75 protein-coding genes, 2 pseudogenes and 2 riboswitches (2 of these 79 cut by a window edge) are annotated in these 115,343 nt (G+C 62.4%); of the genes and pseudogenes, 45 read left to right on the top strand and 32 right to left on the bottom strand.

The features are described 5' to 3' along the window. Nucleotides 1-181 carry the beginning of a dihydroxy-acid dehydratase gene (gene ilvD / locus OZY47_RS05375; protein ID WP_277179175.1) on the bottom strand. The gene continues 1,682 nt to the left of window position 1, outside the view, so only the first 181 of its 1,863 coding nucleotides appear in the window; the start codon lies at nucleotides 179-181; its stop codon lies beyond the left edge, outside the window. A gap of 164 nt (nucleotides 182-345) precedes the next feature. Between ilvD and OZY47_RS05370 the strand changes: the two genes are divergently transcribed. From OZY47_RS05370 to dop, 10 genes are all read left to right on the top strand, one after another. Next, nucleotides 346-945 (top strand): hypothetical protein, encoded by a 600-nt coding sequence (locus OZY47_RS05370; protein ID WP_277177330.1) that lies wholly within the window; start codon nucleotides 346-348, stop codon nucleotides 943-945. A 192-nt stretch (nucleotides 946-1,137) separates the two neighbouring features. Then, entirely contained in the window at nucleotides 1,138-1,431 is a 294-nt protein-coding gene (gene rpoZ, locus OZY47_RS05365; protein WP_277177329.1) for a DNA-directed RNA polymerase subunit omega, read from the top strand. 315 nt (nucleotides 1,432-1,746) lie between these two features. Next, entirely contained in the window at nucleotides 1,747-2,970 is a 1,224-nt protein-coding gene (gene metK, locus OZY47_RS05360) for a methionine adenosyltransferase (protein WP_277177328.1), read from the top strand. 312 nt (nucleotides 2,971-3,282) lie between these two features. Beyond that, nucleotides 3,283-4,593, top strand: a complete 1,311-nt coding sequence (locus OZY47_RS05355; RefSeq protein WP_277177327.1) for a class I SAM-dependent methyltransferase — start codon at nucleotides 3,283-3,285, stop codon at nucleotides 4,591-4,593. A 225-nt stretch (nucleotides 4,594-4,818) separates the two neighbouring features. After that, a complete protein-coding gene (locus OZY47_RS05350; RefSeq protein WP_277177326.1) occupies nucleotides 4,819-7,575 on the top strand; it encodes a primosomal protein N' in 2,757 nt (918 codons plus the stop codon). A gap of 82 nt (nucleotides 7,576-7,657) precedes the next feature. After that, nucleotides 7,658-8,365: an HAD family phosphatase gene (locus OZY47_RS05345; protein WP_277177325.1), complete on the top strand. Its 708-nt coding sequence runs from the start codon at nucleotides 7,658-7,660 to the stop codon at nucleotides 8,363-8,365. Between the two features lie 174 nt (nucleotides 8,366-8,539). Continuing rightward, entirely contained in the window at nucleotides 8,540-9,565 is a 1,026-nt protein-coding gene (fmt, locus tag OZY47_RS05340) for a methionyl-tRNA formyltransferase (protein ID WP_277177324.1), read from the top strand. A gap of 92 nt (nucleotides 9,566-9,657) precedes the next feature. Further along, nucleotides 9,658-10,509 (top strand): aldo/keto reductase, encoded by an 852-nt coding sequence (locus OZY47_RS05335; RefSeq protein WP_277177323.1) that lies wholly within the window; start codon nucleotides 9,658-9,660, stop codon nucleotides 10,507-10,509. Nucleotides 10,510-11,100: 591 nt separating this feature from the next. Further along, nucleotides 11,101-12,702, top strand: coding sequence for a proteasome ATPase (arc, locus tag OZY47_RS05330; protein WP_348519401.1), 1,602 nt, complete (start codon nucleotides 11,101-11,103; stop codon nucleotides 12,700-12,702). Nucleotides 12,703-12,885: 183 nt separating this feature from the next. After that, nucleotides 12,886-14,601 carry a depupylase/deamidase Dop gene (gene dop / locus OZY47_RS05325; protein WP_277177321.1) on the top strand — a complete coding sequence of 572 codons (1,716 nt, stop codon included), beginning with the start codon at nucleotides 12,886-12,888 and terminating at the stop codon, nucleotides 14,599-14,601. A gap of 547 nt (nucleotides 14,602-15,148) precedes the next feature. Here the strand turns inward: dop and OZY47_RS05320 are convergent. From OZY47_RS05320 to OZY47_RS05250, 15 genes and pseudogenes are all read right to left on the bottom strand, one after another. Further along, nucleotides 15,149-16,573, bottom strand: a pseudogene (locus OZY47_RS05320) (proteasome accessory factor PafA2 family protein); the annotation flags it as partial. Beyond that, nucleotides 16,573-16,776 carry a ubiquitin-like protein Pup gene (locus OZY47_RS05315; RefSeq protein WP_277177319.1) on the bottom strand — a complete coding sequence of 68 codons (204 nt, stop codon included), beginning with the start codon at nucleotides 16,774-16,776 and terminating at the stop codon, nucleotides 16,573-16,575. The gene OZY47_RS05315 and the pseudogene OZY47_RS05320, both read right to left, overlap by 1 nt. A 331-nt stretch (nucleotides 16,777-17,107) precedes the next feature. Beyond that, a complete protein-coding gene (locus tag OZY47_RS05310; protein ID WP_277177318.1) occupies nucleotides 17,108-17,956 on the bottom strand; it encodes an inositol monophosphatase family protein in 849 nt (282 codons plus the stop codon). 262 nt (nucleotides 17,957-18,218) lie between these two features. Then, complete coding sequence (locus OZY47_RS05305; RefSeq protein WP_033521170.1) at nucleotides 18,219-18,503, bottom strand: HU family DNA-binding protein; 285 nt, start codon at nucleotides 18,501-18,503, stop codon at nucleotides 18,219-18,221. Nucleotides 18,504-18,651: 148 nt separating this feature from the next. Continuing rightward, nucleotides 18,652-21,489: a lysylphosphatidylglycerol synthase domain-containing protein gene (locus OZY47_RS05300; RefSeq protein WP_277177317.1), complete on the bottom strand. Its 2,838-nt coding sequence runs from the start codon at nucleotides 21,487-21,489 to the stop codon at nucleotides 18,652-18,654. Then, nucleotides 21,486-22,931, bottom strand: a complete 1,446-nt coding sequence (gene purB / locus OZY47_RS05295; protein WP_277177316.1) for an adenylosuccinate lyase — start codon at nucleotides 22,929-22,931, stop codon at nucleotides 21,486-21,488. Before purB ends, OZY47_RS05300 begins: the two co-directional genes overlap by 4 nt. Nucleotides 22,932-23,192: 261 nt before the next feature. Then, on the bottom strand, nucleotides 23,193-24,728 hold the full coding sequence (locus OZY47_RS05290) for an alpha/beta hydrolase (protein ID WP_277177315.1): 1,536 nt from the start codon (nucleotides 24,726-24,728) through the stop codon (nucleotides 23,193-23,195). Then, a complete protein-coding gene (locus OZY47_RS05285) occupies nucleotides 24,728-25,036 on the bottom strand; it encodes a hypothetical protein (RefSeq protein ID WP_277177314.1) in 309 nt (102 codons plus the stop codon). The genes OZY47_RS05290 and OZY47_RS05285 overlap by 1 nt, the downstream gene beginning before the upstream one ends. A gap of 775 nt (nucleotides 25,037-25,811) precedes the next feature. Further along, nucleotides 25,812-26,423, bottom strand: coding sequence for a DUF6466 family protein (locus OZY47_RS05280; RefSeq protein WP_277177312.1), 612 nt, complete (start codon nucleotides 26,421-26,423; stop codon nucleotides 25,812-25,814). Next, nucleotides 26,420-27,460 (bottom strand): vWA domain-containing protein, encoded by a 1,041-nt coding sequence (locus tag OZY47_RS05275; RefSeq protein ID WP_277177311.1) that lies wholly within the window; start codon nucleotides 27,458-27,460, stop codon nucleotides 26,420-26,422. The genes OZY47_RS05280 and OZY47_RS05275 overlap by 4 nt, the downstream gene beginning before the upstream one ends. Beyond that, the gene (locus OZY47_RS05270; RefSeq protein WP_277177310.1) at nucleotides 27,457-28,515 is read right to left on the bottom strand and encodes a VWA domain-containing protein; all 1,059 of its coding nucleotides are present in this window, start codon (nucleotides 28,513-28,515) and stop codon (nucleotides 27,457-27,459) included. The genes OZY47_RS05275 and OZY47_RS05270 overlap by 4 nt, the downstream gene beginning before the upstream one ends. Beyond that, the gene (locus OZY47_RS05265) at nucleotides 28,512-29,072 is read right to left on the bottom strand and encodes a hypothetical protein (RefSeq protein ID WP_277177309.1); all 561 of its coding nucleotides are present in this window, start codon (nucleotides 29,070-29,072) and stop codon (nucleotides 28,512-28,514) included. Before OZY47_RS05265 ends, OZY47_RS05270 begins: the two co-directional genes overlap by 4 nt. Before the next feature lie 23 nt (nucleotides 29,073-29,095). Continuing rightward, nucleotides 29,096-30,100: a DUF58 domain-containing protein gene (locus OZY47_RS05260; protein WP_277177308.1), complete on the bottom strand. Its 1,005-nt coding sequence runs from the start codon at nucleotides 30,098-30,100 to the stop codon at nucleotides 29,096-29,098. After that, nucleotides 30,097-31,161, bottom strand: a complete 1,065-nt coding sequence (locus OZY47_RS05255; RefSeq protein ID WP_277177307.1) for a MoxR family ATPase — start codon at nucleotides 31,159-31,161, stop codon at nucleotides 30,097-30,099. The genes OZY47_RS05260 and OZY47_RS05255 overlap by 4 nt, the downstream gene beginning before the upstream one ends. Before the next feature lie 93 nt (nucleotides 31,162-31,254). Then, nucleotides 31,255-31,998 carry a uracil-DNA glycosylase gene (locus OZY47_RS05250; protein WP_277177306.1) on the bottom strand — a complete coding sequence of 248 codons (744 nt, stop codon included), beginning with the start codon at nucleotides 31,996-31,998 and terminating at the stop codon, nucleotides 31,255-31,257. A gap of 245 nt (nucleotides 31,999-32,243) precedes the next feature. Here OZY47_RS05250 and OZY47_RS05245 point away from each other — a divergent pair, with 245 nt between their 5' ends. Together OZY47_RS05245 and OZY47_RS05240 are read left to right on the top strand one after the other, a co-directional pair. Next, the gene (locus OZY47_RS05245; protein WP_277177305.1) at nucleotides 32,244-32,849 is read left to right on the top strand and encodes a LytR C-terminal domain-containing protein; all 606 of its coding nucleotides are present in this window, start codon (nucleotides 32,244-32,246) and stop codon (nucleotides 32,847-32,849) included. A gap of 231 nt (nucleotides 32,850-33,080) precedes the next feature. Continuing rightward, nucleotides 33,081-33,284 (top strand): cold-shock protein, encoded by a 204-nt coding sequence (locus OZY47_RS05240; RefSeq protein ID WP_277157704.1) that lies wholly within the window; start codon nucleotides 33,081-33,083, stop codon nucleotides 33,282-33,284. 1,248 nt (nucleotides 33,285-34,532) lie between these two features. Here the strand turns inward: OZY47_RS05240 and OZY47_RS05235 are convergent. Together OZY47_RS05235 and OZY47_RS05230 are read right to left on the bottom strand one after the other, a co-directional pair. Further along, nucleotides 34,533-37,790 carry a BspA family leucine-rich repeat surface protein gene (locus tag OZY47_RS05235; RefSeq protein ID WP_277177304.1) on the bottom strand — a complete coding sequence of 1,086 codons (3,258 nt, stop codon included), beginning with the start codon at nucleotides 37,788-37,790 and terminating at the stop codon, nucleotides 34,533-34,535. A 68-nt stretch (nucleotides 37,791-37,858) separates the two neighbouring features. After that, complete coding sequence (locus OZY47_RS05230; RefSeq protein WP_277177303.1) at nucleotides 37,859-38,677, bottom strand: BspA family leucine-rich repeat surface protein; 819 nt, start codon at nucleotides 38,675-38,677, stop codon at nucleotides 37,859-37,861. A 752-nt stretch (nucleotides 38,678-39,429) separates the two neighbouring features. Between OZY47_RS05230 and groL the strand changes: the two genes are divergently transcribed. After that, nucleotides 39,430-41,058 (top strand): chaperonin GroEL, encoded by a 1,629-nt coding sequence (gene groL / locus OZY47_RS05225; protein WP_277177302.1) that lies wholly within the window; start codon nucleotides 39,430-39,432, stop codon nucleotides 41,056-41,058. A 318-nt stretch (nucleotides 41,059-41,376) separates the two neighbouring features. Here the strand turns inward: groL and OZY47_RS05220 are convergent, their stop codons facing one another. Further along, complete coding sequence (locus tag OZY47_RS05220) at nucleotides 41,377-41,670, bottom strand: WXG100 family type VII secretion target (protein WP_277177301.1); 294 nt, start codon at nucleotides 41,668-41,670, stop codon at nucleotides 41,377-41,379. A 91-nt stretch (nucleotides 41,671-41,761) separates the two neighbouring features. Here OZY47_RS05220 and OZY47_RS05215 point away from each other — a divergent pair, with 91 nt between their 5' ends. The 6 genes from OZY47_RS05215 (at nucleotide 41,762) to OZY47_RS05190 (ending at nucleotide 50,779) form a co-directional block, all read left to right on the top strand. Further along, nucleotides 41,762-42,616, top strand: a complete 855-nt coding sequence (locus OZY47_RS05215; protein ID WP_277177300.1) for a TPM domain-containing protein — start codon at nucleotides 41,762-41,764, stop codon at nucleotides 42,614-42,616. A gap of 337 nt (nucleotides 42,617-42,953) precedes the next feature. Continuing rightward, entirely contained in the window at nucleotides 42,954-43,697 is a 744-nt protein-coding gene (locus tag OZY47_RS05210) for a response regulator transcription factor (protein ID WP_277177299.1), read from the top strand. Continuing rightward, entirely contained in the window at nucleotides 43,697-45,895 is a 2,199-nt protein-coding gene (locus OZY47_RS05205) for a HAMP domain-containing sensor histidine kinase (RefSeq protein WP_277177298.1), read from the top strand. Before OZY47_RS05210 ends, OZY47_RS05205 begins: the two co-directional genes overlap by 1 nt. Nucleotides 45,896-46,010: 115 nt before the next feature. Then, nucleotides 46,011-46,400 carry a cold shock domain-containing protein gene (locus OZY47_RS05200; RefSeq protein WP_277177297.1) on the top strand — a complete coding sequence of 130 codons (390 nt, stop codon included), beginning with the start codon at nucleotides 46,011-46,013 and terminating at the stop codon, nucleotides 46,398-46,400. Nucleotides 46,401-46,407: 7 nt separating this feature from the next. Further along, nucleotides 46,408-47,928 (top strand): DUF3027 domain-containing protein, encoded by a 1,521-nt coding sequence (locus tag OZY47_RS05195; RefSeq protein WP_277177296.1) that lies wholly within the window; start codon nucleotides 46,408-46,410, stop codon nucleotides 47,926-47,928. Between the two features lie 154 nt (nucleotides 47,929-48,082). Further along, a complete protein-coding gene (locus OZY47_RS05190) occupies nucleotides 48,083-50,779 on the top strand; it encodes an ATP-dependent Clp protease ATP-binding subunit (RefSeq protein ID WP_277177295.1) in 2,697 nt (898 codons plus the stop codon). A gap of 575 nt (nucleotides 50,780-51,354) precedes the next feature. Here the strand turns inward: OZY47_RS05190 and OZY47_RS05185 are convergent. Beyond that, complete coding sequence (locus OZY47_RS05185) at nucleotides 51,355-51,924, bottom strand: hypothetical protein (RefSeq protein WP_277177294.1); 570 nt, start codon at nucleotides 51,922-51,924, stop codon at nucleotides 51,355-51,357. A gap of 269 nt (nucleotides 51,925-52,193) precedes the next feature. On the opposite strand from OZY47_RS05185, the gene OZY47_RS05180 reads away from it, so the two are divergent. Further along, nucleotides 52,194-52,616 carry a hypothetical protein gene (locus OZY47_RS05180; RefSeq protein WP_277177293.1) on the top strand — a complete coding sequence of 141 codons (423 nt, stop codon included), beginning with the start codon at nucleotides 52,194-52,196 and terminating at the stop codon, nucleotides 52,614-52,616. Nucleotides 52,617-53,080: 464 nt separating this feature from the next. Here OZY47_RS05180 and OZY47_RS05175 read toward each other — a convergent pair whose 3' ends face one another. Continuing rightward, the gene (locus OZY47_RS05175) at nucleotides 53,081-54,676 is read right to left on the bottom strand and encodes a DUF349 domain-containing protein (RefSeq protein ID WP_277177292.1); all 1,596 of its coding nucleotides are present in this window, start codon (nucleotides 54,674-54,676) and stop codon (nucleotides 53,081-53,083) included. A 90-nt stretch (nucleotides 54,677-54,766) separates the two neighbouring features. Here OZY47_RS05175 and hisS point away from each other — a divergent pair, with 90 nt between their 5' ends. From hisS to OZY47_RS05145, 6 genes are all read left to right on the top strand, one after another. Continuing rightward, nucleotides 54,767-56,167: a histidine--tRNA ligase gene (gene hisS / locus OZY47_RS05170; protein ID WP_277177291.1), complete on the top strand. Its 1,401-nt coding sequence runs from the start codon at nucleotides 54,767-54,769 to the stop codon at nucleotides 56,165-56,167. 54 nt (nucleotides 56,168-56,221) lie between these two features. Continuing rightward, complete coding sequence (aspS, locus tag OZY47_RS05165; RefSeq protein WP_277177290.1) at nucleotides 56,222-58,021, top strand: aspartate--tRNA ligase; 1,800 nt, start codon at nucleotides 56,222-56,224, stop codon at nucleotides 58,019-58,021. Nucleotides 58,022-58,241: 220 nt separating this feature from the next. After that, nucleotides 58,242-58,991, top strand: a complete 750-nt coding sequence (locus OZY47_RS05160; RefSeq protein ID WP_277177289.1) for an amino acid ABC transporter ATP-binding protein — start codon at nucleotides 58,242-58,244, stop codon at nucleotides 58,989-58,991. A gap of 150 nt (nucleotides 58,992-59,141) precedes the next feature. Further along, a complete protein-coding gene (locus OZY47_RS05155; RefSeq protein WP_277179173.1) occupies nucleotides 59,142-59,954 on the top strand; it encodes a glutamate ABC transporter substrate-binding protein in 813 nt (270 codons plus the stop codon). Continuing rightward, on the top strand, nucleotides 59,951-60,628 hold the full coding sequence (locus OZY47_RS05150; protein WP_277177288.1) for an ABC transporter permease subunit: 678 nt from the start codon (nucleotides 59,951-59,953) through the stop codon (nucleotides 60,626-60,628). The genes OZY47_RS05155 and OZY47_RS05150 overlap by 4 nt, the downstream gene beginning before the upstream one ends. A 3-nt stretch (nucleotides 60,629-60,631) precedes the next feature. Next, nucleotides 60,632-61,873 (top strand): amino acid ABC transporter permease, encoded by a 1,242-nt coding sequence (locus tag OZY47_RS05145; RefSeq protein ID WP_277177287.1) that lies wholly within the window; start codon nucleotides 60,632-60,634, stop codon nucleotides 61,871-61,873. 354 nt (nucleotides 61,874-62,227) lie between these two features. Here OZY47_RS05145 and OZY47_RS05140 read toward each other — a convergent pair whose 3' ends face one another. Beyond that, a complete protein-coding gene (locus OZY47_RS05140) occupies nucleotides 62,228-65,293 on the bottom strand; it encodes a BspA family leucine-rich repeat surface protein (protein ID WP_277177286.1) in 3,066 nt (1,021 codons plus the stop codon). An 807-nt stretch (nucleotides 65,294-66,100) separates the two neighbouring features. On the opposite strand from OZY47_RS05140, the gene OZY47_RS05135 reads away from it, so the two are divergent. Continuing rightward, nucleotides 66,101-67,306 (top strand): ATP-binding protein, encoded by a 1,206-nt coding sequence (locus OZY47_RS05135; RefSeq protein ID WP_277177285.1) that lies wholly within the window; start codon nucleotides 66,101-66,103, stop codon nucleotides 67,304-67,306. 339 nt (nucleotides 67,307-67,645) lie between these two features. Here the strand turns inward: OZY47_RS05135 and OZY47_RS05130 are convergent, their stop codons facing one another. Continuing rightward, the gene (locus tag OZY47_RS05130) at nucleotides 67,646-70,438 is read right to left on the bottom strand and encodes a BspA family leucine-rich repeat surface protein (RefSeq protein ID WP_277177284.1); all 2,793 of its coding nucleotides are present in this window, start codon (nucleotides 70,436-70,438) and stop codon (nucleotides 67,646-67,648) included. 843 nt (nucleotides 70,439-71,281) lie between these two features. Between OZY47_RS05130 and OZY47_RS05125 the strand changes: the two genes are divergently transcribed. From OZY47_RS05125 to OZY47_RS05080, 10 genes and pseudogenes are all read left to right on the top strand, one after another. Continuing rightward, entirely contained in the window at nucleotides 71,282-73,882 is a 2,601-nt protein-coding gene (locus OZY47_RS05125) for a DEAD/DEAH box helicase (protein ID WP_277177283.1), read from the top strand. Nucleotides 73,883-73,934: 52 nt separating this feature from the next. After that, nucleotides 73,935-75,410: a replication-associated recombination protein A gene (locus tag OZY47_RS05120; RefSeq protein WP_277177282.1), complete on the top strand. Its 1,476-nt coding sequence runs from the start codon at nucleotides 73,935-73,937 to the stop codon at nucleotides 75,408-75,410. Nucleotides 75,411-75,644: 234 nt separating this feature from the next. After that, nucleotides 75,645-76,355 (top strand): annotated as a pseudogene (gene mtrA, locus OZY47_RS05115) (MtrAB system response regulator MtrA); the annotation flags it as partial. A gap of 113 nt (nucleotides 76,356-76,468) precedes the next feature. Further along, the gene (gene mtrB / locus OZY47_RS05110) at nucleotides 76,469-78,370 is read left to right on the top strand and encodes an MtrAB system histidine kinase MtrB (protein WP_277177280.1); all 1,902 of its coding nucleotides are present in this window, start codon (nucleotides 76,469-76,471) and stop codon (nucleotides 78,368-78,370) included. After that, nucleotides 78,360-80,090, top strand: a complete 1,731-nt coding sequence (locus OZY47_RS05105) for an LpqB family beta-propeller domain-containing protein (protein WP_277177279.1) — start codon at nucleotides 78,360-78,362, stop codon at nucleotides 80,088-80,090. The genes mtrB and OZY47_RS05105 overlap by 11 nt, the downstream gene beginning before the upstream one ends. 1,071 nt (nucleotides 80,091-81,161) lie before the next feature. Further along, nucleotides 81,162-82,151 carry a substrate-binding domain-containing protein gene (locus OZY47_RS05100; RefSeq protein ID WP_277177278.1) on the top strand — a complete coding sequence of 330 codons (990 nt, stop codon included), beginning with the start codon at nucleotides 81,162-81,164 and terminating at the stop codon, nucleotides 82,149-82,151. Nucleotides 82,152-82,285: 134 nt separating this feature from the next. After that, complete coding sequence (locus OZY47_RS05095) at nucleotides 82,286-83,830, top strand: sugar ABC transporter ATP-binding protein (RefSeq protein WP_277177277.1); 1,545 nt, start codon at nucleotides 82,286-82,288, stop codon at nucleotides 83,828-83,830. Next, the gene (locus tag OZY47_RS05090; RefSeq protein WP_277177276.1) at nucleotides 83,830-84,906 is read left to right on the top strand and encodes an ABC transporter permease; all 1,077 of its coding nucleotides are present in this window, start codon (nucleotides 83,830-83,832) and stop codon (nucleotides 84,904-84,906) included. Before OZY47_RS05095 ends, OZY47_RS05090 begins: the two co-directional genes overlap by 1 nt. Before the next feature lie 71 nt (nucleotides 84,907-84,977). Further along, nucleotides 84,978-85,934: a sugar ABC transporter permease gene (locus tag OZY47_RS05085; protein WP_348519400.1), complete on the top strand. Its 957-nt coding sequence runs from the start codon at nucleotides 84,978-84,980 to the stop codon at nucleotides 85,932-85,934. Nucleotides 85,935-86,245: 311 nt separating this feature from the next. Further along, a complete protein-coding gene (locus OZY47_RS05080) occupies nucleotides 86,246-87,235 on the top strand; it encodes a D-2-hydroxyacid dehydrogenase (protein WP_277177274.1) in 990 nt (329 codons plus the stop codon). Nucleotides 87,236-87,356: 121 nt separating this feature from the next. Here the strand turns inward: OZY47_RS05080 and OZY47_RS05075 are convergent, their stop codons facing one another. The 3 genes from OZY47_RS05075 to OZY47_RS05065 form a co-directional block, all read right to left on the bottom strand. After that, nucleotides 87,357-88,703, bottom strand: a complete 1,347-nt coding sequence (locus OZY47_RS05075; protein WP_277177273.1) for an amidohydrolase family protein — start codon at nucleotides 88,701-88,703, stop codon at nucleotides 87,357-87,359. A 96-nt stretch (nucleotides 88,704-88,799) separates the two neighbouring features. Beyond that, nucleotides 88,800-91,364, bottom strand: coding sequence for an energy-coupling factor transporter ATPase (locus tag OZY47_RS05070; RefSeq protein ID WP_277177272.1), 2,565 nt, complete (start codon nucleotides 91,362-91,364; stop codon nucleotides 88,800-88,802). A 49-nt stretch (nucleotides 91,365-91,413) separates the two neighbouring features. Beyond that, nucleotides 91,414-92,028, bottom strand: coding sequence for an ECF transporter S component (locus OZY47_RS05065; protein WP_277179171.1), 615 nt, complete (start codon nucleotides 92,026-92,028; stop codon nucleotides 91,414-91,416). Between the two features lie 5 nt (nucleotides 92,029-92,033). After that, nucleotides 92,034-92,186: riboswitch (FMN riboswitch) on the bottom strand. A 197-nt stretch (nucleotides 92,187-92,383) separates the two neighbouring features. Here OZY47_RS05065 and OZY47_RS05060 point away from each other — a divergent pair. After that, the gene (locus OZY47_RS05060; RefSeq protein ID WP_277177271.1) at nucleotides 92,384-93,427 is read left to right on the top strand and encodes a glycosyltransferase family 2 protein; all 1,044 of its coding nucleotides are present in this window, start codon (nucleotides 92,384-92,386) and stop codon (nucleotides 93,425-93,427) included. A 435-nt stretch (nucleotides 93,428-93,862) separates the two neighbouring features. On the opposite strand, the gene OZY47_RS05055 is transcribed toward OZY47_RS05060, so the two are convergent. After that, nucleotides 93,863-94,642, bottom strand: coding sequence for a nitroreductase family protein (locus tag OZY47_RS05055; RefSeq protein ID WP_277177270.1), 780 nt, complete (start codon nucleotides 94,640-94,642; stop codon nucleotides 93,863-93,865). Between the two features lie 231 nt (nucleotides 94,643-94,873). On the opposite strand from OZY47_RS05055, the gene ppgK reads away from it, so the two are divergent. Both ppgK and OZY47_RS05045 read left to right on the top strand, forming a co-directional pair. After that, the gene (ppgK, locus tag OZY47_RS05050; RefSeq protein ID WP_277177269.1) at nucleotides 94,874-95,641 is read left to right on the top strand and encodes a polyphosphate--glucose phosphotransferase; all 768 of its coding nucleotides are present in this window, start codon (nucleotides 94,874-94,876) and stop codon (nucleotides 95,639-95,641) included. Between the two features lie 132 nt (nucleotides 95,642-95,773). Next, nucleotides 95,774-96,985 carry a pyridoxal phosphate-dependent aminotransferase gene (locus OZY47_RS05045; protein WP_277179169.1) on the top strand — a complete coding sequence of 404 codons (1,212 nt, stop codon included), beginning with the start codon at nucleotides 95,774-95,776 and terminating at the stop codon, nucleotides 96,983-96,985. 151 nt (nucleotides 96,986-97,136) lie between these two features. Here the strand turns inward: OZY47_RS05045 and OZY47_RS05040 are convergent, their stop codons facing one another. Continuing rightward, nucleotides 97,137-99,410: a glycosyltransferase gene (locus OZY47_RS05040; protein ID WP_277177268.1), complete on the bottom strand. Its 2,274-nt coding sequence runs from the start codon at nucleotides 99,408-99,410 to the stop codon at nucleotides 97,137-97,139. A gap of 110 nt (nucleotides 99,411-99,520) precedes the next feature. Between OZY47_RS05040 and OZY47_RS05035 the strand changes: the two genes are divergently transcribed. The 3 genes from OZY47_RS05035 (at nucleotide 99,521) to OZY47_RS05025 (ending at nucleotide 107,564) form a co-directional block, all read left to right on the top strand. Then, nucleotides 99,521-103,192 carry a tetratricopeptide repeat protein gene (locus OZY47_RS05035; protein ID WP_277177267.1) on the top strand — a complete coding sequence of 1,224 codons (3,672 nt, stop codon included), beginning with the start codon at nucleotides 99,521-99,523 and terminating at the stop codon, nucleotides 103,190-103,192. Nucleotides 103,193-103,396: 204 nt separating this feature from the next. Beyond that, nucleotides 103,397-106,264, top strand: a complete 2,868-nt coding sequence (gene ligA, locus OZY47_RS05030; protein ID WP_277177266.1) for an NAD-dependent DNA ligase LigA — start codon at nucleotides 103,397-103,399, stop codon at nucleotides 106,262-106,264. Nucleotides 106,265-106,436: 172 nt separating this feature from the next. Continuing rightward, nucleotides 106,437-107,564, top strand: coding sequence for an Mrp/NBP35 family ATP-binding protein (locus tag OZY47_RS05025; RefSeq protein WP_277177264.1), 1,128 nt, complete (start codon nucleotides 106,437-106,439; stop codon nucleotides 107,562-107,564). A 143-nt stretch (nucleotides 107,565-107,707) separates the two neighbouring features. On the opposite strand, the gene glnA is transcribed toward OZY47_RS05025, so the two are convergent. The 4 genes from glnA to OZY47_RS05005 all read right to left on the bottom strand — a co-directional run bounded on the left by glnA (nucleotide 107,708) and on the right by OZY47_RS05005 (nucleotide 112,618). Beyond that, nucleotides 107,708-109,144, bottom strand: a complete 1,437-nt coding sequence (glnA, locus tag OZY47_RS05020) for a type I glutamate--ammonia ligase (RefSeq protein WP_277177263.1) — start codon at nucleotides 109,142-109,144, stop codon at nucleotides 107,708-107,710. 184 nt (nucleotides 109,145-109,328) lie between these two features. Then, entirely contained in the window at nucleotides 109,329-110,111 is a 783-nt protein-coding gene (locus tag OZY47_RS05015) for a DUF4191 domain-containing protein (protein WP_277177262.1), read from the bottom strand. Nucleotides 110,112-110,234: 123 nt separating this feature from the next. Beyond that, nucleotides 110,235-111,761 (bottom strand): FAD-dependent oxidoreductase, encoded by a 1,527-nt coding sequence (locus OZY47_RS05010; protein ID WP_277177261.1) that lies wholly within the window; start codon nucleotides 111,759-111,761, stop codon nucleotides 110,235-110,237. Nucleotides 111,762-111,997: 236 nt separating this feature from the next. Beyond that, nucleotides 111,998-112,618, bottom strand: a complete 621-nt coding sequence (locus OZY47_RS05005) for a DUF3043 domain-containing protein (RefSeq protein WP_277177260.1) — start codon at nucleotides 112,616-112,618, stop codon at nucleotides 111,998-112,000. Nucleotides 112,619-112,815: 197 nt separating this feature from the next. Here OZY47_RS05005 and OZY47_RS05000 point away from each other — a divergent pair, with 197 nt between their 5' ends. Together OZY47_RS05000 and OZY47_RS04995 are read left to right on the top strand one after the other, a co-directional pair. Continuing rightward, the gene (locus OZY47_RS05000) at nucleotides 112,816-114,183 is read left to right on the top strand and encodes a dipeptidase (protein ID WP_277177259.1); all 1,368 of its coding nucleotides are present in this window, start codon (nucleotides 112,816-112,818) and stop codon (nucleotides 114,181-114,183) included. Between the two features lie 622 nt (nucleotides 114,184-114,805). After that, nucleotides 114,806-114,917: riboswitch (TPP riboswitch) on the top strand. A 45-nt stretch (nucleotides 114,918-114,962) separates the two neighbouring features. Further along, on the top strand, nucleotides 114,963-115,343 hold the 5' portion of the coding sequence (locus OZY47_RS04995; RefSeq protein ID WP_277177258.1) for an ECF transporter S component. Its footprint extends 249 nt past the window's final position; 381 of the gene's 630 nt are visible here — the first part of the coding sequence; the start codon lies at nucleotides 114,963-114,965; its stop codon lies beyond the right edge, outside the window.

Below are 115,343 nucleotides of genomic sequence, written 5' to 3'. Positions count from 1 at the left end.
CGAGGCGTCCGACCTTGTTGAGGTGGACATGGCCAGGCACGAACTCGGAGAACGAGTTGGCGATGGCGACGATGGGTTTCTTGCCCAAGTCGTCTCCGGCCACGCCTGCGGCGCGATAGAGTGCTCGGGCACCGGCGAACATGCGGCCGGTCATGATATTATGTGAGCGCATTTGCATGATTCCATATAAGTTCATCGGTTCATGATTTGCCGATATGCGACCGAATGTTGAAACGAACGACGGGGTTTGTGGTTGGTTTATGCGCAACGCGCAAAATCGGCCTGTGTTTTGACGCGTTTATGTGTTACCGGCGGTAATGCCATTCGTGGTGGAAAGGCGGCGAGGTGAAGAGCGGGAGAAAAGTCCTCAAGCGCGTGCTGTTGGGTGTGGTCGGCGCGTTCGTGGCGGTCTGCGTGGTGGTTGCCGTGGCGACGGTTGCGGTTCTCGAGGACAGGCGCCGCCGGCAAACCTATGAGCGCGAGGAGCGGGAGCGCGTCATAACCCTCGATTCCACCGCCCAAAAGTCCCTGGATGCCTACCGCGTCTTGCTCAAGGCCACTCTGGAGAACAACCAGGACGTGCTCGCCCAATATGACCAGCGTCAGCGCGACATCGCGAACGATTGCGAATCCGTCTATACCGGCGGCATGCCCAACATGCATGACGTTACGATCGACGTCGATCCGCATTACGTCCAGCACGAGAACGGGCGGATCACCCTGGGCGTCACCACCTACACGGTGGTCAAGTGGGGTTCGACGCCGAAACCCGATTCCGCCGATCCAGGGGAGACGAGCTGGAGCGACGACCATGTGCTCACCTTCGTAGCTACACAGGGGCAGGCCAAGGCACCGTATGTCATCCACGACGACGAGACGCTTTTCTGGCCCGACATGCCTAGCTACAAGCCGTTGAAGGACCTGCGCCGCTGGGATTCGCGCTGACGCGAGCGTATTACAACTCTGTATATTTTCTTTCTGTGACGCCCTCTGAGCGATAGAAAATGTATATGGATGGTTGTTTTCTATCGGTGAGGGGCGATAAGCGATAGAAACGTGCATGGGTTGTTGCTGCGGGTGAATATCGCGGCGGGCGGTTATAATTATGAATTTGATTGACTTTGAAGGAGCAACAATATGGCATTTGGCACCGAGCCCACACCGAGCGGTCTTGCGGATCCGACGATTGACCAGTTGATGGAGCATTCCGACCACAACAAGTATTCGCTGTCGATCTTCGCGGCGAAGCGTGCCCGTCAGATCAACTCCTACTTCACGCAGCTCAACGAAGGCCTGCTGCAAAACGTCGGCCCGCTGGTCGAGTACCAGAACCAGGAGAAGCCGCTTTCGATCGCCTTCCGCGAGATCAACGAGGGCCTTTTGGAGGAGACGCTCGGCGAGGACGACCTGAGCGAGGGTGGCCTCAATTAATTTTTTAAATAACGATGTCCGGTTTCATTGAGACCGGACATTTTTTATGTTCGCGTGGCCACTTTTTCAGAGAAATAAAAAAGTGGCCACGAAACGAACATTCTTGGCAACGTGGCCAAGTCGATAAACGCTGCAATTCCGCGGTTTCTTATTTTTGTGTGACATAATGGATGTTCGTTTCGGTGGCCACTTTTTCGACGCCCCCAAAAAGTGTCCACAGGGTTTCGGCACATACACACATGCGCGTAGAGTGACAGGACGTATGTATACACGTCGGCCGTTTTGCGGCTCTGGCATGGAAGAAAGAAGTTCATTGTGACAAAAGAACGTCGTCTCATCTCAGCTGAATCGGTTACCGAAGGGCACCCGGACAAGGTCTGCGATCAGATTTCAGACGCGATCCTCGACGATATGCTTCGCCAGGACCCCCATTCCCACGTGGCCGTCGAGACGTCGGCCGCCATCGGGCAGTTCCTTGTCTTCGGCGAGGTGACCAGCTCCGGTTACACCGACATCCAGCGCATCGTGCGCAATGTCGTTAAAAACATTGGTTACACCTCCTCCGAGGTTGGCCTCGACGCCGATTCCTGCGGCGTCTTGGTCTCGCTGACCGAGCAGAGCGCGGAGATCAACCAGGGCGTCGACCGCCTGAGCCCGCAGCAGGAGTCCGCCGTCTCGCGCGAGGAGCGTTACGAGGCGCAGGGCGCCGGCGACCAGGGCATCATGTTCGGCTACGCGTGCGACGAGACCGATGTGCTCATGCCGCTGCCGATCTACCTCTCGCACCGCCTCGCCTTCCGCCTGGCCCAGGTGCGCAAGGAGGGCATCGTCCCGCACCTGCGCCCGGACGGCAAGACCCAGGTGACCATCGAATACGATGATGACGACCGCCCCGTGCGCGTCGACACCGTGCTCGTCTCCACCCAGCATGACCCCGAGGTGACGCACGACTGGCTCATGGAGCAGCTGCAGGAGCACGTCATCAAGCCGGTGCTCGAAGAGGTGTGCGGCACCGCGATCAAGCACGACGACTATCGCGTGCTGGTCAACCCGACCGGTTCCTTCGTGCTCGGCGGCCCCGCGGCCGACGCGGGCCTGACCGGCCGCAAGATCATCGTCGACACCTATGGTGGGGCGGCCCATCACGGCGGCGGCGCCTTCTCCGGCAAGGACCCGAGCAAGGTCGACCGTTCCGCGGCTTACGCCACGCGCTGGGTGGCCAAGAACATCGTCGCCGCAGGACTCGCCCACAAGGTCGAGGTGCAGGTGGCCTACGCCATCGGCGTCGCCGACCCGGTGAGCGTCAACGTCAACACCTTCGGCACCGAGATCGGCGGCGTGACCCGCGAGCAGATCCAGGCCGCGGTGCGCAAGGTCTTCGATCTGCGTCCGGCCGCGATCATCGACGAGCTCGACCTGCTGCGCCCGATCTATCTGAAGACGGCGGCATATGGCCACTTCGGCCGCACCGATCCGGACTTTACGTGGGAGGCCACCGACAAGGTCGACGAGCTCAAGGCGGCCATCGCCGAGGGCTGAGACCGTGGCGATGAACCCGTGGTTTTAAGCTGGCTTAAATGGTTTCTTTATCGGGCCGTGCTGCACAATGCATGTTGTGTGGCACGGCCCGATTCGTATGTGGGGAGAGCGCGCCGCGAAGGTCTGATAAGGAGTGTTGAAAACAAGGCGAACATATGCCCTGAATGGTATCGGGAAGATGCCGTTCAAATGTCGAAGACATGGCCATCCGTGTCGGAATTTCGCGCCACGCAAAATCGGCTAAGTGTCGGAACGGAGCAATAGGCTGAATGTAATTTTGCATTATCTATGCACGTATTTTGGAGGTTGCGCATGGCCGCTATGACCGTAGCCGATATGGTTTCGATGTTTTTGAACGACAATGGAAAGATCAACATCTCAGCGTTCGACGGGTCGTCGTTCGGCCCGCAGGACGCGCCCCTGCACATCACGGTGAACAACTCGCGCGCCGTCTACTACATGGTCGACCACCCGAACGATTTGGGTCTCGCGCGCGCCTACCTGCAGGGCGACATCGCCTCGCCGGAGCTCATTCCCGGCGATCCTTATGAGGTCTTCAAGCAGCTCATGGCACTGAAGCCGGACATGAAGAAGCCGAGCCCGGCCGACCTGGCCCGCATCGTCGCGTCCGTGTATTCGCATGGCATCCGCCACCCCGAAGCCCCGTCAATCGAGGGCCCGAGCCGCTGGAAGCGCCGCACCGAAGGCCTGCTGCCGCACTCCAAGGCCGGCGACGAGGCCACCGTGAGCTATCACTATGACCAGTCCAACGAGTTTTACCGCCTCTTCCTCGGTTCCTCGATGACCTACACCTGCGGCGTGTTCACCTCGCCCGAGGACTCGCTCGAGGACGCCGAATGGCGCAAGCTCGACCTCGTGCTCGACAAGCTCAACCTCAAGCCCGGCGACCGCCTGCTCGACATCGGCTGCGGCTGGGGATCCATGGAAATCCGCGCCGCACAGCGTGGCATCAAGGTTCTGGGCGTCACCCTGGCCGGCGAACAGGTCAAGTGGGCTCAGGAATGGATTAAGCGCGAAGGTCTCGAAGACCTCGCCGAAGTCCGTCAGATGGATTACCGCGACGTGCCGGAAGGCGATTTCGACGGCATCTGCTCGATCGGCATGATGGAGCACGTCGGCTTCAAGCACTATCCCTCCTACTTCAAGGAGATCTTCGATAAGCTCAAGCCCAATGGCCGCCTGCTGAACCACCAGATTACCCGCGTCAACTCCATGACGGGCAAGGCCGCCGGCGAGTTCATTGACCGCTACATCTTCCCCGATGGCCAGCTGGCCTCCCCGGGCGAGATTGAGACGGTCATTCAGGACACCGGCTTCGAGGTTGTCGATCAGGAGAACCTGCGCCAGCATTATGCGTTGACCCTGCATAACTGGAACAAGAACCTCGTGGCTGGCTGGGACCGCGCCGTCGAGCTGATGGGCGAGCCCAAGGCGCGTCTGTGGGGCCTCTACATGGCCGGTTGCGCGCTCAACTTCGAGCTCAACAACATCCAGATTCACCAGTTCCTCTGCGTGCGTCCTGACGACGAGAAGATGACCGACACCTACCCGCTGCGCCCGTGGTGGGTCGAGGATTCGACCGTCAAGCCGACCGAGATCTGAGTTTAATACGGAATAAAACGCCACGGTTTCGGCCGTGGCTTTTTATTTTCCGTTGTGGCTCACATTTTTTGACCTCTCATAAAAAAATGGGAGCCATAAACGAACATTGCGCCCAGAGCATAGGCGCTTAGGGTTGCAATGATGCCATTGCGCTCAGAGCAGATGTTCATTTGGCTCCCAAAATTTTGACGTGTCGAAAATTTGGGAGGCCGTTATCATTGAAGCATGAGTGAACCGCAGGCCGAACAGCTGGCGCTCGCCGGGCTGGCCCCGCGCAAGCGCCGCAAACGGGTTACCCATGCCCCCGCGACGCACGATCCCGTGGCGCAGGTGGTTCTCGACGTGCAGGCGACCCATTTGGGGCAGACCTTCGATTACTTGGTCGACGAGAAGGATGACGAGGCCGCGCGGCCCGGGGTGATGGTGCGCGTACGTTTCGGCGGCCGGCGGGTCAACGGCATCATCTGGGCGCGTGTGAAGGAGAGCCACGCGGCCGCCTCGTCATTGCGATATTTGGAACGTGTGGTGACTCCCGAGGTGCTGGTGAGCGCCTCGATGCGTCGCGACATCACTGCGATCGCCGAGGCGTATGGCGGCACTCCGGCCAACATCCTGCGCCTGGCCGTGCCCCCGCGCGTCGCCCGCATCGACAAGGAGCAGCAACTGGCGATGGGCGGCTCATGGCAGGGCAGCCGCGGGCAGGTGACGATTGATGCCAAGGCGATCGCCGAGGGTGAGACGCGCATGCTCGCCAGCTACGACAACGCGCTGGCCTTGCGCGACGCCCTGAAAGGTGGGGGTTTCGCCTCGTTTGTCGCCGACGCTCTGCCCGGCGCGGGCCGATGGGCCCGTGATTTGGCGTGGATGGCGGCGAGCTCGCTGGACGCCGGCAGGGCGGCGGTGCTGGTGCTGCCGACCATGCGTGAGGTGCGAGATATGGCCAGGGCTCTGCAAAGGCTTGGTCTGAAGCCGTTCAGGAAAACCACCGCCACCCACGGTGGCTTCGACGGCGATTTCGCCTTGCTTTCGGCCGCGATGGCCCCGGCGGAACGGTATCGCTCGTATCTGGCGGCGGCGAGCGGGCAGGTGCGCTGCGTTATCGGCACCAGGGCCGCAATGTACGCACCAGTCGAAGGGCCGGGGCTCTTCGCCATCGTCGACGACGTGGCCTACCAGAACGCCGACGGCATGATGCCTTACGCCGCCGCCAGGGGAGTGCTGCGGTTGCGCGCCAAAGCCCACGCCGGGGTGTTTGTCGCCTTCTGCAACGCCCGCAGCGCCATCAGCGAGTGGGAGATCAGTGAGGCTGACGGCCGCGCCGAGGGTGTGTGGTCCGCGATTGGTTCGACCAGGAATATGTCGGTCTCACGGGATGGCCGCGATGGATTGACAGGCTCGGGAAAGGCTCACGCAGATACTGCTATCGAGGACTTTTCCGCTGATGATGGACCTATGACGGCTTCCAACGAATTGGCGGCCGGGCAGACATCTGATGCCAGTACTTCGATGGCAGCGGTCGTGGGCGCGGGGGCGTCGGAACCGAATTGCGCTTGGTCGCCTGACGAAAATGATGCGGAGACCGGTACTCAGAAAACGACGGACAGCAACGCAGCGGGGCACGTCGCGGATGTGCGTAATCCTTACGGCGGAGCGGATGAGCCGATTTTGGAGACGGGGGAGACCTACCCGTTGCGTCCGGTAAACAATGCTTCGGTCGCTGGTAATTCCAGTGTCACTAACGATAATCGTGGCCAATCGGCAGATAATGCAGACGACACCGGTACGAACCCCGCGCTCGCCGACCAACGTGAGTTCTCGATCGAACCCGAGTGCCGACCCAAGGTATGCGAGACGCCGGTGAGCGGCTTCAGCGTGCCTGTGCACCCGCTGCCCGCCGTGGTGGGCGAGGAGCGGCCATGGATTCGCTGGCTCAACCGCGACGAGCTGGCCCGTCTGGCCGACCCGAGCATCGGCGCGCGCGTGCCGCATATCGCCGTGCGCATCCTCTCCGAGGCCTTGGAACGCGGCCCGATTCTCTTCTCCATCCCGCAGGACGGCATCGCCGAAGTGCTGAGCTGCGCCCGTTGTCATCGCCAGGCGCGTTGCCCGCGCTGCACCGGTCCGCTCCAGCAGATCCGTGGCGAGGAGGCGCGTTGCCGCTGGTGCGGTGCCCCTGTCGGCGAATGGTCATGTCCGCAATGCCACGGCACACGGATGAGCGTGGTGCGTGTGGGCGCGGCGGGCACGGCCAGCGAGCTTCAGCGCCTCTTCCGCAACATGCCGATGGTGCTCTCCAGCCCGAGCCAGCCTGGCGGCGTCGTCGAGGTGGTGCCGAGCCGTCCGATGATCGTCATCGCCACGCCCGGAGCCGAGCCGAGGGTGCGGGCCGAGGACGGCAGGCCGGGCGAGTACGCGGCCGTCGCGATTCTGGACGCCTGGACGAGTCTTTACGCCCCGGGGGTCGACGCGCGAATCGACGCCTTGACCGCCTGGATGCGCGTGGCCGCCATGTGCGCCAAACGGGCGGACGGCGGGCAGGTGCTGCTCATCGGCGAGACCGACCCGATGATCGCGCGCGCGCTGGTCGACTGGGATTCAAGGATCCTCGCGGCCCGTGAGCTGGACGAGCGCGCGGAGACGGGACTTTCGCCGGTCTACGCCGTTGCCTGCGTCTGGGGCCGGCGTGACGCGGTGACCGCGGCTCTGCGTAATATCGGCGCAATGGACGGGGATTGGGCCACGTTGAAGGTCGACGCCGACGAGCTGCCGGCGGTGCTAGGCCCTGTGCCGATACCCCAGCCGAGGACGATGGACGCCCGCGAGCTGGAGGCCACGCAAGACAGGGTGAAGGCCGTGGTGCGTGTGCCGCAGACCAGGCGCGCGGAACTGGCCCGTCGCCTGCACGTCGAGGTGGCCCGCCACGTCGCCACGCGCACGCCCGGGGAGCTGCGGTTCCAGCTCGATCCGAAGGATCTGACCTAGTTTTCCTCGCTGGTCCTCGTCGGCGCGGCATGACAGCATGGAGGCCGGATATTGACATGCCGCGAATGCGAATGGAGGAAGCATGAAGGGTTGGCCGGGAGAGCCGGAGATGGTCTACAACCAGGTGATGGCGGCGGGCGAGGCCCAGAGCGCCACGGGCAAGCCAATCGCCGACGTGATCTTCGACTTCGGCAACGTGCTGGTCAACTGGGACCCCGAGCCAGTGATGCTTCCGCGATATTCCAAGGAACTGACCGAGCAATTCCTCGACAACGACATCTCCGGATTCTACGACGCCAGCGACGCGATGGACGTCGGCGGCACCGTGAAGGAGGCGGTCGAGGCCGTCCGCGAGAAGTACGGCGAGCCGTGGGCCTCGATGCTCGACTATTACTGCGCCAACTTCGAGGATTCGCTGGTCGGCCAGGTCACCGGCATGCGTGTGCTGGTCAACGATCTCAAGGCCACGGGCATCGGCGTGTGGGGCCTCTCCAACTGGGCGACGGAGCTGTTCCCGCCGGCGGACCGGCAATACTCCATTTTGCGCTCGCTCGACGGCCGCGTGGTCTCCGGCTACGTCGGTCTGCGCAAGCCCCACAAGGACATCTTCGAGTACGCGCTGCGCGAGTTCGGCATCAAGGCCGAGACCAGCCTGTTCGTCGACGACAAGGCCATGAACATCGAGGGCGCGAACGCCGTGGGGATGCGCGGTGTGCGGTTCAATGATTCCACGAAATTACGGGAGGTGCTGCGCGGCCTGGGAGTGGCGATTCCCGACGTGAAGCGCTAAGTCGTGGCGCGTCGGGCGGATATCTTGCAATACCTCGCGGTTACTTGAAAATATTCGATAAACGCGGTGCTATGGCATAGAATGGAATGTTGGTTATTCGCCCGCCGAACTTGCTGTTTGCCGGCGTTGTGGCGAATCGATTGGACGACTGAACTTTTGAACAGGAGAACGCATATGTTGAAAGTGCTGTTTGCGGGGACTCCGGATGTCGCGGTGCCCGCCTTGCGCGAGCTTGCCGGCGACACCGAGCATTTCGAGGTCGTGGCGGTGCTCACCAGGCCGGACGCGCCGAAGGGCCGTGGCCGCAGGCTGGAGCCGAGTCCGGTGAAGCAGGCCGCGCTCGAATTGGGTATCCCCGTGCTCGAATCCGACCCGAAGGAGCCTTCGTTCGTCTCCGAGCTCAAGGCCAGCGGCGCGGAGGCCGGGGCCGTGGTGGCCTATGGCAAGATCCTGCGGCAGAACGTGCTCGACGCGCTGCCGATGGGCTGGTACAACCTGCATTTCTCGCTGCTTCCGCAGTGGCGTGGGGCCGCGCCGGTGCAGCGGGCCGTGTGGAGCGGCGACACCATCACGGGCGCGACAGTCTTCAAGCTCACCCGTGGCATGGATACCGGCCCGATTCTGGCGCAATCCACCTGCGAGATTGGCGCGCACGACACCTCCGGCGACATTCTCCAGCGCTTGGCGGGGGACGGCTCGCGCTTGCTCGCCGCGGCGCTGACGGCCATGGCCTCGGGCGAGATTGTCTTGCAGGAGCAGCCGCAGGGGGCCTATGAGGTCGCCAAGAAGATCGGGCACGATGACGCGCATGTTCGCTTCGATATCCCTGTTTTCGCCGTCGACCGGCAGATTCGTGCCTGCACGCCTGAACCCGGCGCGTGGTGCATGCTGCATCCGCAGGGTGCGGCCACTGGCGAGGATACAAATGCTGACGATGCCAATGATGTCAATGATTCCGGCGATTCCAGCGATGCCGAGCCGTTCCATATCCTCCAGGCGCGTCCGGCGAATGCCGATGACCCGCAGGCGCTGAAAGGCCTGAAACCGGGCGCTCTGAGCGTCACCAAGAAGCATGTGTGGGTGGGCACCGCCACCGCGCCACTCGAGCTCGAGATGGTGAAGGCGCAAGGCAAGAAGACGATGAAAGCCGCCGACTGGGCCCGTGGCGCGCGCCTCGCCGACGACGCGTTTGTCGACTGAGCTGGGCCGAGTTATCTCAACGTAACGTACAACGTATATACAAGATATAAGCTAACGGAATCGACGATGGATTCTTGGAAAGGCAGGGCACAATGAAGGAACTGGAAATCGCGGGGCGGCAGGTGCCGGCGGTCGGCATCGGCACATGGCACATGGGCAGCGACGCGGGCAAGCGTGACGGTGAGATCGCGGCCATCCGCGCGGGCATCGAGGCCGGCGCGCGTGCGGTCGACACCGCCGAGGCCTACGGCACCGGCGACTCGGAGAAGCTGGTGGGGGAGGCGCTGCGCCCGTTCGACCGCGGCGACATCTTCCTGATCTCCAAGGTACGCCCCGAGAACGCCTCCAAGGCTGTGATGGAAGAGCACCTCGACGCCAGCCTCAAGCGCCTCGGCACCGATTACCTCGACCTCTACCTCTATCACTGGCGCGGTTCCATCCCGCTCGCCGAGACGGTGGCTGAGCTGGACCGCCTGCGCGAGGTCGGCAAGATCCGCTCGTGGGGCGTCTCGAACTTCGACACCCCCGACATGCAGGAGCTGGTCGCGCTCCCGGCCGGCGGAAACGTGGCCGCCAACGAGGACCTCTACAACATCGAGGCGCGTGGCATCGAATACGATTTGCTGCCCTGGCAGCGCGAACGGCACATCCCGCTGATTGCCTACAGCCCCGTCGGCGGGCTCTTCAACGAGCTGAAGACGAGCATGCTCACCGATCCGACTGTGCGCGAGGTGGCCGCGCGCCACAACGTCTCCGCCTATGAGCTCATGATCGCGTGGGCCGTGCGCGACGGCAACACCCTCGCCATCCCGCAGACCTCCAACGCCGAGCACATGCGTGGCAACATCGCCGCCGCCGACATCGAGCTGACCGCCGACGACCTCGCCGCGCTCGACAAGCGCTACCCGGTCCCCACCAGTCACGTCTCCCTCGCCGAGAACTGATAGGTGCCGTCGCGCGTTGTCGCTAATGCCGTGTGACTGATGGTTTCCGCTGTAGATTCATCTCATCTCTGGAAGAATCATGGTGCTATCATTCACACGGTTTTTGTATATGTTTCTCCGAATTGGATCGTGATATTAGTTTTCCGGGAATTCCATGGAAGATGCCTTTTTCTGCATCCTTAGCCCAGCGTTCGATGTTTTCCTCCGGAATAACGTTTCCGTTCTTGTCGTGGTATATCTCTTTTTTGTTTCTTTTTATCAGACATATAAATACCGTATCGTGCTTGTACATGAAAGTCGATTCGATATGAAATCCATGAACCGGGCCATGGTGACCGGCGTCACATGCAAAGGCACGTCACCTGCTGGGAAAGGTGTTGTGGAATGGGGCGGCGGGCCCATAAGATGGAGGCGGATACGTCAGACATGCCACGATGGGGTATGGCATGGCGATGACCGAAGGGGACACGAATGAGTGATGGCGAACAAGGCGCGCAGACCGCGTCGACCGGCGTGGCAACCGGTGACGGCGTCGATAGTCATGCGATGAACGCTGGGGCCGGCAACGCGGCGCAAGCTAGAAATGAAGCCGTGCAATCCGAACGTTTCTCACGTAAGAATGAAGCACAACCCAGAGCCGACACCGCGCAGTCCAGAGTCGATACCGCGACGGAGGAGCGCTATGCCCAGGAGAACGACGCCCTGCGCGAGAAGAACCACGCGCTCGCCGCGGCCCTGACACGCGCCGGCAAGGAGCTGCAGAAGGCGAAGTCGCAGTTGGGCCAGCTGGCCGGGCCTCCCCTGACCTTCGCCACGATGGTGCGCGTGGACTCATGCCGCACCGACGAGGAAGGCGTGCAGCACGCCAGCGCCGAGGTCATCTCTGGCAACCGCCGCATCATCGTCCCCGTCGCCTCCGACGTGCCCGCCTCGCGCCTGGCCGGCGGCCGCACGGTGCTGTTGAACGAGAACATGGTGCTGGTGGAGCAGCGGGGCCTCGAGATCTCGGGCAAGGTGCGCACGGTCAAGCAGACGCTCGACGACGGGCGGCTCATGGTGGCCGACGAATCCGGCAACGTCAGGCTGATCTCTTGCGCCGGGGCGCTCGCCAACATCCAGATCGACCCGAGCTCGCGTGTGCTGGTGGACGACGCGGCCCGTGTGGCCCTGGAGGTGCTGCCCGGCGAGAACGCCAACGATCTGGTGCTCGAACAGAAGCCCGACGCCACCTTCGCCGACATCGGCGGCCTCGACGAGCAGATTGAGCGCATCAAGGACGCCGTGGAGCTGCCGTTCCTGCACCGCGACCTCTTCAAACGTTACGACTTGCGCCCACCCAAGGGCGTGCTGCTTTACGGTCCTCCGGGCAACGGCAAGACGCTGATCGCCAAGGCCGTGGCCAACGCGCTTTCGGCCGGAAAGTCCAGCGACGGCGTGTTCCTGTCGGTCAAGGGCCCGGAGCTTCTGAACAAGTACGTGGGCGAGTCCGAGCGCCTCATCCGCCTCATCTTCAAGCGCGCCCGCGCCCGTGCGGCCGAGGGCAAGCCGGTCATCGTCTTCATCGACGAGATGGACTCCCTGCTGCGCACGCGCGGCTCCGGCGTCTCCAGCGACGTGGAGACCACCATCGTCCCGCAGTTCCTCTCTGAGCTCGACGGCGTGGAGAGCCTCGACAACGTGATGGTCATCGGCGCCTCCAACCGCGTCGACATGATCGACCCGGCCGTGTTGCGCCCCGGCAGGCTCGACGTGAAGATCCGCGTTGACCGGCCGAACCGCGACCAGGCGCGGCAGATCGTGCTGCATTACCTGACCGACGACCTGCCCTACCAGGAAGGCGAGGATGCGGGCTCGCTGGCTATCGCTCTGGTCGACGACGTGTATAGCACTGGCGAGGAGCGTCATATCTGCGACGTGTGCGACGAGCAGGGGCGTTTCAGCCGGGTGATGATGGCCGACGTGATCTGCGGGGCGATGCTCAAGAACATCGTTGACAAGGCCAAGACCAAGGCCGTCAAGGACTCGCTGACCCAGCACCACCAGGTGGCGCTTGGCGTGGATTCCGTGCACGACGCGGTGGCCGCTGAGTTCGAGGAGACGCGCGATTCCGTGCTTGACGCCGACCCGGAGCAGTGGTCGAAGATCAATGGCATCGCGGGCGGCCACGCCGTGCAGATCCGGCCAGTGGAATAGGTGGTCTCGCTGGCAATGGACGGTCGGGGCGATGGCTGGTTAGACGAAGTGACAAGCCGGTCGAATAAGGCTGATAAGGCTATATATGGCGGTATCATGGCCGGCCTGCGCTCGAGCGTTGCGCGACGCCTTGATACTGGATGACGGAACGACTATCGCCACAACGAAACGAGGGGCTTGCGGATGAGTGTGCGCAGGATGATGGGCACGGAGACGGAATACGCCGTCTCGACCGATGACGGAAAACATTACAACCCGGTCGAGCTCTCCTTCGAGGTCGTCAGCGGCGCGGCGAACGACGAGACCTGGCATATCCGCTGGGACTACCGCCAGGAGGACCCGCTCAACGACGCCCGCGGCACGCGCCTGCCCCGCGCCAGCGCCCGCCCCGACATGCTCACCGACGAGCCGCAGAACCAGATCGTCAACGTCATTGCCCCCAACGGCGGCCGCGTCTACGTCGACCACGCCCACCCCGAGTATTCCGCCCCCGAGACCATGGACCCCTTCGCCGCGGTGCGCTACGATCACGCCGGCGACCGCGTGATGTTCGAGGCGACCCAACGCGTCAACGAGCGCGACGGCTCCCATATCGTCCTGCACCGCAACAACGTGGACGGCAAGGGCGCCAGCTGGGGCACCCACGAGAACTACATGACCCTGCGCGAGGTGCCCTTCGAGCGCTTGGCCGACCTGATGACCCTGCACTTCGTGGCCCGCCAGATTTTCACCGGCTCCGGGCGTGTGGGGCTGGGGGAGCGCAGCGAGCGGGCTGGCTTCCAGCTGAGCCAACGCGCCGATTACGTGCATTCGCGCGTCGGGCTGCAGACCACCTTCGATCGGCCTATCGTCAACGCCCGCGACGAGTCGCATGTCACCGGGCCATGGCGGCGGCTGCACGTCATCGTCGGCGACGCCAACCGCATGGACGTGCCCCAAGCGCTGAAACTCGGCACGACCAGCATGGTGCTCTGGCTACTGGAGCACGCCGAAGAGGGCGGCTTCGACCTGGACGGCCTGTTATACGAGCTGCGTCTGGTCGATTCGGTCGACGCGATGGGCCGCGTCTCGCACGACTTCACCTTGGCCACGCCGCTGCAACTCGAGCATGGCGGCGAGACCACCGCCTGGCAGATCGAGGTGCGGCTGATGACCGCCGTCTTCTCGCTGGCCGCCGCGATATACGGCACCGACAGCAAGGGTGAGCCGCTGTGGCCGGACGACGAGACCAAGCGGATCATGGCGATGTGGCGTCAGGCGCTCGCGGATGTGGCCGCCGTGCGCCATGCCGGCGACGATGAGCGGATGACGATGCGTGAGCAGGGGCACCGCATGGAATGGCTGCTCAAATGGCAGTTGATGGAACGGCTGCGCCGCAAACTTGGCACCGGTTGGGACGATCCGCGCCTGGCCGCGCTCGACCTGAGCTGGGCCGCGCTCGATCCCGCGCGTTCGGTGTTCGCGAAACTGGTCTCACGCACCGAACGGCTTGATGGTGACTCGGCGGAAAGCGACGCCAAAGTGGCCGAAGCCATGCGCGAGCCGCCAGAGGATACACGTGCCTGGGTCCGCGCCGAGATCATCCGCCGCTTCCCGGAGGACGTGGTGGCGGCCTCATGGTCGCATGTCACCGTGCGCGATGGCGAGGGGTCGACGGGGTCGAAGGGCTCGGTAAATACTGATAACGTTGCGGATTCCAGTATTGGAGTGACTAGTGCCAGAGCTGACGCCACCGACGCCGAGGGCAACCGCATGGCCCCGGCTGGCCATGGCCTGATTTCCTTGGACATCTCGGAAGCTGGCAAGTGGAGCAAGGCCCAGTGCGAGCAGGCCTTCGAGGAATCCGAACAGCGTGGCGAGACCGCCGCGCAGACGTTGGCCCGGCTGGCGAAGCTGTAAACATGGTCGGTCGTCATCCGCCAACCCATGGGCCAGCCATCCCATATTCATTGCAAATGTGACGCAAAAGGGAGCATTAGCGTCACATTTGCAACGAGCAGTACTGTACTTATCGCAGGTGTGACGCAACAGGGAGCATTGGCGTCGCATTCGCAATGAACAGTACTGTACCTGTCGCGGATGTGACGCAAAAGGGAACATCAGTGTCGCATTCGCAATGTTTGATGCTGCGTTGTTGCAGATGTGACGCAAAAGGGAGAATTAGCGTCGCATTCGCAACGAATAACACTGCGTCTATCGCAGATGTGACGCAAAACAGGGGATTCGAGTCACATCTGCAACTGGCATTTGCAACCGGCATTCCCAATTGGCCCCAATATCGACGCTTTATTGGTTACAGTTCGGCGATGAGCCGTTTGTAGTCGGGGCTCGGATGGTATTCGAAGGGGTCGAGGAGCACCAGCTCGTCGTTGACCGGGCGGTTGATCTTGAGGTGCGTCCAGTCGCAGGTGAACTGCGCCCCATCCTCCAGCGCCTTGCCGATGAACCCGCCGCGCAGCGCCGCGCGGGTGTCGGCCGGCGGGTTGTTGAGCGCGCGATTGGCCTCGCTGTGGTCGACGAGGCTTTTCATCACCCCGTGCCTGAGCAGCGAGGGATAGATGGAGCCGTTGGCGATGTCGTGGTAGTCCATGTCGATCTGCTGCATCTTGGCCAGCGGAAGCCTGGGATTGCGCCGTTTGAGTCCGTCGATGAGGAGCATCTTCGACACCCAGTCCACCTCGCCTTGCAGGGCCGCGAAATCGCCGTCAGCCAGGGCGTCGAGCATCCGCTTCCAGTCGGCGAGGATGTCCGCGCACTTGGTGCGGGGGAGGGATGCGGCCATGTCGTCGCCATGCTCGCTCAGAAAGCGCGAGGCGACCGCCCAATAGTGGTATTGAATCTCCAAGCCGTTGACCAGATTGCCGTGGTCGTCATGGTTGTCATGGTTGCCGTGCTCGTCAAGATTGCCGGAACCGTCATGTCCGGCGCCAGCACCCACCAACCCGTCTGACCCGAACTCCTTCTGGCAGGCCCGGAAGGCGTCGATATCCTCGAGTTCGATATTGGCCTGCCGCACGGTCAGGTCCGCGCTCAACGCCTTGTTCGCCGCGCTCGGCGCCTTCAGCGCGCACACCTCGAAGCCGGAGGGCACGCCCAGCCGCTGCGCCGTCTCGATGACGCAGAGCACCAGATGCGTGGTGGCCAGCTTCATCATCGTGGCGGTCTGGCTGCGGTTGGAGTCGCCGATGATGACGTGCAGCCGGCGGAACTCATAAGGGTCGGCGTGCGGCTCGTCGCGCGTGTTGACCATCGGGCGGGAGCGTGTGGTCGACGACGAGACGGCCTCGTCCAGGAAATCTGCCCGTTGCGTGATCTCGAAGCCGTGGTCGGTCACGCGCCCTGCGCCAGTGAACAGCTGGCGGGTGATGAGGAACGGCAGCAGCTGCGCCTTGATGACCGGCAGCGGCACGAACCGGCGCACCAGATAGTTCTCGTGGCAGCCGAAGGAATGCCCGGCCGAATCGACGTTGTTCTTGTACAGATGGATGGTGGCGTTGACGCCGTGCGTCTTGCGCAGCCGTTCCTGCGCCTGGAAAACCAGCCGCCGCATGGTCTCCTCGCCGGCGAGGTCCTGCACAAGCGCGTCGTAAGGGTCGCGCGCCTCGGCCGTGGCGTACTCGGGGTGCGAGCCGACGTCCAGATAGAGCCGTGAGCCGTTGACCAGGTAGGTGTTGGTCGAACGCGCCCGCGAGAGCACGGGGGCGAACATCATCATCGCCACCTGCCCCGGATCGCAAGGTTTGCTGGCCCCGGTCACCGAGACCCCGTATTCTGTCTCGACGCCGAAGATGCGTTTGAGCGAGGCGTAGGCGGAGGAATGTGGGACTTGGCTGCCGGGCCCTTGGTTGCTACTGTCGCGCAGTTGCGGCATCACTGGCCGCCTTTTTGCACGAAGCTGGAGACGTACTGCTCGGCGTTGCTTTCCAGCGTGGAGGAGATGTCGTCAAGCACCGCGTCGAGCGCGTCCTGCTGGGCGTCAGCCTCGTCGAGTTTCTGCGGCTGGGGCGTGCCTTGCCGCACCTCTTGGCTCGAGGTCTCGGTTCGGCTGTGTGACTGTGAGAATTGCTGTGGCATGTTCGCTCCTTGCGCTTCGCCCGTGCCTGCCGGCGGTCGCGTTGGGTTGCTCCAGCGCCGCCCCGCGCGTGCACGGTTGCGTTATCCACTGTAATGGTCGTTCCGATTTTCCTAAAGGCCCGTGTCGTTTCCGTCGGCAATCTCATAGTTTGGGATATCGGGAAATCCTGTTATGCGACGTCGGATAGCTATATGTATAGCCGTGTTGAATATATAAGTATTAATTATTGATAATTTATAACCATGCAGATATCCGTGGTATTCAAAACCACCGCTAGACAACGTGTGATTAAAACAAGCGTCGCAGGGCTCGTGAGATTCTGCGAACGATTTACGCCTGGTTGGCCAGCAACACCGGCCGCAACTCGTCCAGAATAAGCCCGTTGCTCGCCACGATGTCGTTCTCGCTGCGCCAGTGGATCGGGTTGCCGTTCCAGCGGCACACGCCGCCCTGCGCCTCACGCACCACCACGGTGCCGGCCGAGACCGCGGGGATGTCCCAACGGTGCAGGTGCGGCTCGAAATAGGCGTCGTAGGTGCCGTCCGCCACCTTGCACAGGTCGAGCGAGACGGGCCCGACGCGCTTGACGTCGGCGGGTTTGCCGGCGATCTCGTTCAACACCCTGAAGGCGCGCGCCGACTCCGCCGGCACGTGGGACATGCCGAAGCTCACCACCGAGCCGGTCAGGCTCACCGTGGTGGAGGGCATCACCTTGCCGCGCTGCTCGCCAATCGGGGTGCGCCGGATGCGGATGGCGCCCTGCCCCTTGGCCGCCGCATAGGTGAGTCCGAGCGCCGGGGCGTGCACAATGCCGAGGATTGGCTGGGCCGAACCCTCCTCGTTGAATTCGAACAGGGAGATGGTGATGGTCCACTCCGACATGTCGCGCCGGAAGTTGATGGCCCCGTCGATGGAGCCCACACACCAGAAGCGCTGGCCCGGCCGGGCGTCCTCGGGCCGGTCGCGCCACATCCCATCCAACGGATCGATGTAGCTGATACGGTTCTCGATGAACGAGATGAGTTTCTTGTCGATGGAGCTGCCCAGGCGCATGCTGGTGGAGGGGATCGAGAAGACGTCGAGGTCGTGCGGGTTGAGCTGGTCCTGCAGGGCGTGACGCCCCGTGTCCTGCGCCACCTGCGCCACTTTCAGGGCCAATACTCGAAGGTTCGTGGTCATGTCCGTCTTTCTGTGGATCCGGCCGCCATGCGCCCATGGCCGTCGCACGTCCTGCGTTCGTCCTACATCTCCAATATTGTATCGGTCTGCCCGACCTGGGTCGCCCGGCGCGAGCGACGTTGCGCAAAGTTGCCGTCGGCTGCCGTGGATATGCCGTGGATATGTCCGAATATATCCGAATGCACCTGGATACGCCCGAATACAAGAGAAGCCCCCGGTCGCTAGACGAGACGGGGGCTTAAGTCGGTAAGGTGAGAAAATCTTACTTGGAGGCGACGGCCTTCTTGAGCAAGGAGCCGGCCGAGATGCGGACACCGTAGGATGCCGGGATCTTGATGGTCTCACCAGTGCGGGGGTTGCGGCCCGTGCGGGCTGCACGACGAACGCGCTCAGCGGAGAAGAGACCGGTCAGCTTCAGGCCTTCGCCGGACTGCATTGCTTCGACGAACACATCCTGGAAAGCGTTGACGGCGGCCTCTGCCTGTGCCTTGGTCAAGTTGGACTTCTGTGCAATCTTCGAAACGAGATCAGACTTGTTGTATGCCATAAAGCAATCCTTCTTGTTTAGGGGTTCTCATATTTCATCTGAAAACCACGTTCAATATATGATTCTAGCGCAACATCTCGCCAATATCCGCCATTTTCCGTTGTTTTTTCAATGGTTCTGCCCGTATTGGTCACATTCGGAGGCCACTTCAGAGCAGATTATGGCGGTCGAGCCATTTCATCGCGACGGCGCCGATCGGTATTCTCAACCAATAAAAACCGACGCGGTACAGCAACGTGGCGGAGAGGGCGATGGCAGGCGGCACACCGATCGAGGTGAAGGCGAAGGTCAGCGCCGCCTCCACCGCTCCAAGGCCGCCAGGAGTAGGCATCGCGCTGCCCAGGGTGTTGGCCAGCAGGAAGACGAAGGTGGTCTCGATGAGGTTGGAGGGGAGGTCGAAGGCCATCAGGGCCGTCCAGAATCCGAGACCGGTGGCCAGATTGAGGATCAGGGCGCCGAAAATACCGCTGCCGAGCTTCTGCGGCTGGGTCATCACCTCGACCAGCTGGTGGGCGTAGGAGCGCAGGATCGGCAGGTATTTGTCGATGATCAGGCGGCGCAACGGCGTGATGACCATGCACAGGCTCAGCGCGAGCACGATGGCGCCGATCACGACGATCAGGGTGTTGGTGGGCACCATGCCGGAGAACATGTTGCGGCCGGTGAACAGGCCCATCAGCAGCAGGAGGACGATGGTGGTGAGGCCCTGCACCGCCCAGGTGACGCTCATGATGGCCGTGGCCGCGGTGTTGCGGTAGCCGTTCTTGCGCAGGAACTGGAGGTTGACGAAGGCCGGGCCCACGCCGGCGGGCATCGAGACGGCGGTGAAGCCGGAGGCGGCCTGCGAGCAGAAAAGGGCGAAGGGATGGCGCTTGCCGTTGTCCATGAAGGCGCCGAGGCTGATGGCCGAGCCGACCCAGGCGAGCATCGAGCAGCCCAGGCAGGCCAGCGCCCAGCCGAGCTTGGCGTGGCGTACCGCGCTGATGACCTCGTTGGGGCGCAGCTGGGTGAAGATGACGGCCACGGCGATGATGGCCAGGGTGATCGAGAAGAACGACTTGAAGTTGAAGCGCGCGATCTGCACGGGCTCGGCGTTCTCGCTCTCCTCGTCGTCGACCAGGGCGTTGAGCCCGTCGCGCACCTCGGTGAGGATCTGCTTGTTCCAGGTGGGCAGCGTGCGCGTGGCGGAGGGCACGGCGACCTTTTGGACGAACGGGGCCAGCGAGGTGAGCACGTCGACACCCCAGGCGTCCTTGGCGGCGAGGATGGCCTGCTCCGGGGTGGTCAGGGTGCTCAGCAGCACGAGCAGCTGGACCTTGTCGATGGCCACGTTGGTGGCGGAGCTGGCGTAGTCGCCGTTCTGCCAGCCGGCGATGGCACAACGGCCCTCGATCGAGGCGAGGGTATCGGGGGTGATGCGGCGGTGCGTGTAGCCGCGGTCGTTGGCGCGGCTGAGGTAGCGCATGAATTCGGCCATGCTCTCGGCGTCGAGCTTGGCGGGGTCGAAGGGCGTGGGCACGTCGGTGGCGTTGAAGACCAGCACCGACGACTCCTCGCTGTCGAAGACGCCGTAGGGGCTCGGGGTCATCAGCCCGCAGGCGCGCAGGCCCAGGAGCATGGCGTAATGATGATGGTTGGCGTCGCTGGCCGAGCGGTCGTGGCGCATCGAGACGCCGGTGAAGCGCAGGCTTTGCCAGATTTGGTTCAAGTATCCGGCGGCGTGCGACTGGCCGTCGAGCACCGAGACGATATAGCCTTGGCCGGCCGTGTCGCTCGCGTCGTAGATGCGTGAGTTCTCGATGAGGTCGTCGTCCAGCGTCATCTTGAGCACGCCGGAATCGTTGTTGGCCTCGCCGCGACGTTTGAGGGCTTGGATATTGAGGCCTATGCTTTTGGCCGCCTGCACGATCTCGTCGCCCCACAGGCCCTGGTTGCCGGTGCCGATGGCGAAGCGGATGACCAGGCCGATCACGCGGCCCACGGCGAAGGAGACGATGACGCCCGAGACGGAGTGCCAGGAGATGATGACGAAGACACCGGCGGCGATGAAGAGGACGTTCCATCCCCATTTCACCGATGTGCGCGAGCGGCGGGGGCCGGCCACCGTCAGGAACGCGCCCAGGCCGGCGTAGAAGTCGGGCAGCATCGCCGCGCCCGCGCCCTCGCCGGGGGAGCGTATGGCCATGAGCAGGGCGGGATTCCCCAGGTGCACCACTAGGGTGGAGAGCCCGAGGATCACCGCGTAGCCGAGGAAGAGCGCCACTACGGAGACGGCCGATTGCAGCCATTCCTTGTTGATGACCAGGTGGGCGAGCACGCTGATGACGATGATGAGGCTGGCCAGCTGCTGGAGCATCGAGGCGGGCATGTCCATCAGCCAGTTGACCGCCTGGCCGGCGCTGCGGGCATCGTACTCCACGCCGCTGGTGATGCCGCGCAGGTAGATGGCGAAAAGGCTCACGCCGATGGCCAGCAGCAGTGCGCCGGCCGCGTGGAGCAGGTCGTTGAAGTTGTGGGTGCGTTCCGGGGGCACGTCCTCGATGGTGGGCGAGGGGGTTGCGTTTGTGGCTGTTGCCTGAGCCGTGTCAGTCGCCGTTTGCGGGGTGGTGGACGTTGCTACTACGGTCGTTTCGCCGATGGCCTCGCTGGTTGTTTCCGTGGAATCGTCAGAATCATTGGAACCGTTGGAATTATTGGGATTATCGGAATCCTCAGATTCAGAGACAATCGCAGAACCATCGGAAGTCGCTGAACTATCCGAAGCCGTCTGATTCTCCGGAATCGACGAGGCGTCGAGCATTGCCGAATCGTCAGAGGTCGCAGGACTGCTGGGTGTCGCTGAACCATCAGGGATTACGTCAGGGTTCACCGAATCAACGGCACTGGTCCCCGTGGTCCCGGGCTCCTGTGCCTTGTTCGCCTCCGTCTCGACGCCGTCATCGCCAAGCGGCGTTGGCGCCTCCGGCTCCTTGTGTTCCTCCGTCATCGCTTGTCAAAATCCACCAATCGGGCCGCCAGCCCGGTGTAGGTCGAGGGGGTGAGGGCCTTGAGCCTCGCCGCCGTGGCCTCGTCGAAGTCCAGCGAGTCGATGAACGTCTCGATGTCGGCCTTGCTGATGCTCTTGCCGCGCATGAGCTCCTTGACCTTCTCGTAGGGCCGTTCCATGCCCTCTCGTCCGGCCAGCTCCTGGGCGCGCATCGCCGTCTGGATGGGCTCGCCGAGCACCTCCCAGTTGGTCTCCAGCTCGTCGGCCATCGCCTGCTGGTTCGGATGGATCGACTTGAGGCCGCCCAGCAGGTTGTCGAGGGCGAGCAGGGAGTAGCCAAGCGCCGCGCCGATGTTGCGCTGCGTGGTCGAATCGGTGAGGTCGCGCTGCCAGCGGCTCTCCACCAGCGTGGACGACAGGGCGTCGAGCAGAGCGCAGGAGAGCTCCAGGTTGGCCTCGGCGTTCTCGAAACGAATCGGATTGACCTTGTGGGGCATCGTCGACGAGCCGGTGGCGCCCTTGACGGGCACCTGGGCGAACACACCGCGCGAGATGTACATCCACACGTCCACCGCGAGGTTGTGCAGGATGCGGTTGGTGTGGCTCACCGCGCCGTAGAGCTCGGCCTGCCAGTCGTGGCTTTCGATCTGCGTGGTCAGCGGGTTCCAGGTCAGGCCCATGCGGTTGGTGACGAACTTGCGCGAGACGGCGAGCCAATCCACGTCGGGGCAGGCCACCATGTGCGCGCCGAAGGTGCCGGTGGCGCCGTTGATCTTGCCCAGGTACTCCTGTGAGGCGATATGCCCCAGCTGCCGGTTGAGGCGGTGCGCGAAGACGGCGAGCTCCTTGCCCAGCGTGGTGGGCGTGGCCGGCTGGCCGTGCGTGAGCGCCAGCATCGGCAGGTCGCGGAACTCCTCGGCCTTGCCCGCCAGGAAATCGGTGAGCTCGCGGGCCTTGGGCAGCCACACCTTTTCGATGGCGGCCTTCACGCAGCGGCTGATCGAGAGGTTGTTGACGTCCTCCGAGGTGCAGGCGAAGTGGACCAGGGTCTTGAGCCCGGCCAGCTCCGTTTCCGGGCCGAGCACGCTCTTGGCGCGGTCGAGCTCGTCGTCGATGTAGTATTCCACGGCCTTCACGTCGTGGTGCGTCTTGGCCTCGTATGCGGCGTGACGAGCGATGCCGTCCTTGCCGAAATCGCCGGGGATGGCGCGCAGGTAGTCGCGTTCTGTCTGACTCAGGGGCTTGGCGCCGGGCACGAGGGGCTGGTTGCCGTTGCCCTCGTAGCCATTGGTGAGCATGATCAGCCACTCCACCTCGACGGTGATGCGCTCGCGGTTCAACGCGGGCTCGCTCAGATATTCCACGAGCGGGGCGGTCTGCGCATGGTAGCGTCCGTCCAACGAGGTGAGAGCGATTGCCGGTGAAATCTGAGTCAGCTGCATATTGGTTAGCCTACTGCCAACCGTGAACCGTGTCGAGCCGCGCCCGACCCGTGTCCGTCAGCCGTTTCGACGAGTCGTGAGCCCCGGTTTATGGCGGATTCGGGCGGTTGGCGAGTAGGGAATCAGTGGTCATGTCGTACTTCCTTTCAGTTGGTTTTCAAAGTCTCCCAAGTTGCTTTTTTGTGGTGGGTGGGTTTGTGCGCGGCTGCATCGCTGAGGCGTGGATAGATGCATGGTGTTGATCGTGCCCCGGCAATCGCCTTAGTGGTGCATGCGCCCCTGCCAGTAGGTGGTCGATTCCAGGTCGCCGTCGAGGATGTCGTCGAAGTGCTTCTCGTGGGTGCGCACCGCCGGCGAGCCCAGGTCGGTGGCGTTCTGGTAGGCCGCCTGATGGTATTTGAGCCAGTGGGTGATCTCGGCGTCGTCGGTGGTGTCTTTCACATTGGCGCCCGCGTAGGGATTGAGCAGCCCGAAGTTCTTGCCGGGAATGCACGAGCCGTCGGGCATCACCTTCGCGTTCGGGTTCTCGCCCTCGCGCTCGGCGGTGCCGTGGATGGTCAGCCAGTTGAGTTTCGGGGCGTTGTCGGCGCCGTCGAGCGCCGCCACCAGCTCGTCGTCCATCTCGATGCTGGTCACCCAGGTCTTCGAAGGGATGGGATGGTTGGCGATGGGGGAGCCGGCGGTGACGATGTGCTGGATGTTGAACTCGTCGCCCTTGTCGGCGGCGATCGCGCCCGCCACGATGCCGCCCTGCGAATGGCCGATGAGCACCACGGGGTCGGTCTTCTTGATGCCGGCCTTGCGCATCGCCTCCACCACCATGCGGGCGCTGTCGGCTTTCATGCGCTGCTTGGGGTCACTGCTCATCAGCTCGGCGTTCTGCTCCCAACCGAACGGCGAATCGCCTTTGCCGTCGGTGCCGGGGATGGTGACCAGCCATGCCACGCTGCCGTCGGAGCGCCGGTATTTCTGGATCGCGATGGTGCCGTAGCTCAGCCCGCTGTTGAGCTGGATCTTGCCCAGCCGCTCCTCGGCCAGCCGCCTCAGGTTCTCCATGGCTTCGGCCACGTCGTGCGATTCGCCCACCACCTCGGTGTTGGCCTTGACCTGCCTGACCTCGAGCTCGTTGCCCTGCACCAGATCCTTGACCATGCCGCTGACCTTGGCCACCTTGGAGGCGCCTTTGTTGAGCTCGTCGGTCTGCCTGACGCCGTCGACCAGGTTCACCTTGGCCACCTTGGAGCCCAGCCCGCTCATCAGCCCCTGCTGGAACTTCTCGGTGGCCGTCAGCGCCCCGTAGGCATTGGGTTTGCCGGAGGTGATGCTGCCGCCGATCGCCCCGCCGATGATGCCGCCGGTGAGCGCCGCCGCGGTGTATTTGGGGCTGATCCGCGAGCCCAGTTGCGTGGCCTCCGTGATGGCCCGGCTGGTCTTGCGCTCGGCGTCGTCGTAGAGGCTGTAGGCGCGGATGAGCAGGTCGGCCATCTCGTCGATCACGAGCCGCAGGTCGGTACATCCCTCGGAATGGCTTTGGCAGCGCCGTTGCAGCCTGTCGAAGGGCATGGTGGTGTGCCCGTGGCCTGCGGCCGCGGGGTTGCCGCTGGAGAGGGTTGGGCAGGTGGGGGTGCCCAACCGTTCGCGTTGCAGCTGCTGGGTGGCGTCGAGCCAGGCCCGCGAGGTGCCGTCGAGATAGCCCGCCGTGTCCGTCAGCGTCTTCGCCACACGCTCGTATTGCGCCCGGTCGGCGACGCTCAGCTGGTGGCCGCCGCTTATCTTCGCCTGTACCTTCCAGCCCATCACGCACCCGCCTGCTGGGCGAGACGGTCGGTGGCGCGGCACTCGTCACGCAGCGCCGTGGCGCGTGTGAGCAGCTCGGCCATGCGCTGCTGGAAGAGCGTGGCGGCGTTGCCCTGCCAGTCCAGCGCCTTCGAGGCTCCAATCGCGCTGGAAATCGAGGAGACGAGGCCGGCGGTGGTGCGGTCGAGCGTGGCGACGAGCGTCTTGCCCTCATGCACGGCGCGGTGGCAGCCGCAGCCCTCGTTGGTATAGAGGTCGTTCGGCGTATTGGGGAACGGATACGAATTCTGGTTCTGTGTTAGGTTCATGGCCCCATTGTGCACGATTTGCGCTCGAAAGCGAGAGAATTTCGGGTACTGTGGTCGAACGGTTGGGGTTATCCACATTTGAGGCGTGTCGCCGTATAGCAGTCAAAGTTATCCACAATGAGTTATCTGCAATCCATCCGGTTAAGGTGAGAGAGATTGCGTTTGTGACGCAAATCCGACATTTTGCGTCGCAAACGCAGTAAGGATGATTCATGAGGTTGCGTTTTTGACAGAAACGTCGGGTCTTGTGTCACGTTTGCAACCGTGACGGATGAAGAGTTGCGTTTGTGACGGGAACTTGGCGCTTTGCGTCACGTTTACAGCAAGGATGATTCATGAGGTTGCGTTTGTGACGGAAAGCTCACGTTTTGCGTCACATTTGTGATGGGTTGCGTGTGGAAGGTTGCGTTTGTGACGGTAGCTTGGCGTTTTGCGTCACGTTTGCAACTGTGACGGATGAGGGGTTGCGTTTGTGACGGTAGCCTGCTGTTCTCCGTCACGTTTGCAAGGGTGCGAGTAGAGGGTTGCGTTTGTGACGCAAATCCGAGGTTTTGCGTCACATTTGCAGTAAGGATGATTCGTGAGGTTGCGTTTGTGACGGGAACTTGGCGTTTTGCGTCACGATTGCAACCGTGACGGATGAGGGGTTGCGTTTGTGACGGTAATCCGGCGTTTTGCGTCACAAACGCAAGGGAGGCCCCATCAATAGAAAACGGGAACGTCATTATCAAACGTTCCCGGTTTGTTTCGCCAGCCCCGGCCTCACGGCCTCAAATCACCAGGGCTTGGCCTTGTTACTGTCGTCCTTGGTGCCCGAGCTGCTGTTGTTGTTCTGCGAGCCGGAGGCCGGCTGGTTGGCCTTGAGGGTCTCCTCGATCTGCTTGCGCTGCTCGTCGCTCAGGCCCGGTGCCTCGTTGGAGGAGTGGCCGGTGCGCCCCGTGCCATTGGCGTTGGCCTTGCCCTCCTGCTTGGCCAGCTTCTTGGTCGTCTTCTGTGTCAGTTTCTGCGAGACGTCCCTGTTGGCCTGGATGGACGATTTGACCGAGGGGAGCAGCAGCGGGTCGAGGGCGCTGGCGCTCTGGAACTCCTGGTCGATCTGCTCCTGCTGGGTCTTGAGGCCCTGCAGGTCGCTGTCAGGGTTGTTGTAGGCCGAGATGGCTTGGTTGAGCGAGTTGGTGGCCTGGTTGTAAGTGTTGATCGCCGAGATGTTGGCGCCCATGAACCCGGCCACGGCCAGCAGCAACACCGCCACCACGGCGATGGTGACGCGCACGGGCAACGGCGCCACGGCCTTGCGCCGCGTCGCGCCCTTCGATTTCGAATCAGGCTTCGCCGCGCCCGGGCCCTGCCGGCCTCCGCCGGTTTTCCTGCCTTTGAATACCGTCATAGGAGCCTCCTTGACGTGGAGATCCACGCGCCCAGCTCGATGGCGAGCAGCAGCGCCAGCGCGATCGCCAGCGGCCAGATGACGGCCGTGACGCGCTCATGCCGCTTCGGCACCTGCGTCACCCGCCACTTCTTGGAGGCCTGCGCCACGGTCTTCTTGCTCATGGTATGGCTGGCGTCGAGAAGGATCGACTTGCCGCTCATCTCGTCGGCGATGTTGGCGAGGTTCTTCGTGTCCATCTTCGAGACGCCGGGCTGGCCGGTCTCCGGGTCCTTCACCCAGTCGCCGTCCTGGATGGTGTTGGGCGAGTCCGAGTCGCCGGCCTTGATGTTGGGGATGTTGCCGCCGTTGGTGGAGCCCACCCCGAGGGTGAAGGCGTCGTCCAGGTATTGGCGCAGGGGGGAGTAGGAGCGGCGCACCTTGGTGGAGGTCTGCTCGCCGTCGGTGATGATATAGAGCACGATCTTGTCTTGCGGATGCGCCTGACGAATCGACTTGAGCTCCACGAGCAGCGGGTCGATCGGCGCGTCGAGACTCGAGCCCGCCGAAAGCGAGGTCGGCTCTGGATTGAGCGCTTTGGCCCAGCCCTGGATCGCGCCCACGTCGGGGGTCAGCGGCACATCCACCGTCGAGCTCGCCCCGAAGCGCACAGCCGCGAAGCTGGAGTTCGGGTAGGCCACGGTCAGGTCGTCCACCGCGTGCTTGGCCGCGTCGAGGCGGGTCATGGGATCCTTGGAGCCATATGTGGCATCCTTGACGGCCATGGAGCCGGTCACGTCGGTGGCCACCACCACGTTGGTGGCGTTGATCGCCCGGCTGGTGGTCGTGCTGATGGTGCTGGGGGCCAGGGCCATCACGGCCACGATCAGGCACATCGCGCAGCGGCGCACACAGGCCCACACGGTCTCGTCGCTGGAGTTGTCGGCGCGACAGCGCACATAAAGCACGACCACGGCGATGGCAAACGCGAGCATCACCACGGCGATGGCGATGCCGACGGGCCAGCCCAGGGACGGCGCGAGTTTCCATTCGTTCATCGTCTCAGCCTCCAAGCCAGGGCGAGCCATGCCACCAGCGCCATAGCCAGCGCCAAGGCCCACCAGCCGGGGGCGTCGACCATGGCCGCGCGCCGGTTCTGCTCGTTGGCCTTGCTCTTGCGCTTCTCGATGTTGCGCACGAGCATGTCGACCGACTGCCCGGAATGCACCGAGGAGTAGGCCCCGCCGTGCGCGGTGATGTCACGCTGCATGTCGATGGTGGTCTGCTCGCTCTCCTCGCTTTTGGGCCCGGCGTAAAGCCCGTCGACGGTGATGCCCGCCTTGCTGGTGAGGTCGAGCGCCGAGCCGAGCGTATAGGTGGATTTGCCCGAGACGTTATCGGTGGCCAGCACGATGGACTTCCGGTTGGCCTCGCCCTGCTTCTTCTGGCCCTCGCCATAGGTGAAGCCGGGCAGCATCGCCGCGCAGCTCACCAGCCCGTCGCCGATCAGCGAGGTCATGTCCTTGCGGTTCTGCGTGCCCTCGATCAGGTCGGAGAAGTCCTGCGAGATGCGTGAGTCCATCTTGTCGATCTTGTCTTGCGAGGAGACCTTGCCGAGGATGTCACTGGCCTTCTTGAGCTGCCCGGAGGCCAGGTTGTAGTCGTCGGTCAGGGGGAAGAGGGTGCGCGAGGTGGAGTTGAAGAGGCTCAGGCCGATGCGCTCGCCCTTGAAGTTGTCGATCAGATGCTGGTAGGTCTCAAGCACCTGATGGTCGTAGGAGAGCATCGAGGGGGATACATCCAGGCACAGCACGATGTCGCGGTTGCTGGCCCGCTCGTCGCCCTCGTCGATGGTCGAAGGCCTGGCCACCAGCGCCAGCGAAAGCACCAGCGCGATGGCCAACGCGGCCACGGCGAAACGGTTGAGCAGCCGCCATTGATGGAACCGGGCGCTGGTCTGCTCGGTGTTGAGCTCCTCGTCCATGTCGAAGACGGGCAGCTGGGTCTGCTTGCGCCGCCGGCGTCCGTAGAACTCGACCAGCGCAACGACGATGACCGCGCAGGCCACGGCGGCGACGAGACCCACCCAGGGCCAATGCCATTCGAGATTCATCGACGCCACCTTTCAACGAGGTTCGACACCCATTCGCCGGCCTCCTCCACGCTGGTCTCCTGGGCGGCCGGGTTGATGGTCGCGTCGGCGAACTCCGGGGGGTAGAGAGCGTTGATGGTCTGGCGCAGCAGGGCTATGCCGTGGGCGTCGGCCGTGGTGCCGGGCACGCTGCCGATGTCGGAGAGGGTGTGTGAGCTCAGGTCGCGGCCGGTCTGCTCCGAGGCGAAATCGCGGGCCACCTCAGCGAGTTTGTTCAGCGCGATGTCGCGAGTGATGGAGCCTTGCGCGTGGTCGTCGACGATCTTCTGGATACGCGCGCGCCACACCCCGCGCTCGCTGCTGCCCGTGTGGGCTCCGCGGGGCTTGGGTGCCTGCGCCTTGCGGGGCCGCGAGAGCAGGACCACCAGCACGATCAGCGCGATGGCGATGATGAGGCTCAACACCAGCCCCAACACCAGCACGCCGGGGATCCTGATGGTGCTCTGCGGCTTGAGCTGCTGCTGGCCGGCGGCGATACGTATGGATATACGCGTGGATAGATATGTCGGAATATGCATGGATATGGACGAAAGCGTTCCCATCAGGCCGCCACCCCCGTCAGCCCGACCGACACGCTGCCCGCAAGGGGAGTCAACGGCGCGCGCTTGAGCGTGGTGGAGAGCAGATGGATGAACTCGTCGAACATGCCCTGGCTCGAGGCCGAGCGGATCATGGTGGCGTTGTTGCGCCGCAGCTCCTGCTCCAGCTGGGCTGCCATATAGCTGCGGTGGCGGTCCACCTCCTCGGCCGTCTCGCCGCCGCGCATGAAGGCCGGCACCTGCCTGCCGGAATCCCCGTCGGTCACCTCGCCGAAGGGATAGTCGCGGAAGGGGTTCAACGTGGAGACGACCACCATGATGAGCGGATGGCCCATGGCGATCTTGCGGATCTTCTTCAGGTGCTCCTCGCGCAGGGCGTGCTCGTCGGTGGCGATGACCACCAGCGAGCCACGGTCGCCGATGGTGGGGATGTAGTCCAGCAGCGCGTCGAAGTTGCGGGAGACGTTGGAGGTATGGGTCAGGCCGTCGTCGATGGTGCGCTCGAACTGCGCCAGCCCGCCCTTGAACGGCACGCGCGTGATGCTTACGCTGTCGGCGAAAGTAAGGGTGATCTGGTCATGGCGCTTGGCACTCAGCGAGGCGAACATGCACAGTCCGTTGGCCGCCACGTCCAGCGCCCGCTCGCCGGAGGGGCACACGCCGGTCATCTCACGGCCGGTGTCGATGAACAGATGGATGCGCGAGGTCACCAGGCGCTCGCGTTCGGTGACCATCGGCCGGCCGCTTCGCGCGCTCATCTTCCAATCGATGAGCCTCGCCTCGTCCTCCGGGGTGTAGGGCCGGGTCTCCATCGGGTCGTCGCTGCCGTTGGGGCGGCGCGAATGGTGCTCGCCCTCCATGGCTCCCAAGGCCCTGCGGACGGTGGGTAGGCTCAGCCTGGGGGTCAACGCCTCGATCTTCCTGCGAATCGCGGCGCTCTCCTCGGGATCCGGCTGGACTCCCCGCAGGGAATCCGCCTGTTGGTCTGGCTGGGCGGCTGAACTCATGGAACCGGGACCGTCTGGACGATGGAGTCGATGATCTGGTCGGTGCTCACCCCGTCGGCCTGGGCCTCGAACGTGAGAAGTATACGGTGGCGCAGCACCTCGTGGATGAACGCCTTGACGTCCTCGGGCACCACGTAGTCGCGCCCGTTGAGCAGCGCCTGCGCCTGCCCGATGCGGATGAGCGCGATGGAGGCGCGGGGACTGGCCCCGAGCCGCACGCGGGAGGCGAGGCCCTGGATCGGATGGCTGCCGGCACCACGGGTGGTGGAGACCAGATCGACGGCGTAATCCATGATCGCCTTGGAGACGTGCACGCGGCGCGCCTCGGCCCTCATGAACTCCACATCGGCGATCGAGAGCACGTCCTGGCTCATCAGCGCCGGGTCGGCCACGTCGGTGCCGCGGGTGGCCAGGAGCGCGAGCATGCGCTGCTCCTCGTCGACGCTCGGGTAGGTCATGATCGACTTCATCATGAAACGGTCCATCTGCGCCTCGGGCAGCGTGAACGTGCCCTCCTCCTCGATGGGGTTTTCGGTGGCGATGACCATGAAGGGCTTGGGCAGGTTGATGCGCTGGCCGCCGATGGTCGTCGCGCCTTCGGACATGGCCTCGAGCATGGCCGACTGCGTCTTGGCGTTGGAGCGGTTGATCTCGTCGAGCAGCACGAAGTTGGCGTGGATGGGCCCGATCTGGGTGGTGAAGTGCTGCTTGGCGAAGTCGAAGACCTGCGTGCCCACCAGGTCGGAGGGCATGAGGTCAGGCGTGCACTGCACCCTGCGGAACGAGCCCGAGACCGAGGTTGCCAGCGTCTGCGCGGCGGTGGTCTTGGCCAGACCGGGCACCGATTCGATCAAGATGTGCCCGCCGGCCACGAGCGTGGTGATGAGCGCCTCGCGCAGCTGGTCCTGGCCGATGAGGGTCTGCGCGAAGCGCGCCCTGATGCGGTCCGCGAGCCTTTTGGTCCTGGCGCTGGCGCTGACCGCGGCGTTGCCTGCCGTCGGCGCGGGAACGCTGTTCGTCCGCTGCTGCGGCATCTGCGGGTGGGGTGGAAATATTGCCATGTGACCTGTCCCTCAACAATTCATCGAGTCTTCAATGTCTAAGGCTCTGTTCTGCGTTTTTATGTCGTTATGTTTCCGTTGCGTCTGTTTTAGCTATGCCATAGGCATTGTAGTGGCCGCGGGCGAAGAAGCCCCGCTCAGAGCCCAATCCACGGGGGTGGCCCCCATCCGCTGCAGCGCCTCGTTGGTCCTGGAGAAAGGACGGGAGCCGAAGAAGCCGCGGGAGGCCGAAAGCGGGCTGGGATGCGGCGACTTGATGATGAAGGCGTTGGTGAGCAGCGGCTCGAGGCTCTGCGCGTTGCGTCCCCAGAGGATGGCGACCAGCGGCTTGGGCCGGCCGTTCTCGTCGGTTCGCGCGTTGAGCGCCCGCACGGCCGCGTCGGTCACTTGCTCCCAACCTTTGCCGTGGTGGCTGTTGGGCCGTCCGACCTGCACGGTGAGGCATCTGTTCAGGAGCATCACGCCCTGCCTGCACCATGGCGTCAGGTCGCCGTTCTCGGGGATGGGCAGGCCGAGGTCGGTGTTCATCTCCTTGTAGATGTTTTGTAAACTTTTGGGTACAGGCCTTACATCCGGGGCCACGCAGAAGCTCAGGCCGACCGGATGACCCGGGGTGGGGTAGGGGTCCTGCCCGACGATCAGCACCTTGATCGAGTCGAAGGGGATGGTGAAGGCCCGCAGGATATTGTGGCTGGCGGGCAGATAGCGCCGCCCCGCGCGCAGCTCAGAGCGCAGAAAATCGCCCATCCGGTGCACGTCCGGCTCCACGTCGGTCAGCGCCCTGGCCCAGCCCGGCTCGATGAGCTTACTCAACGGTTTGACATGTGTCTCGTTCATACCCCCGATTCTAGGTTCGGGGCCGTATCTCGACTTGGTCCCACGTAATGCATGATTTTGGGCCGTGTTGGTCTTTCATAATCCGTCGTCGTCTAGTTTATTCGACGTCCGTCATTCGATTGTCGTACACGGAAGGTGTCACGATGTGTTTGTATATCTTTGCTGGTGGAAATGCTTTGACGGTGCCCACCGTTATGGTTGTAGACTGGGTTACAGCACAAAGGGATATGCACGGAAGGAACAGAATGGCACACGACGAAGAGAATGCCTTTGATTCGTACCAGAAGGACGCGTTCGACAATCCGCCCAAGGGTCCGGTGGGGGTTCACCGTGGCAACACCCCGTTGGCGAAGCGTGTCATTCCCTACGCCATCGTCCTGCTTGTGGCGGTGCTCGCTGGGCTGCTTGTATACGGCGTCTATTCCGGCGATCTCTCAAAGGTTTTCAGTGGTCACCAGACCACGCAGCAGCAGACGGTCACGCCCAAAAAGAAGACGGTGAAGAAGAAGGCCGCCACCAAGGACGACACGAAGTCTGACGATCAGTCCAACAAGAACGAGACGACGCAGCAGCCCGCCGCCACGGTCAACAAGGGCACCGCGGTGACCGTGGTCAACGCCACGCGCACCTCCGGCTACGCCGCGCAGAAGGCCGCTGTGCTCCAGCAGGCCGGTTACACGCAGGTCTCGGCGGTCAACCCCGCCGGCGACGTGCCCTCCTCCTCGGTGGTGTGGTACCAGAACGACTCCGACAAGGCCACGGCCCAGGACGTCGCCAACCTGCTCGGCATCTCGAGCGTGCAGCAGCAGTCTGGTGCGTCTTCTCCGGTTGAGGCCATACTGCTCAACTGAGCGGCCGATCTGGTCGGTTATCGGATTTTGATGAACGGCGTCCGGCGGTTTCCCGTTGGGCGCCGTTTCCGCGTCTTTGGGCCATTCGTTTGTATGGCATGTTTTTACGGCGTGTTGTTATGTAATTGACCATGCATGTGCATATACTTGAAAATAAGCCGCAAGGGGCATTCGGAATCAGCCGGGTGCTTTTAAGTTTGGTGTGGCTTCTCGAATGAGAGAATGGTTATTATGGCACAAGGTACCGTGAAATTCTTCAACGCCGGCAAGGGCTATGGTTTCATCAGCCCCGATGATGGAAGCGAAGACGTCTTCGTCCATTACTCGGCCATCCAGAGCGATGGTTTCAAGAAGCTGGATGACGGCGACAAGGTTGAGTATGAGTTCGAGCAGGGCCCCAAGGGTCTGCAGGCCACAACCGTCACGAAGCTGTGAGTGAATAGGCTCTAAACACTTTATTCAAAGACCGGTTCCGACGTAGCGCAACGTTACGTCGGAACCGGTCTTTGTCGTTTTCGGCAACTAGTTGTGATATGGATCGACAGAAGATATTCGCGCGCTGAACCGTCAAGAGAAGCTTTATTATCAGAGTAATTGGATGGAAACAACCACGTGCTTGTCCCCATCCTGTCTAAGGAGTTTATTCACGGATTGCTTCCGTAAACTCATAGGAAAACAGACTGGCCCGTTCGTGAACATTGATGCATGGTTGCTCACTCCGAGACCCAAAGACCACGAATCGTCGCCAAGAAACCATTCAATCCTTCTCAATCGGGAATCAACAATGAGGCATCCCCGCCAGTGTTCGTAATTTAATGCAGAGGACAGTACTTGAGACTTATTCCTTATCTTGGTGAAGTTATTCGGCTCGAAGTGAATTAGTTTTGCACTTAAGTTGGGTTCGAAAAGACGATCGTAAAAATAATTTTGCTCGCTGATTCCCGCACGAGCCACGGAATTGGGCCTATCGCAATACACGCCGCAAAGATGCATGAAATTTTGTTTTTCCCATAACACATCTAGCTTGAATCCATCTGAGCAAATGACAACCGTATGTAAGCCGATAAGCTTCTTATATTGTTTTGCAGCGGACTTGTAGGCAGGCAGAAGACTCTGTTTGAAGCTTGCCGTATGGTTTTTCCTGCTAGACTTCATCTTCCTCTCCTGCTCGTAATAAGAACGGTTCCCAGCGTGCGTTACACACGCTGGGAACCGTTGAAAGTCATGTTTCTGTCTTCTGCATGACACCCCCGAAAGGGTTGGGATAATCGCACTCGAATCGACAAGACGCCGTTCGTATCGCCTGTGCCCCTAGGCTAGGCTTTCAGTTCACGCAACTTATGGCCAAGATTCCATGACCATAAGAAAAGCCTGCGGCAGATTTGACTCTCTTTCACCGACACCGAAGCGGTCAACCTGAAGAGGTGATCACCACCGACCAGTGTCAACTAAATTATACAAGAACGAACAGACTGTGCTCCGTCCTATTAGTTTTGATGTACTGATGGTGTGGTGGTTATTGGGGGAGGGAGGAGGCAACGCTGGTGGTGTGGTGGCGGCCGTGGTGGTGGGCGCGGACACCGCCGGATGTGTGGTGTGGTGGTGGGTTATTCGGTTGTGGTTGATGGTGAGCGGCGTGGTGGTTGGCGGTGAGCGGCGTGGTGATTGGTGGGCCGGGGCGGATCAGTGGCGTTGGCGCTTGCGTTGGGCGTAGGCGCCGGTGGTGACGGCGAGGGCGGCGACCACGGCGAAACCGATGAGCCCGTTAGCCTGCCAGTGGTGGCCGGTCAGCGGCAGCTTGTTGACGGTGTCGTGGCGGAGGCGGATGCTGACGCTGGTCTTGTTGGCCTTGTTCTCATAGCCGGCCGGTTTCGCCGGGTTGATGCCGCTGCCGTCGGCGTTGTCCCACAAGGTCACGGTGACCTCGCTGCCGTCGAGGGGCTGGCTGGCGGGCACGTCCACGGTGAACGAGCCGTCGGCCTGGGTGACGATCGAGCCGGACGTGCCAGCCTCCAACGGCGTGCCGTCGGCCTTGGCGCCGGAGGTGGTGTGGTCGGGCCAGGTGATGGTGACCCGGTCGCCGGCCTCCACGGTCCGGTTGGGCTGGGCGGTCGCGTTGCCGCTGGTCCATGCGGTGCCCGTGATGGTGGCTTGGACGCCCGGGGCACTGGATGGAGTGCGCTTTGCAATATGCGTATTGACCAGTGCGGGCGTGGTGGTGTCGATGGTGAGCTTGGTGCGCGGGGCGGATTCGGCCGAGACCGAGTTGTCCGCCTGGGTGAGCGTGCTGGTGAACCAGTAGGACACACCCGAGCCGACCTTGTCGTCGGGATATGGGTTTGTGGCGGTCGTGTAGGTGATGCCCCATGGGGCGTCGTTGGGGGCGGTGGCTGTGATAGCGGTCGCGGTGGTGGTCTCTTTGGCGGGACCGTGTGTGCCGCCGGTCTCGGTGGAGTATGGGTAGAGGGTGAACTTGTCGCCGGTCAGCGTGCCTCCTGGCACGATTCCTCCCACGGTCAGGGTTCCGTCAGTATGCGGTGTGGCTTTGCTGATGGGAGGCGCTGTGGGAGTCTGCCAGAGCGCGGTGAGTATGCCACCGGGCACGGAATAGGGGACGACTGATCCGGGTGCGTACCCTCCATTGTTTGTGTCTCTCCAGCCTATGAATCTGTGCCCGGGATTATCGTCTGGAGTACACACTGTGTTGAAGGGCACTGCATCGCCGTTATCGCAGGCGCCGGAATACTGGGCGCTGACGAGATAAATCCACTCGGGGCTGGGGAACCGGCCTGGTGCCATGTTGTTCGTGTCGCTTCCACCGCGCATCCATGCGGTCTGAGCGAAATTCTTGTACGCCGGAGTGGTTGCCGGGTGATTTGCCGAGCCAACTACCTGTTCCTTTTTCACTGGCGAGTAGTAATTGATATTGTGTACACATACTATAACCCAATCGTGTTCTCCTGCTACAGGAGAGCAGTAGTCTTGTGAGTTCTCGTGAGATGGACTAAAGTCAGTGGTTGGTCCGACCTTGATTCGGTAGAGTTTGGGGCAGTTCTCGAGCATCTGCGACTGGTTGAGGATGCTCGTCGTCACCCCACTATCGCTGTGCTTGCCTAGCGCGCGCATGTCCCAGCCGCTGATATCCAAGGATTCAAGGTTGCCGCAGTTCTGAAACATGAAGCGCATGTCAGTGACATTATGCGTGTTCCAGCTTGAAAGGTCCAGGGTTTTGCCGTTGGGCGTGATACGAGCGTCCGGCAGGGGCGCTTGCTCGCCTACTAGCGCCGCATTGTTCTGGAACATGCTGTTCATGTTTGTGACGAGGCCAGTGTGCCAAGCGTGCACATCGCCGATTGTGGTGAGCTTGTTGTCGTTTTGGAACATGTAGCTCATGTCACTGGCATGGCCGACGTCCCAGCTGGAAAGGTCGAGGGAGATTAGGCCGGTGATGCCGTTGAACATGTAGCTCATGTCGGTGACGTGGCTGGTGTCCCATTTGTCGCCGTCGTGGGTGAGGTCGAGGCTGGTGAGCTTGGTGCTGTTGCAGAACATGTATTTCATGCTGGTGGCGCTGTGGGTGTCCAGCTCGCCGAGGCCGGTGATGGTCTCCAGCAGGGGAGCGTTCTGGAACATGCGTCCGAAGTTGGTGGCCTGGCTGGTGTCGAGCTGGGTGACGTCGGCGGCGCGCAGGTTGGGCAGGTTGTAGCCGTCGAAGAGGCCGTAGCCGTCGAGCATCTTGACTTTGGGTTGGCCGGGGGCGGGCGTGTTGACGACGAGTTTGGTGACGCCGGGTTCTTTCCAGGGGATGGGCGCGTCGCCGTCCTCTCGCTGGCCGTAGTCGGGGATGGTGCCCTTCTCCAGTTCGAGGACGCACTGAGGATTGTCGATGGATCCGTCCATGGTCTCTTTCCAATGCAATGGGTCGGTGTCGCCCCAGGTGTGTTCGCCGGGCTGGCCGCAGTGGATGAGTTTCACACAGCCGTCGAACATGTGGTTGGTGGCGCTGTTGATGCCGTTGGGTATCTCGAGGCCGGGCACGCCGATGGTGGTGAGCTCGGCGTCGTTGGTGAACATGTAGTCCATGTTGGTCACACTACTGGTGTCCCATTTGCCGCCGTGATGGCTGAGGTCGACCTTGGGCAGTTTGCCGCAGCCGTTGAACATGTAGCTCATGTCGGTGGCGCTGCCGGTGGCCCAGTTGTCGATGCCGGTGACGGTGGTGAGGTTGGTGTCGTCGTTGAAGATGTAGCCCATGAGGGTGGCGCCGGTGGTGTCGAGCCCGCTGACGTCGGCGGTCGTGAGCCCGGTGAGTTTCTCGAACAGTCCCCAGAGCGTGGTGGGTGCCTTGACTCCGTCATCGATTTTGACCTTGGTGATTCGGGGATCCTGGCTCCAGGGCACGTTGGTGGTGTCGGCGGTGCCGTAGTCGGGCACGGTGCCGCTTTCGAGCTCGAGGACGCAGTTGGAGTGCTCTATGGTGCCGGTGAGGGTTTCCTTCCAGTGCAGGGGGTCGGTGCCGCCGGGCCAGGTGTGTTCGCCAGGCTGGTTGCAGCGGATGAGTTTCACGCAGCCGTCGAACATGTGGTTGGTGGCGCTGTTGATTGATGAGGGAATGTCGAGGCCGGGTACGCCGATGGTAACGAGTTCGCCATCCCCGGCGAACATGCTGCCCATGTCGGTGACATGGCTCGTGTCCCATTTGTTGCCGTTTGGGGTGAGGTCGAGCTTGGTAAGCTTGCTATCGCCCTGGAACATACTGGCCATATCGGTGGCGTGGCTTGTGTCCCAGTTTTCTAGGCCAGTGATGGTGGTGAGGTTGGGCTGGTCGGCGAAGAAACCTCTGAAACCTTTGGCACCACTTACATCAAGGTTGCCGACATCCGCGCTCTTCAGGTGACCGCCTCCGCCGTATGCCTTGAACAGCGTGAGATTGCTGGTCATGGTTGTATGGCCCGATACGATGACTTGTGTATATGAGCTATCGTCGTACCACGGGATTTTAAAATAATTCAACTCTTCTGGAATGTCTCCGCCTTCCAATTCAAGAACACAGTCGGTGGTGCCTTCGGCGTTTTCGGCGTGGTGTTCGTTCCAGTTGAGTGTCTTCCCGCCTGTGGTCCACTGATGTTCACCCGGTTGCTTGCAACGTAACAGTTTGGTGCATCCGTCGAACATGGAGCTGTGTTGGCATCTGGTGGAATTTCAAGACCAGGGCCTCCGATAGTCGTGAGTTCGGCGTCGTTCATGAACATATTGCCCATGTCGGTGACTTTGCTGGTGTCCCATTGCTTACCATGCTTGCTGAGATTGAGCCGAGTGAGTCGAGGACAGAAGCCAAACATCCTATTCATGGTGGTGACGTTGCTGGTGTCCCAATTCTCGATGCCCGGAGTTCCAGTGAGAGTGGAATTACCGTTGAACACATTGCACATATCCGTGACGTTGCTGGTGTCCCACTGCCCGAGACCGGTGATGGTAGTGAGATTCGGCTGGTCGCTGAAGAAAGACCGAAGTGTAGTGGCATCGCTAGTGTCTAAATTGGCGACATCGGCAATTCTTAATGAGCTGCTGGAGCTTCCGGCAAACAGGGATTGGTTGTCTGTTGTGGTCACATGGCCTGAGACGATGATTTTCGTGTATGTAATATCTGTGTTCCATGGAATCGCGGCGGCGTTACCACCGGTGGCGGGTATGTCTCCACTTTCCAGCTCCAACACACAGTCATCGCCGTCGACATGCTCGTTCCAACTCAGGCCGCCCCACATGTGTTCGCCGGAATTCTGGCAAATGACCGATTGCGGACCCACGGTGGGCTGTGATCTGGTCAACGGGGATGAAGATGATTCCACGGGTGACTGACCCGTGGGAAGACTTGGATTTTGCCGGGAGGTGCCGTTGGAGTTCTGTGAGAGCGATTCTCCTGCGTCAGACGAAGGCGACGACGGCGGAACTTCGGACTTGGGCGAGGAAACGCTTTCTGGACTTAGATTTTGCGGGGGGGGGTGATTTCGATGCTATTTTCATTGGCGCCCGCCAAAGGCGACGCTAGGGCCAAAGCGAGGACGGCGGAGATGGCCGTGAAAGCGCAGATGATGCGATTGCGTCCAGCCATGAAAATACCGTTTCCTTTCCGATAAGTCTTGTACTGATAAATGGTAAGAACAGGTCAAATTGTAACATTACGTATGACTAAACGCGCCAAAATTTCCGAAAAGTATGACGAGTGTGGGCGAGACGCCTCTAAGGCCTGTCTGCGTGCGGCGATTTGCCAACCCGGACTTTGGGGTCGTTTTTTGACCCCAAAGCCGGGGTAACGGAGACAATCAACGTGACGAACGATTGCGCTGAATATTCCAGTGGATGGCAAAGCAAAGCAAATGAAGCGCGGTGAAAAACGGACGCTTTAACCTAATTTCAAGCCAACAGCGCAATTTTGTGGGTATTGGCACTCGGGCATCGAGAGTGCTAATCTGTGAATTAGCACTCGAAGCCTGGGAGTGATGATTGGCAGCTGACGGCCGGTCCCGCGTATCAAGCCGAGAGTGGGTAACAAAACCGTATAGCCATATGTGGAGGAACAATGGCAAAGATGATTGCTTATGACGAGGAAGCTCGTCAAGGAATGCTCGCGGGCCTCGATGAGCTCGCCAACACCGTCAAGGTCACGCTGGGCCCCAAGGGCCGCAACGTCGTGCTCGACAAGAGCTACGGCGCCCCGACCATCACCAACGATGGCGTCTCCATCGCCAAGGAGATCGACCTCGAGGATCCCTACGCCCGCATCGGCGCCGAGCTGGTGAAGGAAGTCGCCAAGAAGACCGACGACGTCGCCGGTGATGGCACCACCACCGCCACCGTGCTCGCGCAGTCGCTCGTGCACGAGGGCCTGAAGAACGTGGTCGCGGGTTCCAACCCGATCGCGCTGCGCCGTGGCATCGAGAAGGCCTCCGACGCCGTGGTCAAGGAGCTCGTCTCCGTGGCCAAGGATGTTGAGACCAAGGACCAGATCGCCGCCACCGCCACGATTTCCGCCGCTGACCCCGAGGTCGGCGAGAAGATCGCCGAGGCGCTCGACAAGGTCGGCCAGGATGGCGTCGTGACCGTCGAGGACAACAACCGCTTCGGCCTTGACCTCGAGTTCACCGAGGGCATGCGTTTCGACAAGGGCTACATCTCCCCGTACTTCGTCACCAACAACGACGAGCAGACCGCCGTTCTCGAGAACCCGTACATCCTGCTGACCAGCGGCAAGCTCTCCAGCCAGGAGGACGTGGTGCACATCGCCGAGCTCGTGATGAAGAGCGGCAAGCCGCTGCTGATCATCGCCGAGGATGTCGATGGCGAGGCCCTGCCCACCCTGATTTTGAACAAGATCCGTGGCACCTTCAACTCCTGCGCCGTCAAGGCCCCTGGCTTCGGCGACCGCCGCAAGGCGATGCTGCAGGATATCGCCATCCTCACCGGCGCGCAGGTCGTCTCCGACGATCTGGGTCTGAAGCTCAACTCCGTCGACGCCTCCGTGCTCGGCACCGCCAAGAAGGTCATCGTCTCCAAGGATGAGACCACCATCGTCTCCGGTGGCGGCTCCAAGGACGAGGTCTCCGAGCGCGTCGCTCAGATTCGCGCCGAGATCGACAACACAGATTCCGATTACGACCGCGAGAAGCTGCAGGAGCGTCTGGCCAAGCTGGCCGGCGGCGTCGCCGTCATCAAGGTCGGCGCGGCCACCGAGGTCGAGGCCAAGGAGCGCAAGCACCGCATCGAGGACGCGGTGCGCAACGCCAAGGCCGCCATCGAGGAGGGCCTGCTGCCCGGCGGTGGCGTGGCTCTGGTCCAGGCCGCCAAGAAGGCCGAGACCTCCGCCGAGATCAAGGCTCTGACCGACGAGGAGGCCACTGGCGCAGCCATCGTCTTCCGCGCCGTCGAGGCCCCGATCAAGCAGATCGCCGAGAACTCCGGCGTCTCCGGTGACGTGGTCTTCAACAAGGTGCGCGAGCTCCCTGAGGGCCAAGGCTTCAACGCCGCCACCAACACCTATGAGGACCTGCTCGAGGCAGGCGTGGCCGACCCGCTCAAGGTCACCCGCTCCGCCCTCCAGAACGCGGCTTCCATCGCTGGTCTGTTCCTGACCACCGAGGCCGTCGTGGCCAACAAGCCCGAACCGCCGGCCGCGCCCGCCCAGGGTGGCCAGGCCGACATGGGCTACTGATCGGCACGCGAATGAGCGGCCCGGTTTCGGGCGCTGATTCGTAGGCTGATTGGCCTTTGCAGGCTTTCGACAGCTGAATGTTGTGCGCTTCCGTCAATGCGACGGGAGCGCACATTTTTTATGGCCGCGCTGACTCTAAATTGGGGCACTGTGCGATGGGGCACTGTGGCTTAGGCACTGTTATGCGCTAACGCTGCACAGTCATGGCACTGTTCACACTGTTAAGGCACTCGATATGACAGTGCGCGAAACAATGCGAACAGCACGAATAACGTGAGCCATGAACCGTGCGTGCCGTGTTCGCCTTCTCGCGCCGGCTCAGCGCGTGGCGAAGAGGCGCGAGGCCTGGCTTTCCGCGTCGGAGTAGACGCTTGAGGCCTGCGTCAGGGCGCGCTGGATCGACTCCAGCGATTGCTCCATCTGCTGCTGGGCCGAGCGCCATTGCGCCGCCACCGAGTTGAATTGCGTGGCAGCCCCGCCCTTCCATACCCCTTGCAGGGCGTTGAGGTTGTTGTACATCCCCGAGACCGCCTCGCGGATCGAGCTCACGGAGGCCGAGACCGCCCCGCTCGCCGTCTGGATCTGTTCCGAATCGACTTGGTATTGTGGCATGTTCGCTTCTTTCCTGGTAGTTATGTTTGGTGTTTGTTGTTCTTTTCGCGGTTTCGTTCGCCGGGGCAACCTAACCGCTACAGTTGAGGGTATGTCTGACGGCAATGAAATCCGGTTGAATCAAGCCCCTGTGGTCGAACGCTTCGGCGAAACGCGCTCCATCGGCGTGTCGCGCGCCCGAAAAGGTGCCCTCAGGGCGCTCTACGCCGCCATTTCCATCGTCTTGACCGTCGCATTGTGGATAACTCTGCCGGGCACGGCCCTCGCCGCTTCGAAAACCGCCCCGCAGGACGGCACCGCGGGCAACATCACCGACACGCAGAACCTCCTCGGCAGCGACATCTCCAAGGTGAGCGACGAGATCTCGTCGACCAAGCAGCAGACCGGCGTCAACGTGCGCCTGCTCTATTTGCAGACTTTCTCCGGCGCCAAAAATCCGGACACCTGGGTGGCCGGGGTGCTCAAGTCGCTCAAGCCCGCGCCCAACACCGTCATGCTCGCCGTGGCCTCCAACGACGGCAAGCTCGTGGTGGCGGCCTCGCAGAATTCGGACGATTGGCTCAAAAGCGGCGACAGCGTCGGCAAGCTCTCGCAGGCCGCGCTCGGGCCCATCCAGAAAAACGACATCCCGGATTGGTCCGGCTCGGCCATCGCGATGATGGAGGAGATCAAGACGCTCAAGCGGCAGTCCACCTCGCTCAAGATCGCCATTGGCATCGTCATCGCCGTGGTCGTGATCCTGATCATCGCCGCGGTGATCGCCACGCGCGTGCGGCGCAGGCGCTATGAGAAGATCATCGCCGACAACGCGGCCGGCAAGAAGGCCGGCGACGAAGATGGTGACGGAGACGAACCTGACGGCAAAGACGGCAAGACCGCCGATGGTCGCGCCGCGGGAGGCAGACGGGCCGGAAAATCCAAGGGTCCACGCCACAAGCATCGCTGATTGCCGCGATGATGTTTGTATGAGGCCGCCTGTGTGATGATACTTGCGTGCTGATGGCTCTGCGATAGCCAAATTCGCGATGATGATTTTGCGGTATTGATTTCGCATTTGTCGTGCGTTTGTCGTGCATTTGCCTTGCGTTTGTTCCGTATGCGTCCAATCGCCGATAGGCTTTTCTGAAATCCACCGACGATATCGGTATTTCTATGCTCACGGCATAGTGTGAACAGGCGGAAAATGGCCGATTGCCAACCGACGCTAGGCCAGTCATAAGCGTATTCTGGATTTTACAGATTACATTCAGAAAACTTTCAGAGTGGAGGGCGAAGCTGTGGGCATGAGCAAATCAATAGAAGCGTCAATCGTCGTGGTGGATGACGAGCCCTCCATCCGTGAGCTGCTGGTCGCGTCCCTGCATTTCGCCGGCTTCGAGGTCAAGACCGCGGCCTCCGGTTCCGAGGCGATCGAGGTCATCGAGAAGAGCCATCCCGACCTCATCGTGCTCGACGTCATGCTGCCTGACATCGACGGGTTCACCGTAACCCGCCGCATCCGCCAGGCCGGCATCGAGGCGCCCGTGCTCTTCCTCACCGCGCGCGACGATACGCAAGACAAGATCATGGGCCTCACCGTGGGCGGCGACGACTACGTCACCAAGCCCTTCAGCCTCGAGGAGGTGGTGGCCCGCATCCGCGCCATCCTGCGCCGCACGCACGAGCAGGTGGAGGACGATCCCATCATCCGCGTGGGCGATTTGGAGATTAACGAGGACTCGCACGACGTCACCCGCGCCGGCCAGCCGATCGACCTGAGCCCCACCGAATACAAGCTGCTGCGCTACTTGATGGACAACGAGGGGCGCGTGCTCTCCAAGGCCCAGATCCTCGACCATGTCTGGCAATACGACTGGGGCGGCGACGCGGCCATCGTGGAATCCTATATCTCCTATCTGCGCAAGAAGGTCGATGGCATCGAGGTGACCGGCGAGGATGGCTCCACGCACAAGGTCGTCCCGCTCATCGAGACCAAGCGCGGCATAGGCTACATGATCCGCGCGCCCAAGCAGACCTCGGGTGAGTGATGGAGGCCGGGCGACAGGCGGGGCAGGAGCCCGATAACGAGGCGGCTGGTTCTGCGGGTTCCGCCGGTACTGCGAATCCGGTGAATCCGGCCATGGCCGTCAATCCTTCAAGACCTACGATGCCAACAATGCCAAGGGATTCGGGAACCCTGCAAAATTCGGCGGGCAAGAGCCAAGGTTTCTTCGTCAAGTTCAGAGACAAGGTCCTGCACCGTTTCGACGCCGTGCCGCTCTCAACCAAACTCGTGGCCTGCACGCTGGTGCTGCTCATGGTCGGCACCTTCGGCATCTCGCTGACCATCCGCCAACTGGTCGGCAGCTACCTGCTCGGGAAAACAGACGAGCAGCTGCGCGACCAGGCCCAGCTGGTCTATAGCAACGTCGATTTATTAAGCCAACGCGACAACGACGAGGCCTCCGTGGGCCCCAACGACTACTTCATGCAGATCCGCGACGTCAACGACAACATCGTGAGCACCCCGCTGGTGCCCGTGCTGCGCAACGGCATCATCGCCGAGCCCGTGCTGCCCGCCAACGGCAGCAAGGGCAAGGTGCAGCTGGGCAAGCCCTTCACCACCAGCTCCAAGGTGCGCACGGTGAGCGGGGGACTCAAATCCGACAACCCGGCGCTGCAGACCGCTCAGGCCCCATGGCGCGTGCTCGCCCTGGAAGGGCGTGAGCGAGGGCCCGACGGCTCCAGCGTGGTCAAGCTGACCGTTTATATCGGCGTCTCGCTGGGCGACCAATACGACATCATCAAGACGCTCACGCAATATTCGGTGCTCGTGAGCATCGTCATCGTGCTTTTCGGCGCGATCGCAGCCACCATCATCATCCAACGTACCCTATTGCCACTCAAACGCATCGAGAAAACCGCCGCCAAGATCGCCGCGGGAGACCTGAGCCAACGTGTGCCCACCATGCCGGAGAACACCGAGGTCGGCTCGCTGGCTGCCTCCTTGAACGCCATGCTCGGGCGCATTGAGCAAGGCTTCCGTGAGCAGCAGGAGAGCACCGAGAAGATGAAGCGGTTCGTCTCCGACGCCAGCCACGAGCTGCGCACGCCGCTGGCCACGATTCACGGCTATTCCGAGTTGTATAGCATGCAACGCGACCTGCCTGGGGCGCTCAAACGCGCCGACGAGTCGATCGAGCACATCGAGGCCTCCAGCTCTCGTATGACGCTGTTGGTGGAGGACCTGCTTTCGCTCGCCAGGCTTGACGAGGGGCGCGGCATCGACATCACCCAGGAGGTCAAGCTCGAGGGGCTTCTGGGCGACGCGGCTGACGACTTGCACGCCCTCGACCCCAAGCGCGGCATACGTCGTGGTTCCATGGCGTTGGAACACGGCCAGGTGGGGCCCGCGAGGCTCAGCTTCACGCAAGGCGACTTGCCGCACATCACCCTGCACGGCGACGGATCGCGCCTGCGCCAGGTCATCACCAACATCGTCGGCAACATCCACCGCTACACCGCCTCGGATTCGCCGGTGGAGATCGGGATGGGCGCCATGCCGGCCTCCATAAGTCCCACCGACCTGGAGCATCTGCCCTCCACCGAACGCTCGCTGCACCAGTTCCTCGACGCCGTGGAGGTGGGCCAGTCGATGCGCGTGGGCATGAACTACGCCGTCTTCAGCTTCATGGACCACGGCCCCGGCGTGCCGACCGAACGGCAGGCGCAGATATTCGAGCGCTTCTACACCGCCGATCCTTCGCGCGCCCGCCAGAAGGGCGGCACCGGGCTGGGGATGTCGATCGCCCAGTCGGTGGTGCGGGCCCACCACGGGCTCATCGCCGCGTCGAACACGCCTGGGGGAGGGCTCACACTCACCGTCATCCTGCCGATTGCGCCCGTCGAGCCGCCGTTGCCCGACGAGATTCGGGATGGTGCGAACGGCGAAAAGCACGGCAAGTCCGGCCGGGGCGGCCGTGGCGGTCGCGGTGGCAGGAGCGGCCGGAATAACCACGCTGGAAGGGCTGGCAGGACCGGTCGCGGCGGCCGGTCACGTAAGGCTGACCGGAGCGATAAGGCGGGCAAGGCCGCCAAGGCGACGAAGGACGATAACGCTGGCAGCGCCGATAACGCCGATACCTCCAACAAAACCGATAAAACCGCCAGGAAGAAGCGTCGGCCGCGGCGCGAACGCGAGAAGAAGGCCAGGCCGCCGCGCAAGCAGTTCGGCGACAAGGGCTGAGGTGTCTTGGCCGCCGCGAAAGTGTTTGCATACCGGTTGGGTTAAAATGGTGAACAGTGAATAAGTATCGGCCGGGCGTCGCCTGGCGGTAATCAATGAGGCAGTGAGGTGTGCGATGCCCAGCGGTAAAGTTCGTTGGTTTGATCAGAAGCGTGGCTATGGATTCATCACCGATGACCAGGGCAATGACGTGTTCCTGCCCGCCGCGGCTCTTCCCGCGGGGGTGCAGACGGTGCGCAAGGGCGCCAAGGTGGAGTTCGCCGTGGTCGACGGGCGCAAGGGGCCGCAGGCCATGGATCTGCAGGTCTCCGGGCCCGCGCCGTCCATCGTGCGCGCCACCAGGCCCAGTCCCGACGACATGGCCGCCATCGTGGAGGACCTGATCAAGCTGCTGGATTCCGCCGGCAACCATCTGCGCCGCCATCACTATCCGTCGGACGCCGAAAGCCGCAAGCTCGCGGCCCTGATGCGCGCCGTCGCCGATGATTTCGATGTCGAGGATTGAAGAGGTTATGACAGAGGACACGAAGGAAGACACGTTGGAAGACTCGCTGGATCCCAAGGCGTTGGCGAAATCCGTGGCGATCGTCTCGGCCGACGAGCCTGAGGACGTCGGCGATTTCGCCACCCAGGTGGAGCTTGGCGACAACGTCACCGACTTCCGTTTCGTATGCTTGAAGCGCGGCTATGAGGGCTGGCAGTGGGCCGTCACGTTGTACCACGACGAGGATCGTGACACTTGGACGGTCAACGAGTCGACCTTGGTGCCCACCGACGAGTCATTGCTCGCGCCCGCCTGGGTGCCTTGGAAAGACAGGCTTGAGGCCAAAGACATCTCCGTGACCGACGTGCTCGGCACCGACCCCAACGACCCGCGCATGGAGGACGGCTTCAGGCACACTGAGGCGGGGGAGTCCGGCGGCGGGAACGCTGATGATGGTCAGGCCGATAAGGCTGATAAAACCGATGGTGAGACTGATGGCGATGACAGCGCCGATGGCAAAGCCGACAAGGCGGATGGTGACAGCGAAACTTCAAGTCAAGCTGGCGACAACGCTGATGCTAAAACCGAATCCGGCGATATCGACCCCGAGACCGGCCTGAGCGTCGACGCCGAAGAGGCGATCGAAGACTTCCATCTTTCGCGCCGGCACGTGATGAGCCCGATGGGGCGCTCGCAGACTGCGCAGCGCTGGTACCAGGGTCAGCACGGACCCAAGTCCCTTTCGACCAAGACCAGCGAGGGCAACCTGTGCTCCACCTGCGCCTTCTTCATCGGCCTGAAGGGCGATCTCAACACGATGTTCGGGTTGTGTGCCAACCGCTGGAGCCCCGACGATGGACGCGTGGTCTCCGTCGACCATGGCTGCGGCGAGCACTCCGAGATCGAGGAGTCGGAGCCGACCAGGCTTTGGGTGCAGTCCAAGCCCGCCTTCGACGATCTGCACATCGATATCATCGCCCAGAAGCCGCGCGAGGAGCGGGGCCAGGTCGAGCTCATCGAGGCGTTGGACGGAGACGACGCCGACGCCGATACCGCGGTCGACGAGACCGACGAGGATACGGCCAACGACGACGACATCAAGCGCCACGCCGTTCCCGCCTCGCTTGAGGACGAGACGGACGACGACGGTGATTCGGATGACGACGACACCGAGGTGGAGGCCGAGGTCAGCGCCGTCACCGACGTCGAGTCGACGATTGATTTGTCGAATGATGATTCGGACAATTCTGATGATTCTGATGACGATGATGAATCGGACGATGACGATTCTGATTCGGACAACAGTGATGACTCGGAAGATGATTCCGATGACTCTGAAGATTCGGATGAAGACGGCGACGATACCGACGCCGACGATTCGGACGAAGACGATGAACCTGACGACACGGACGATTCCGATGAATCCGACGAGGATTCGGACGACGACGCCTCCGACGATGACGATACAACCGATGATTCAGACGATTCCGACAAATCCGATGACCCCACGGCAACCGATACGGACGATGACGCGTCAAACCGGAAATAACTCCGGCGCGAGCCCAAGAAAACGTCGTTTGACCCCTTATTTGAGCGTGTCTTCGCCGTTTGTTGCGTTCTCAGCGCAAAAGGCGTGGCGCGGGAAATAAACGTCACCGTAAATCGGTAGAGTGAAATGGATTATCAACAGTGGAAGGACAAGTATGTTCGAACGGTTTACTGACCGCGCCCGGCGTGTGATCGTGCTGGCGCAGGAAGAAGCCAAAGCCCTCCAGCACAACTATATCGGCACCGAACATCTGCTGCTCGGCCTGATTCGTGAAGGCGAAGGCATAGCGGCCAAGGCGCTCGCCGCCAAAGGCGTGACGCTCGAAGACACCCGCAAGCAGGTGGAGGAGATGATCGGCAAGGGCAACGCCGCGCCGGATGGTCATATTCCTTTCACACCGCATGCCAAGCAGGTGCTTGAGCTGAGCCTGCGCGAGGCGCTGCAGCTGGGGCACAGCTATATCGGCACCGAGCACATCCTGCTCGGCCTCATCCGCGAGGGCGAGGGCGTGGGCACCCAGGTGCTCATCAAGATGGACGTCGACCTGGGCGATCTGCGCAGCTCCGTCATCGACCTCATCCGCGGCAACTCCGGCGGCGCCGAGGGCGAAGGCAAGGGCGACCTGGCCAACGCGGGTGGCGTGGAGAACAAGGGCCGCCAGACCGGCTCCGCCATCCTCGACCAGTTCGGGCGCAACCTCACGGCCGAGGCCGCCGAGGGCAAGCTCGACCCGGTGATCGGACGTGCCAAGGAGATCGAGCGCGTGATGGTCGTGCTTTCGCGCCGCACCAAGAACAACCCCGTGCTTATCGGTGAGCCCGGCGTCGGCAAGACCGCCGTCGTCGAGGGCCTGGCCGAGAAGATCCACGTCGGCGACGTGCCCGAAACCCTGAAGGACAAGCAAGTCTATTCGCTCGACCTCGCCTCCATGGTGGCCGGCTCGCGTTACCGTGGCGACTTCGAGGAGCGCCTGAAGAAGGTCTTGAAGGAAATCAAGACCCGTGGCGACATCATCCTCTTCATCGACGAGATCCACACGATTGTCGGTGCGGGTTCCGCCGACGGCGCGCTGGGTGCCTCCGACATCCTGAAGCCGATGCTCGCGCGTGGCGAGCTCCAGACCATTGGCGCCACCACCACCGACGAATATCGCAAGTACATCGAGAAGGACGCGGCGCTCGAGCGTCGTTTCCAGCCCATCCAGGTGGACGAGCCGTCCATCGCCGACACGATCGATATCCTCAAGGGTCTGCGCAGCCGTTACGAGAACCACCACAAGGTGACCATCACCGACGGTGCGCTCCAGGCCGCGGCCGAGCTTTCCTCACGCTATATCCAGGACCGCAACCTGCCGGACAAGGCCATCGACCTTATCGACGAGGCGGGCGCGCGCCTGCGCATCAAGCGCCTCACCGCGCCGCCGGAGCTCAAGGAGCTCGACGGCAAGATCGCCAAGGTCTCCGACGAGAAGGACAAGGCCATCAAGGACCAGGACTTCGAGAAGGCGGCCGAGCTGCGCGACAGCGAGGAGAAGCTGAAGACCGAGCGCAAGGAGAAGGAGAAGACCTGGCGCGAGGGCGGCAGCGACGTCAAGATGGTCGTGGATGAGGACGTGATCGCGCAGGTCGTCTCGTCGACCACCGGCATCCCCGTCTTCAAGCTCACGCAGGCCGAATCCAAGAAGCTTCTGAACATGGAGTCCGAGCTGCACAAGCGCATCATCGGGCAGGACGAGGCCGTTTCGGCGCTCTCCCGTTCGATTCGCCGTACGCGCGTCGGCCTCAAGGATCCGAAGCGCCCGGCGGGCTCGTTCATCTTCGCAGGCCCCACCGGCGTCGGCAAGACCGAGCTGGCCAAGGCATTGGCGCAGTTCCTCTTCGACGACGAGGACGCGCTGATCCGCGTGGATATGTCCGAGTTCTCCGAGAAGTACGCCGCGTCGCGCCTCTTCGGCGCCCCTCCGGGGTACGTCGGTTATGAGGAGGGCGGCGAGCTCACCGAGAAGGTGCGCCGCAAGCCGTTCTCCGTTGTGCTCTTCGACGAGATCGAGAAGGCCCATCCCGACATCTTCAACACGCTTCTGCAGGTGCTCGATGACGGCCATCTGACCGACGGCCAGGGCCGCAAGGTGGACTTCAAGAACACGATCATCATCCTCACGACCAACCTCGGCACCAAGGACATCGCCAAGGCCGCCAACACCGGCTTCAGCTCCGGCACCGACAAGGAGTCGAGCTACGAGCGCATGAAGAGCGAGGTCACCAGCGAGCTCAAGCAGCAGTTCCGCCCCGAGTTCCTCAACCGCCTCGACGACATCATCGTCTTCCGCCAGCTCACCAAGCCGCAGGTCCGCCAGATCGTGGACCTCGACCTGGGCCAGCTCAACGACCGTCTCTTCGAGCGCCACATGTCGCTCGAGCTCACCGACGGCGCCAAGAACCTGCTCGCCGAGAAGGGCTTCGATCCGCTGCTGGGTGCGCGCCCGTTGCGGCGCGTCATCACGCGCGACATCGAGGACGCCGTCTCCGAGCAGATCCTTATGGGCAAGCTCAAGAACGGTGAGAAGGTCGAGGTCGACGCCGAGGGCGAAGGCATCCTGGGCGAGTTCACCTTCAAGGGTGTGTCATTCGAGGACCCGAGCGCCAAGCCGGCTGAGAATGACGAGAAGAAGCCTGAATTGGTTGGTGTCGCCGCTTCCGCTGATTCCGCTGCTTCGACTGCTGGTGCGTCCGCTGATTCCAGTGATGCCTCAGCTGTCTCGCAGACTTCCGATACGTCGACGACTAGTGATTCGGATGACACTACGTCCAACGGATCCGACGCCAACGGCGAGGACACTTCGACTGAGTGATGTCGACCTAAGCGGTCGCTGGATTCAAGGCGTTCGCGTCGCAAAGACCCGGCTTTCATAAACGAGGAGCCGGGTCTTCATGTATCCAACTTGTAAAAGTTTTCATAAGCTCGGTGGCTTTTACGCACAAAGTCAAACTTTGAAATCATAAGGTTTGCCGGGTTATAGGCCAAAAAGAGTTGGTTTAGAATTGATATTTTCGCCAGGTGTTGTACGGTTCTCCTTATTGCTCTGCTTTCATATAAAAGCAGAATGCTGGTTTCCAGCGGTTTTCACGGCATTCAGCGTATCCGGCTTCGGCTGCTGTACTCGTTCTTGGATCTTTTGAGCAAGGCCGGATTCCCCTTATTTTTCCTCTCCGAAAAAGAACGGTATAAAACGTCTACTCCCACAAGGCCAAACCTTGGTTATAACCAACTCTTTTTGGCCTATAGTCCGGTTTGCCTGCAACATCGAAGGCAACGCGAAAGCCGGCCCCCATGACAACCACAGGCACTCCGGCTTTCACTTCCCTTTCCCCAGCGGGGTGGGCTTAGTTGCAGAATATGACATTTCTGTATAAAAATCAAATTATTTTAGTCGCAAAATCCTAAATCGTTGATGTCTATTTCAAACGGGAATTCATTTTTCGGGGATTTTCCTTGTGTTGAATTATATATTCCTAGTAGTTGGTCAGGCAACCATAATCTTGCATCCTGTGACCCCGGAATGAAATCGACGTGAAGGTCGTTGATAAATTTTCTGCTACGAAGACCATCGATCAGCCGTATATCACGGGCATTTTGGTGTGATTCTCTTGATTCCATAGTAAGCGAGTGCACATCGTATTTGTGTTCCAGCAAAGGCAGTAAAGATTCAAAGCACTTGTGTCTTGCTCTTTCCTCTTTAGCTCTGGTACTTACCGTGGTCGATATGATGATGGATTGCAATGGGAGACTGGAAAGGATTTTTGTGGTTCGGCTTCGTTGAAAATCGGACATCTCGTACCAATGCAGTTTCGATGATTGAGGCGGCTTGATTAACCCCAACGTGTTTCTGACTTTTGCTTCGTCAAGTTCGCACAGGCATACACCAAGCAGATATGTCAGATTCGAAGAGGGGCTGACGAGCATACTTTCGTCACCCCAAGCTTTGAGCTCCACCATCCCACTCCGTCCCTGTCTGCTGATTATTTCTTACTTTTAAAATAGACTAATGATGCTAATTTATCCAAACGTAAATAAAGGCCTGTCGACAATTCAAGTTTTCTAATGTCTCATAAGAATAAATGTAAATAATCTAAGATAATAAACGAAGCATGTTTTTGGAAACTTGCTTTGGTTGCATTTTGAAAAGTGTGAGTAGGGGAACTGATAATCTGACAAGCAAGAGAAAGCGACAACATGGAGTTATGTAGCCAAAGAAGGTGCGGCGAATGCGAAAGACTGGACGAGGAATCATTGGCGCGATGGCTGCTTTACTCTGTCTAGGCAGTTTGGCTGGGTGTGAGGCCAAAAGCTCTGATCCTAGCGCAAACGAGGTGGCCGATCGGTTCTCGGCGATGGAGAAGTACGATGTCAGCCCCAAAGGCGAGGCGACGACCTTCACCGTATCCAAGGGTGGCACCCTATACGTCTTAGCTCCTCGTGCCGATCTGGAGCAGATGAAGGCCGAAAGCTGCACAATAGACGGCAATCCCATGAAGGCCAGCACCGAAGATCTCAACTACCCGGATTCCAAAGGCAAGAATCTTTTCGCATTCGCACAGGCAAAAGTCAAACAAATTGGTGGCCACAAGCTCAGCTGTACCCAGCCCGGAGCCATTCACCTCAAAGCGTTGTTCGATACCGGTAAATAAATAATCGTGTCGGCAAATGTAAAAGGTGTTTTGCGCCAAAAATAGCGCAATGAGTTCAAACCTGCGATAAAAACGACCAACCTGTTCAAAAGCGTTGCTTTTCGTCGCGGCGAAGTCCCCATTCAGGACGAAAAGCAGTAAAATCACCCCGAAACTCTGCTTTTCTTCCTGTTTGTCTCCTCGCCTGCGTCGAAAAGCAGCGAAATGAGCCCCAACCTCTGCTTCCCGACGCGGCTTCCATCGGTCCTGCGTCATAAAGCAGTAAACCAGGCCCGAAACACTGCTTCCTGACGCAGCGCCTGCCCAAACCAGTGGGAAAAGCGCCAACATGGGCCCGAAATCGTGCTTTTTCCACTGGTTGGGGTTGCGGAAGGTGGGGAAGATATGAGAAGTGACTCGCACCGGACGGGGGACGAGCCACTTTCTCAGTTTGGTTCAGAACCTGTTGGGTTCGATTCCAACTCTCACTTCACGGCGTTGAGCCACTGCTCCTTGGTGGCCTTTTCGGCCTCGAGCTTGCTCTTCTTGGCAGGGTCGGACTCGGCGGCGATCTTGGCGTCGAGCTCGTCGAGCTGGGCCTTGAGCTGGTTCTCGAAGCTGGAGACGCGGGCGTCGGCCTCGGGGTCGCTCTTCTTCCAGGCGGCTTCCTCGACGGCCTTAATCTTGTTGTCGACGGCGTCGAGGCGGCTTTCGATGCGGTGCATGTCCTCACGGGGCACGTAGCCGATCTGGTCCCACTCGTCCTGGATGTTGGCCAGGGCCTGGCGGGCCTTCTTGGCGGCCTTTTCGTCGGCGACCGGCACAAGCGCCTCGGCCTTCTTCAGCAGCTCCTCCTTCTTGGCGAGGTTCTCCTTCTCGTTGGAGCTCATCTGGTCACGGTCGGCCTGGCGCGCGTTGAAGAAGACGTCGCAGGCCTCGCGGAAGCGGGCCCACAGCTCGTCGTCCTCCTTGCGTCCGGCGCGGCCGGCGGCCTTCCAACGGTCCATGAGCTCGTTGAACTGGTGCGAGGTGGCGCCCCAGTCGGTGGAGTCCTTGATCTCGTTGGCCTCGCTGATGATCTCCTCCTTGAGGCGCTTGGTCTCGGCGCGGGAGGCGTCGCGGGCCTGGGCCCACTTGCGGCGGTGCTGGTTGAAGGTCGTGCGGGCGGCGGAGAAGCGCTTCCACAGCGCGTCGGCGGTGGGTTTGTCGATGCGGATGGTGGTGCGCTGGTGCTGCTGCCACTGGTCGAAGAGCGAACGGAACTTGTCGGCGGTGGAGCGCCAATTGGTGTTGTCGCCCAGGCCGGCGGCCAGCGCCTCGGCCTTCTCGACGATCGCGGTACGCTCCTTGATGGCCTTGGCCAGGGCCTCCTTGCGGGCCTCGGCGAGCTCGGTCTTCTTGGTCTCGCCGGCCGCCTTGAGTTCCTCATACTGCTTTTTGAGCGCGGCGATGTCGCCGACGACGGCGGGCTGGGCGGTCTCCTCGGCCAGCGTCTTGATGGACTCGTCGATCTCGTGGGCCTTGATGTTGGCGGCCTTCAGGCGAGTGGCGAAGAGGTCGAGCTTGGCCTTGAGGTCGAGGTAACGGCGCGCGTAGAGCGTCAGCGCCTCCTCGTTGGTGGCTCCCGGAAATTCGCCGACCTCGCGCTCGCCCTCGGCGTCACGCACATAGACGGCGCCCTTCTCGTCCACGCGGCCGAACGACTCGGCCTGCTTGATGTCGGCGTCGGAATAGGTCGGGGTCTTCGGCGCGGCGACGGGGTGCTTCTTGCCCGCCGGCTTCTTGGCGAAGGCCAGGGGAGAGGGGGCGTGCGGCTTCGGCGCTGCGGGAGCGGGAGCCGGAGTTGCCGGAGTCGCCGGGGCTGCAGGCTTGGTTTCGCTGGCTGCCGCGGTCTCGCTGGTTTCCGCGGCCTTGGGAGCCTCTGCTGGAGCTGCCGGGGTATCGTTGCTGGCTGCACTGGAACTGGCTTGTTCGCTGGCCTGCGTTGGCGCGGCGCCTGCTTGCGTGTCGGCGGCGGGCGGCGTTGCCTGCGCTTCGGGTTCGGTGGTGTTTTCGGATTGAGTGACTTGTTCGTCGGCCATGGCCAGCTCCTTCAGGTCTTCGTGTACGGAGGTGTCGAAAGGCGAGGCGCGGGCCCCGATTTTCCACAACAACTCTTATTATAGGGAGTTATGGCTAAAGGTGCATCAATATCAGGATTTCCGGAGTGGCTGCCCAGCGAACGGGTGGTCGAGCAGCGTGTGATAGACACCGTGCGCAAGGTCTTTGAGCTCAATGGTTTCATTGGCATCGAGACCCGTGCGGTCGAAGAGGGGTCAAGCCTGCTGAAAAAAGGTGAGACGAGCAAGGAGATCTACCTGCTTTCGCGTCTCCAGGAGGTCGGCCACGAGTCCGACACCCCGATCGAGCAGCGCCTGGGGCTGCATTTCGACCTCACCGTGCCGCTGAGCCGGTACGTGGTCGAGCATTCCGGGCAGCTCACGTTCCCGTTCAAGCGCTGGCAGATTCAGAAGGTCTGGCGCGGGGAGCGTCCGCAGGAGGGCCGTTTCCGCGAGTTCGTGCAGGCCGATATCGACGTGATCGGCAATGGTGAGCTGGAGGACCATTACGAGGTCGAGCTGCCGCTGGTCATGGTGCAGGCGCTTGAGGAGCTGCGCCGGTTCGGGCTTCCCAAGGCCACCGTGCACGCCAATAACCGCAAGCTTTCCGAGGGATTCTACCGTGGGCTTGGCCTGACCGACGTCGAGGGCGTGCTGCGTGAGATTGACAAGCTCGACAAGATCGGCGGCGACGAGGTCGTTAAGCTCTTGGTCAGCGAATGTGGCGCCAGCGAGGCCCAGGCGCGCGCCTGCCTCGAATTGGCCGAGCTGACTGCCGCGAACGGCGACGAGCTGCACCAGAAGTTCGATGAGCTGTGCGCCAAGCACGGCATCGGCACTGATAGCGACGCCTATAAGTTCGCCATCGAAGGGCTCGACACCCTGGCGATGATCGTGGACGAGGCCGCCGCCATCCGCCCGGGCTCCGTGATCGCGGACCTCAAGATCGCGCGTGGCCTTGATTACTACACCGGTTCGGTCTACGAGACCTTCCTCGAGGGCGCGGAATCGCTGGGCTCCATCTGCTCCGGCGGACGCTACGACAATCTCGCCTCGCAAGGCAACAGGAAATACCCGGGCGTCGGCCTTTCCATCGGCCTGTCGCGCCTGGTTTCCTACATGCTGCATACCGCCGGGGCCCACGCCTCGCGCGTCTCGCCGGCCTCCGTCATGGTGGCCGTGTGGAATGAGGGCGACCGTCTGGCCTCCAACCACATCGCCTCCCAGCTGCGCGCCCGTGGCATCGCCGCCGACGTCGCGCCCAAGGCGACCAAGCTCGGCAAGCAGATCCACTACGCCGACAGGCTCGGCATCCCCTACGTGTGGTTCCCGGCGGACGCCGCGGGCGACGGCGAGGGGAGCGCGCGCGACGAGGTCAAGAACATCGTCACCGGCGAGCAGGTGGCGGCCGACGCCACGTCATGGCGACCCGATAGTGTGTATGCTCAGCAAACCGTCAATCTGGATGCCTGAACAAACGCGGTTTCTCGCGGTTTTGTTGGTTTTAAGTAAAGGAATAGAGGAAGCATGAGCCAGACGGCTTATAGAACACATCACGCCGTTGAGGTAACCGAGGATCTCATCGGCAAGAAGGTCACCCTTGCGGGATGGATCGACCGCAGGCGCGACCACGGCGGCGTGGCGTTCATCGACCTGCGCGACAGCACCGGCCTGGTGCAGATCGTCATCTACGACGAGGAGATCGCCCGCCCGTTGCGCAGCGAGTTCGTGGTGCAGGTCGTCGGCGAGGTGCGCGAGCGTCCGGAAGGCAACGAGAACGAGCACCTTTCCACCGGCAAAGTCGAGGTCGTCGTCGAGAGTCTCAAGGTGCTGGCCAAGTCCGATGCGCTGCCGTTCCAGGTCTCCACCGCCCTCGAGAACGAGGCGGAGAACAAGCTGCCCGGCGAGGACGTGCGCCTCAAGTATCGCTACCTTGATCTGCGTCGTCCCTCCATGCAGGCCAACCTGAAGCTGCGCAGCGACATGACCCGCGCCGCCCGCCACGCGCTGGAGGATATGGACTTCACCGAGGTGGAGACCCCGACCTTCATCAAGTCCACCCCTGAGGGCGCCCGCGATTTCGTGGTGCCGGCACGCCTGGTGCCCGGTTCCTGGTACGCGCTGCCGCAGTCCCCGCAGCTCCTGAAGCAGCTGCTGATGGTCGGTGGCGTCGAGCGCTATTACCAGCTTGCGCGCTGCTACCGCGACGAGGACTTCCGTGCCGACCGTCAGCCTGAGTTCACCCAGCTCGACATCGAGATGAGCTACGTGGACCAGGAGGACGTGATGGCCATGGCCGAGAAGGTCATCGCCGCCATCTGGAAGACCCAGGGTTACGACGTCAAGCTGCCGCTGCCGCGCATCACCTGGCAGGAGGCCATGGACAAGTACGGCTCCGACAAGCCGGACCTGCGTTTCGGCAACCCGATCGTGGAGCTCACCGACTACTTCAAGAACACGCCGTTCCGCGTCTTCCAGGCGCCGTATGTGGGCGCCGTGGTCTTTGAGGGTGGTGCGGACACTCCGCGCCGCCAGTTCGACGCATGGCAGGAATGGGCGCGCCAGCGTGGGGCCAAGGGCCTCGCCTACGTGCAGTTCACCGGCGACGGCACCCTCAAGGGGCCTGTGGCCAAGAACCTTTCCGACGAGGAGCGCAATGGGCTCAAGGAGGCCGTGGGGGCCAAGGATGGCGACGCGGTGTTCTTCGCCGCGGGCGCCCGCGAGTCCTCGCAGCTGCTGCTCGGCGCCGCGCGTGTGGAGATCGCGCGTCGCGCCGGCCTGCTCGACCCGAAGAAGTTCGCGTTCACCTGGGTGGTCGACTTCCCGCTCTTCAAGCGCACCGACGACCCGGATGACGACGATGTGGCCGTGGGCCACTCCAAGTGGACCTCTATGCACCACCCGTTCACCATGCCTTCGGCCGACTGGATTGATAAGTTCGATAAGGATCCGGAGCACGCGATGAGCGACTCCTACGACATCGTCTGCAATGGCGAGGAGATGGGTGGCGGCTCGGTGCGTATCCACCGCAACGACATCCAGGAGCGCGTGCTCGACGTGCTTGGCATCGGCGAAGAGGAAGCCCAGGAGAAGTTCGGCTTCCTGCTCGAAGCGTTCAAGTACGGCGCGCCGCCTCACGCGGGCATCGCCCTGGGCTGGGACCGCACGGTCTCCATCCTGGCCGGCGCCAGCTCCATCCGCGACGTCATCGCCTTCCCGAAGGCCGGCGGCGGCCGCGACCCGCTCACCGGAGCCCCCGCCCCGATCTCGGCCGCCCAGCGCGCCGAAACCGGCGTCGACTACGACCCCGACGAGGACGACGAGTAGTCGGCCGATTCGGTAGCCAACTCTCAATGCAAAGCGCCCAGCCCCTCATCGGCTGGGCGCTTTCGTATTCCGATTATTCCATCGCGATGTCGACGCGGTCTCCGCGAGGCGGACGAACAATAGCAGATGCACAGGGACGAAATCCAAAATTTCGCTGGTAACTATGTGGTAACAGTGTGTGGATATACTACATTTCATGTCAGATACCAATGAAAACGCAATGCAAGAGAGCGAGCGACCGCTGGTCGAGCTCTCACATGTGGAGAAGCACTTCGGCAAGCTCCACGTCCTCAAGGACATCAACCTCAAGGTCAACAAGGGCGAGGTGCTCGTGGTCGTGGGCCCGTCCGGCTCCGGCAAATCGACCATGTGCCGCACCATCAACCGCCTGGAGACCATCGATTCCGGCACCATCCGTATCGATGGCCAGCCGCTGCCCCAGGAGGGCAAGGAGCTGGCGAACCTGCGCGCCGAGGTGGGCATGGTCTTCCAGCAGTTCAACCTCTTCGCCAACAAGACGATCCTCGAGAACGTGACGCTCGCGCCGATCAAGGTGCGCCATATGGACAAGAAGGACGCCAACGACCTCGGCATGGACCTGCTCGCCCGCGTGGGCGTGGAGAGCCAGGCCGAGAAGATGCCATCGCAACTCTCCGGCGGTCAACAGCAGCGCGTCGCCATCGCCCGCGCCCTGGCCATGCAGCCCAAGATCATGCTCTTCGACGAGCCCACCAGCGCCCTCGACCCCGAGATGGTCAACGAGGTGCTCGACGTGATGATCGGGCTGGCCAAGGAGGGGATGACGATGATCTGCGTCACCCACGAGATGGGCTTCGCACGCCAGGCCGCGCACCGCATCGCGTTCATGGCCGACGGGCGCATCCTCGAGCAGGGCACCCCCGACCAGTTCTTCGACCATCCCAAGACCGAGCGCGCCAAGGACTTCCTCTCGAAGATCCTCACGCACTGACGGCCGAGGCAAGGAAGCATGTTTATGACGAGATTTACCAACCATGCCATGCGCGGCGACCTATCGCACGGCCGGACCAGTGCCAGCGCCCAGGGTGCCCGCGGTGGCCGCGCCGCGCACGCCAACCCCGCCGCCCGCATCTGGCGCCGCATCCTCGCGGCCTTCTGCGCCGTGGCCTGCCTGTTCACCGTGGCGGCGTGCGGCTCGAGCAACGAGGCGGGCAAGATCCGCATCGGCATCAAATTCGACCAGCCGGGCGTCGGCTTCAAGAAGTCTGGCACCTACGTCGGCTTCGACGTGGACGTGGCCCGCTACATCGCCCGCAAACTCGGCTATTCCGACGACCAGATCGTCTGGAAGGAGGCGCCGAGCAAGCAGCGCGAGGCCATGCTGCAGAACGGTGACGTCGACATGATCGTCGCCAGCTACTCCATCACCGACGAGCGCAAGAAGGCCGTGAGCTTCGCCGGCCCGTATTTCGTGGCCGGGCAGGACCTCATGGTCCGCAAGGACGACCGCGACATCACCGGCCCCGACAGCCTCAACGGCAAGCGCCTCTGCTCCGTGACCGGCTCCACGTCGGCCGAGGTGGTCAAGCAGAAGTTCGCCTCCAAGGTGCAGCTGATGGAGCAGCCCGGCTACGCGGAATGCGCGACGGCCCTCTTCAGCGGCATCGTCGACGCGGTGACCACCGACGACATCATCCTCGCCGGCCTCGCTTCGAACGCGCGCGGCAAGCTGCGCCTGATCGGCAAACCTTTCACGCAGGAGTATTACGGCGTGGGCGTCAAAAAGGGCAACGTGAAGTTCACCAAGAGGATCGACAAGGCCATCGCCCAGATGGAGAAGGATGGCTCCTGGCAGCGCTACATCAACGACAACACCCGTGGCGTCACATACAAGCCGAACATGAAATACAACCCGCCCACGCCGGACCTTGGCAAGACGGGGGTGAGCAAATGAGTGATTTCCTGCAATTATTCACCCAGTACAACGTGCCCGGCGCGTTCCTGGTCAACATCGAGCTGACGCTCTGGTCGGCCCTCTTCTCGCTGATTCTCGGCGTGATCCTGCTGATGATGCGCATCTCGCCGATCTCGTCGCTGCGCACGGTGGCGGGCGGCTATGTGGAGTTCTTCAAGAACATGCCGCTGACCATCATCATGGTCTTCATGGTCCTCGGCGCCTTCGCGCAGCTCAAGCTGACCTTCTCCGACACCTTCGCCACCAACTTCTTCTGGCTGGCGGTCACCGGGCTTTCGCTCTACACCGCGGCGTTCGTCTGCGAGTCGCTGCGTTCCGGCATCAACACGGTGCCGCTGGGCCAGGCCGAGGCCGCCCGCGCGCTGGGGCTGAACTTCATGCAGTCGGCCACGCAGATCATCCTGCCGCAGGCCTTCCGCGGCTCGGTCGCCCCACTGGGCAACACGCTTATCGCGCTGCTCAAGAACTCGACCGTCGCGGCCGCCGCGTCCGTGGCCACCGAGACCTCGAGCCTGATGAGCGAGATGATCGAGTTCCACGCGAACTCCATCGTCGGCATCTTCCTGATCTTCGCGTTCGGCTACGTCATCCTGATCATCCCCATCGGGGCGCTGACCACATTCCTTTCCAACAAGCTCGCGGTGAGGAGGTAAGCCATGGCCAAGAACACGAATGAAAGCTCGCTGCTTTTCGACGAGCCGGGCCCCAAGGGCAAACGCAACATCCGCATCGCCAACTGGATCGGCGGCATCATCGTCGCCATCGTGGTGGTGCTCATCCTCATGCGCCTGCACAACCCGCCGCAGGGCGAGAACCAGCTTGACTGGCAGCTGTGGAAGCCGGCGCTGGACGGCGAGGCGTGGACCGACTTCTATCTGCCGGGCCTTTTGATGACGCTCAAGGCCGCCGTGCTCGCGGTGATCGGATCGGTGCTTTTCGGCCTGGTCTTCGGCATCGGGCGCCTGCTGCCCAACACCCTGCTGCGTGGCGTCTCCGGCGTGATTGTCGAGTTCTGCCGCGCCGTGCCGGTGCTGATGTTCATGATTTTCTTCTGGCGCTTCTTCTCGTTCGCGGGCATCCAGAGCGCCGCCTACTGGGCCGTGGTGCTGGGGCTGATCCTCTACAACGGGTCCGTGGTGGCCGAGCTCGTGCGAAGCGGCGTCGGCAACCTGCCCGGCGGCCAGCGCGAGGCGTCGTTGGCGCTTGGCCTGACGACCACGCAGTCGCTGATGCAGATCGAGGTGCCGCAGGCCGTCTACGCGATGCTGCCGGCCGCGGTGACCCAGCTGGTCGTCGTGCTGAAGGACACGGCGCTCGGCTCGATCATCATGTATACCGACCTCTTGCAGGAATCGCGCCGCCTGGGCTCGATGTACTTCAACATCCTGCAGACCCTGGTGGCGGCAGGCGTGGTCTACTTCATCGTCTGCTGGCTGCTCTCCAAGCTCGCGGAATGGCTGCCGAGCCGCATGCAGGCCCGCACCGCCGCGCCCGCCGAGCCCGAGCCCGTCGCCCCGATCGCGATCATGGACGCCTCGAACGTCAACCAGATCGCGGTGGCCAAGGAGGTGGACGAGGACCGTTACGGCGGCGTGCCGCGCCAGTACCACGTGCACCATCGCGGCACCAACGCCTCGGTCCACCACTGGAGGCAGACCCGCTACGAGCAGGGCTACGATTCCACCCAGCCCGACAGCGAGCGTGAGCCCGAGCGCCACGAGATCCCGCGCCCGAACCTGCACACGCATTCCCACTCGCATACGCATGCGCACGGGGAGAAGGGACCGGACGGAGCCGGCAAGGCTGGCAAGGCCAGTGGTGAGGCCGGCAAGAACGACAAGTCTGGCAAGGCTGGAACCCGCGGAAACGAGGGCGAGGCTGAGCGCAAGGACGAGTAGCCCGCACGCGCGTCACCGTTGAAGATGGCGGTCATCGGAGCATTTCGGTGGCCGCCATCTTTGTTATGCCGTTGTTGTTGTGCTGACGGCGCTGGCCCTCCAGCGGTCGTTTCGTGCCCCTATGCATGTTTCCTATCGCTGATCGCAAGTCAGCGATACTTTTTGTCCACTGATGTACATTTCCTGTCGTTGATTGCGCGTCAGTGATACTTTTTGTCCTCTGATGTGTGTTTTCTATCGCTGATTGCGTGTCAGCGATAGTTTTTGTTCATTTATGTACGTTTCCTATCGCTGAGGTCACTGTCAGTGATACTTTTTGTTCACTGATGTACGTTTTCTATTGCTGAGCGCTCGTCAGCGATAGTTTTTGGTTGTGGGTGGATGTTTTCTATCGGTGAGGTGTGGCGGGTTTGAGTGTTGTGGTGGTGAGTTGTGGCGTGGTGGTGAGTTGTCTACTTGGTGTGGCGTGGACCTCGACCAGTGTGTTTGGCGGCGTGGTGGTTGGTGGTGGTGAAGCCGTGGGGCGCCGGCCTGATGCGGCCGGTGGGGGGTGACCAGGCGGAGGCCGTGGTTGCGGCGGTTGCGCAGCAGGGTGGTGAGCCCGATGAGCGTCACGGCGAGCAGGATGAGCAGGAGTTTGGACCAGAGTTCGGCCGGGCCGCCGGTGAGCGGGATGGCGGTGATGGGGTCGGTGATCTTCTTGGTGAAGGGCTCGCTGGTGTTGAGCCCGTCACTCAACACGTATTGGACCTTCTTGGCTCCGGTGACGGCGATTGGCTTGGTGGCGGTGAAGTGGCCTCCGGGGCCGGCGGTGACGGTGAGCGTCGTGGTGGTGCCTCCGCCGTCGGGCCAGCTGATGGGGGTGTTGGTGTTGTCGAGCCAGCTGATGGTCAGCGTGTCGCCGGGCTCGGCGACGGCCTGAGACCGGTCTGAGCTCATGGCCACGCCGCCGGCCCCGGCTGGCGCTGCGTACGCGTCGGCCACGGCGGGCGCGACCATGTCCACGTTGCCGTCCTTGCCGGTGGACCAGTAGCCGAGGGGACCGCCCGCGTCCTTCACTCTAGCGGTGACGGTCACCTTGGTGCCGGTTCCTATCTGGTCGGCGGCCTCCATACTCGCCAGGCTGGGCGCGTCGGTAAGGTCTGCGGTCCAGTTGCTGCCGTCGATGTCGGCTTCGGCGTCCATGTGTTGTTCGGTGCCGGTCGAGTCGGTCCAGGTGAACCGTACGGGAATGGTGTCGTCGCCACGCAGGTCCGAGGCGGTGCCGGTGGCCCGGATGCTTTTGGACCCGCCACCCATGTCGTGCGGCCAGGTGACCGAGTCAACGTTCGGGATGGGCATGGGGTTCCATTGGGGGGTCACGGTCAGGAACCCGTCCTGGGTGAGGGTGTCGCCGGGGATGTGGGCGGTGTTGCCGGTGTCGATCCAGCTGAGACGCCTGTTCGCTGAGCCTGTCAGCCCGGTTGACCTGGCCACGGTGCAGGTCCCGGCCCCGGTCCAGTCGAGGCAGGGATGCGGGTAGTCGCCCACGGTCCCGTCGCCGTGCGTGTACTGAATGCCTATTTTGGCGACGCCGAACCACGTCGGCTGGGTCACCGCGGTGGTGAACGCGTCGGCGGGGATGCTGTCGGACTGGAATTGGGGCAGGGCGTAGGTGGTGGACCCGTCGGGGAATGTCGTCGGCTGCAGCGCGCCTTCCACAGAGATGGTCTTGACAGGGCTTGCGGGGAAGACCGACTGACGGATCTGCTGGTCGAGTTTACCCGTGTTCGCGCCCAAACGGATGCGTTGCAGGCTGGTGTTACTGAACATGTCGGTCGTATCGGTCACGCCATTCGTGTTCCAGCCGCTCAGGTCGAGGGTGGCGAGCGAGGAGGCGTTTCTGAACATCTTGCTCGTATTGGTGAGTTGAGGGGTCGTCCAACTGCTCAGGTCAAGGCTGGTGAGCGAGGACATGCGATCGAACATGCTGCTTGCATTGGCAAGGCTACTGGTGTCCCATCCGCTGACGTCAAGTGTGGTCAGGGTGGCATCCTCGTTGAACATCGCGAACATGGTGGTGACGTTGCCGGTGTCCCAATTGCTGACGTCAAGTGTGGTCAGGGCTATATCGGCGTAAAACGTCTCGTTCATGGTGGTGACCTTGCTGGTGTCCCACCCGCTGACGTTAAGCGTGGTCAGGGCGGCATCCCCGGCGAACATCTGACTCATGTCGGTGACGTTGGAGGTGCCCAATCCCACTGTGGTCAGATTGGACAGGTTTATACAATAATAGAACATTCCATCCATGGTGATGGGGTTGCCGTCCATGGTCCAATGATCCATCTTGATGTCGGTGACTTTGCTGTTGAAAGAGAAGAGCCCGCTGAGGTCGGTCACGTGGGGCAGGTTCCAGCCGGTCAGGTTGTAGTGGGTGACGGTGGTGCCCACGGAGGAGTCCGTGAACAGGTTGGCCATGCTGGTCGCGTCGCCCGTGTCCAGATAGGAGAGGTCCACGTTCACGGCGGCGGATGTCTTGATCATCGCGGGAATCAGGCTGATGGTGGTCTGGTTGGTGGTCCAATGGTCCATCTTCAGCGTGGTTGTTCCACCGCTGGAGAAGTATTGTGCGTTGGTGACGCTGGTGATGTTCCACCCTCCCAGACTCAAATTCGTGATTCCCGACATATAGAATATGGCGCTCATGTTGGTGACGTGGCTGGTGTTCCAGCCTGACAAGTTGAGACTTTTTAGGCTGTGACATTCTCTAAATGCGGCGAAGAGGTCGATAAGGCTGTCTGTGTGCCAGCCACTCATATCCACGTTTGAGAGAGCGGGACAATAGTCGAACATGGAATTCATGCTGACGATGCGGCTGACGTCAAGATTCGGAGCGGAGAATGACGTGAGGGCTCTCATCTGGGAGCACCATGTATATAGGCTGGTGAACCCGGGTTGCAAAACCAGGCCGTCAATGGTTAACGAGGTGACTTTGGTTTTGTAGCCGTTTTCCTGCCAGGGGAGTTTTGTCGAATCGTAGTTTTGGCTGAGTGTTCCGCCGGTGACGGTCATGTTGCAGGCGGAGTCGATGGTCCAGTCGATGTAATCGCCGGAGGGGCCGCCGTGCGCGCTGCCCTGCCAGGTCGCCGTGGTCGGCGTGCACGAGCCCTGCGGGCCCACCTGCGGTTGCCCGGCCGGATTCGCTTGGTGGATTACGGCCGGTGGTTTGGCGGCCTGCGTCTTTTTCGGAGACTGGATGAATGAGGTCTCGTGGATCGAGCCTGAGCGTGTGCCTTGACGATCGGAACGTGTGGAGCCGCGGAAATCGGAATGCGTCGAACTGCCAGAATCTGAGGGTGTGGAGCTGCGGTGCTTCGAATCGGTTTTGTGGTCGTGACGTGAGTTTGCGGACGAATGTGACGAAGTGTCATGATTCAACAACGATGAGAGCGACGGTAAAGATAAAGATGAGAAGTGATTAGTTTGGGTTGGTGAGTTGTGATAAGAATTGGTCGTCAGGACTGCGGGGGGGGGTCGATCTCGGTGCTTTTTTGGTTGTCCACATTCGATAGGTTGCCTGTGAGGGGCGCGAGCATCGCCGCGCACGCGAGGACGGACACCACCACGTTCAACATCGGATAACCCCTTCAAGACACCGTTCCAAGCCCCACGACCGCATCACAGGCGCAACCCAGGAAAGGCCGCGCGCGAGCGTGTCGCATTGCCGAAGATGGGTCAATATTATAACGTCCGAGTGACCACAGTCTAATTAATCTTGTGTTCTGATGATGATTCGTCCGACGAAACCGCCAGATTCAGCCAATTCGTATGACCTAAAATCTTGTGGTCGCGTGTCGTCTTGACCTATTATCCCGGCGTGTCATACGGTTTGCGACGTCAGAAATCTGTGACTTCAGATATCCGCGATATCGGAAACGTCACGGGTGCCGTTCGCCGCTTCCTCTCCGACGCCACCGCTGGCTTCGTGCCATGGCTACTCGCCCTGTGGCTGGCACATTACGCTGGTGCGTCACGTGGTTCTCAATCAGTTGGCGCGGCTCCATTGCCGTCAATGAATTCGAAGAGCCTAATGTATGATTATGGAAAGTCTAATGTCAGATTATGGATATTCCTAATGTATGATTATGGAAAAGTCTAATGTTGGATTGGGGAACTTTATAATGTATGATTATGGAGATTCCTAATGTATGATTTACGGTAATTCGGTAGCAGAAAGGAACGGGAACGATGATTCCTCGGCAACTTGAGGCGCGCCTTCGCAAGATGGCGACATGGTTTCCCGTCATCTCCTTGACCGGCCCCAGGCAGAGCGGCAAGTCGACGTTGATACGCGAGGCCTTTCCCGATTACGATTACATCAATCTCGAGGACGAGAACATCCGTGCCATCGCGTCGGACGACCCTGTGGGGTTCATACGCAACCGTCCCCGCAGGCTGATCCTCGACGAGGTCCAGTACGTGCCGAGCCTGTTTTCCTCCATCCAGGTCTTCTCGGACGAATCACAGGCCGCGGGGCAGTATATTCTTTCCGGTTCGCAGAATTTCCTGCTCCTCAAACGCATACGCCAGTCGTTGGCGGGAAGGGTCGGCATACTGCGCCTGTTGCCCTTCTCGTTCGCGGAGCTGGAAAACAGGACGTTCGACAGGGCCGGCATACGTTTCGGCGACGGGCGTGACGACGTGGACGCGTTCATGCTGCGAGGCGGATATCCGCGGCTATACGGTTCGGACATCGAGCGGCTTCCGTTCTTCGCCAGCTATGAGAACACGTATATCGCGCGTGACGTGGCGGACTATCTGGACGTGCGCAACGTCTCCGCGTTCGGCTCGTTCCTTCGCCTGTGCGCCCAACAAGTGGGCAACCTCATCAATTACAGCAACATGGCGCGTGACGTCGGCGTGGATGTGAGGACGGTGAAGTCGTGGCTGTCGATCCTCGAATCGAGCTATATCGCCCTCCCGTTGATGCCGTACCACAGGAACCCCGGCAAAAGGCTGACGAAAACCCCGAAACTCTACTTCTACGACACCGGGCTGCTGTGCCATCTGCTGAGGATCCGGAGTTTGGGGCAGTTGCTGACGCATCCGATGCTGGGAGCCATTTTCGAGAACCTCATCGTCTCCGAGACCGTGAAACGCTATACGAACGCGGGGCAGGAGCCGGAGCTGTACTTCTATCGCGACGAGGACAAGCGCGAGGTGGACCTGATCGACCTCACCGACCCTGGGGACCCGGGGATGTTCGAGATCAAGGCCTCGGAGACCTATCACGGCAAGTTCGCCAAGACGCTGACGGGCATCGGCCAACAGCTGGGCATCCCCGCGGAGCATCGCGCGGTCGTCTACCGTGGGTCGATGTCGTCCTCGTTCGCCGAGTTCAACCTGGTCACCGCGCCGGATTACCTTGGGCGGGAGGCCAAGCCGCAGGAATGATTCACGGCGGAGTGGCGGGTTGGTGGATTGGTAGATTGGCGGATTGGCGTTCCGGCTTCGGCTTCGGCGGCCTCCACCTTTTGCCGTCATCTTTGTTGTTCCGCGCGTCTATGTACGTTTCCTGCCGCTGATTGCGTGTCAGTGATACTTTCTGTCCACATATGTACGTTTTCTATTGCTGATTGCGAGTCAGCGATAGTTTTTGGTTGTGGGTGGACGTTTTCTATCGGTGAGTTGCGTGGCGTGGTGGGTTTGGGCTGTGTGGTGGCGAGTTGCGGCGTGGGTCAGTTGTGTGGTGGTGAGAGTTGTGGCGCGGTTTAGTGGCGTTGGGCGTGGTGATTACTTGGTGTGGCGGAGGCCGTGGGCGGTGTGTTTGGCGGCGTGGTGGAGCTTGGCGTGCGATGGGGCAGTGGAGGCCGATGAAGGGTTGGCCCCCATGCCCACGGAGTGGTGGTCGTTGGATTGGTGGGTTGTGGCGTGGTGGTCCGTTGTGTGGCGGTTGGCGTGATGGTTGCGCGTCGGTGTTCCACTCGTGGTTTTGCCGTTGGTGGTGAGGTTATGGAAAATTGGCATGGTGTGGCCAGTGGGGGTGACGAGGCGGAGGGTGTGGTTGCGGCGGTTGCGGAGGGTGGTGGTGGCTCCGATGAGCAGCATGGCCATGAGGATGAGCAGGAGCTTGGACCATAGTTGGGCCTCGCCGCCGGTGAGGGGGATGGCGGTGATGGGATCGGTGATCTTCTTGGTGACGGGCTCGCTGGTGTTGATGCCGTCGCTCAGGACGTATTGGACTTTCTTGGCGCCGGTGACGGCTAGTGGCTTGGTGGCAGTGAACCGGCCTCCGGGCCCGGCGGTGACGGTGAGCGTCGTGGTGGTGCCTCCGCCGTCGGGCCAGCTGATGGGGGTGTTGGTGTTGTCGAGCCAGCTGATGGTGACCGTGTCGCCGGGCTCGGCGACGGCCTGAGACCGGTCTGAGCTCATGGCCACGCCGCCGGCCCCGGCTGGCGCGGCGTACGCGTCAGCCACGGCGGGCGCGACCATGTCGGGATAGCCGTCCTTGCCGGTGGACCAGTAGCCGAGGGGACCGCCGGCGTCCTTGACTCGCGCGGTGACGGTCACTTTGGTGCCCGTGCCGACTTTATCGGTGTCTTTGATGCTGGCGAAGCTGGGCGCGTCGGTGAGGTCCGCGGTCCAGTTGCTGCCGTCGATGTCGGCTTCGGCGTCAGCGTGTTGTTCTGTGCCGGTGTTGTCGGTCCAGGTGAACCGCACGGGGATGGTGTCGTCGCTACGCAGATCGGTGGCGGTGCCCGTGGCGCGAATGCTCTTGGAACCTCCGGCCAGGTCGTGCGGCCAGGTGACCGTCGTGACGGCGGGCACGGGCATGGGGTTCCACTGGGGTGTGACGCTCAGGAATCCGTCTTGGGTCAGGGTGTCGCCGGGGATGTGGGCGGTGCTGGCGCCGTCGATCCAGCTGAGACGCCTGTTCGCGGAGCCGGTCAGCCCGGCTGAGTTGGCTATGGTGCAGGTCCCGGCGCCGGTCCAGTCGAGGCAGGGATGCGGGTAGTCGCCCACGGTCCCGTCGCCGTGCGTGTACTGGATACCCCGTTTGGCGTTGCCGAACCAGGTCGGCTGGGTCACCTCGGCGGTGAAGGTGTAGAAGGGGATGTTGTTGGATTGGAAGTGGCGCAGGCCGTAGGTGGTGGAGCCGTCCGGGAATGTCGTCGGTTGTGCCGCGCCTTCTGCATAGATGGTTTTGACAGGGCTGTTGGGAAAGACTGAGTCTCGGATCTGCTCGTCGAGCTTTCCCGTGTTCGCGCCCAGGCGTATGCGCTGCAGGCTGGTGCCGTCGAACATGCCGGAGGCGTCGGTCACACCGTTGGTGTCCCACCCGCTCAGGTCGAGGGTGGTCAGTGACGAGGCGCCTTTGAACATCTCTTTCGGCACCTTAAGTCGTGGAGTGGTCCAACTGCTGAGATCGAGGGTGGTGATTGAGGACACGCCTTTGAACATCGAGTCTGCATCCACAAGACTACTGGGGTTCCACCCGCTGACGTTAAGCGTGGTCAGGGCGGAATCCTGATAGAACATGAACCTCATGTTGGTGACTTTGCTGGTGTCCCACCCGCTGACGTTAAGCGTGGTCAGGGCGGAATCCTGACAGAACATGTGGTCCATGCTGGTGACGTTACGGGTGTCCCACCCGCTCGTGTCAAGTTCGGCCAGGGAAGTAGTTTCCCAGAACATGTAGGTCATATCGGTGACGTTCACGGTGTCCAATCCCGCTGCGGTAAGGCTCGACAGGTTGTGGCATTGCTCGAACATTCCGACCATGGTGATGGAGCTGCCGCCCATCGTCCAATGGTCCATCTTGATGCCGGTGACTGTACTGTTGTCGTAGAAGAGATCGCTGAGGTCGGTGACTTGGGGCAGGTTCCATCCGGTTAGATCGTATTCGGTGATGGTGGTGCTCGCGTTGGAATCTTTGAAAAGGTCGGCGAGGTTGGTGGCGTTGCCGGTATTCAGGTTTGAGAGGTCCACGCTGGTCGCGGCTGGGGCCGACTTGATTGCCGTTGACAGGGAAGCCGCAGAGGTTTGGCTGGTTTTCCAATTGGTCATCTTCAGCTTATTCAGCGAATTGCAAGAGCCAAACATGCCTATAGCGTTGGTGACTTTGGAGAAGTCCCATCCGTCGATATTCAAATTGCTGAGGGCCGTATTATTGACAAATGTGTTCCACATGCTGTAGACGTTGCCGGTTTTCCAGCCGCTTAGATTGGCGCTGGAGAGGTGGCTGGAAGAGTCAAACATAAAGCGCAGGTCTCTGATGTTACTGGTATCGAGATTCGGCGCGGAGAAAGACCCAAGCGCTCCCATGTCGGAGAACCAATGATACATGTTGGTGACTCCGGGCTGGAGGGTCAGGTTGTTGATGGTCAGTGAGGTGACTTTGGAATCGTAGCCGTTTTCCAACCAAGGGAAATATATGTAATAGTAGTCATAGCTGAGGGAGCCGCCGGTGACGGTCATCTGGCAGGCGGAGTTTATGGTCCAGTCGATGTGGTCGGTGGTGGGGCCTCCGTAGGCGCTGCCCTGCCATGTCGCCGTCGTCGGCGTGCACGAGCTTTGCGGGCCCACCTGCGGTTGACCGGCCGGATTTGCTTGGTGGATTACAGCCGGTGGTTTGGCGGCCTGCGTCTTTTTTGGGGACTGGATGGACGAGGCCTTATGGATTGAGCCCGAACGCGCGCCGCTGTGACTGGAACGTTTGGAACCGCGGGAGCTGAAACGTGTTGGACGACGGGGAGTGGAAGGTGTGGATCTGCGACGATTCGAATCGGTTTGGCGGTCGGAACGTGGCTTTACGGATGGTCGCGACGGGTCGCCATGTTTCAACAACGACGAAAGCGACGGTAAAGAAATTGGCGAGAAGTGATTGCTTTGGGTTGGTGAGTTGTGATAAGAATTGGTCGTTAGGACTGCGGGGGGGGGTCGATCTCGGTGCTTTTTTGGTTGTCCACATTCGATAGGTTGCCAGTACAGGGCGCGAGCATCGCCGCGCACGCGAGGACGGACACCACCACGTTCAACATCGGATAACCCCTTCAAGACACCGTTCCAAGCCCCACGCCCGCATCACAGGCGCAACCCAGGAAAGGCCGCGCGCGAGCGTGTCGCATTGCCAAAGATGGGTCAATATTATAACATCCGAGTGACCACAGTCTAATTATTGGTGTCTTTTTGGGACAATTCGTCTGACGTTTCGGCGTGTCTTGTGCAAAAAAGCGGTCAAAATGGCGATGAATAACGCCGCTGGTCATACCTCTCAAAATCTATTTGGATAACTCAAGTTTGATACTTTTTGAAAACCGAAGTAAGTCAAGGCGGCAAACCGAAGCGATAAATCGTCCAATATATCCCAACTTATACAGAACAACCAGGCGCGACCGCGAGTAGCCGGCGAACGATAGAGTGGGGGCTATGACACAGACTTTAGGGGAACTGGCGCCGAGCTGGTACGCGGGCGGCGATGACGGCGACGGGAACGGCGGCGCGGCGCGCAACATGGACGCCGACGAGATCTACGAGCGCTTCTTCGATTGGGTGACGGAGACCAAGGGCATCGATCCGTGGCCGCACCAGGAGGAGGCTGTGATGGACCTCCTGACTGGCGACCACGTCATCCTGAGCACGCCGACCGGATCGGGCAAGTCGTTGGTGGCGCTGGGCATGCATTTCGCGGCGCTGTGCACCGGGCGGCGCTCCTATTACACCGCGCCCATCAAGGCGCTCGTGAGCGAGAAGTTCTTCGACCTGGTGGAGGCGTTCGGGCGCGACAACGTCGGCATGATCACCGGCGACACCAGCATCAACTCCGAGGCGCCCATCATCTGCTGCACCGCCGAGATCCTAGCCAACCAGGCGCTGCGCGAGGGCGAGCACGCCGACATCGGCTGCGTGGCGATGGACGAGTTCCACTATTACGGCGATCCCGAGCGCGGATGGGCCTGGCAGGTGCCGCTGCTCACCCTGCCCAAGACCCAGTTCCTGCTCATGAGCGCGACGCTGGGCAACGTGGACGCCATCGCCGACAAGCTCGAGGACATGACCGGCACCGACGTGGACGTGATCGACGACGCGCCGCGCCCCGTGCCGCTGAGCTACGAATACACCGACAAGCAGCTCGCCGGCACCGTGGAGCTGCTCTTCAACCGCGAGGACACGCCGATCTACGTGGTGCATTTTTCGCAGGACGCCGCCTTGGAGACCGCGCAGGCGCTCGCCAGCTCCGGCGTGTCGAGCAAGGAGCAGCGCAAGGCCATCACCGAGGCCATCAAGGGCACGAAGTTCACCACGGCGTTCGGCAAGATATTGCAACGGCTGCTGCGCACCGGCGTCGGCATCCACCACGCGGGCATGTTGCCGCGCTACCGGCGTCTGGTGGAGCAGCTGGCGCAACAGGGCTTGCTGCCCGTCATCTGCGGCACCGACACGCTCGGCGTCGGCATCAACGTGCCGATCCATTCCGTGGTGCTCACCCAGCTGACCAAATTCGACGGGGTGAAGATGCGACGGTTGCGAGCCCGTGAGTTCCATCAGATCGCCGGCCGCGCCGGACGCATGGGCTTCGACACCGAGGGGCTCGTGGTGGCCGAGGCGCCCGAGTTCGAGATCGAGAACGCGCGCTCCATCGCCAAGGCCAACGGCGACCCCAAGAAGCTCAAGAAGATCAAGCGCAAGAAGCCGCAGGAGGGCTTCGTCACCTGGAACGAGGGCACGTTCAAGAAGCTCATCGAGGCCGCGCCCGAGACCTTGACGCCGCATATGAAGATCAGCCATTCCATGGTCTTGAACGAGGTGGCGCAGGGCGGGGACGCCAAGGCGCGCATCGCCAAACTCATCGATGACTCCTCGCAGACCCCCGACCAGAAATCACATCTGCACGAGCGGGCCGACGAGATCTTCGAGACGATGCTCGACTCCTCGTTCATCGAGGCGGAGGACAACGGGCGTGGCGGCCACGATTATTTCCTCTCCGTCGACGTGCCCGACAATTTCGCGCTCGATCAGCCGCTTTCTCCGTTCCTGCTCGCCGCCATCGAGCTGCTCGACCCCGAAAGCGAGACCTACACGCTCGATTTGATTTCGATGGTGGAGGCCACGCTCGAGGACCCGAAGCAGGTCTTGAAAGCCCAGCAACGGCAGGCGCGTGACGCGGCATTGGCCGAGATGAAGGCCGACGGGCTCGACTACGACGAGCGCATGGACAAGCTGCAGGAGATCACCTACCCCAAGCCGCTGGAGGAGATGCTCGACGCGGCCTTCGACGAGTACCGCCAGGACGTGCCGTGGGCCAACGACTACGAGCTCAAGCCCAAATCCGTGGTGCGCGACATGGTGGAGACCGCCAGCGATTTCACCGGCTACATCTCCCGCTACAACATCGCCCGCTCCGAGGGCACGCTGCTGCGCTATCTCTCCGACGCCTACCGTTCGCTGGCGCGTACCGTGCCCGTCGAGAAACGCAACGAGCAGCTGGAAGACATCATTTCCTGGCTGCGGCTCGTCGTCCGCTCCGTCGATTCCAGCCTTGTGGACGAATGGGAGCACGCCGAGGACGGCTCAGGTTCCGGCGCCGACGACGCGCAGGCCTCGGCGCTCTCAGCCGCGGCACCCGGCGCCAAACAGGCCGTGGTGGAGGACCGGCGCGGGCTCATCGTGCTCATCCGCAACGCCATGTTCCGGCGCATCCAGCTCATGGACCTCGACCGGCCCGAGGAACTGGGCGCGCTCGACAAGGACTGGGGCTACGGCGTGCACGAGTGGGAGGACACGCTCGACGACTACTACGACGCGCACGAATACGTGGGCATCGACCAGCAGGCGCGCAGCGGCAAGCTCTTCATCCTCGACGACGCCAACGAGGCCAAGGAGCACACCTGGAAGGTGCGGCAGATCATCGACGACTCGGACGGCGACCATGACTGGGCCATCACCGGCACCGTCGACCTCGACGCCACGCAGGAGAGCGGCGAGGTGGTCTTCGTGGACTACCACGTCGGCGACGGCGTGGTGATGTGAAGACATCGACATATGCGAACAAATGTTCGAACGTTGCGGGTAGGATGAAGGCATGACTGAGGATTTGTTTAGCGCCGCCGACGCGCCCGATGAAGTGACCCGCCCGCTGGCCGTGCGGATGCGCCCGACCACGCTCGACGAGGTGGTGGGGCAGAAGCAGGTGCTGGGCCAGGGCTCGCCGTTGCGCAGGCTCGCCAACCCCGCCTCCAAGGGCTCGCTCACCGCGCCGAGCTCGATCATCCTCTTCGGCCCTCCGGGTGTCGGCAAGACCACGCTCGCCTACATCGTCGCCCAGCAGTCCGACCGCGAGTTCGAGGAGCTTTCCGCCGTCACCTCCGGGGTGAAGGATGTGCGGGCCGTGCTGCAACGGGCCCACGAGCGCCTGGTGACGCAGGGGCGCGAGACCGTGCTCTTCATCGACGAGGTGCACCGCTTCTCCAAGTCGCAGCAGGACGCGCTGCTGCCGAGCGTGGAGAACCGCGACGTCACCTTCATCGGCGCGACCACCGAGAACCCGAGTTTCTCCATCAACAAGCCGTTGCTCAGCCGTTCCGTGGTGGTCAAACTCGAGTCGCTGGAACCCGACGATCTGAAGACGTTGATCGAACGGGCGCTCGCCAGCGAGAACGGGCTCAAAGGCGAGGTGAAGGCCGATGACGACGCCGTCGCCGAGATCATCCGCATGGCCGGGGGAGACGGGCGCAAGACGCTGACCATCCTCGAGGCCGCCGCCGGCGCGGTCACCGGTGACAAGGCGCGCAAGAAGGGGGCGCACAAGCCGGTCATCACCCCGGACGTGGTCTCGAAGGTGATGGACACCGCCACCGTGCGCTACGACAAGGACGGCGACGACCATTACGACGTGGCCTCCGCCTTCATCAAATCGATGCGTGGCTCGGACCCGGACGCGGCGCTGCACTATCTGGCGCGTATGCTCCGCGCGGGGGAGGACCCGCGGTTCATCGCCCGGCGCATCATGATCGCCTCGGCCGAGGAGGTGGGCATGGCCGCCCCGCAGATCCTGGAGCTCACCGTCGCGGCGGCGCAGGCGGTGGCGATGGTCGGCATGCCCGAGGCGCGAATCATTTTGTCGGAGGCTGTGATCGCGGTGGCCACCGCACCCAAATCCAACGCCAGCTACAACGCCATCAACCAGGCGCTCGCCGACGTGGACGCCGGCATGATCGGCCAGGTGCCGCTGCATCTGCGCAACGCGCCGACGAAACTCATGAAGCAGTGGGGTAACAAGGACGGCTATATCTACGCGCACGACGCGCCCGGGGCCGTCGCCTCCCAGCAATACATGCCCGACGAGCTGGTGGGGCACGAATACTACCATCCCAACGACCGCGGCTACGAGCGAGAGGTGGGGCCGAGGCTCGAGAAGATCCGGGCGATCGTGCACGCCAACGAGGCGAAAGGGTCGCGTGGCAACGGGCAGCAAGGCGGGCAAGGGCAAGGTAGTCAAGCTCGAGGTGGGCAAGCTAGCGGTGGCCAAGGGCAAAGCGGCCATGGTGGTCAGGGGTGATTAAGCGTAAGGCGGCGTGTCGCAAGGCGACTCAAAGCGGATACGCCTTGACTTCCTGAACTTTCCCGACTTCCCGAACTGCCTGAATCGCGGCAACTTGTCTTCGCAAGGCGAGCGAAATGTATGACACCGCATATCCTCTCACTCAAGCTTCAAGAGCTACAATGATATGAGGGTCCGGCCGAGGTTGACGCGGATGCCGGCGAATATTCGTACAAGGGGGTCATGGCGGTCATGCATAGCGGTTCGCGCGAGGCGCGGGTGATATTCATCGTCGACGACGACAAAGCCCTGTCCGAAATGCTCTCCATCGTGCTGGAAGACAAGGGGTTCCATGCCGTCGCCTGCCTTGACGGGGCGCGCGCCGTCGATATGTTCCCCACCGTCAAGCCCGACCTCATCCTGCTCGACGTCATGCTGCCCGGCAAGAACGGGATCGACGTGGCCAAGGCCATCCGGCAGACCTCCGGGGTGCCCATCATCATGCTGAGCGCCAAAACCGACACCGTTGACGTGGTGGCCGGCCTCGAGGCGGGCGCCGACGACTACGTGACCAAGCCCTTCAACACCTCCGAGCTGCTGGCCCGCATCGCCGCGAGGTTGCGCGGCCTCAACACCGGCGGCGAGACCAGCGGCGTGGGCGTGGGGCAGACTGAGCAATGCCTGCGCCGCGGCTCCATCGTCATCGACCGCGCCGAGCACACCGCCACCAAGGACGGCGAGAACCTGGGGCTCACGCCGGTGGAATTCGATCTGTGCTTCGTGCTCGCGGCTAACGAGGGCAAGGCCATCAGTCGCCAGGACCTGCTGCGCATGGTGTGGGGCTACGAGAACTCCGGCGACACCAGGCTGGTGAACGTTCACATCCAGCGGCTGCGCGCCAAGGTGGAATCAAACGTGGAGGACCCGCGCATCATCCAGACCGTGCGCGGCATCGGCTATCGCTTCGTCTCCGACGATGGCGGGGATACCGATAATTCTGGCAATTCTGACAAACGCGATGATTCCGCCGATTCCAGCGTTTCCGCCAACCCGACCAAGCTCGACAAGTAACGACCATGGCGGCGCGAAGTCATTTCAGGGGCTGGGCCCAACGGCTGCGTTTCAAGGTGCTGCACTCCCTGCAGGCCCACGTCGTGGTCTTCGGCGTCATCGTTTCGCTGGTGGTCGCCGTGGTCTTCTCGATGGTCTCCCTGCTCTCCGTGCGCTCGTCGCTGTTCGAACAGGTGAAGGACGACTCGCGCAACGACTTCTCCAACCAGGTGTTGCGCGTGCGCTCCACGCTGAACGCCGCCGACGTCTCGAACGCCGCGCAATACCAACAGCTGGTCAACGAGACCGCCTCGTCGATCCAAGGCGACGGGGCCACCAACCTGCTGGGCGTCTACGTCTTCAGCCACACCACCTCGGGCGACGAGATCACCCCCGTCTCCACCGAGCCCGCCTACTCCTCGCTGATCAGCGACGACATACGCGGCATGGTCTTCACCGACGACGGCAACAACGTCTACTACGAGCCCGTGCGCATCCACCAGGGCAGGGGCGACGACGAGCCGGGCGCGATTTTGGGCACCAGGCTGCAGTTCGGCTCGATGGGCGATCTCGACCTTTTCTCGCTCTATTCCTACGGTTCCGAGGAGCGCTCGCTGACCCAGATTCAGCTGAGCCTGTTGGGCATATGCCTGGCGTTGAGCGCCATGGTGGGCATACTGGTCTGGTTCTTTTTGCGCCGTATCGTCCTGCCCGTCAAACGCGTGGCCGACGCGGCCGAGACCATGGCCGAGGGCGACCTCGACGTGCGCGTGCCCGTCGATCGCAAGGACGAGATCGGCACCCTGCAGCGCTCTTTCAACGAGATGGCGACGTCGCTGGGGCAGAAGATCGACGAGCTGGAGCAGGCCAGCAACGCCCAGCGCCGTTTCGTCTCCGACGTGAGCCACGAGCTGCGCACGCCGATCACCACCATGCGCATGGCCTCCGACCTGCTGGAGGGCAGGAAGGACGATTTCAGCCCGTCCACCAGGCGCACCGTGGAGCTGCTTTCGGGCCAGATTGAGCGGTTCCAGAAGATGCTCAACGACCTGCTGCTCATCTCGCGCTACGACGCCGGCAAGCTCACCCTCGACCTCGTCGACACCGACATCCGCGAGCCGGTGCGGGCCGCCGTGGAGCAGGTGCGCACCATCGCCGAGGTCAATTCCATCGAGCTGCGCGTCGACCTGCCCGCCACGCGATGCCTGGTGAAGGTGGATTCGCGGCGCATCGTGCGCATCGTGCGCAACCTGCTGGCCGACTCCATCGATTTCTCGCAGGGCCTGCCGATCGAGGTGCGCCTGGCGATCAATGGGAAGGCCGCCGTGATCAGCGTGCGCGACCACGGCACGGGCATGGGCGCCGAGCAGCTGCCCCACATCTTCGAACGGTTCTGGAGGGGCGACGCCTCGCGCTCGCGCACCACCGGCGGCTCCGGGCTCGGCCTCTCCATCGCTCTGGCCGACGTGAAGATGCATCACGGCGACATCCGCGTGCATTCCAGGAAGGGCGAGGGCACATGGTTCCTGGTGGCGCTGCCGATCGACCCGGACCAGCCGCCGCTGCACGACGACGATCTGCCCATCCGGTTCTCGGGCGAGGCCGACAGTTTCGAGGTCGCGGGAGATTTTGGCGTGGCGGCGAGGCAGATCGACGGGAATGACGATGGTGATAGTGATGGTGATGGTGATGGTGATGGCGATAGGGATATCAAAGGCGGTATCAATGGCGGTATCGACCAGAACGGCGATCGGGATAATGATCGAAATGACAATCAAAATACCGATGACCAAACCAACCACGATGTCAACGGGAACTCTGGCCTGAAGGGTAACGAGATCGTTAACGAGAACATCGACGAACATATCGATGAACACACCAGCGGAACCATCGACGAACCAGAGGGGGATAATCGCGATGACGCATAAGCTCCACCAGCGCCTCTGGGCCGTCGTCGCCGCGCTCGCGCTCGCCGTGCTGCCGGCCTCGTGCTCCAACCCTATGGGCTTCCCCGAATCCGGCGACGTGGAGCGCCTGCCGACCACCGGGCAACGCTCGAAGCGCGTGTTCACCAACCCGCGCGGCCCGCAGGACGACGACCAGCCCGAAGGCATCGTCAAGGGCTTCCTCGACGCGATGCCCGCCGGCGTGCAGAGTGACGGATTTCATGTGGCCCGTCAGTTCCTCACCGCCAAGGCGGCCCGGGGCTGGGACGGCAACTCGACCTTCCTGGTGGCCATCGAGACCCCGAAGCTCGTGCGTGGCGTGGTCCCGGAGCACGAGGGCGACACGGCGACCCACAACAGCGCGGTGGAGGCCGACGTGCGTGTCAAGGGGCAGCTTGACGGGGGAGGACAATACACCGCCGCCGAGCCGGGCACGGTGAAGCCGCTGATGTTCACGCTCACAAAAGTGAAGGGGCAGTGGCGCATCGCCAAGGCGCCGAGCGTGGTGGTGATCCTCGATTCCGACTTCGAGCAGGTCTTCCGTCAGGTGACGCTCTACCGCGCCGACGCCTCCTCGCGCGTGCTCATCCCCGATGTGCGTTGGCTCGCCTGGCGCGACTGGCGTGTGCTGGCGGTTAAAGAGCTCCTGACCAACGACGTCAAATGGCTCGGTGACGCGGCGCGCAACGTCAACACGCGCTCGGCCAAGCTCGCCGTCAACACCATCCCCATCGAGAACGACAAGGTGCAGATCCGTCTCAACGACGGCTTCGACCAGCTGCCGGACGCCGACAAGGCCATGCTCGTGCGCGAGATCCGCCTGACGTTGGGCGACGGGGACGTCGACTACGACATGAACGTGACGGCCGCCTCAAGCCAGAACTACTCCCACGCCGACGCCGGGCTCACCATCGAGGCCGCGCCCGCCTCGCTGCCCGTTTATTCACTGAGCGCCGGCAACATCGTCTCGCTCGATTCCTCGGCGCCGTTGCGCGTCGGCGAGGTGGAGGGCTCCGAGGGCGCGAAGGGCTTCGTCTTCGGGCCGGGCGGGGGAGCGCTGCTCGCCGCCGACTCCCATGTGGAATGCCTGAAACCCAACGGCTCGTCGTGCGGGGCGATGTTTGACGGCACACCGCTGAGCCAGATTACCGGCGGCGTGAAGAACGAGATATGGGGGCTCACCCAGGACGGCCGCCAGCTTGTGGTGCAGGACGGCGCCAGCACGCCGCTGACCCTGCCTCTGCCATGGCTCGGGCCCTCGACGGTGGCGGGCATCGCCATCTCGCCCGACGGCTCGCGCGTGGCCCTGGCCGTGGAGTCCGGGCCGCTCACCGGCGTGGTGATGGTGGGCATCGTGCGCAACCAGGCCGGCGCGCCGCAGCGGGTGAGCGGCTCGGTGGCGCGCGTCTCGTCGCGTTACGGGGTCTCCATGCTCACCTTCTACAACGACACGACGCTGGTCTATGTGGCACCGGGACTGTCGGGCGTGGCGGCGCAGGGTTTCCGGCAGATTGGCCCGGGGCCCGAGCAGACGCAGCGGCTGCCCGGCGACGAGGTGCGCTTCATCACCAACGGCCGCATCTCCGACGCGCCCAGGCTCGCCGCCCTCGACGCACACGGCGTGGTCCACTCCGACTCCGGGGCGCTCGACGGCTCGTGGGCGATCGTCGACACCCAGTCCACGGTGGTCTCCCAGCGCTGAGCGCGTCGGCGGACGGACTGGGTGTGCGGGCGAACTGGGCATGCGCGGACAGGCTGGGTGTGTGCGGATTGGATGTGCGCGGACAGGCTGGTGTGCGCGGTCACGCCGGTTGCGTTTGTGACGCTAATCCAACGTTTTGCGTCACAAATGCAAGGATGGAGGTGACGACCGGTTGCGTTTGTGACGCTAATCTCATGGTTTGCGTCACATTTGCAACGTTGGAGGGTGTGGTGTGTGGTGTTGCGTTTGTGACGCCAATCGGACGTTTTGCGTCACTTTTGCCATGTTGGAGGTCCTGATTGTTGCGTTTGTGACGCTAATCCAACGTTTTGCGTCACAAATGCCATCTGGGGAGCCGTAAACATGGCGATTGTGACGGTAATCCCATGGTTTGCGTCGCATTTGTAATCTTAGAGGTCGTGGCCACAGCTCTTGCGTTTGTGACGGTAATCGGACGTTTTGCGTCACGAATGCCATCTGGGGAGCCGTAACGGTTGCATTTGTGACGGTAATCCCGCCTTTTGCGTCACGTTTGCAATCGAGAATCTGGGGAAGGTTGCGTTTGTGACGCCAATTCCGGGGTCTGCGTCACGATTGCAACTAGGTGGTTGTGGCTACACTCGTTGCGTTTGTGACGGTAATCGGACGGTTTGCGTCACATTTGCAACTGGGTGTGTGGTTACGACTCGTTGCGCTTGTGATGGTAATCGAATGTTTTGCGTCACGTTTGCAATCGAGAAGCTGGGGAAGGTTGCGTTTGTGACGCCAATTCCGAGGTTTGCGTCACATTTGCAATGTTTGGGGGTGTGGATGTTGCGTTTGTGACGGGAATCCGGGCTTTTGCGTCACGATTGCAACGGGTGTGAGGCGAAATTGGGACCCTTGGGATTATGTGGGTGGGCTGTCTAATAAATTCCGCTTTATTGGGCAGATTTGTAGTGTGTCTCACAAAAAGTTATGGAATTGTTATCATTTTCCGATGCGATGTTAGCGCGAACAATTCATAATGGAAGTGTCAGCAAACAACGGTGGGAGCGAAGATTGCTTCCACGCACTCGAAGAGGAGTTGATATGAAGAATATATGGAAAAAGGGCTTAGCCATGGTGACGGCTGCGACCGCCCTGGTCGGCATGGCCGCCTGCGGGTCGTCGAACGGCGGCTCCAGCAGCTCTAAGAGCGGCAAGAAGACCGTTGGCTTCGTCGCCGTCGGCCCCGAGGGCGGCTTCCGTACCGCCAACGAGAACGACGTCAAGAAGGCTTTCAAGGCCGCCGGCTTCGATCTGATTTATTCCCCGACCCAGAACAACGACCAGCAGAAGCAGATCCAGGCGTTCAGCAAGTTCGTCAATGACGGCGTCGACGCCATCGTCCTCTCCGCCACCGAGGATTCCGGCTGGGACGACTCGCTGAAGAAGGCCGCCGAGGCCGAGATCCCCGTCTTCACCGTCGACCGTAACATCGACGTCAAGGACGCCAAGGCCAAGTCGGCCATCGCCTCCCATATCGGGCCCTCCAACGAGTGGGCTGGCCAGCAGGCCGCCGAGTACATGAACAAGGCCTTCCCCGATGGCGCCAACGGCTTCATCCTGCAGGGTCCCGCTGGCCTCTCCGTGGTCAAGGATCGTGAGACCGGCTGGAGCGCCAAGGCCAACAAGAACATCAACGTACTTGAGAAGCAGTCCGCCAACTGGTCGACTGATGAGGGCAAGACCGTGACCGCGGGCCTGCTTGACAAGTACAAGGCCAAGGACCCGCAGTTCATCTTCGCCGAGAACGACGAGATGGGCTTGGGCGCCGCTCAGGCCGTTGACGCCGCCGGACTCAAGGGCAAGGTGAAGATCGTCACCATCGACGGCACCAAGCCTGGCCTCCAGGCCGTCGTCGACGGAGACCTCGCCGAGGACATCGAGTACAACCCGATCTTCGGCAAGGAGACCGCCAAGGCCGTCAAGGACAAGCTGGACGGCAAGAAGGTCCAGAAGAACATCGTCATCGACTCGAAGGTCTTCGATCCCGCGGCCGCCAAGCAGGCTCTTGACGCCGGGACCCGTGTGTACTGATCGATTCGGTTCGATTTCCCTTTAGATTGAGATGACAGGGGCGTGGACGGTGTGCCGGTGGAATCCCATCGCCATGGCGTCCGCGCCCCTTCCATATCTTCGATAACAATTTCCATTTTTTGTAAGGCAAAAACATGACAGACAAAAAACCCATCGTCGTGATGAAGGGCATCACGATCGAATTCCCGGGTGTCAAGGCTCTGGACAATGTTGACCTTAGTCTTTATCCAGGTGAGGTCCACGCCCTGATGGGCGAGAACGGCGCCGGCAAATCAACCATGATCAAGGCGCTCACGGGTGTCTACAAGATCAACGCCGGATCGATCACCGTGGAAGGCAAGCCACAACTGTTCAAGGGCACGCTTGACGCCCAGAACGCGGGCATCGCGACCGTATACCAGGAAGTGAACCTCTGCACCAACCTGAGCATCGGCGAGAACGTGATGCTCGGCCACGAGGTGCGCGACAAGGTCGGCATGATCAACTGGAAGAAGACCCATGCCAAGGCCGCGGGTTACCTCTCCGAAATGGGGTTGGGCAACCTCGACACGCACGCGCCGCTGAGCTCGATCTCCATCGCCATGCAGCAGCTGGTCGCCATCGCCCGTTCCATGGTGATCGACGCCAAGGTGCTCATCCTCGACGAGCCGACCTCATCGCTCGATGCCAACGAGGTGGAGGACCTCTTCGCCATCATCCGCAAGGTGCGCGATTCCGGCGTGGCCATCCTCTTCGTCTCCCACTTCCTCGACCAGGTCTACCAGATTAGCGACAAGATGACCGTGCTTAGAAACGGCAAGTTCATCAAGGAAGTCGTCACCAAGGACACGCCGCGCGACGAGCTCATCGGCATGATGATCGGCAAGAGCGCCGAGGAGCTGAGCCAGATCGGCACCAAGAAGACGCGGCGCGAGCCGGTGGCCGGCGAGAAGCCGATCGCCTCCGTGCGCGACTTCGGCAAGAAGGGCACAATCAACCCCGTCGACATGGACATCTACAAGGGCCAGATCGTCGGCTTCGCCGGCCTGCTTGGCTCCGGGCGAACCGAGTTGGCCCGTCTGCTCTTCGGGGCCGACAAGGCCGATTCGGGCACCTTCGAGTTCAACGGCCACAAGATCACCGTGGCCGACCCGTCCACGGCCCTGCGCAACAAGATCGCCTACTCCACCGAGAACCGACGTGATGAGGGCATCATCGGCGACCTGACGGTGCGCGAGAACATCCTCATCGCGCTGCAGGCCACCCGTGGCATGTTCAAGCCCATCCCGAAGAAGGAGGCGGACGAGGTCGTCGACAAGTACATCAAGGAATTGAACGTCCGGCCCGCCGACCCGAACAGGCTCATCAAGAACCTCTCCGGCGGCAACCAGCAGAAGGTGCTCATCGCCCGCTGGCTGGCCACCAACCCCCAGCTCCTGATCCTCGACGAGCCCACCCGTGGCATCGACATCGGCGCCAAGGCCGAGATCCAGCAGGTCGTCATCGACCTGGCCGCCCAGGGCATCGGCGTCGTCTTCATCTCCTCCGAGCTCGACGAGGTCGTGCGCCTCTCCGACGACATCGAGGTGCTGAAGGACCGCCACAAGATCGCCGAGATCGAGAACGACGACACCGTCTCGCAGGAGACGATCGTCCAGACGATCGCCAACACGAACGCAAATACTGGAAAGGAGGAGTGATGGCCGACGAGAAGAAAGACGCCGAAAAGGCGACGCCCACATTCAAGAAGCTATTGTCCTCGAACCTGACATGGTCGGTGGTGGCGTTCATCGTCCTCATCATCATCTGCACGATTTTCGACCATGGCTTCTTGGCCCTGAAATGGAACACCAACACCGGAGGCCTCGCGGGCCCGCTGATTACCATGATCCAGGAATCCGCGCGTTACCTCATGATCGCCACCGGCATGACGCTGGTCATCTCCACCGCGGGCATCGACCTCTCGGTCGGCTCCACGATGGCCGTGTCGGGCGCCGTGGCCATGCAGATGCTCATCGGAGGCGCCAACGTGTGGGTCGCCATCCTGTGCGCCCTGCTGGTGGGTCTGGCGATTGGCTGCGTCAACGGCGCGCTGGTCTCCATCCTGGGCCTGCAGCCCTTCATCACCACGCTGATCATGATGCTCGCCGGGCGAGGCCTCGCGAAGGTCATCACCTCCGGGCAGAACGCCGACGCCAGCTCCATCGCCGGAATCGGGCCGCTGCGCTGGATGGCCAACGGCTTCATCCTCGGCATCCCCGCCAACTTCATCATCGCTCTGGTGATCGTCGCGATCGTCGGCCTGATGGCCCGCAAGACGGCCATGGGCATGATGATCGAGTCCGTGGGCATCAACCCCGAGGCCAGCCGTATGACCGGCATCAAGCCCCGCAGAATCCTCTTCATGGTCTACGCGATCTCCGGCTTCCTCGCCGCGATCGCAGGCCTCTTCGCCACGGCGTCCGTGATGCGCGTCGACGTGGTCAAGACCGGCCAGGACCTCGAGATGTACGCGATCCTCGCGGTCGTCATCGGTGGCACCTCGCTGCTGGGCGGCAAGTTCTCGCTGCTCGGTTCCGCGTTCGGCGCCATCATCATCGCGATGATCCGCAAGACCATCATCACGCTCGGCATCGATGCCGCCGCGACCCCCGCGTTCTTCGCCGTCGTGGTCATCATCGTCTGCGTGATGCAGGCTCCGAAGGTCCATAACCTCAGCGCCGAAATGAAACGCAAGAGGGCGCTGAAGGCACAGTCCAAGGCGGTGACGGCATGAGTAACGCAACAGTAGAAGCAAAGGCAACGAAGAAGGCAAGTGTGCGTAAGTCTCGCCATCTTGATCCACAGATGATCCCGACCATCGCGGCCGTCGTCATCTTCATCCTCATGCTCATCATGGGCCAGGTGCTCTTCGGCACCTACGCCAGGCTTGGATTCATCTCCTCGCTGTTCATCGACCACTCCTACCTGATCATCCTGGCCGTCGCGATGACCCTGCCGGTGCTCACCGGCGGCATCGATCTGAGCGTCGGCGCCATCGTCTCCATCACCTCGGTGGTGGGCGTCAAGATGACCATCGCCGGCACGCCCTCGTGGCTGGCCATGATCGCCATGATCATCATCGGCATGTTCTTCGGCCTCTTGGCCGGCACGCTGATCGAGGAGTTCAACATGCAGCCGTTCATCGCCACGCTTTCGACGATGTTCCTGGCCCGCGGCATCTCCTCGATCATCTCCACCGACTCGCTCACCCTGCCGGAGAACAACAACTTCGACTGGATCTCGAACCCGATCAAGATCATCGACAACCCCAAGATCGCCAACGACCTGACGTTCAACATGGGCGTGGTCATCGCCATCATCGTGGTGGTGTTCGGCTACATCCTGCTGCACAAGACCCGCACCGGCCGCACGATCTACGCCATCGGCGGCTCGCGCTCCTCCGCGGAGCTCATGGGCCTGCCGGTCAAGCGCACCAACTACATCATCTACTTCACCTCCGCGACGCTCGCCTCGATCGCCTCGATCGTCTACACGGCGAACATCGGCTCGGCGAAGAACACGACCGGTGTGGGCTGGGAGCTCGACGCCGTGGCGTCCGTCGTCATCGGCGGCACCATCGTCACCGGCGGCTTCGGCTACGTGCTCGGCTCCGTCATCGGCGCCCTGGTGCGTTCCACCATCGACCCGCTCACCAGCGACTTCGGTGTGCCGGCCGAGTGGACCACCATCGTGGTCGGCCTCATGATCCTGGTGTTCGTGGTGCTGCAGCGTGCGGTCACCGCGTTCAACAAGAAAGAATGACGGCTCCGGTTTGCTGATATAGGTATATCGCAAGGGGACATGCCCGGTTTCGGGTGTGTCCCTTTGTTTTTATGTGTTGTTTCGCGTTTTGTTGCGCGTCGAGTTGGGCGGTAGGAATTGGGTTTGGTGATAAGTGGTGCAACGTTTGCTGTTTGATATGAAAGTTTGTGGATTATCAGACATAATGCTCGCTTATTGAGCGGATTCCAAGGTGGTTGCCTTAGAATAAAAACGATTCAATTTGATTGCACCGGTGATTCTCATGTTTTGTGGAACCGTTTGTGTGATCCATTCGAAGGAAAGGCGGAGGTATGAGCGGGCAAAATAATGAGGGCAAGCTGATCGTCAATGGCATTCCGGTCGACGAGGCCGACAAGCAGCGGTTCATCGAGGCGGCGGGCGGCGTTCCCGTCGAATTCTGCGGCACTCCCGAGAATTTCGGCGACATGAAGGTCAAGGCGCAGATTCCCGAGGAGCTGCGCGGCAAGGCGACGGCCGTCATCGGCAACTTCGACCCCTCGCTCGCCCCGCAATTCACCAGCCTGGAGTGGCTGCAGACATGGAGCGCGGGCGTCGACGCCTACATCGCGCCGGGCGTGCTGCCCGCCTCGGTGAAGGTCACCAGCGCCACGGGTGCCTATGGACAGTCGGTCGCCGAGCACATGATCGCCATGATGTGGGCGCTGATGAAGAACCTGCCGCGCTATGTGCGCAACGAGACCACGCACCGCTGGCACGACGAGGGCACGGTGGTGAGTCCCGAGGGCGCTACGGCGCTCGTGGTCGGCACCGGCGACATCGGCTCGCATTTCGCCAGGCTCGCCAAGGCCGCGGGCATGCGCACCATGGGTGTGCGGCGCAACGCCTCGCAGCCGGTCGAGGGCGTCGACGAGATGCATGGCTTCGACGAGCTCGACGCCCTGCTGCCGAGCGCCAACGTGGTGGCGATGTCGCTTCCGAGAGCCGCCGACACCCACCATATGTTCGACGCGCATAAGCTCGGATTGCTGGGCTCCGAGGCGATCGTCATCAACGGCGGACGCGGGGACGCCATCGACCTCGACGCGCTGCACGATGTGCTGGCCGCCGGCGCGATCCGCGGAGCCGGGCTCGACGTCTTCGAGACCGAGCCGCTGCCCGAAGCCAGCCCGCTCTGGGACGACGTCAACTGCCTCATTACCCCGCACGTCGCGGGCGGCGACCATCTGGCCGGCAACACCGGCCGCATCATCGACATCGCCCTGGCCAACATCCGCCGCTACGTCGCCGGCGAGCCCCTGGTCGACAACGCCCATCGCTAAAAAAAGGGAAACCCGCCATCCAGTGGTGCCGGATGGCGGGTTTCGTATATCTCAATTGCCGGTAAGGGAGGACTTCAACGAGCGAGTGCCCGGATAGTCCCGGCCTACCGGCTCATGACGTTTACTTGTAGGCCTCGTCGAGCTGGGCCTCCATGTCCTTGAAGCGGTCGACCGACGGTCTCCAGATCGGGTGGCCCGCGGCGACGACGAGCAACGGCTGCTCGAGGGTGCGCAGGTTGTCGACCGGGTTCTCGTCGAGCACCAGCAGATCGGCCGACTTGCCGACCTCAAGCGAGCCGGTGACGTCGTCGACGCCGATGATCTTGGCGGTGACCTGCGTGCCGGCGTGGAAGGCCTCGGCGGGCGTGAACCCGGCGAAACGATTCAGCAGCTGCATCTCGCGCCAGGTGGCGTACTGCGGCACGAACGGCATGGCGGAATCGGTGCCGACCCCAACCAAAATGCCCGCTTCGTGCGCCTGACGCGCGCCGGTGAGCATGCCCTCGACCACCGGGATGGCGTTCTGCATCTGCACATCGGTGAGGTTCAGGGTCTCCTGCGAGAGGAACTTCATGGGCAGGCCGGCCGAAAGCGTGGGCTCCAGGGCGGAGTAGCCGCGCAGCGAGTTCGGGTTGTCGAGGAAGAGGGCGATGAGCTCGTCGTCCAGCTCGCAGCCGTGCTCGATGGTGTCGACGCCGGCCTTGAGGGCCCGCAGCACACCCTCGTGGCTCTGGGCGTGGGCGGCGACGATGATGTCGTTGGCGTGGGCGGTCTCGCAGATCGCGCGCATCTGCTCGGTGGTCATCTGCGGCTCGCCGGCCTCGCCGGGCACCTGTGAATCGGTGACCCCGCCGGTGGCGGCGATCTTGAGCGCGCGGGCGCCATGGTCGATGTTGGTCTCGGCGGTGGCCCTCGCCTCGTCGGGAGTGCTGCTCTCCAGGGCGATCAGCGGGGCGCCGTGGCCATCGGGAATCGCGAGCAGCGGGCCGGAGGGGATGATGCGCGGGCCGACGATGTGGTTGTCCTGGATCTGATGGCTCAGCTTGACCAGCTCGTAGCCCACGTCGCCCACGGAACGCACCGTGGTGACGCCCGAGTTGAGCATGGTCATGATGTTGGATTTGCTGGTGGCGTACATGAACGCCTTGCCCACCGGGTTGTGCAGGAGCTTCGCCATTTTGCGCTGGCCTTCGGGCGTGCTGCCCTTCGGGTCGAGCGGCTTGCCCTGCGAGAAGGTGTGGATGTGGCCGTTGATCATGCCGGGCGAGACCACCTTGCCGGTCGCGTCGAGGCGATGGTAGCCCGGAGGCACGAGGGTGGAGGAGCTGGGACCGATCTTGCTGATCTTGCCGGTGCCGTCGACGACGATGGTGGTGTCGCTCAGGGTGCGGCCGTCCTCGTCTCCCGTGGCGACGGTGGCGTGCTCGAGGGCGAATGGCTCGATGATGGTGCTACGTGGTGAATGCATATCCAACTCCCTTGATCATGGAAACGTATGCGGAAAACAGCCTTTCCCCAACTCTATCAGCCCGAACCGAGATACGCCCCGCGCCAACCCTCTTGCCTAGAGGCGGGGGAGGGACGGGATGGTTTTCATCGTCAGGAGCGCGGCGAGGTAGACGGCGCAGAGGACGGTGAAGATGACGTCGCGGCGGGCGACGCGCATGGCATGCCAGTGGGTGCGGTGGATGCCTTCCTCGTAGCAGCGGGCGTCGAGGGCCAGCGAGAGGTTGTCGGAATGGCGCAGCGCCCCCGCGAAGATCGGCACGACGATGGCCGCCAGGGCCTTGACGCGCTTGGCCGGGGAGCCGGTCTCGATGCTGCCGCCACGGGCCGATTGCGCGTCGATCACGTCGCGCGCCTCGCCGGCCAGCGTGGGCAGGAAGCGCAGCGCCAGGCTCATCACCAGCGCGAGTTCCTGGGTGTGCAGTCCGAGCTTGCGCAATGGCGAGAGCAGCGAGCCGAATCCGTCGGTCAGGGCGGTGGGCGTGGTGGTCTGCAGCAGGATGATGCCGAGGATGATGACCAGTCCGAAACGGCAGGTGTAGAGGATCGCCGCCATCAGGCCGTCGGTGGTAATGGGGAAATTCCAGATGCTGAACAACGGTCTGCCGGAACGCACGAAGAGCATGTTGACGATACCCATCACCACCAGCAGGGCGACGAAGCCGCGCATCGAATGCCACAGGCGTTTCGGGCTCAGGCGCGCGGCGGCCGCGATCACGATGACCATCGTGAAGGTGAGCAGCAGCTGCGGGATCGAGCCGACCATGAAGGAGGTGAACATCAGGACCAAGAAGACGACGAGCTTGACACGGGGGTCGAGGCGCTCGATGAAAGAAAGGGGCGAGCGGTTGGGAGTCGCCTGGCTGGAAGTCTTTTGATCGTTTTGGTCTTTTTCGGAGCCGGTGACCGTGGTCGAGTCGTTGGATACGGGATTACCAGACTCAGCGTCGCTGGAATTGGCGGCATTACTCGCATTATCGGAAAGCGTGACGATGCGATCGGCCAATTGCCGGGCCTGACGCATCGAATGGGTGACGATGACGATGGTGACGCCCTGCGCGTTGAGCGTGCGGACGAGGGCATAGATGCGCTCGCTGGCCGCCGCGTCGAGCCCGGCCGTCGGCTCGTCCAGGATGAGGATGCCCGGGTCGCAGGCGATGGTGCCGGCGATGGCCGCCAAGCGCTGTTGGCCGCCGGAAAGCGAGAAGGGGGAGCGGTCCGCCAAATCGCTGATACCCAGCAATTCCAACGCGCGATCGACGCGCTCATCGACCTCGTGAGCGGGCAGTCCCTGGTTGGTCGGCCCGTAGGCGACGTCCTGGCGCACGGTCTCGGCGAACAGCTGGCGCTCTGGCTGCTGCATCACCAGGCCGACGGCGCGACGCAACGCTTTCTTGCGCTGTTTCGCGTGTCTGGATGTGGCCGTCAGGTCGATGCCTGCCACCTCGAGCCTGCCGCCGCTTGGCTTGGAGAGCGCGGTCATCAGACGGGTCAGGGTCGATTTGCCGGTGCCGTTGCGGCCCATGATGGCCACGACCTCGCCTGGCTCGATGCGCATGGAGAAGTCGTGGAGGGTGTCGGCGTCGGCCTTCGGATAGCGGAAGGAGACATGGTCGAAGAGGATCGCGGGCTGTTGCGATGTGCTGGCTGTGCCGTCGGCGTGGCCGGCATGGCCGTTTTCGAGACTTGCCTTGTGCCCGCTGGGTTGCGGATTCGGATTTTTCGGAGACCCGCCTGCCTCATTGTTGATGATGATGCCGTCAGGCTGTAATACGCCGGTGTCGTCGGCGTTCGTCACTGAGAGCTTCAGCGCGGCCTGAGTCTGCGTGAGCTCGACCAGCCTGGTGCCCTCGACACTAAGGATTCGGTCGGCGCGCAGCAGCTCCTCGGGCCTGTGGGTCACGTGCACGATGGTGACGCCCCGCTCCTGCAAGGCGTCGAGCACACCCAGGACGTCATGCTGCGACTGGGTGTCGAGCATCGCCGTGGGCTCGTCGAGCACGATCATCCTCGGGCTCATCGCGAGGATTCCCGCGATGGCAATGCGTTGCTGCTGCCCGCCGCTCATACGCGAGGGGTCACGTTCGATGTACGAGCGCATCTCGACCGCGTCAAGCGATTCATGCACGCGCAAGGTGATCTGCTCCGGCGTCAGGGCGAGGTTCTCGGGGCCGAACGCCACGTCGTCGCCCACCACGGTGGTGATGATTTGGTCGGCCGGGTTCTGGAAGACCGCGCCGATGCCCTTGCGCGCCTTGCGATAGAGGTCGCTATGCGGGGTGCCGTCGTCGAAGACGGTCTCGCCAAGCAAGGTGACCGTGCCGCCGTCGGGGGCGGTGAGGCCCGCGACGAGGCGTGCGAGCGTGGATTTGCCGGAGCCGTTGGGGCCCACCAGGCAGATGCGCTCGCCGGCGCGGATGCTGAGATCGATGCCGTCGAGCACCCAGGACTTGCCGTTGTCGTAGCTGAAACGGATATCCTTCAGGCTTGCCGCCAAGTCGTGTTGACGCTCGTCGTTAATAGCGGTATCCCCAACGGGCAAAGCCGCCGCGGGCCCGACGCCGTCGCGTTGTTGCGAACGTGCGGGCCGTGCGGCGGCCGAATCGTGAAAGTCGGTGGTCATAAGGCCTTCGAAGTTCCTTGCCTATGTGGTCTGAAGATGGTCGTCAGACCTAGAGCGACCTGTTGAGCAGGTTCGAGATCGGCTTGTAGATCACGAAGGTGACCACGCCGTGGATGCCGAATTTGATGAGGTTGAACGGCAGCAGGAACGGCACGACCATCGCCAGCACCTGCGCGGTGGTCATATGCGCGTAGATCGGGGTGATCAGTAGGTTGCCGCCGATCGCGGCGATGAGGCCGAAGACCACGCCGACCAGGATGCCGACCAGCGCGCCGACGCGGGTGCGCATGCGCTTGTAGACCATGGCCGCCGGCACGCTCAGGAACACGGAGACCAGGATGGACATGACCGCGCCCCACGGGTTCATGAACAGGTGGGGGATCCAGCTCAGGACGCTGACGATGAACGCGGCAGACGGGCCGAACGCGAAGCCGGCGACCAGGCAGATGATGCCGGAGAGGTCGTATTTGAGCCACGGCACGCCCGGCATGATGGGGAATTCGAGGAACGACGCCGCCATGGCCAGCGCCACGAAGAGCGCGTAGACGGCGATGCGTTGCGTCGACCAACGGCCCTTGTCGGCCACGCCGGTGGAGTGTGAGGATTGCGTCTTGTCCCGTCGATGGGAATCGGACGGTTTTTGGGTACCAGAAATATCGCTCATGATGAGCCTCGTTTCTTTCATCCGGACTATGACCGTTGGCCTCGGATTCCCACCGAATCGGCTGCTTTCGCGGCTCGCGGGCTTCGGCAATGCTGTCGTTTTGAGACCGACAGTGTCGTTACCGCCAATAAGGAATTTCACCTTCCCTGAAACTTGCGTTTCCATCTATACCCTCACGTATGGTCATCCCCTGACTAATTTTTCGCAAATCGATAAACGCGCTTTGTTAGTTACGCACAAGTCGGCAGATAGCAAAATGGGATTGGCCATATTTCGCCATTCCTGAAATCGTATATACCGACTTGTGCGTGGCCCTCACAGTCCGTCCATCGTGTGGGGGTGCAAGAATGGGGGTATGAGTGAAAACGAGGAAACTGTGGAAAATGGTGTCGCGGCAAGTGTGGCGCAGTCACCGATAGAGAAGCTCGCCATCGTCGTGGTGACCTACAAGCGCCAGGAGCTCTTGGCGACGCTGTTCGATTCGATCGAGAAGCTCACCGTGGCGCCATGGCGCGTGGTCGTGGTCGACAACGAGCATAGCGACAAGACCCGCGGCATGGTCGAGGAGTTCTCGGCGGCGCTCGCGGCCCAGTGGGGCGAGACGGAAGCCGACGAAAGCGGCAACACCGCGCGCGTGCTCTATGAGCCGCAGGCGGGCAACATCGGCGGTTCCGGCGGCTTCTCCAACGGCGTGAAGAAGGCCTACGAGATCGGCGCGGAATGGTTCTGGGTGATGGACGACGATGTGGCCGTCCTACCCAACGCCATCCAGGAACTCTCCAAGTGGACCCCGCGGCACGATGTGGTCCAGGGCTCTCGCCTCGACTACGACGGTGGAGATTTCTACTGGCAGTATGACTTCATCGTGCCGCTCGGCATCCCCAATCCCATCGCGCCCGCGGCGTTCGGCCCCTCCGGCTACCGCACGATGGACACGATGTGCTTCGAGGGCGGGCTCTTCCGCCGCAACATCGTCGAGCAGATCGGTCTGCCGGACCCGCGCTTCTTCATCTATTGGGACGACACGATCTACGGCTACCTCGCCAGCAAGGTCACCGACCCCATCGTCGTGCGCGACAAGATCATTCGCCGCACCCGCGTGATCGGCAACTGGGACATCGCCGGCGTGCGCCAGCTCAACTCGACCTCCGACATGAACCGCTACCACATCATGCGAAACCGCGGCTACATGGCCCGCTACTTCATGGCGCACGGCGACTATCGCCCGGCGCTCTTCGGACTGGGCACGCTGCTCACCGCCATCAAGGAGGTCATCCGTCTGGTCGCCGTCGACCGCGAGCACCTGAAGACCGGGCTCAAGCAGATCGCCAAGGGCTGGGTCGACTCGCGCAAGCTCCTGCACGATCCGAACTGGAAGCCGATGCCGCCCCTGAAGTGATGATTGGCTGGGGTGGGCTGTTACGTGACGCGCGCGTGCGTGGCAGTCGCGTCACGTAACAGCCCACCTGCGTCACATCCGCGTCACAAACGCAACTTGTGTGGTGCCTGGATTGCGTTTGTGACGCTAGTAGTCCATATTCCGTCGCAAATGCAACCAATTTGGCTGCCGGCTTGCGTTTGTGACGCCAGTGACTGATATTCCGTCACATCCACAACTTATGGGGTGCCTGTCTTGTGTTTGTGACGCTGGTGGGCCACACTCCGTCGCAAACGCAACTAATCTGGCTGCTGGATTGCATTTGCGACGCTGATGGTCCATATTCCGTCGCAAACGCAATCAATCTGGCTGCTGGATTGCATTTGTGACGCAAAAACGTCAGATAGCGTCGCAAACGCAATCCAACATGCCTATGTGGGCGAATACTTCGATCGCTCAGCGGTGGATGAACAGGCCGCCCTCGCCCCAGGCCCACTGCCCGCTGCCGGCGCCGATTTGGAAGTTGAGCTTGGCGATGCCCAGATCGTTCAACGCCTGGCCGTCGTCGACGCTGTGGTCAAGCGTCGCCGCGGCGGTGTCGTCGGTTGCGCTGTAGGAGAAACGCACCGGCTGGAAATTCATGGCGCTCGGGGCCTTGCGCGCGGCCTCGACGCCCGCCTTGAACCATTCCGGGGCGTGCTCGCGTTCCTCGGCGCTCATCGTCGGCGTCATCGCATCGAAGGTGATGGACTCGCGATGCGAGGCGGCCTCGGCGGCCAACGTCTGGTAATCCTTGGAGACGAAGTCCTTCGGATGCTCGTGCTGGCCAATGACGACCACCAGGTAGAGCGTCTCGCCGGCCTTGATACGGCAATGTTTCGCGGCCTCGTCGCGGTCCAGGCTGCCGCTGACCCAGCAGGTCGCCAGGCCCCATGAGGTGGCGGTGAGCACCAGACGCTCGGTGAAGAAGCCGGCGCGCTCGCGGGCCTCGTCGTCCTTCGGGCCGACCACGGCGATGTAGTCCGCCGCGTTGACGAAGTGGCCGGAGGCGTTGGCGTCGGCGAAGACCTTGGGCTGGTTGCGCACCAGCTGCACGTGCAGGCCGGAGATCGTGTCGATCGCGTCGATGGACGCCTCGAGTTGCCGGGCCTTCTCGTCGTCGAGTGGCGTGGCCGACCAGTTGCGGGTCGAGGTGCGGATGTTGACCATATCTATCAGTTGATTATGTTCACTCATAGACACCATTATGCGTCATACTCCCCAACAATGTGACGCTTCGCACGTTTCTGTCGCCGCCGCGCTCCCGACGTCGGGAAATGCGTATATCAGGTCGTTTTCAGCGGCTGGGCAGGGCATGGAAAAAAGACGGGAGACGGGGTGGTGGTTGGGTATCGCGTGAGGTATGGTATACGCGTTATTAGGCGTTGCCGCGCACATGTTGCGAACACACAAACCTGAGGGGTAACAATGATTGAGACAGCACAGGCATTCGGCGTTGACATCGGTGGTTCGGGCATCAAGGCCGCGCCCGTGGACCTTGAGAAAGGCGACTTCGCCCTCCCGCGCCTGAAGATCCTCACCCCTGACAACTCCACGCCCAAGGCCATCGCCAAGATCGTGCGCCAGCAGCTTGAACACTTCGAGGTGCCCGAAGGCGCCCCGGTGGGCATCGCCTTCCCAGCTCCCATCAGGCCCGGCAAGCCGATTGACTTCATCGCCAACCTCGACAAGTCCTGGATCGGCATGGACGTCACCGCCTTCTTCTCCGAGGCGTGCGGCAGGCCCGTGACCGTGGTCAACGACGCCGACGCGGCCGGCCTGGCCGAGCAGCAGTACGGCGCGGCGAAGGGCGAGGACGGTCTGGTGATCGCCACCACGCTCGGCACCGGCATCGGCACCGCCCTGATCTACAACGGCGTGCTCATCCCCAACACGGAGCTCGGCCACATCGAGCTGGCCAAGGGCAAGGGCGACGCCGAGAAATACGCCGCCTCCTCGGTGCGCGACAAGAAGAGCCTGGGCTACAAGAAGTGGGCCAAGCGCCTGACCAAGTACTACGGGCTGATGGAGAAGTACTTCAACCCCGACCTCTTCGTGGTCGGCGGCGGCGTGAGCCGTATGAGCGAGAAGTTCCTGCCCTATATCGACGTCAAGACGCCGATCGTGCCCGCCAAGCTGCGCAACCAGGCCGGCATCGTGGGCGCCGCCTACTACGCGACGACCAAGCTGGTCTGAGCATCGGTTCATTCGTTTTTTTTATTCGTTTTATTTGGTATTGGTTGGTTCCGCCCGGGGTCGCGCTTCGGGCGGAACCAATTGCGTTGTGAGGCGCTTCTCGCCGGCGCTGGAAATATTGGAAGGGATTGAATCGTTATGCGGTTTTCGTCAAGGGTGGGCTCGACACGGCTCAATGTGATCGCCGAGGCCGAGCGGGCCGCGCGCGCCGAGGGCGTCAGGCTTGAGACCGTCAACGATTCCAACCCGACCCATCACGGGCTCGCGCCGAAAGAGGTTCCGGGCGTGTATACCGCCGAGCCGCGAGGGCCGTTGGTGGCGCGCGAGGCGTTGGCCGAGTTCCTGACGAAGCGGAACGCGGAGGAATCGTCGCAGGTGCAGGAACAGGCACAGGCCGATTCCGTGGATCCGCAGAGGCTTTATCTGCTCAGCTCCACCTCGCAGGCATATTCGTGGATTTTCAAGCTGATGTGCGACCCGGGCGACATCGTGCTGGGCCCCAAGCCCGGCTATCCGCTGATCGAGTCCATCGGCGGGCTCGAATGCGTCGAGACGCTGGAATACCAGTTGGAATTCGACGGTTCGTGGTTCATCGACGTCGGCTGGATCGAGCGCCTGCTGGATGGTCCGCAAAGGGAGCGGGTGCGGGCGATCGTGCTCATCAACCCCAACAATCCCACCGGTTCGTATGTGAAGCCGGAGGAGCGCGAGGCGTTGGTCGCGTTGTGCCGCGAGCATGGCATCGCCATCATCGCCGACGAGGTGTTCTTCGACTACTCGCTCGAGCCGTTCGCGGGCAATCGCCGCTTAGCTGGCGAGCAGGGCGCGCTCACCTTCGCGCTCGACGGATTCTCCAAGGCACTGGCCGCGCCGCATGCCAAGGTCGGATGGATTCAGGTCAGCGGGCCCGACGACATGGTGGACGAGGCGCAGCGCCGTCTCGACGTGATCGCCGACGACTATCTGCCTTTCAGCGACATCATCGCCACACGTATGCCCGAGCTGCTCGCCGCCGTGCCGGGTCAGCTTCGCCGTGTGCAGGAGCGCACCCGCGCCAATCTCAAGCTCCTGCATACCATGCTGGACGAGGATGAGGCCGGCTTGGTCTCCGTGCTGCGGCCCGAGGGCGGTTGGAATGTGCTGCTGCGCTTCCCGTCGATGATCGACGAGAACGACCTGGTGCTCCGCCTCATCCACGACTCGCGCCTGACCGGCCAGCCCGGATACTTCTTCGACATGGCCGGCAACGGCTATCTGGCAGTCTCGCTGTTGCCCGAGCCCGACGTCTTCCGTCGCAACATCAACGCGGTGCTTAAGGCCGTCTCCGCGCTGATGGCGGCATAGCGAATCGGCGCGCAATGTCGCGTCGTGTTGCGGATCGTTGCGCGATGTGTCGTCAGAAAGATATCAATAACGATTTTCGCCTTGGTATACAAGGTTTGTAGATAAACGATATCAATTCGATATCAATTCGATATCAATACGTAATATCGTTCTAAATTATCTCGAACCAGCTTTGCACCTCGTGGAACAACGCGGGATTCGTGTTGGTCAGCGCGTCGTCACGGCCGGGCACGAACAGCGCCATGAACGCGATGGCGAGGCTCGCGACCACCAGGACCATGACGACCAGGCGCGCGAGGTAGCGCCTCCAGCCGATGTGCGCCCAACCCGGCACCATCTGAAACTCCTTGCGGCGCTCGGCCAGCGAGATTCCTTCTTTCGAGGTTGACGTCTCCTTGAGCCTCAACAGCCCGTCATCCTCGGCGTCCTCGCCCAGCAGCGAGGGGAGCGCGGCGACGGTGGCGAGGCTCACCAGCCAGCCGAAATCGATTATGTAGCGCCAACCGAGGCCGCCTTTCATCGCGTCCAGGACCATGAGGATGGCCGCCAGCGTGAGCATCGCCCACACCGTCGCCAGCAAGCCGTGCGCACGCAGCCTTCTGCGGGTTTTCGGCAGCAGCAGGGCTAGGGCGCAGACCAGCGCGGGGCACAGGGCCACCAGGCCGCCCACCATCGGCTCGACGTAGGTCCAGGTGGGCAACGGGGCCGGGTCGATGGCCAGGAACGGGAAGCCTGGCGAGGGGCGCAGCGGCAGGAAGAGATAATAGCCGATGGCCGGCAGCAGGTTGATCGGGGATGGACGCTGGCGCGTCATGTCGGCGACGGTGAGCTGGTAGCGTTCCCCGAAATCGATGGGCGAGCCGAACCGGACCTGGTTGTAGGCCATGAGCGGGGCGAGGACGACCAGCGCGGGCAGCAGGACCGCGCCACAGGCGGCGAGCAGCGAACGGGTGTCGCGCTTGGTCGATTCCACGCGGGGCAGCGCCAGACGGATTTGCGGCCAGAAGAGCGGCAGGGCGAGCAGCGCCACGACGATGAAGGTGGGGCGGCAGCCGAAATTCGCGGCGATGCACAGCGCGCCCGCGGCCAGATGCGGCTTGGAGAGCGAGGGCGCGGAATCGAAGGTGATCAGATGACGATGATGTCGGCGGCCTTGGCCTTGGTCGTGGCCGTTGCCGTTGCCGTTGCCGTCTGGATTGGTCTCGCCGGCCCCCATCCACAGCCACAATCCCATGGCGCTCAGCAGCAACGAGGCGGCGAAGGGTATCGTATAGAAATTCATGCGGAACGCCAGATACCCGGCGTTGCTGCCCACCGCCACCAGCGCCAGGGCCAGCGAGACCGTGGCCAGCGAGGCGCGTGGGGCCACGCGACCGATGAGGCGGATGACCAGCAGCGAGCCGAAAATCGCCACGCCGAGCAAGAGCAACGCCACCGCCGCGCTCGAGGGGAGCATGAGCCCGCCGGGCACGAACCACGAGGTGATGATGCGGTAGGGCGCGAACAGCAGCAGCGCGGGCAGCACGCCGAAATAGGTGAACCACTTGCCGTCATGGAAGGCGTAATCCCAGTAAATCGGTGAGACACCTTGGGCCAGCAGGGTCTCGCGCGCCTGGGGGTCGTAGGGGTTGCCGGCCTGTTTCAGGCCTTGGGGCACCGGCAGGTCGATCGAGGTGCGGCCGTGGATGAGCGCGTCGGCGAGGTGACCGTATTGGTTGAAATCATACGTATAGCCGCCAGCCGCGTGGAAGGTGCCCGAAGGGTTGGCCAGCGCCGAGGCGATTCGGGAGACGGCCATCGCGGCCAGCGCCAAGGCGAAGACCCAGAACGCGGCGCGCTGCTTGGTGCTGCCCGTGTCGAGCGGAATCCTCCATAGGCGCGACCCGGGCCACCAGAGCGCCACCAGCAGCGCCAACACCAGCATGGCCGCCACCCGGCCCCAATCGAAGTGGAAGGGCACCTTCGCGTTGGCGCGCACCGCCAGGAACGGGATGTCGCTGCCCACCGGCTCCTGAATCCACAGCGTGATCGACTTGCCTTGGCGCGGCATGGCCAAGTAGAGGGATTGCGGCACCTCGGTGGACAGCGCCTTGGTGGGGGAGGTGGTGCCGTCGACGTCCATGCGCACGTGCACCGAGGTGAGTGGCTCGTGGACCCGCCCAGCCTTGTGTGCGGCGGCGTGGCCGGCGTGGCTCGCGCCCGGCGTGATGGAGGGGTCGATCCGCACGTACGGCGAGCTGCCGTCGCTGGTCACGCTCAGGTAGGCGTTGGCCGGATCGGTGACGCGCAGGGTGCCGTCCGCCTGCCGGGAAAGCCCGGAACCCATGGGGTTGGTGACCGACGCGGTGTCGGTGCTCGCGCCGAAGGAACTCCAGAACGGCATGTTGAGCGGCAGGGCCTCGATGAGTATGACGACAAGCGCCACGAGAAGGGTTGGAATCGCCCATCGATGGCGTGAAAAAAGGCCGTGCTTGTTAGTGCTCACCCCATTATTCTATAAGCTTCATGTCTGGCTGAATTGAAAGAATTGCACATATGTCTCATTTCTTTTCGCACGCGCGTGGTTCCGCCGATTCATCAGGAAAACATGACTTCCTCGATAGGCTTGGGCGTGTTGCGAATCATCTGAATGTGGCCTTCGGCACGGGCGTCGAACCTTTCCATTCCCACGGCAAACTCGACCAGCCCGGTGACGCGGGCGAGGTTCCCGGCGAGGCCGTCGTACCGCCGGAATTGAAGCTGCTGATGGACCAGACCATGGAGCTCGGCCCGCTGGTCAAATGCCAGACATTCCATTTCGACGGTGTGCCGGACGGCATCGAGCTCGGCTGGGCGCAACTGCCGCAATTGGGTGGCCGGTTTTTCTCTCTGGGCGTCTTCGTGGGCAGGCGCGGATTCTGCCAGGTGGCGCTCGCCGACGGCAAGGGGCGCGTGTTTCCGGGCTCCGACCCGCAGATGGACACGCACGACATGGACGCCGCGCTGGTGCTGGGCAAGGAAGGCGATTTCCTGCTGCACGACGATTCCCGCTTGGTGCGTGGCCTCGCCTCGGCGGCCGGCTCAGACGATATGCAAGACGGCGGTGATGGTAACGAAAGCAGGTATGGGCGTGGCAGGAACGTCAGCACCATGCAGGGCGGCATCGTCGGCCGCGATATGTTCGGCCGCATGACCTGGCTCGCCTCCTGGCTGCGCCACGGCGACCGCTATACGCTCGAGCAGATGCGCTATCCCCTTCCGGAGGACATGCGCATCGACCTTGATTACCGCGACGCCGTGGCTATTGCCTTCTTCGCCGCCTACATGCTGCCTGGCATGAGCGGCCAGCTCATCGGCTTCGGCGCGGGCAACATCTTCCGCCGGCTCAACCGTGAGGCCCCGCTCGGCGCCATCCGCCGCAGTGTGCACGACACCCAGGAGGCCCGCGCCCACGGGCTTCGCGTCTCCGGGCTCGAGGATTATTTCGCCGATCTTATGCGCGAATCGGGCGCGCTCAAGGAGTCGTCCGGCCTGGAGGCCGTGCACGGGGCCGAGCCGCTGCACCTCTATACCTCGAGTTATTCGGGCAATTACTTTTTCACGTGGGACGATTCGCTCAACCTCACCCCGGCGCTCGAGGCGCTTAACATCGAGGGCAACCTCAACCGCTTCGCCTCGGTGAGCGGCTGGCTGGAACGCAACGCGAGGGTCGGCGCCTTTCCTATCGAAGACACGGTCACCCGGGCCCAGGCCGCGCAGATCGACCACAAGCTGCTCGACAACCCGGCGCTGATGGCGCTGAACCCCGGCAAGGATGGCTCGGTCTCGCTCGACGAGTCCAGCACCGTTTCGATGCGCCGGCTGTTGGGGCTGGCCGCAGGGATCGCCGATGACGTCGCCCGTCACGCGCCGGGGGAGGATTCCGCTCAGCCGGGCACCCCGAAGGACAAACGAGGTGAGTGGATATACCGCCAAAGTGTCGCCACGCTGCTGCGCCGGCTCAAGCTGCCCTATCGTTTCGACACCGAATTCCGCTCGAATCTCAAGGACGGCAACGTCGCGGTCTCCTTCACCACGGCGGGCAAGACCATGATGCCCACTAGCCGCTTCGATGTGGTCAGCCGCGCCTGGAAGACCCTGAGCGACGCCGAACGCACCGAGATGAGCGCGAAATACAACCTGCGCGTGGGGCTCATCATCGCGGCGCTGTGCTTCGGCGCCGACGAGAGCGTCGAAAACGTGTCGATCCGCATCGATTCCATGGGGCTCGAGGAGGCCGTGGCCCAGCAGGATTCGGCCATCTCCAAGCTCATCGCCCAGGCGCTCGGCGCCTTCGAACGGGCCCCGAAGCCCAATATGGGCGCGGGCGGCTCCAAGGCCGATCCGAAGGACGGCGACATCCACGGCGACCCGATGCAGTCCGGATCGATGCCTGTGCGCGCCGAGGGCGACGTGGCGGCCATGCCGTTGCATTCCGCCGACACGCCATCGGGGACGTCCGAAAACAGGGGAGCGGCGGAAGACCAGCACAGTCACGCTTCCGATGCTGCCGATACCAATAAAGCTGACATGCCAGATGCATCGGTCACAGGTACGGGTGACGACTCGAGTGGTGTCAATCCCGTCCAGAACGCCAATACCACCAACCCCCAGGTGACGCAAACCGGCACGGACGATACCCATAACGGCAACGCCGACTTCGATTCCGATGATGATGACGAGGAAGACGACGCGCTGCTCAACGCCCGGTTCGAGGATTTGATGAAAGGCGTCGACCTCGACTCGGTGGCCATGAGCGTGCCACAGGGCGGCCAGAGTTCCCAAGCCTCGATGAAAGGCGACGAAGACGGCCAAAGTGACCAGGGTGAGGACACCGACGACCCTCTGGCGGTGCTGCGCAGTGGGCCGACCACGAAGACCCTGGCCACGGTCACCTTCTCGCGCGGTGATTTCCTTGAGCGCATGCGCGCCGCCGGTCTTTCCCATCCGGAGGAGACCTACGAGCGTTTCGGCGCCACGCTCGACATCGCCGGCTTCAACGGACTCAACACCGCCTCAAAGCATCCTCAGTTTACCTTGCGCGACAAGCGTTTCTCGCCTCTGGGCAGCCAGGAGGAGCCCGAACTCTCCGACCAGCGCTTCAGCGGGAACGTGGCGAAGGTCCTCGGCACCGACGCGGCCCTCGGCCTTTCCATTCAACGCGCCGACCTGATGCAGCGGGCGGTCGACGAGTTCCACCGGATCGCCGCCGACACCACGCTCGAAAGTCCCGCCAAGGCCCAGCGCGCCATGGATATCGTCAACTCGATCGGCGACCCGGAGCTCACCGAACTGGCCTCGGATGTGAGCAAGGCCCTCATCGACGGTGTCGACACGCCCGACCTCGATTTCACGCTCTCCAAGCGGCTGGACGGCGAACGCCTGAAGGCCCGCGACCTGCTCTTCTCCGGCCAGGTCGACCAGGCCATCGACAGCCTCGAGCGCGCCGTGGCCGACCTCGATGAGCGCTACGCCGGCGGCGGGGCGGCGAGGTATTTCAACTCCTACGCCGAGCGCGTGGTCTACAACCGCCTCTTCGCCACGCGCGACGAGCGCACCGTGCTCATCCCCGACAACCTCTTCTATGCCCACATGGAGCTGGCCGACGTGCTCGCCCAACTGCGTGGCGCGAAGGCCGCGTTGCCGCACCTGAACAAGCTGGTGGCCTACGCCCCGGCCTACCCGCTCTCGCACCTGCGCCTGGCCGTGCAACTGGCCCGCGAGGAGGACTGGAACTCCGCCAGAGCCGCCTGCCTCAACGCCCTGCGCGTCTCGCTCGACCGCGACGACGCCGCCTACGCCTACTACCGCCTGGCCTACGCCGAGTGGATGTGTGGCCGTTTCGACGTGGCCGCCGCCTGCTATATCATGAGCGAGCACATCGCGCCCGGCAAGATCGCCTCGCTGGACGGCGAGTTGCAGGAGCTGCTGGCCCGGGCGCAATCGCAATGCATCCTCGTGCCCACCAGTTTCGAGCTGGCCCAGCAGGTCTTGGAAAGCCACGGGCTTCCGGTCTGGCCCCACACCGAGGTCGCTGACATCGTGCGGCGCGCGGCTAGGGTGTGCGTCGACGGCGGCATGTTCGTGCCAGCTAGGACGCTTTCAGTGGCCGCGGCCCGCATGGACGACGGCGCCGACGAGGGCATGGACATGGCCCAGGCCCAGTTCCTGCGCTCGTTGAGCGCGTGAGTGGCTTGGTATGGTGCTTGGCTTGCTTTGCGGTGCGGTTTCGGCGTTATCGGCATGTTGGTTTGGTCAATATTATCGGATGATTACTGAGGAAACCATTGATATTCGATGGTCGTAAGATACATTGATATAAGGCGGGCCACGATATAAGACTGGTCACGGCGCGATGACTTTTTGTTTCGGGATACACAAGGATAGGCGAATATGAGCACAGCACAAGGCAACGGCGATGACGGGGCGGACCAGCAGCTCGCATGGGATTTCGGCGGCGGCGAACCCACCGTCACCGACGACACGGGCATCGCGGCCCTCGCGCCCGGCTCCCTGCCCTGGATCGCGGCCCTGCGCCCCACGGACGCGGACGCCGAACGCCTGACCAGGCTCGATATCCCCAAGCTCTCCAGCGAGGCCGCCGCCAGGCTCTGGGCCAAGGTCGCCTCGTGGGTGGAAAGCGACCAGATCGCCTACTACATCAACAATTCTTCTACATCTTCTGATGCCGCCTACGACGACCGTATGCGCTGCCTGCAGGCGCTCGAGGCCTCGTTCCCTTCGCTCGACACGCCTCAATCGCCCACTCATCGCGTGGGCGGTACCATCTCCAATGAGTTTAAATCGGTGCGCCATCCCTCCCAGATGCTGAGCCTCGACGACGTCTTCTCCATCGCCGAGCTGCGCGAATGGTACGACGGCGTGCGCAAGGACCTCGAATGGCCCGAAGGCAAGGCGCTGCCGATGACCTGCGAGGTCAAGATCGACGGCCTGGCGCTGAACCTGCTCTACCGCAACGGCGTGCTGCAGCAGGGCCTCACGCGCGGCGACGGGGTGACCGGCGAGGACATCACGATGAACGTGCGCACCATCTCGTCCATCCCGCAGAACCTCGGCGGCTCCCCGCAAGACATCCCCGAATTCGTCGAGATTCGCGGCGAGGTCTTCATGCGCTGGGACGATTTCCACAAGCTCAACGACGCCAACGAGGAGGCCGGCAAGGCCCCGTTCGCCAACCCGCGCAACGCCGCCGCCGGATCGCTGCGCCAGAAGGACCCGCGCATCACCGCCACCCGCCATCTGAGCTTCTACGCCCACGGCCTCGGCACCCTGCGCTGGGCCCCGGGCTCGGCCAACGAGGGCCACGACGCGGTCAACGACCAGTCCGAGGCCTACGAGCTCTACCAGAAGTGGGGGATTCCGGTCTCGCCGCACAACCGCGAGATAACGAGCTTCGACCAGATTCTCGACATGATCGACTACTACGGCAAGCACCGCGGCGACATCGAGCACGCGCTCGACGGCATCGTGGTCAAGGTCGACGATCTTGCGCTGCAACGTCGGCTCGGGGCCACCTCCCGCGCGCCGCGTTGGGCCATCGCCTACAAATATCCGCCCGAAGAGGTCAACACCCTGCTTAAGGACATCGTCGTGCAGGTCGGCAGGACGGGGCGCGTGACCCCCGTGGCCATCCTCGACCCCGTTTATGTCGCTGGGTCCACCGTCGCGGCGGCCACGCTACACAATCCTTCCGAGGTCAAGCACAAGAACGTCATGATCGGCGACGTGGTGGTGGTGCGCAAGGCCGGCGACGTCATTCCCGAGATCGTCGGGCCCGTGCTCGAGCGACGCAAAGGGCGCGAGAATGAGCTGCGCGAGTTCGTCATGCCCGAATACTGCCCGTCGTGCGGCGCGAAGCTGGCTCCGGCCAAGAAGGGCGATATAGACATCCGCTGCCCGAACGTGGAGTCGTGCCCGGCGCAGTTCACCCAGCGCGTCATGAACCTGGCCAGCCGCAAGGCCCTCGACATCGAGCACCTGGGCGAGCAGAGCGCCATCGCGCTGACCAACCCGGAGGACAACAGGCCTGAATCCACCGCCACCTACACGTTGCGGAGCAAGGACATCGAGGTGGGGCCGGACGAGGAGCCCGAACCCTACGAGCCGCCCGCCGGACTGCGCCTGCCTGAGCGGCAGAAGCCGGTGCTCACCAGCGAGGCCGGCGTGTTCTCGCTCGACGCGGGCATGTTGAAGGACGTCAAGGTGTGGCGTGAGCTCGCCGTCGTCGAGGTCACCGAGCACGTCGATGCCAAGGGCCACAAGCACAAGACACGCAAGAATCGTGGCCGGTCAGGGCTCTGGCACCAGGTGCCCGCCTTCTGGACGCTGCCGACCAAGGCGAAACTGGCCAAGGTGGATGAGAACAAGGCTGGGAATGTTGAGTCGGATGAGAACGGGAACGGGAACGGCACGGCGAGTGTCACCGCCGCCAGTGCCTCGGCGTCTTCCGCCGAATCGCATGCGCCAGCCGAGGCCGGCGTCTCCCAGCAGTATCCGGGCTACGACGTGCCTGACGACGCGGTGGTGGTCAGCACTGCCAAACGCCCTGCCAAAGCCCCGGAGGATCTCGGTCCGCAGCCCGTCTACGTGCGCCCGAGCGCCTATACGCTCCAGATGCTCGAGGAGATCGACAAGGCCAAGCAGAAGGACCTCTGGCGCGTGCTCGTGGCGCTGTCGATCCGCCGCCTCGGCCCGCCAACGGCGCGGCTCATCGCCAACCGGTTCGGCTCGATCGAGGCCATCTCCAACGCCACCAAGGAGGAGCTCTCCGCCATCAACGGCATCGGCGACGAGATCGCCGAATCGGTGGTCAAATGGTTCACTGCCGCCAAAGATCCCGACGATTGGCGCGGCAAGATCCTCCGGGCGTGGAAGGCCGCGGGTGTCGGCGCGAAGGTGGGGAAGAACACGCTGGAGCAGACGCTGGCCGGCAAAACCGTCGTGGTCACCGGCTCGCTCGACGAGTTCAGCCGTGACTCCGCCAAGGAGGCCATCGTCGAACGTGGCGGCAAGGCGGCGGGGTCGGTGAGCAAAAAGACCGACTATGTGGTGGTCGGTGCCAACGCCGGTTCCAAGGCCAGCAAGGCCGAGGAGCTGGGCGTGCCGATGCTCGACGAGGCCCAGTTCAAGACGTTGCTGCAGACAGGTGAGCCTGGGGAGTCGGGGGAGTCTGAGGAATCCGGCGGGCCTGAGACTGCTAAGGATTCCGGCGATTCCGGCGATGGGTCGGCTTCTGAATAATCACAGGTTTTCGGCGCCGGCTATGTTGACTTGGCGGGTTTGCGAATATTCGCGATTCGCGTGAACAACGGCATGCACCGTGGTGAGATAAGGAGCGCTGCCCAAGTCGGCGGCGCTCTGGCGAGCCGCGTGGCGGCACGATAGAGTGTGAGGGGAGATTCAAGGAGGATCAATGCCAGGGCAAGCTGATACCGGGACGATTGAAACGCGTATATACGAGCGGCTCTCGCACGTCATCGATCCGGAGCTGGGGCGCTCAATCACCGACCTGGGCATGGTCCCGTCCATCGAGGTGCGTCCCGACCCGGCCGATGCCACGCGTTACGAGGTCACCGTCCACGTCGAGCTCACCGTCCCCGGCTGCCCGCTTTCCAAAACCATCACCGAGCGCATCAACCAGGCCGTCACCAGCTACCCAGGTCTCAAACTCGAGCCCCACATCCAGATCGGCGCGATGAGCCACGAGAAACTTGGCAAGCTCGTCACCCAGCTCAAGGCCGAACGACGTCAGAACCCATTCAACAAGCCCGGTACCAAGACGCGCATTTTCGCCATCGCCTCGGGCAAGGGCGGAGTGGGCAAGTCTTCCGTCACCGCCAACCTCGCGGCCACCTTCTCCGCCTTGGGTTACGACACGGCGGCCATCGACGCCGACATCTACGGCTTCTCGCTGCCCACGCTGTTCGGCGTGCATTCGCGGCCCACCGACCTCAACGGCATGCTCATGCCCGTGGTGGCGTGGGGCGTCAAGATGATATCCATCGGCATGTTCGCCGGGGCCGACCGCGCGATTCTTTGGCGCGGCCCGCGTCTGCAGCGTTCCCTCGAACAATTTCTCGCCGACGTGTGGTGGGGCAGCCCCGACGTGTTGCTGCTCGACCTCGCTCCCGGCACCGGCGATATGGCGATCTCCGTGGCCCAGGCCCTGCCGAACGCCGAACTGGTCGTCGTCACTACCCCGCAGCCAAGTGCCTCCGACGTCGCCGTGCGCTCCGGCCTGGTCGCCCTGCAGGTGCCGATGAAAGTCCGCGGCGTCGTGGAGAACATGAGTTATTACGACCATAAGGGCGAACGCCTGCGCCTCTTCGGCGAGGGCGGCGGCCAGCGCGTCAGCGACCAACTGACCGAGGCCCTAGGTTACGATGTCCCCCTCCTCACCAAATTGCCCCTCCAGCCCGAAATTCGCGAAACTGGCGAGGCCGGCCGCCCCGCCGTCCTCAACCCCGATGGCCGATTGGCAGACAGTCCTGTTGCCAACGCCTTCAAGGCGTTGGCAACAGGACTGATGGCCACTTTTTAGCAACATTTAAAAAGTGGCCACGTAAATGAACATATTGGGTATGAGAAAGGGTTGGAATCGTTAAGATTCCAACCCTTTAAAAATCTAAGGATGTGCGTTTCATGGCCACTTTTCAGAAACGCTCAAAAAGTGGCCACGCACCTTTAGAGATTGAAATAGAGCTCGTACTCGAGCGGAGTGGGGGCCAGGCGCTGCTGGTCGATCTCCTCGCGCTTCAGCGAGATCCAGGTGTCGATGAGGTCGGTGGTGAAGACGCCGCCGGCGGTGAGGAAGTCGTTGTCCTCCTCGAGCGCGTCCATCGCCTCGGCGAGGGACGCCGGCACGTGCTTCATGTTCTTGAGCTCTTCCGGCGGCAGCTCGTAGATGTCCTTGTCGACCGGGGCCGGCGGCTCGATGTGGTTGAGCACGCCGTCCATGCCCGCCATGAGCTGGGCGGAGAAGCCGAGGTAAGGGTTGCAGGTCGGGTCGGGCACGCGGAACTCGAGGCGCTTGGCCGCGGGCGCGGTGCCGGCGAACGGGATACGGATCGCGGCGGAGCGGTTGCGGGCCGAGTAGACGAGGTTCGTCGGGGCCTCGTAGCCGGGCACCAGGCGCTTGTAGGAGTTGAGCGACGGGTTGGTGAAGGCCAGCACCGACGAGGCGTGCTTGATCAGGCCGCCGATGTACCAGCGGGCCATGTCGGAGAGGCCGCCGTAGCCGTTCTCGTCGTAGAAGAGCGGCTTGCCATCCTTCCACAGCGACTGGTGGCAGTGCATGCCGGTGCCGTTGTCGCCGGCGATGGGCTTGGGCATGAAGGTGACGGCCTTGCCTGCCTCGAAGGCGGTCTCATGCACCACGTACTTGTACTTCATGAGGTCATCGGCTGCGTGCTGCAGGGTGTTGAAGCGGTAGTTGATCTCCTGCTGGCCGGCGCCGCCGACCTCGTGGTGGCTGCGCTCGAGGATGAGTCCGACCTTCTGCAGGTTGGCGACCATGTCGTCGCGCAGGTCCTGGTTGTGGTCCTGCGGGGCCGGCGGGAAGTAGCCGCCCTTGACGCGGTTCTTGAAGCCGATGTTGGGCGATCCGTCCATCTCGACCTCGGCGCCCGAGTTCCAAGGGGCCTCGATGGAGTCCACCTCATAGAAGGAGCGCTGCATCGAGTTTTCATAACGCACGGAATCGAAGAGGAAGAACTCGGCCTCGGGAGCGAAGCAGGCGGTGTCGGCCACGCCGGTCGACTTGATGTAGGCCTCGGCCTTGGCGGCCACCTGGCGCGGGTCGCGCGAATAGGGCTCGAGGGTGATTGGGTCGACCACGGAGTGGGCCACGACCAGCGTCTTGTGCTTGCGGAACGGGTCCACGAACGCGGTGGAGACGTCGGGCAGCAGCTTCATATCGGAGTTCTGGATGGCCTGGAAGCCGCGGATGGAGGAGCCATCGAAGGGCTCGCCGTCGGTGAAGGCGTCCTTCAGGAACTCGCTGGCCGGCACCGTGAAGTGCTGTTGGACACCGATGAGATCGGTGAAGCGGACTGAGATATACTCAATGCCTTCCGTGTTGATGAGGGCCTCAAGGTCTTCCTTGGTTTCGAGTGCAGTCAATGGACCGCTCCTTTCATGTTGTTTCTCACTATCAAGTCTAGAGGGATGGATTTCGTAGGCTCGCGCTTTGGGTTACGAGCATGTTTCATAACATATGTCACGCATCGATAGCAGCGACGATTGCGCTGGGGACCCGCGAATATGACGAATCCCTCCGCTTCATCAACGGAGGGATTCGAAGGCGTCAGCGTCCGCGCATCGCGCGACGGCTGATGTGCTGCGGACGGGTGGGGTCCATGCCCTTGGGGATGCCGAGGCCATGCTTGTCCTGCAGGGTGCGGAGGCGCTCGTTCAACACCTCGAGCTCGCCCTTGGTGAGCATGAAGCGGCGGCGCGGATGAATCTTGCGCATGATCGAGAGCTTGTATTGCGTGGGCTCGTAGCTCTTGCAATCGAGCACCTTCTTGCGCAGGTTCTTCAGGCGCACCTGTCCCTCGCCGGTGCCCACCTGGATGCGGTAGACGGGGATCTGGCTGCCGGCGGTCACGCCCTTGATGGCGTGCTCTTGGCGGTCCAGCGCGCGCTTGGTGCGGCTGGGCGCGCCCTCGGCCAGCAGGTAGATGCCGTTGTAGCCGGTGCCGCGCCAGATGGCGTCCTTCGTCTTCGGATCGATCCACACAGGCTGCTGCGGGAAGTTGTAGCCGGCCTTGTTGATGTTGCCGAGCACGCTGATGGCGGCGCCCGGGCGGCCCTCGATCTTGGCGTAGCCCACCTTGTCGGCGCGGTTGGTCAGCAGCATGGTGGCGAGTAGCACGCCCAGCATGACCACGAGGATGACCATGAAGATCCACCACAGCCAGTTGAAGTGCAGGAACAGGCCGGTGGCCACGCCCGCGATGACGGGCAGCAGGAAGGCCCCCGCCAGCAGCCACGGCAGCGCCTTGTCCTCGGCATGGGTGTACTTGTAGATCTCCATCATCTGATGGACGACTTTTAGCCCTTTTCTAGCCTTTTTTTCTTTGGCCATCGACTCCCTCACTTGTGTGGCTCGACTTTTGACACATAATGAATCAATTCTAGCAGTGGTACCGACGCAATAGTGCGGCGGTGTCGGCCCAGGTTCCGCCTTGGTTTCGCCGGGTGCTCGCGCCTATCGGCTGTGCAGCGGCCTGCCGTCGGCGCGCAGCAACGCCTCGCCCAACGTCTCGCTGAAGGTGGGGTGCGGATGGATGAGCCGGGCCGCCTCGCCAAGCGGCACGCGGTTGCCCACCAGTTCCTCCACCTCGGCGATGAGGTCGCTGGCCTCGGGGGCGAGCATATGGACGCCCAGGACGACGGGGGTTCCGGGGCCGCTGGCATACGTTCCCGTCACGACGCTCATCGATCCGGCCGAGCCGCTCATCTGCATCCGGGCGTTGCCCATCATCGGGTAGATGGTCTCCTTCGCCTCGCTGATGTCGCCATCCGCCCGGGCCTGCTCGAGGGTGAGCCCAACGCTCGCTGCCTCGGGTGTGGAGAAGACGACCTCGGGCACGGTGGCGTTGTCGACGGGCTTCGGGTCGAGTCCGGCGATTTTCTCGGCGATTACCATGCCCTGCTCGAACGCGCGGTGCGCCAGGGCCGGTCCAGGGGTGATGTCACCCAAAGCCCAAACGTGTTCGATGTTGGTCCGGCCGTAGGCGTCGGTGATCACCAGGCCGTGGTCGTCAAGCTTGAGGCCCAGGTCGGCGATCCATGCCGCGTCGGTGTTAGGATCGCGTCCGATGGCGGCGAGGGCGATGTCGGCTTGGATGTCGTGCCGCTCGTCCTGCGCGGTGTAATGTACCGTGACGCCTTGCGAGTTTTGCGATGAAGAGGAATCCGAAGAAAAATCATCAATATTATTGTCTTGCAATGCTTCCGGCAGACGGCCAGCGTCGATTCCGGTGACTTGGCTATTGGCGACAATGGTGATGCCGCTGGATTTCAGCGCCCTCGTGAGCGCGGAGGAGGTGCGGCGGTGCCAGTGGGAGAGCACGCGGTCGTGGCGGATGAGCAGCGTGACCTCCGCTCCAGCCTGCCGCCACAGCGAGGCGAACTCCACCGCCACGGCGCCGGCTCCGATGATGACGGCCGACTTCGGGAAGCGGGCGAGGCCGAGCGCCTGCGTCGATTCGATGAGCGCCCCGGCGAACGGTATGCCCGGCAATGGCCTGGGTCGTGAGCCCGTGGCCATCACGATTTCGTCAGCTTCGATTTCGATGGTGGTTGGTTCAGGTTTTCCGCTAGTTCCTTCATCTGCACGCGATGGTGCTTGAGTGATAACGGAAATGTGATGTGAGTCCGTCACCTCCGCCTCACCTTGGAACACCGTCACCTTCCGTGCCGCGAGCAACGAGGCCAAACCATTGGTCATCGAAGTGACCATACCGGTTTTGAATCCATTGAGCTTGCCGTAATCGATGGAGTCAAGGCTGGCGTTGACGCCCATACGAGCCGCGTCGCCGATGCCGGCGATGGCGTGGCTGGCGGTGATAAGCGCCTTCGAGGGGATGCACCCGCGGTTGAGACAGGTGCCGCCCAGCCTCGGCTCGCGGTTCACCAGCGCCACCGAAAGCCCCAGTTGCGCCGCCCGCAAGGCCACGGAATAGCCTCCCGGACCACCGCCGACGACACCGATGTCGAAATGCTCTGCCATGCGTCCCCCAGTCAACACGTGAATATGATTGCGCTCCCACCATTGTCCACCGCCGGCTGGAAATGATGGAGGAATCTGCGCCGGGCGCGTAGTCGGGATTGAGGCGAGCGACAATCAGACCACGTCCGCGAAAAATAATGATAATGAAGAAAATAAAAGAAAACCATCCGAACCATTCCCGCGACTTGCGTTGCGGTTCGATTCAGACGGTTTAAAGAAAAGTTTCGTCAGAGGGCTTACTTCGGCCAGTTGCCGCGCTTCTTGGAGGTCGGCTTCGGCACACGCCAACGGCGCAGCTGAATCGCGCGGCCCCAGGCGTAGGAGCAGGAGCGCGAGCCCTTGGCCACGGCCTTCTTGCCGAACTTGTCGATGAGCTTCTTCTTGAGCGTGTACCACATCACGACGATGTCGACGACGGCGATGATGAGGTAGATATAGGAGAATCCGATGATCGGCGCGTAGAGCGCGGGCCATTTGATGGCCAGCAGCATGCCGAGGATCATCGCGCCGAAGACGACGGGGATGAAGTATTCGGCGATGTTGAAGCGGGCGTCGACGTAATCACGGATATAGACGCGCCACGGAAGCTGCTCGGACTTGGGCATGTGCGACAGGTCGCCGGTGCGCATGGCGTCGTACTCGCGGTCCTCGCGGGCCCGGACGCGCTTCTTGTTGGCCTTCGCGTCGGCCTTGCGGTCCTTCGGGACGAGCGGATGCAGGTTCCTGTCCTGGGCCACCTTGCGCTTGGGGGTGGGGCGCCCCTTGCCCGCCTGGGCGTCCTGTTTGGGCTTCGATTCGGCGATGGGCTCCTGCGCCGGCTCCTGCTTCTTATCCTTGTTGAAAGGGTTCCATGTCATGTTTGCAGATTACGGTGAAGGCTAGACTCTTGGCGGTTTTGGGCGTGCTGGCGGGCGCCTGGTTTCCGGCGTTTTCGCGCCCATTGTGGTCGGCCGTTCCGGCGCTTGGTTCGCCACGTCCGGGCTCACGGAGAAGCCAATGGTATTTTGGTATGTTGATAACGACGAAGACAAACACATATATAAAGGAGCTTCACATGGCTGGAACGAGAGTCGAGGAGATCAGGGGGCGCGTGGACGGCGATTTCGCGCGCATCGTCGACCTGCTGAGCAAGAAGGTCGCGCTGAAATCGGTTTCGGCGCAGGGCATCACCGGCGAGCACATGCGTCGTTCCGCGCAATTCGTGGCCGACGAGCTGAAGGCGCGCGGTGTGGACGCCAAGGTGGTGCAATCCACCAATCCGGACGGCACCCCGGGCGCCTTCGAGGTGGTCGGCTCCAAGATCGTCGACCCCGACGCTCCTACTGTGCTGCTTTACGCGCACCACGACGTCCAGCCCGTGCCCGACGCCTCCGCGTGGGACACCGATCCGTTCGTGGCCACCGAGGTTGACGGACGCCTGTACGGGCGCGGCGCGACCGACGACGGCGGCGGCATTGCCATCCATTCCGGGGCGCTGCACGCGCTGGGTGACGAGCTCAAGGTCAATATTAAGGTCTTCATCGAAGGCGAGGAGGAGATGGGATCGCCGAGCTTCATCCCCTTCATCGAGGCGCATCAGGACGAGTTCGCCTCGGACGTTATCATCGTGGCCGACTCGGGCAACTGGAGCGCCGAGATTCCGAGCCTGACCACCAGCCTGCGTGGCAACACCGATTTGGACGTGACGGTGAAGGCGCTGGAGCATCCGGTGCATTCCGGCCAGTTCGGCGGTCCGATTCTCGACACGAACACGCTTTCGGCCATGCTTATCGCCTCGATGTACGACAAGGACGGCTCGCTGGTGATTGATGGGCTCGAAGGGGGAGACCCGGTCGGCGGCCTGCAGCGTGACCTTGACGAGGCGAGCGTGCGCGCTGATTCCTCCGTGGTCGACTCTTACCGCTTTGCCGGCACCGGTTCGCTGGCCTCGCGCTTGTGGACCAAGCCGAGCGTCTCCGTCATCGGCTTCGACGCGCATCCGGTCGAGGGATCCTTCAACGTCATCGCCAACGAGACCCGCTTCCGCCTCTCCATCCGCACCGCGCCCAACCAGCGCCCGGCCGACGCCGCCAAGGCCGTCACCGACTTCCTGCTGGCCCATGCGCCGTTTGGAGCCGAGGTGACTGTTTCGACGCTCGACGAGGGCATGGGATGGAGCATGGACCCCGACGCCGAGGCCACCAAGGACGCGGAGGAATCCATGCGTGAGGCGTTCGGCGTTGAGCCGATCAACAAGGGCGAAGGCGGATCGATCCCGTTCATCCCCGAGCTGCAGAGGATCTTCCCTGCGGCCCAGGTCCTTGTCACCGGACCCGAAGACCCTAAGGGCAACGCCCACAGCCCCAACGAATCGATCGATCTCACCAGCCTCAAAAACAATGTGATCACCGAGGCACTCATCCTCGACAAACTGGGGCACTGAACGCAAATAGGGTAGTCGTGACTGCGCGGGATATGCGATGTTCGGGACGCTCCTTGGCCGCTCGGCCATGTCTTACGCCCGAACATCGCATATCCCGCACAGCCACTAGTGATAATGATTATGCGCCGTGTAATTAAAAAAGCGGATGCTGCCGCAGGCTTTAGGTCTCTTACTGTTGGCGCGCCGAGTCTACGCCATTGGCCTGCGGCAGCGACTGAAACTGTGGCCTTTCGGCTGGTGTTTTTGGACGATGCTTTCTTAATTGATTCTGTGGGTAAATGCTGATTGGTGACGAGGATGTTTGTCTTTGCTGCTTTTGATATAGCTTCTTGATGTTGCTCGGCCCAGGATGCAGATTTGCACTGTTCCGAGAGATGTTTGCCCTTATCACTTGGCGGCTAACCGGTAAGTGACCGTGTGCCTGCGGCAGCTATTCGCTTGTGAGTCACCTCCGTGGCCGCTCCTTGAATCGGATTCCTGAGGCACGAGTGTGGGGTGGGGATGTCCCATGTTCGGGCGTAAGACATGGCCGAGCGGCCAAGGAGCGTCCCGAACATGGGACATCCCCACCCCACACGACCACCCTGCGTAAGACAGTTTGCCCTGGCCACGCTCTAGGATGACGAATTGACACGGGGGCTGGTCGTTAATGGCTGGCTGAGATGAGGGTTTCCTCGACCGAATGAACGTGAGTCCGGACAATGCCGGCGAACGGACGTCTCTTCCCGTGCCTTGTATGCGCGCCGAAAAGCGGTGCGCACGTACGAAAGGCACAGATCATGTCAAATTCGAATACCATAGTCAAACCCGCCAAGCCGAATCTCAAATGGCGCGTCGTCGACATCGCCGTCGCGTCTGTCATCGGCGTGGCCAGCGCGCTGATCTACTGGGTGGCCGCGCTGCTCTACGGCCCCATCGGCTCGCCGCTTGACGCTCTGGTTCCCGGCCTCGGCGGCCTGATGAATGGCTTCTGGCTCTTCGCCGGCCCGCTCGCCGCGGTCATCGTGCGCAAACCGGGCGCGGCCACGTACGCTGAGGTGGTGGCCGGTGTGCTCGAGGCTCTGCTCGGCAACCAGTGGGGCGGCGCAGAAACATTCCTCATGGCGCTGGTGCAGGGGTTGTGCGCCGAAATCGTTTTCCTCGTGGTCATGTATAGAATC

This window comes from Bifidobacterium sp. ESL0790, from assembly GCF_029395435.1.
GTDB lineage: Bacteria > Actinomycetota > Actinomycetes > Actinomycetales > Bifidobacteriaceae > Bifidobacterium.
Note: the sequence above shows the minus strand (reverse complement) of the source record. Positions and strands in the feature narration are given on the sequence as shown.

Bases quoted from the DNA above. Each gene is read 5' to 3' on its own strand.
- rpoZ (WP_277177329.1), top strand. From the start codon at position 1,138: ATGGCATTTGGCACCGAGCCCACACCGAGCGGTCTTGCGGATCCGACG.
- OZY47_RS05355 (WP_277177327.1), top strand. From the start codon at position 3,283: ATGGCCGCTATGACCGTAGCCGATATGGTTTCGATGTTTTTGAACGAC.
- OZY47_RS05350 (WP_277177326.1), top strand. From the start codon at position 4,819: ATGAGTGAACCGCAGGCCGAACAGCTGGCGCTCGCCGGGCTGGCCCCG.
- OZY47_RS05345 (WP_277177325.1), top strand. From the start codon at position 7,658: ATGAAGGGTTGGCCGGGAGAGCCGGAGATGGTCTACAACCAGGTGATG.
- fmt (WP_277177324.1), top strand. From the start codon at position 8,540: ATGTTGAAAGTGCTGTTTGCGGGGACTCCGGATGTCGCGGTGCCCGCC.
- OZY47_RS05335 (WP_277177323.1), top strand. From the start codon at position 9,658: ATGAAGGAACTGGAAATCGCGGGGCGGCAGGTGCCGGCGGTCGGCATC.
- dop (WP_277177321.1), top strand. From the start codon at position 12,886: ATGAGTGTGCGCAGGATGATGGGCACGGAGACGGAATACGCCGTCTCG.
- OZY47_RS05315 (WP_277177319.1), bottom strand. From the start codon at position 16,776: ATGCCACAGCAATTCTCACAGTCACACAGCCGAACCGAGACCTCGAGC.
- OZY47_RS05310 (WP_277177318.1), bottom strand. From the start codon at position 17,956: ATGACCACGAACCTTCGAGTATTGGCCCTGAAAGTGGCGCAGGTGGCG.
- OZY47_RS05305 (WP_033521170.1), bottom strand. From the start codon at position 18,503: ATGGCATACAACAAGTCTGATCTCGTTTCGAAGATTGCACAGAAGTCC.
- OZY47_RS05300 (WP_277177317.1), bottom strand. From the start codon at position 21,489: ATGACGGAGGAACACAAGGAGCCGGAGGCGCCAACGCCGCTTGGCGAT.
- purB (WP_277177316.1), bottom strand. From the start codon at position 22,931: ATGCAGCTGACTCAGATTTCACCGGCAATCGCTCTCACCTCGTTGGAC.
- OZY47_RS05290 (WP_277177315.1), bottom strand. From the start codon at position 24,728: ATGGGCTGGAAGGTACAGGCGAAGATAAGCGGCGGCCACCAGCTGAGC.
- OZY47_RS05285 (WP_277177314.1), bottom strand. From the start codon at position 25,036: ATGAACCTAACACAGAACCAGAATTCGTATCCGTTCCCCAATACGCCG.
- OZY47_RS05280 (WP_277177312.1), bottom strand. From the start codon at position 26,423: ATGACGGTATTCAAAGGCAGGAAAACCGGCGGAGGCCGGCAGGGCCCG.
- OZY47_RS05275 (WP_277177311.1), bottom strand. From the start codon at position 27,460: ATGAACGAATGGAAACTCGCGCCGTCCCTGGGCTGGCCCGTCGGCATC.
- OZY47_RS05270 (WP_277177310.1), bottom strand. From the start codon at position 28,515: ATGAATCTCGAATGGCATTGGCCCTGGGTGGGTCTCGTCGCCGCCGTG.
- OZY47_RS05265 (WP_277177309.1), bottom strand. From the start codon at position 29,072: ATGCATATTCCGACATATCTATCCACGCGTATATCCATACGTATCGCC.
- OZY47_RS05260 (WP_277177308.1), bottom strand. From the start codon at position 30,100: ATGAGTTCAGCCGCCCAGCCAGACCAACAGGCGGATTCCCTGCGGGGA.
- OZY47_RS05255 (WP_277177307.1), bottom strand. From the start codon at position 31,161: ATGGCAATATTTCCACCCCACCCGCAGATGCCGCAGCAGCGGACGAAC.
- OZY47_RS05250 (WP_277177306.1), bottom strand. From the start codon at position 31,998: ATGAACGAGACACATGTCAAACCGTTGAGTAAGCTCATCGAGCCGGGC.
- OZY47_RS05245 (WP_277177305.1), top strand. From the start codon at position 32,244: ATGGCACACGACGAAGAGAATGCCTTTGATTCGTACCAGAAGGACGCG.
- OZY47_RS05240 (WP_277157704.1), top strand. From the start codon at position 33,081: ATGGCACAAGGTACCGTGAAATTCTTCAACGCCGGCAAGGGCTATGGT.
- OZY47_RS05235 (WP_277177304.1), bottom strand. From the start codon at position 37,790: ATGACCAGCAATCTCACGCTGTTCAAGGCATACGGCGGAGGCGGTCAC.
- groL (WP_277177302.1), top strand. From the start codon at position 39,430: ATGGCAAAGATGATTGCTTATGACGAGGAAGCTCGTCAAGGAATGCTC.
- OZY47_RS05220 (WP_277177301.1), bottom strand. From the start codon at position 41,670: ATGCCACAATACCAAGTCGATTCGGAACAGATCCAGACGGCGAGCGGG.
- OZY47_RS05215 (WP_277177300.1), top strand. From the start codon at position 41,762: ATGTCTGACGGCAATGAAATCCGGTTGAATCAAGCCCCTGTGGTCGAA.
- OZY47_RS05210 (WP_277177299.1), top strand. From the start codon at position 42,954: ATGAGCAAATCAATAGAAGCGTCAATCGTCGTGGTGGATGACGAGCCC.
- OZY47_RS05205 (WP_277177298.1), top strand. From the start codon at position 43,697: ATGGAGGCCGGGCGACAGGCGGGGCAGGAGCCCGATAACGAGGCGGCT.
- OZY47_RS05200 (WP_277177297.1), top strand. From the start codon at position 46,011: ATGCCCAGCGGTAAAGTTCGTTGGTTTGATCAGAAGCGTGGCTATGGA.
- OZY47_RS05195 (WP_277177296.1), top strand. From the start codon at position 46,408: ATGACAGAGGACACGAAGGAAGACACGTTGGAAGACTCGCTGGATCCC.
- OZY47_RS05190 (WP_277177295.1), top strand. From the start codon at position 48,083: ATGTTCGAACGGTTTACTGACCGCGCCCGGCGTGTGATCGTGCTGGCG.
- OZY47_RS05185 (WP_277177294.1), bottom strand. From the start codon at position 51,924: ATGGTGGAGCTCAAAGCTTGGGGTGACGAAAGTATGCTCGTCAGCCCC.
- OZY47_RS05180 (WP_277177293.1), top strand. From the start codon at position 52,194: ATGCGAAAGACTGGACGAGGAATCATTGGCGCGATGGCTGCTTTACTC.
- OZY47_RS05175 (WP_277177292.1), bottom strand. From the start codon at position 54,676: ATGGCCGACGAACAAGTCACTCAATCCGAAAACACCACCGAACCCGAA.
- hisS (WP_277177291.1), top strand. From the start codon at position 54,767: ATGGCTAAAGGTGCATCAATATCAGGATTTCCGGAGTGGCTGCCCAGC.
- aspS (WP_277177290.1), top strand. From the start codon at position 56,222: ATGAGCCAGACGGCTTATAGAACACATCACGCCGTTGAGGTAACCGAG.
- OZY47_RS05160 (WP_277177289.1), top strand. From the start codon at position 58,242: ATGCAAGAGAGCGAGCGACCGCTGGTCGAGCTCTCACATGTGGAGAAG.
- OZY47_RS05150 (WP_277177288.1), top strand. From the start codon at position 59,951: ATGAGTGATTTCCTGCAATTATTCACCCAGTACAACGTGCCCGGCGCG.
- OZY47_RS05145 (WP_277177287.1), top strand. From the start codon at position 60,632: ATGGCCAAGAACACGAATGAAAGCTCGCTGCTTTTCGACGAGCCGGGC.
- OZY47_RS05135 (WP_277177285.1), top strand. From the start codon at position 66,101: ATGATTCCTCGGCAACTTGAGGCGCGCCTTCGCAAGATGGCGACATGG.
- OZY47_RS05125 (WP_277177283.1), top strand. From the start codon at position 71,282: ATGACACAGACTTTAGGGGAACTGGCGCCGAGCTGGTACGCGGGCGGC.
- OZY47_RS05120 (WP_277177282.1), top strand. From the start codon at position 73,935: ATGACTGAGGATTTGTTTAGCGCCGCCGACGCGCCCGATGAAGTGACC.
- mtrB (WP_277177280.1), top strand. From the start codon at position 76,469: ATGGCGGCGCGAAGTCATTTCAGGGGCTGGGCCCAACGGCTGCGTTTC.
- OZY47_RS05105 (WP_277177279.1), top strand. From the start codon at position 78,360: ATGACGCATAAGCTCCACCAGCGCCTCTGGGCCGTCGTCGCCGCGCTC.
- OZY47_RS05100 (WP_277177278.1), top strand. From the start codon at position 81,162: ATGAAGAATATATGGAAAAAGGGCTTAGCCATGGTGACGGCTGCGACC.
- OZY47_RS05095 (WP_277177277.1), top strand. From the start codon at position 82,286: ATGACAGACAAAAAACCCATCGTCGTGATGAAGGGCATCACGATCGAA.
- OZY47_RS05090 (WP_277177276.1), top strand. From the start codon at position 83,830: ATGGCCGACGAGAAGAAAGACGCCGAAAAGGCGACGCCCACATTCAAG.
- OZY47_RS05085 (WP_348519400.1), top strand. From the start codon at position 84,978: ATGATCCCGACCATCGCGGCCGTCGTCATCTTCATCCTCATGCTCATC.
- OZY47_RS05080 (WP_277177274.1), top strand. From the start codon at position 86,246: ATGAGCGGGCAAAATAATGAGGGCAAGCTGATCGTCAATGGCATTCCG.
- OZY47_RS05075 (WP_277177273.1), bottom strand. From the start codon at position 88,703: ATGCATTCACCACGTAGCACCATCATCGAGCCATTCGCCCTCGAGCAC.
- OZY47_RS05070 (WP_277177272.1), bottom strand. From the start codon at position 91,364: ATGACCACCGACTTTCACGATTCGGCCGCCGCACGGCCCGCACGTTCG.
- OZY47_RS05065 (WP_277179171.1), bottom strand. From the start codon at position 92,028: ATGAGCGATATTTCTGGTACCCAAAAACCGTCCGATTCCCATCGACGG.
- OZY47_RS05060 (WP_277177271.1), top strand. From the start codon at position 92,384: ATGAGTGAAAACGAGGAAACTGTGGAAAATGGTGTCGCGGCAAGTGTG.
- OZY47_RS05055 (WP_277177270.1), bottom strand. From the start codon at position 94,642: ATGAGTGAACATAATCAACTGATAGATATGGTCAACATCCGCACCTCG.
- ppgK (WP_277177269.1), top strand. From the start codon at position 94,874: ATGATTGAGACAGCACAGGCATTCGGCGTTGACATCGGTGGTTCGGGC.
- OZY47_RS05035 (WP_277177267.1), top strand. From the start codon at position 99,521: ATGTCTCATTTCTTTTCGCACGCGCGTGGTTCCGCCGATTCATCAGGA.
- ligA (WP_277177266.1), top strand. From the start codon at position 103,397: ATGAGCACAGCACAAGGCAACGGCGATGACGGGGCGGACCAGCAGCTC.
- OZY47_RS05025 (WP_277177264.1), top strand. From the start codon at position 106,437: ATGCCAGGGCAAGCTGATACCGGGACGATTGAAACGCGTATATACGAG.
- OZY47_RS05015 (WP_277177262.1), bottom strand. From the start codon at position 110,111: ATGGCCAAAGAAAAAAAGGCTAGAAAAGGGCTAAAAGTCGTCCATCAG.
- OZY47_RS05010 (WP_277177261.1), bottom strand. From the start codon at position 111,761: ATGGCAGAGCATTTCGACATCGGTGTCGTCGGCGGTGGTCCGGGAGGC.
- OZY47_RS05005 (WP_277177260.1), bottom strand. From the start codon at position 112,618: ATGACATGGAACCCTTTCAACAAGGATAAGAAGCAGGAGCCGGCGCAG.
- OZY47_RS05000 (WP_277177259.1), top strand. From the start codon at position 112,816: ATGGCTGGAACGAGAGTCGAGGAGATCAGGGGGCGCGTGGACGGCGAT.